At 37.0% G+C, this 115,343-nt stretch carries 120 protein-coding genes, 1 riboswitch and 2 other annotated features (1 of these 123 running past the window's edge); of the genes, 97 read left to right on the top strand and 23 right to left on the bottom strand.

Annotated features, from left to right (window positions below):
* Positions 1-124 carry the end of a DMT family transporter gene (locus ACIQLB_RS10795; RefSeq protein ID WP_400725013.1) on the top strand. Its footprint begins 788 nt before the window's first position, so 124 of the gene's 912 nt are visible here — the last part of the coding sequence; the start codon falls outside the window, past its left edge; its stop codon occupies positions 122-124.
* The gene (locus ACIQLB_RS10790) at positions 121-984 is read left to right on the top strand and encodes a DMT family transporter (RefSeq protein ID WP_400725010.1); all 864 of its coding nucleotides are present in this window, start codon (positions 121-123) and stop codon (positions 982-984) included. The genes ACIQLB_RS10795 and ACIQLB_RS10790 overlap by 4 nt, the downstream gene beginning before the upstream one ends.
* Positions 985-1,067: 83 nt before the next feature.
* Here ACIQLB_RS10790 and ACIQLB_RS10785 read toward each other — a convergent pair whose 3' ends face one another.
* Positions 1,068-2,162, bottom strand: a complete 1,095-nt coding sequence (locus ACIQLB_RS10785; protein WP_400725007.1) for a sensor histidine kinase — start codon at positions 2,160-2,162, stop codon at positions 1,068-1,070.
* Positions 2,153-2,878: a response regulator transcription factor gene (locus ACIQLB_RS10780; RefSeq protein ID WP_400725003.1), complete on the bottom strand. Its 726-nt coding sequence runs from the start codon at positions 2,876-2,878 to the stop codon at positions 2,153-2,155. Before ACIQLB_RS10780 ends, ACIQLB_RS10785 begins: the two co-directional genes overlap by 10 nt.
* 157 nt (positions 2,879-3,035) lie before the next feature.
* Between ACIQLB_RS10780 and ACIQLB_RS10775 the strand changes: the two genes are divergently transcribed.
* Genes ACIQLB_RS10775 through ACIQLB_RS10755 form a run of 5 tightly spaced genes read left to right on the top strand, consistent with a single transcriptional unit; the run spans position 3,036 to position 6,802 of the window.
* Positions 3,036-3,959 (top strand): ABC transporter ATP-binding protein, encoded by a 924-nt coding sequence (locus tag ACIQLB_RS10775; protein ID WP_400725000.1) that lies wholly within the window; start codon positions 3,036-3,038, stop codon positions 3,957-3,959.
* Positions 3,952-4,650, top strand: coding sequence for an ABC transporter permease (locus ACIQLB_RS10770; protein WP_400724997.1), 699 nt, complete (start codon positions 3,952-3,954; stop codon positions 4,648-4,650). Before ACIQLB_RS10775 ends, ACIQLB_RS10770 begins: the two co-directional genes overlap by 8 nt.
* A gap of 22 nt (positions 4,651-4,672) precedes the next feature.
* Positions 4,673-5,545: a DUF4097 family beta strand repeat-containing protein gene (locus ACIQLB_RS10765; protein WP_400724994.1), complete on the top strand. Its 873-nt coding sequence runs from the start codon at positions 4,673-4,675 to the stop codon at positions 5,543-5,545.
* 29 nt (positions 5,546-5,574) lie between these two features.
* Positions 5,575-6,231: a nucleoside/nucleotide kinase family protein gene (locus ACIQLB_RS10760; RefSeq protein ID WP_400724991.1), complete on the top strand. Its 657-nt coding sequence runs from the start codon at positions 5,575-5,577 to the stop codon at positions 6,229-6,231.
* 10 nt (positions 6,232-6,241) lie between these two features.
* Positions 6,242-6,802, top strand: coding sequence for a histidine phosphatase family protein (locus ACIQLB_RS10755; RefSeq protein ID WP_400724988.1), 561 nt, complete (start codon positions 6,242-6,244; stop codon positions 6,800-6,802).
* A 27-nt stretch (positions 6,803-6,829) separates the two neighbouring features.
* On the opposite strand, the gene ACIQLB_RS10750 is transcribed toward ACIQLB_RS10755, so the two are convergent.
* From ACIQLB_RS10750 to ACIQLB_RS10740, 3 genes are all read right to left on the bottom strand, one after another.
* The gene (locus ACIQLB_RS10750) at positions 6,830-7,480 is read right to left on the bottom strand and encodes an SIMPL domain-containing protein (protein ID WP_400724985.1); all 651 of its coding nucleotides are present in this window, start codon (positions 7,478-7,480) and stop codon (positions 6,830-6,832) included.
* A 71-nt stretch (positions 7,481-7,551) separates the two neighbouring features.
* Complete coding sequence (locus ACIQLB_RS10745) at positions 7,552-7,704, bottom strand: DUF2238 domain-containing protein (protein WP_400724982.1); 153 nt, start codon at positions 7,702-7,704, stop codon at positions 7,552-7,554.
* Positions 7,705-7,748: 44 nt separating this feature from the next.
* Entirely contained in the window at positions 7,749-8,051 is a 303-nt protein-coding gene (locus ACIQLB_RS10740) for a YunC family protein (protein WP_049663111.1), read from the bottom strand.
* Positions 8,052-8,250: 199 nt separating this feature from the next.
* Here ACIQLB_RS10740 and ACIQLB_RS10735 point away from each other — a divergent pair, with 199 nt between their 5' ends.
* The 3 genes from ACIQLB_RS10735 (at position 8,251) to ACIQLB_RS10725 (ending at position 11,373) form a co-directional block, all read left to right on the top strand.
* Positions 8,251-9,432: an NAD(P)/FAD-dependent oxidoreductase gene (locus ACIQLB_RS10735; RefSeq protein WP_400724978.1), complete on the top strand. Its 1,182-nt coding sequence runs from the start codon at positions 8,251-8,253 to the stop codon at positions 9,430-9,432.
* 19 nt (positions 9,433-9,451) lie between these two features.
* Complete coding sequence (locus ACIQLB_RS10730) at positions 9,452-10,339, top strand: RNA polymerase sigma-70 factor (RefSeq protein ID WP_400724975.1); 888 nt, start codon at positions 9,452-9,454, stop codon at positions 10,337-10,339.
* A 296-nt stretch (positions 10,340-10,635) separates the two neighbouring features.
* A complete protein-coding gene (locus tag ACIQLB_RS10725) occupies positions 10,636-11,373 on the top strand; it encodes a polysaccharide deacetylase family protein (RefSeq protein ID WP_400724972.1) in 738 nt (245 codons plus the stop codon).
* A gap of 89 nt (positions 11,374-11,462) precedes the next feature.
* Here ACIQLB_RS10725 and ACIQLB_RS10720 read toward each other — a convergent pair whose 3' ends face one another.
* Positions 11,463-11,723, bottom strand: a complete 261-nt coding sequence (locus ACIQLB_RS10720) for a hypothetical protein (RefSeq protein WP_400724969.1) — start codon at positions 11,721-11,723, stop codon at positions 11,463-11,465.
* Positions 11,724-11,830: 107 nt separating this feature from the next.
* Between ACIQLB_RS10720 and ACIQLB_RS10715 the strand changes: the two genes are divergently transcribed.
* On the top strand, positions 11,831-12,622 hold the full coding sequence (locus tag ACIQLB_RS10715) for a DUF2268 domain-containing putative Zn-dependent protease (protein ID WP_400724966.1): 792 nt from the start codon (positions 11,831-11,833) through the stop codon (positions 12,620-12,622).
* A gap of 36 nt (positions 12,623-12,658) precedes the next feature.
* Here ACIQLB_RS10715 and ACIQLB_RS10710 read toward each other — a convergent pair whose 3' ends face one another.
* The 4 genes from ACIQLB_RS10710 to ACIQLB_RS10695 all read right to left on the bottom strand — a co-directional run bounded on the left by ACIQLB_RS10710 (position 12,659) and on the right by ACIQLB_RS10695 (position 16,647).
* Positions 12,659-12,814 carry a hypothetical protein gene (locus ACIQLB_RS10710; RefSeq protein WP_400724963.1) on the bottom strand — a complete coding sequence of 52 codons (156 nt, stop codon included), beginning with the start codon at positions 12,812-12,814 and terminating at the stop codon, positions 12,659-12,661.
* Between the two features lie 184 nt (positions 12,815-12,998).
* The gene (locus ACIQLB_RS10705) at positions 12,999-14,321 is read right to left on the bottom strand and encodes a CitMHS family transporter (protein WP_400724960.1); all 1,323 of its coding nucleotides are present in this window, start codon (positions 14,319-14,321) and stop codon (positions 12,999-13,001) included.
* 105 nt (positions 14,322-14,426) lie between these two features.
* On the bottom strand, positions 14,427-15,140 hold the full coding sequence (locus ACIQLB_RS10700; protein WP_400724957.1) for a response regulator: 714 nt from the start codon (positions 15,138-15,140) through the stop codon (positions 14,427-14,429).
* The gene (locus ACIQLB_RS10695) at positions 15,109-16,647 is read right to left on the bottom strand and encodes an ATP-binding protein (protein WP_400724954.1); all 1,539 of its coding nucleotides are present in this window, start codon (positions 16,645-16,647) and stop codon (positions 15,109-15,111) included. The genes ACIQLB_RS10700 and ACIQLB_RS10695 overlap by 32 nt, the downstream gene beginning before the upstream one ends.
* A 474-nt stretch (positions 16,648-17,121) precedes the next feature.
* On the opposite strand from ACIQLB_RS10695, the gene ACIQLB_RS10690 reads away from it, so the two are divergent.
* The 3 genes from ACIQLB_RS10690 to ACIQLB_RS10680 all read left to right on the top strand — a co-directional run bounded on the left by ACIQLB_RS10690 (position 17,122) and on the right by ACIQLB_RS10680 (position 18,593).
* A complete protein-coding gene (locus tag ACIQLB_RS10690; RefSeq protein WP_400724952.1) occupies positions 17,122-17,634 on the top strand; it encodes a DNA-deoxyinosine glycosylase in 513 nt (170 codons plus the stop codon).
* 153 nt (positions 17,635-17,787) lie between these two features.
* A complete protein-coding gene (locus tag ACIQLB_RS10685) occupies positions 17,788-18,228 on the top strand; it encodes a hypothetical protein (protein WP_400724949.1) in 441 nt (146 codons plus the stop codon).
* A gap of 152 nt (positions 18,229-18,380) precedes the next feature.
* On the top strand, positions 18,381-18,593 hold the full coding sequence (locus ACIQLB_RS10680; protein WP_400724946.1) for a hypothetical protein: 213 nt from the start codon (positions 18,381-18,383) through the stop codon (positions 18,591-18,593).
* Between the two features lie 112 nt (positions 18,594-18,705).
* Here the strand turns inward: ACIQLB_RS10680 and ACIQLB_RS10675 are convergent, their stop codons facing one another.
* A complete protein-coding gene (locus tag ACIQLB_RS10675) occupies positions 18,706-19,197 on the bottom strand; it encodes an SRPBCC domain-containing protein (RefSeq protein ID WP_400724943.1) in 492 nt (163 codons plus the stop codon).
* Between the two features lie 274 nt (positions 19,198-19,471).
* Here ACIQLB_RS10675 and ACIQLB_RS10670 point away from each other — a divergent pair, with 274 nt between their 5' ends.
* The 13 genes from ACIQLB_RS10670 to ACIQLB_RS10610 all read left to right on the top strand — a co-directional run bounded on the left by ACIQLB_RS10670 (position 19,472) and on the right by ACIQLB_RS10610 (position 29,730).
* Entirely contained in the window at positions 19,472-19,993 is a 522-nt protein-coding gene (locus ACIQLB_RS10670) for an alpha/beta fold hydrolase (protein WP_400724940.1), read from the top strand.
* Between the two features lie 330 nt (positions 19,994-20,323).
* Positions 20,324-20,890 (top strand): nucleotidyltransferase family protein, encoded by a 567-nt coding sequence (locus ACIQLB_RS10665; protein ID WP_400724937.1) that lies wholly within the window; start codon positions 20,324-20,326, stop codon positions 20,888-20,890.
* A 24-nt stretch (positions 20,891-20,914) separates the two neighbouring features.
* On the top strand, positions 20,915-21,379 hold the full coding sequence (locus ACIQLB_RS10660; RefSeq protein ID WP_400724934.1) for a DinB family protein: 465 nt from the start codon (positions 20,915-20,917) through the stop codon (positions 21,377-21,379).
* Positions 21,380-21,389: 10 nt separating this feature from the next.
* Positions 21,390-22,220: an AraC family transcriptional regulator gene (locus ACIQLB_RS10655; protein WP_400724931.1), complete on the top strand. Its 831-nt coding sequence runs from the start codon at positions 21,390-21,392 to the stop codon at positions 22,218-22,220.
* A 355-nt stretch (positions 22,221-22,575) separates the two neighbouring features.
* Positions 22,576-23,559 (top strand): ABC transporter substrate-binding protein, encoded by a 984-nt coding sequence (locus ACIQLB_RS10650; protein WP_400724928.1) that lies wholly within the window; start codon positions 22,576-22,578, stop codon positions 23,557-23,559.
* A 92-nt stretch (positions 23,560-23,651) separates the two neighbouring features.
* Positions 23,652-24,659 carry a FecCD family ABC transporter permease gene (locus ACIQLB_RS10645; RefSeq protein WP_400724924.1) on the top strand — a complete coding sequence of 336 codons (1,008 nt, stop codon included), beginning with the start codon at positions 23,652-23,654 and terminating at the stop codon, positions 24,657-24,659.
* Positions 24,652-25,683: a FecCD family ABC transporter permease gene (locus tag ACIQLB_RS10640; protein WP_400724922.1), complete on the top strand. Its 1,032-nt coding sequence runs from the start codon at positions 24,652-24,654 to the stop codon at positions 25,681-25,683. The genes ACIQLB_RS10645 and ACIQLB_RS10640 overlap by 8 nt, the downstream gene beginning before the upstream one ends.
* A 29-nt stretch (positions 25,684-25,712) precedes the next feature.
* Positions 25,713-26,495 carry an ABC transporter ATP-binding protein gene (locus ACIQLB_RS10635; protein WP_400725332.1) on the top strand — a complete coding sequence of 261 codons (783 nt, stop codon included), beginning with the start codon at positions 25,713-25,715 and terminating at the stop codon, positions 26,493-26,495.
* The gene (locus ACIQLB_RS10630; protein WP_400724920.1) at positions 26,492-27,274 is read left to right on the top strand and encodes an alpha/beta hydrolase; all 783 of its coding nucleotides are present in this window, start codon (positions 26,492-26,494) and stop codon (positions 27,272-27,274) included. The genes ACIQLB_RS10635 and ACIQLB_RS10630 overlap by 4 nt, the downstream gene beginning before the upstream one ends.
* Before the next feature lie 89 nt (positions 27,275-27,363).
* Entirely contained in the window at positions 27,364-27,837 is a 474-nt protein-coding gene (locus ACIQLB_RS10625) for a GNAT family N-acetyltransferase (RefSeq protein WP_400724916.1), read from the top strand.
* Positions 27,838-27,849: 12 nt separating this feature from the next.
* Positions 27,850-28,494, top strand: coding sequence for a hypothetical protein (locus tag ACIQLB_RS10620; protein WP_400724913.1), 645 nt, complete (start codon positions 27,850-27,852; stop codon positions 28,492-28,494).
* 92 nt (positions 28,495-28,586) lie between these two features.
* Entirely contained in the window at positions 28,587-29,069 is a 483-nt protein-coding gene (locus ACIQLB_RS10615; protein WP_400724910.1) for a hypothetical protein, read from the top strand.
* A 148-nt stretch (positions 29,070-29,217) separates the two neighbouring features.
* Complete coding sequence (locus ACIQLB_RS10610) at positions 29,218-29,730, top strand: YfiT family bacillithiol transferase (protein ID WP_400724907.1); 513 nt, start codon at positions 29,218-29,220, stop codon at positions 29,728-29,730.
* Positions 29,731-29,995: 265 nt separating this feature from the next.
* On the opposite strand, the gene rpmG is transcribed toward ACIQLB_RS10610, so the two are convergent.
* On the bottom strand, positions 29,996-30,145 hold the full coding sequence (rpmG, locus tag ACIQLB_RS10605) for a 50S ribosomal protein L33 (protein ID WP_400724904.1): 150 nt from the start codon (positions 30,143-30,145) through the stop codon (positions 29,996-29,998).
* Between the two features lie 168 nt (positions 30,146-30,313).
* On the opposite strand from rpmG, the gene ACIQLB_RS10600 reads away from it, so the two are divergent.
* A complete protein-coding gene (locus tag ACIQLB_RS10600; protein WP_400724901.1) occupies positions 30,314-31,507 on the top strand; it encodes a GTP-binding protein in 1,194 nt (397 codons plus the stop codon).
* A 23-nt stretch (positions 31,508-31,530) separates the two neighbouring features.
* Here ACIQLB_RS10600 and ACIQLB_RS10595 read toward each other — a convergent pair whose 3' ends face one another.
* Together ACIQLB_RS10595 and ACIQLB_RS10590 are read right to left on the bottom strand one after the other, a co-directional pair.
* Positions 31,531-32,073: an isoprenylcysteine carboxyl methyltransferase family protein gene (locus ACIQLB_RS10595; RefSeq protein ID WP_400724898.1), complete on the bottom strand. Its 543-nt coding sequence runs from the start codon at positions 32,071-32,073 to the stop codon at positions 31,531-31,533.
* 1 nt (position 32,074) lies between these two features.
* The gene (locus ACIQLB_RS10590) at positions 32,075-33,157 is read right to left on the bottom strand and encodes a type III polyketide synthase (RefSeq protein WP_400724895.1); all 1,083 of its coding nucleotides are present in this window, start codon (positions 33,155-33,157) and stop codon (positions 32,075-32,077) included.
* Positions 33,158-33,529: 372 nt separating this feature from the next.
* Here ACIQLB_RS10590 and rsgA point away from each other — a divergent pair, with 372 nt between their 5' ends.
* The 4 genes from rsgA to metG all read left to right on the top strand — a co-directional run bounded on the left by rsgA (position 33,530) and on the right by metG (position 37,829).
* Positions 33,530-34,603, top strand: coding sequence for a ribosome small subunit-dependent GTPase A (rsgA, locus tag ACIQLB_RS10585; protein WP_400724892.1), 1,074 nt, complete (start codon positions 33,530-33,532; stop codon positions 34,601-34,603).
* A gap of 50 nt (positions 34,604-34,653) precedes the next feature.
* The gene (fosM, locus tag ACIQLB_RS10580; RefSeq protein WP_400724889.1) at positions 34,654-35,079 is read left to right on the top strand and encodes a FosM family fosfomycin resistance protein; all 426 of its coding nucleotides are present in this window, start codon (positions 34,654-34,656) and stop codon (positions 35,077-35,079) included.
* A gap of 55 nt (positions 35,080-35,134) precedes the next feature.
* Positions 35,135-35,782 (top strand): HAD hydrolase-like protein, encoded by a 648-nt coding sequence (locus ACIQLB_RS10575; RefSeq protein ID WP_400724886.1) that lies wholly within the window; start codon positions 35,135-35,137, stop codon positions 35,780-35,782.
* A gap of 81 nt (positions 35,783-35,863) precedes the next feature.
* Positions 35,864-36,129, top strand: a binding site (T-box leader).
* A 65-nt stretch (positions 36,130-36,194) separates the two neighbouring features.
* Positions 36,195-37,829, top strand: a complete 1,635-nt coding sequence (metG, locus tag ACIQLB_RS10570; RefSeq protein ID WP_400724884.1) for a methionine--tRNA ligase — start codon at positions 36,195-36,197, stop codon at positions 37,827-37,829.
* A gap of 49 nt (positions 37,830-37,878) precedes the next feature.
* Here metG and ACIQLB_RS10565 read toward each other — a convergent pair whose 3' ends face one another.
* Positions 37,879-39,450 (bottom strand): 2-isopropylmalate synthase, encoded by a 1,572-nt coding sequence (locus tag ACIQLB_RS10565; protein WP_400724881.1) that lies wholly within the window; start codon positions 39,448-39,450, stop codon positions 37,879-37,881.
* A 144-nt stretch (positions 39,451-39,594) separates the two neighbouring features.
* Positions 39,595-39,832 (bottom strand) — a binding site (T-box leader).
* A gap of 276 nt (positions 39,833-40,108) precedes the next feature.
* Here ACIQLB_RS10565 and ACIQLB_RS10560 point away from each other — a divergent pair.
* Positions 40,109-40,858 (top strand): HAD-IIB family hydrolase, encoded by a 750-nt coding sequence (locus ACIQLB_RS10560; RefSeq protein WP_400724878.1) that lies wholly within the window; start codon positions 40,109-40,111, stop codon positions 40,856-40,858.
* Between the two features lie 54 nt (positions 40,859-40,912).
* A complete protein-coding gene (locus tag ACIQLB_RS10555; RefSeq protein WP_400724875.1) occupies positions 40,913-41,149 on the top strand; it encodes a hypothetical protein in 237 nt (78 codons plus the stop codon).
* 139 nt (positions 41,150-41,288) lie between these two features.
* Here the strand turns inward: ACIQLB_RS10555 and ACIQLB_RS10550 are convergent, their stop codons facing one another.
* Complete coding sequence (locus ACIQLB_RS10550; protein WP_400724873.1) at positions 41,289-42,983, bottom strand: methyl-accepting chemotaxis protein; 1,695 nt, start codon at positions 42,981-42,983, stop codon at positions 41,289-41,291.
* Positions 42,984-43,294: 311 nt separating this feature from the next.
* Between ACIQLB_RS10550 and ACIQLB_RS10545 the strand changes: the two genes are divergently transcribed.
* The 5 genes from ACIQLB_RS10545 to ACIQLB_RS10525 all read left to right on the top strand — a co-directional run bounded on the left by ACIQLB_RS10545 (position 43,295) and on the right by ACIQLB_RS10525 (position 46,518).
* Positions 43,295-43,789, top strand: coding sequence for a DUF1648 domain-containing protein (locus ACIQLB_RS10545; protein ID WP_400724871.1), 495 nt, complete (start codon positions 43,295-43,297; stop codon positions 43,787-43,789).
* Positions 43,790-43,914: 125 nt separating this feature from the next.
* Positions 43,915-44,574 (top strand): YdeI/OmpD-associated family protein, encoded by a 660-nt coding sequence (locus ACIQLB_RS10540; protein WP_400724868.1) that lies wholly within the window; start codon positions 43,915-43,917, stop codon positions 44,572-44,574.
* Between the two features lie 35 nt (positions 44,575-44,609).
* On the top strand, positions 44,610-45,047 hold the full coding sequence (locus ACIQLB_RS10535; protein ID WP_400724865.1) for a DUF1801 domain-containing protein: 438 nt from the start codon (positions 44,610-44,612) through the stop codon (positions 45,045-45,047).
* Complete coding sequence (locus ACIQLB_RS10530; protein ID WP_400724863.1) at positions 45,044-45,421, top strand: VOC family protein; 378 nt, start codon at positions 45,044-45,046, stop codon at positions 45,419-45,421. Before ACIQLB_RS10535 ends, ACIQLB_RS10530 begins: the two co-directional genes overlap by 4 nt.
* Positions 45,422-45,537: 116 nt before the next feature.
* Positions 45,538-46,518 carry a GNAT family N-acetyltransferase gene (locus tag ACIQLB_RS10525; RefSeq protein ID WP_400724861.1) on the top strand — a complete coding sequence of 327 codons (981 nt, stop codon included), beginning with the start codon at positions 45,538-45,540 and terminating at the stop codon, positions 46,516-46,518.
* Between the two features lie 51 nt (positions 46,519-46,569).
* On the opposite strand, the gene ACIQLB_RS10520 is transcribed toward ACIQLB_RS10525, so the two are convergent.
* Positions 46,570-47,007 (bottom strand): Rrf2 family transcriptional regulator, encoded by a 438-nt coding sequence (locus ACIQLB_RS10520; RefSeq protein WP_400724858.1) that lies wholly within the window; start codon positions 47,005-47,007, stop codon positions 46,570-46,572.
* Positions 47,008-47,197: 190 nt separating this feature from the next.
* Here ACIQLB_RS10520 and hmpA point away from each other — a divergent pair, with 190 nt between their 5' ends.
* The 19 genes from hmpA to ACIQLB_RS10425 all read left to right on the top strand — a co-directional run bounded on the left by hmpA (position 47,198) and on the right by ACIQLB_RS10425 (position 66,338).
* Positions 47,198-48,364, top strand: a complete 1,167-nt coding sequence (hmpA, locus tag ACIQLB_RS10515) for an NO-inducible flavohemoprotein (RefSeq protein ID WP_400724855.1) — start codon at positions 47,198-47,200, stop codon at positions 48,362-48,364.
* Positions 48,365-48,843: 479 nt separating this feature from the next.
* A complete protein-coding gene (locus ACIQLB_RS10510) occupies positions 48,844-50,313 on the top strand; it encodes a 4-hydroxyphenylacetate 3-hydroxylase family protein (RefSeq protein ID WP_400724852.1) in 1,470 nt (489 codons plus the stop codon).
* Complete coding sequence (locus ACIQLB_RS10505) at positions 50,276-51,691, top strand: 4-hydroxyphenylacetate 3-hydroxylase N-terminal domain-containing protein (protein WP_400724850.1); 1,416 nt, start codon at positions 50,276-50,278, stop codon at positions 51,689-51,691. Before ACIQLB_RS10510 ends, ACIQLB_RS10505 begins: the two co-directional genes overlap by 38 nt.
* A 16-nt stretch (positions 51,692-51,707) precedes the next feature.
* The gene (locus tag ACIQLB_RS10500) at positions 51,708-52,751 is read left to right on the top strand and encodes an LLM class flavin-dependent oxidoreductase (protein WP_400724847.1); all 1,044 of its coding nucleotides are present in this window, start codon (positions 51,708-51,710) and stop codon (positions 52,749-52,751) included.
* Between the two features lie 16 nt (positions 52,752-52,767).
* Entirely contained in the window at positions 52,768-53,820 is a 1,053-nt protein-coding gene (locus tag ACIQLB_RS10495) for an LLM class flavin-dependent oxidoreductase (RefSeq protein ID WP_400724844.1), read from the top strand.
* 447 nt (positions 53,821-54,267) lie between these two features.
* Complete coding sequence (locus tag ACIQLB_RS10490) at positions 54,268-55,329, top strand: YeeE/YedE thiosulfate transporter family protein (protein ID WP_400724841.1); 1,062 nt, start codon at positions 54,268-54,270, stop codon at positions 55,327-55,329.
* Positions 55,330-55,345: 16 nt separating this feature from the next.
* Positions 55,346-55,570: a sulfurtransferase TusA family protein gene (locus ACIQLB_RS10485; protein ID WP_049663225.1), complete on the top strand. Its 225-nt coding sequence runs from the start codon at positions 55,346-55,348 to the stop codon at positions 55,568-55,570.
* 257 nt (positions 55,571-55,827) lie between these two features.
* On the top strand, positions 55,828-56,088 hold the full coding sequence (locus ACIQLB_RS10480) for a metal-sensitive transcriptional regulator (RefSeq protein WP_400724839.1): 261 nt from the start codon (positions 55,828-55,830) through the stop codon (positions 56,086-56,088).
* Positions 56,089-56,132: 44 nt separating this feature from the next.
* Positions 56,133-56,474: a rhodanese-like domain-containing protein gene (locus ACIQLB_RS10475; RefSeq protein ID WP_400724836.1), complete on the top strand. Its 342-nt coding sequence runs from the start codon at positions 56,133-56,135 to the stop codon at positions 56,472-56,474.
* Between the two features lie 12 nt (positions 56,475-56,486).
* The gene (locus ACIQLB_RS10470) at positions 56,487-56,783 is read left to right on the top strand and encodes a rhodanese-like domain-containing protein (RefSeq protein WP_400724834.1); all 297 of its coding nucleotides are present in this window, start codon (positions 56,487-56,489) and stop codon (positions 56,781-56,783) included.
* A 66-nt stretch (positions 56,784-56,849) separates the two neighbouring features.
* Positions 56,850-57,416, top strand: coding sequence for a sulfurtransferase TusA family protein (locus tag ACIQLB_RS10465; RefSeq protein WP_400725329.1), 567 nt, complete (start codon positions 56,850-56,852; stop codon positions 57,414-57,416).
* A 12-nt stretch (positions 57,417-57,428) separates the two neighbouring features.
* A complete protein-coding gene (locus ACIQLB_RS10460; protein ID WP_400724831.1) occupies positions 57,429-57,824 on the top strand; it encodes a DsrE/DsrF/DrsH-like family protein in 396 nt (131 codons plus the stop codon).
* Between the two features lie 87 nt (positions 57,825-57,911).
* The gene (locus tag ACIQLB_RS10455) at positions 57,912-59,039 is read left to right on the top strand and encodes an MBL fold metallo-hydrolase (RefSeq protein ID WP_400724828.1); all 1,128 of its coding nucleotides are present in this window, start codon (positions 57,912-57,914) and stop codon (positions 59,037-59,039) included.
* Between the two features lie 213 nt (positions 59,040-59,252).
* A complete protein-coding gene (locus ACIQLB_RS10450; RefSeq protein ID WP_400725326.1) occupies positions 59,253-59,480 on the top strand; it encodes a sulfurtransferase TusA family protein in 228 nt (75 codons plus the stop codon).
* A 114-nt stretch (positions 59,481-59,594) separates the two neighbouring features.
* Positions 59,595-60,371, top strand: coding sequence for a sulfite exporter TauE/SafE family protein (locus ACIQLB_RS10445; protein WP_400724825.1), 777 nt, complete (start codon positions 59,595-59,597; stop codon positions 60,369-60,371).
* A 13-nt stretch (positions 60,372-60,384) separates the two neighbouring features.
* Positions 60,385-61,089 carry a DsbA family oxidoreductase gene (locus ACIQLB_RS10440; protein ID WP_400724822.1) on the top strand — a complete coding sequence of 235 codons (705 nt, stop codon included), beginning with the start codon at positions 60,385-60,387 and terminating at the stop codon, positions 61,087-61,089.
* 272 nt (positions 61,090-61,361) lie between these two features.
* Complete coding sequence (locus ACIQLB_RS10435) at positions 61,362-62,312, top strand: c-type cytochrome (protein WP_400724819.1); 951 nt, start codon at positions 61,362-61,364, stop codon at positions 62,310-62,312.
* A gap of 275 nt (positions 62,313-62,587) precedes the next feature.
* A complete protein-coding gene (locus tag ACIQLB_RS10430) occupies positions 62,588-64,576 on the top strand; it encodes an ABC1 kinase family protein (protein WP_400724816.1) in 1,989 nt (662 codons plus the stop codon).
* Positions 64,577-65,123: 547 nt separating this feature from the next.
* The gene (locus tag ACIQLB_RS10425) at positions 65,124-66,338 is read left to right on the top strand and encodes a C40 family peptidase (RefSeq protein ID WP_400724813.1); all 1,215 of its coding nucleotides are present in this window, start codon (positions 65,124-65,126) and stop codon (positions 66,336-66,338) included.
* A gap of 140 nt (positions 66,339-66,478) precedes the next feature.
* Here the strand turns inward: ACIQLB_RS10425 and ACIQLB_RS10420 are convergent, their stop codons facing one another.
* Positions 66,479-66,724, bottom strand: a complete 246-nt coding sequence (locus ACIQLB_RS10420; protein WP_400724810.1) for a hypothetical protein — start codon at positions 66,722-66,724, stop codon at positions 66,479-66,481.
* A gap of 252 nt (positions 66,725-66,976) precedes the next feature.
* Here ACIQLB_RS10420 and ACIQLB_RS10415 point away from each other — a divergent pair, with 252 nt between their 5' ends.
* The 18 genes from ACIQLB_RS10415 to ACIQLB_RS10330 all read left to right on the top strand — a co-directional run bounded on the left by ACIQLB_RS10415 (position 66,977) and on the right by ACIQLB_RS10330 (position 84,876).
* The gene (locus tag ACIQLB_RS10415; RefSeq protein ID WP_400724807.1) at positions 66,977-67,525 is read left to right on the top strand and encodes a hypothetical protein; all 549 of its coding nucleotides are present in this window, start codon (positions 66,977-66,979) and stop codon (positions 67,523-67,525) included.
* Positions 67,526-67,753: 228 nt separating this feature from the next.
* Positions 67,754-67,955: riboswitch (cobalamin riboswitch) on the top strand.
* A 257-nt stretch (positions 67,956-68,212) separates the two neighbouring features.
* Complete coding sequence (locus ACIQLB_RS10410) at positions 68,213-68,755, top strand: hypothetical protein (protein WP_400724804.1); 543 nt, start codon at positions 68,213-68,215, stop codon at positions 68,753-68,755.
* A 1-nt stretch (position 68,756) separates the two neighbouring features.
* Positions 68,757-69,719, top strand: a complete 963-nt coding sequence (locus ACIQLB_RS10405) for an ABC transporter substrate-binding protein (protein ID WP_400724802.1) — start codon at positions 68,757-68,759, stop codon at positions 69,717-69,719.
* Between the two features lie 343 nt (positions 69,720-70,062).
* Positions 70,063-70,830 (top strand): tyrosine-protein phosphatase, encoded by a 768-nt coding sequence (locus ACIQLB_RS10400; RefSeq protein ID WP_400724799.1) that lies wholly within the window; start codon positions 70,063-70,065, stop codon positions 70,828-70,830.
* 245 nt (positions 70,831-71,075) lie between these two features.
* Positions 71,076-72,488 (top strand): MATE family efflux transporter, encoded by a 1,413-nt coding sequence (locus tag ACIQLB_RS10395; RefSeq protein ID WP_400724796.1) that lies wholly within the window; start codon positions 71,076-71,078, stop codon positions 72,486-72,488.
* Positions 72,488-73,324 (top strand): putative RNA methyltransferase, encoded by an 837-nt coding sequence (locus ACIQLB_RS10390; protein WP_400724793.1) that lies wholly within the window; start codon positions 72,488-72,490, stop codon positions 73,322-73,324. Before ACIQLB_RS10395 ends, ACIQLB_RS10390 begins: the two co-directional genes overlap by 1 nt.
* 79 nt (positions 73,325-73,403) lie before the next feature.
* Positions 73,404-74,012, top strand: a complete 609-nt coding sequence (locus tag ACIQLB_RS10385; protein WP_400724791.1) for a lysophospholipid acyltransferase family protein — start codon at positions 73,404-73,406, stop codon at positions 74,010-74,012.
* 58 nt (positions 74,013-74,070) lie between these two features.
* On the top strand, positions 74,071-74,535 hold the full coding sequence (locus ACIQLB_RS10380) for a low molecular weight protein-tyrosine-phosphatase (protein WP_400724788.1): 465 nt from the start codon (positions 74,071-74,073) through the stop codon (positions 74,533-74,535).
* Positions 74,536-74,695: 160 nt separating this feature from the next.
* Positions 74,696-75,415, top strand: a complete 720-nt coding sequence (locus tag ACIQLB_RS10375) for a YebC/PmpR family DNA-binding transcriptional regulator (protein WP_400724786.1) — start codon at positions 74,696-74,698, stop codon at positions 75,413-75,415.
* Between the two features lie 352 nt (positions 75,416-75,767).
* Positions 75,768-77,063 carry an arsenic transporter gene (locus ACIQLB_RS10370; protein WP_400724783.1) on the top strand — a complete coding sequence of 432 codons (1,296 nt, stop codon included), beginning with the start codon at positions 75,768-75,770 and terminating at the stop codon, positions 77,061-77,063.
* Positions 77,064-77,324: 261 nt separating this feature from the next.
* Positions 77,325-79,067, top strand: coding sequence for a methyl-accepting chemotaxis protein (locus ACIQLB_RS10365; protein ID WP_400724780.1), 1,743 nt, complete (start codon positions 77,325-77,327; stop codon positions 79,065-79,067).
* Positions 79,068-79,153: 86 nt separating this feature from the next.
* Entirely contained in the window at positions 79,154-79,729 is a 576-nt protein-coding gene (locus tag ACIQLB_RS10360) for a YdcF family protein (RefSeq protein ID WP_400724778.1), read from the top strand.
* 74 nt (positions 79,730-79,803) lie between these two features.
* Positions 79,804-81,501 (top strand): M3 family oligoendopeptidase, encoded by a 1,698-nt coding sequence (locus ACIQLB_RS10355; RefSeq protein ID WP_400724776.1) that lies wholly within the window; start codon positions 79,804-79,806, stop codon positions 81,499-81,501.
* A 235-nt stretch (positions 81,502-81,736) separates the two neighbouring features.
* Positions 81,737-82,816: an AI-2E family transporter gene (locus tag ACIQLB_RS10350; protein ID WP_400724773.1), complete on the top strand. Its 1,080-nt coding sequence runs from the start codon at positions 81,737-81,739 to the stop codon at positions 82,814-82,816.
* A gap of 12 nt (positions 82,817-82,828) precedes the next feature.
* Complete coding sequence (locus ACIQLB_RS10345; RefSeq protein WP_400724770.1) at positions 82,829-83,455, top strand: NUDIX hydrolase; 627 nt, start codon at positions 82,829-82,831, stop codon at positions 83,453-83,455.
* Between the two features lie 112 nt (positions 83,456-83,567).
* Positions 83,568-84,032, top strand: coding sequence for a hypothetical protein (locus ACIQLB_RS10340; protein WP_400724768.1), 465 nt, complete (start codon positions 83,568-83,570; stop codon positions 84,030-84,032).
* 22 nt (positions 84,033-84,054) lie between these two features.
* The gene (locus tag ACIQLB_RS10335) at positions 84,055-84,246 is read left to right on the top strand and encodes a hypothetical protein (RefSeq protein ID WP_400724765.1); all 192 of its coding nucleotides are present in this window, start codon (positions 84,055-84,057) and stop codon (positions 84,244-84,246) included.
* Positions 84,247-84,264: 18 nt separating this feature from the next.
* The gene (locus tag ACIQLB_RS10330) at positions 84,265-84,876 is read left to right on the top strand and encodes an alpha/beta hydrolase (protein WP_400724762.1); all 612 of its coding nucleotides are present in this window, start codon (positions 84,265-84,267) and stop codon (positions 84,874-84,876) included.
* Between the two features lie 53 nt (positions 84,877-84,929).
* On the opposite strand, the gene ACIQLB_RS10325 is transcribed toward ACIQLB_RS10330, so the two are convergent.
* The gene (locus ACIQLB_RS10325; protein ID WP_400724760.1) at positions 84,930-87,041 is read right to left on the bottom strand and encodes an MMPL family transporter; all 2,112 of its coding nucleotides are present in this window, start codon (positions 87,039-87,041) and stop codon (positions 84,930-84,932) included.
* A gap of 320 nt (positions 87,042-87,361) precedes the next feature.
* Between ACIQLB_RS10325 and ACIQLB_RS10320 the strand changes: the two genes are divergently transcribed.
* On the top strand, positions 87,362-87,487 hold the full coding sequence (locus ACIQLB_RS10320) for a hypothetical protein (RefSeq protein WP_400724757.1): 126 nt from the start codon (positions 87,362-87,364) through the stop codon (positions 87,485-87,487).
* Between the two features lie 23 nt (positions 87,488-87,510).
* Here ACIQLB_RS10320 and ACIQLB_RS10315 read toward each other — a convergent pair whose 3' ends face one another.
* Both ACIQLB_RS10315 and ACIQLB_RS10310 read right to left on the bottom strand, forming a co-directional pair.
* Positions 87,511-88,527, bottom strand: a complete 1,017-nt coding sequence (locus ACIQLB_RS10315; protein ID WP_400724754.1) for an inorganic phosphate transporter — start codon at positions 88,525-88,527, stop codon at positions 87,511-87,513.
* A gap of 20 nt (positions 88,528-88,547) precedes the next feature.
* The gene (locus ACIQLB_RS10310) at positions 88,548-89,168 is read right to left on the bottom strand and encodes a DUF47 domain-containing protein (RefSeq protein ID WP_400724751.1); all 621 of its coding nucleotides are present in this window, start codon (positions 89,166-89,168) and stop codon (positions 88,548-88,550) included.
* 553 nt (positions 89,169-89,721) lie between these two features.
* On the opposite strand from ACIQLB_RS10310, the gene ACIQLB_RS10305 reads away from it, so the two are divergent.
* Positions 89,722-90,408, top strand: a complete 687-nt coding sequence (locus ACIQLB_RS10305; protein WP_400725323.1) for an ABC transporter ATP-binding protein — start codon at positions 89,722-89,724, stop codon at positions 90,406-90,408.
* A gap of 1 nt (position 90,409) precedes the next feature.
* Positions 90,410-91,729 carry an ABC transporter permease gene (locus tag ACIQLB_RS10300; RefSeq protein WP_400724748.1) on the top strand — a complete coding sequence of 440 codons (1,320 nt, stop codon included), beginning with the start codon at positions 90,410-90,412 and terminating at the stop codon, positions 91,727-91,729.
* 158 nt (positions 91,730-91,887) lie between these two features.
* On the opposite strand, the gene ACIQLB_RS10295 is transcribed toward ACIQLB_RS10300, so the two are convergent.
* Positions 91,888-93,048 (bottom strand): class I SAM-dependent methyltransferase, encoded by a 1,161-nt coding sequence (locus tag ACIQLB_RS10295; RefSeq protein WP_400724745.1) that lies wholly within the window; start codon positions 93,046-93,048, stop codon positions 91,888-91,890.
* Positions 93,049-93,413: 365 nt separating this feature from the next.
* Between ACIQLB_RS10295 and putP the strand changes: the two genes are divergently transcribed.
* The 12 genes from putP (at position 93,414) to ACIQLB_RS10235 (ending at position 107,604) form a co-directional block, all read left to right on the top strand.
* Positions 93,414-94,901 carry a sodium/proline symporter PutP gene (gene putP, locus ACIQLB_RS10290; RefSeq protein WP_400724742.1) on the top strand — a complete coding sequence of 496 codons (1,488 nt, stop codon included), beginning with the start codon at positions 93,414-93,416 and terminating at the stop codon, positions 94,899-94,901.
* Between the two features lie 137 nt (positions 94,902-95,038).
* Entirely contained in the window at positions 95,039-96,325 is a 1,287-nt protein-coding gene (hflX, locus tag ACIQLB_RS10285) for a GTPase HflX (protein WP_400724739.1), read from the top strand.
* A 407-nt stretch (positions 96,326-96,732) separates the two neighbouring features.
* Positions 96,733-98,220 (top strand): peptide MFS transporter, encoded by a 1,488-nt coding sequence (locus ACIQLB_RS10280; protein ID WP_400724736.1) that lies wholly within the window; start codon positions 96,733-96,735, stop codon positions 98,218-98,220.
* A gap of 561 nt (positions 98,221-98,781) precedes the next feature.
* On the top strand, positions 98,782-99,927 hold the full coding sequence (locus ACIQLB_RS10275; protein ID WP_400724733.1) for a M20 peptidase aminoacylase family protein: 1,146 nt from the start codon (positions 98,782-98,784) through the stop codon (positions 99,925-99,927).
* Complete coding sequence (locus ACIQLB_RS10270; RefSeq protein WP_400724730.1) at positions 99,927-100,751, top strand: GNAT family N-acetyltransferase; 825 nt, start codon at positions 99,927-99,929, stop codon at positions 100,749-100,751. The genes ACIQLB_RS10275 and ACIQLB_RS10270 overlap by 1 nt, the downstream gene beginning before the upstream one ends.
* Before the next feature lie 22 nt (positions 100,752-100,773).
* Positions 100,774-101,880, top strand: coding sequence for an o-succinylbenzoate synthase (gene menC, locus ACIQLB_RS10265; protein ID WP_400724727.1), 1,107 nt, complete (start codon positions 100,774-100,776; stop codon positions 101,878-101,880).
* A 361-nt stretch (positions 101,881-102,241) separates the two neighbouring features.
* Positions 102,242-103,294: a YkvI family membrane protein gene (locus ACIQLB_RS10260; protein ID WP_400724724.1), complete on the top strand. Its 1,053-nt coding sequence runs from the start codon at positions 102,242-102,244 to the stop codon at positions 103,292-103,294.
* Positions 103,295-103,564: 270 nt separating this feature from the next.
* A complete protein-coding gene (locus ACIQLB_RS10255) occupies positions 103,565-104,515 on the top strand; it encodes an ABC transporter permease (protein ID WP_370080044.1) in 951 nt (316 codons plus the stop codon).
* Positions 104,508-105,461, top strand: coding sequence for an iron chelate uptake ABC transporter family permease subunit (locus ACIQLB_RS10250; RefSeq protein WP_400724721.1), 954 nt, complete (start codon positions 104,508-104,510; stop codon positions 105,459-105,461). The genes ACIQLB_RS10255 and ACIQLB_RS10250 overlap by 8 nt, the downstream gene beginning before the upstream one ends.
* Positions 105,458-106,219, top strand: coding sequence for an iron ABC transporter ATP-binding protein (locus ACIQLB_RS10245; RefSeq protein WP_400724718.1), 762 nt, complete (start codon positions 105,458-105,460; stop codon positions 106,217-106,219). The genes ACIQLB_RS10250 and ACIQLB_RS10245 overlap by 4 nt, the downstream gene beginning before the upstream one ends.
* 58 nt (positions 106,220-106,277) lie before the next feature.
* Positions 106,278-107,288, top strand: a complete 1,011-nt coding sequence (locus tag ACIQLB_RS10240; RefSeq protein ID WP_400724715.1) for a siderophore ABC transporter substrate-binding protein — start codon at positions 106,278-106,280, stop codon at positions 107,286-107,288.
* Position 107,289: 1 nt separating this feature from the next.
* Positions 107,290-107,604 carry an antibiotic biosynthesis monooxygenase family protein gene (locus ACIQLB_RS10235; protein ID WP_400724712.1) on the top strand — a complete coding sequence of 105 codons (315 nt, stop codon included), beginning with the start codon at positions 107,290-107,292 and terminating at the stop codon, positions 107,602-107,604.
* Positions 107,605-107,847: 243 nt separating this feature from the next.
* Here ACIQLB_RS10235 and ACIQLB_RS10230 read toward each other — a convergent pair whose 3' ends face one another.
* Positions 107,848-108,486 carry a hypothetical protein gene (locus ACIQLB_RS10230; RefSeq protein ID WP_400724709.1) on the bottom strand — a complete coding sequence of 213 codons (639 nt, stop codon included), beginning with the start codon at positions 108,484-108,486 and terminating at the stop codon, positions 107,848-107,850.
* Positions 108,487-108,792: 306 nt separating this feature from the next.
* Here ACIQLB_RS10230 and ACIQLB_RS10225 point away from each other — a divergent pair, with 306 nt between their 5' ends.
* From ACIQLB_RS10225 to ACIQLB_RS10200, 6 genes are all read left to right on the top strand, one after another.
* Positions 108,793-109,695 (top strand): polyprenyl synthetase family protein, encoded by a 903-nt coding sequence (locus tag ACIQLB_RS10225; RefSeq protein ID WP_400724706.1) that lies wholly within the window; start codon positions 108,793-108,795, stop codon positions 109,693-109,695.
* 12 nt (positions 109,696-109,707) lie between these two features.
* Positions 109,708-109,866: a competence pheromone ComX gene (comX, locus tag ACIQLB_RS10220; protein ID WP_400724703.1), complete on the top strand. Its 159-nt coding sequence runs from the start codon at positions 109,708-109,710 to the stop codon at positions 109,864-109,866.
* Between the two features lie 35 nt (positions 109,867-109,901).
* Positions 109,902-112,160, top strand: a complete 2,259-nt coding sequence (locus ACIQLB_RS10215; RefSeq protein WP_400725320.1) for a sensor histidine kinase — start codon at positions 109,902-109,904, stop codon at positions 112,158-112,160.
* Positions 112,144-112,758, top strand: a complete 615-nt coding sequence (locus ACIQLB_RS10210) for a response regulator (protein ID WP_232733125.1) — start codon at positions 112,144-112,146, stop codon at positions 112,756-112,758. Before ACIQLB_RS10215 ends, ACIQLB_RS10210 begins: the two co-directional genes overlap by 17 nt.
* A 434-nt stretch (positions 112,759-113,192) precedes the next feature.
* Complete coding sequence (locus ACIQLB_RS10205) at positions 113,193-114,092, top strand: hypothetical protein (protein WP_400724700.1); 900 nt, start codon at positions 113,193-113,195, stop codon at positions 114,090-114,092.
* A 311-nt stretch (positions 114,093-114,403) separates the two neighbouring features.
* Positions 114,404-115,021, top strand: a complete 618-nt coding sequence (locus tag ACIQLB_RS10200) for a phosphatase PAP2 family protein (protein WP_400724697.1) — start codon at positions 114,404-114,406, stop codon at positions 115,019-115,021.
* Positions 115,022-115,343: the final 322 nt, after the last annotated feature.

Raw genomic sequence — 115,343 nt, 5'->3', positions numbered from 1 at the left:
AATACTTTCGGGTGTGATTTTTTTACAGGAAACATTTCATTTCTACCATTTGATTGGTGGGCTAGTCATTATTATTGGCGTAATAGGAACCAATTATTTTGGGCATAGGAGGGGAGCACAATGAGTAAATATATCCTTTTACTTTTAATAAGCTGTATTTGGGGTTCTCAATTTTTCTTTATAGCACTAGTAACGAATGATGTTGGAGCAGTTACCCTATCCTTGCTAAAAGCTATCATTGGTGCTCTTTGTTTATCCTTCATTAGTTTATTTTTAAAAAAAGAAAACAGCTCGGCCGATTTCAAATTGTATGTTGGCATTGCTTTTTTTGAAGTAGTGTTACCATTTATCCTTATTGCCCAAGGACAAAAATATGTATCGAGCAGCATTGCATCTATGCTTATAGCGACAGTACCAATCATCACTTTAATTCTTTTCGTCCTTTTCTTTAAAAAGAAAGTAAGTCAGTTTCAATTTTTCAGTATTTTTTTAGGTTTTTTAGGAATGGTTATTCTATCATGGCCGACACAAGCAATGAGCGGCTCAGGAACAGTATTTGGAAATGCACTCCTCTTATTGGCGGCAATTAGTTTTGCACTGTCATTAATTTTAATGGAAAAATTAGATAATCGTTCTCCAGTTATTCATATGCGAAATGTATTATGGATTACTACAATCATATTGTTACCAGTAGCCTTTATCTTTGAACAACCATTACATTTGGATATAGATAGGCTACAAATAGCCTCGATTGTTATTTTAGGTATTTTCCACGCAGGGATTGTTTACATGCTATATAACCTATTAATTAAAAAAGAGGGAGCATTATTTGCTTCCTTTAGTAATTACAGGGTTCCTGTAGTTGGTGTACTGATGGGGTATTTTATTTTAAACGAATCATTAGCATTGCAGCATATAATCGGGATATTTATTATTCTTTGTGCGCTTTTATTATCAAATATACATGCATTCAAAAGTGACTAGGCAAGGGGGAAGAAAAGTTGGGCTGTTAGTAAGATCCTCAAAAACCCCACCTCTTAGATGCTAGCTTCTAAGAGGTGGGGTTTCTATTTTTTAGGTAATGTAATTATAAACGTTGTCCCATCAGAAGGTTCACTCTGTACTGAGATAGTGCCGTTATGAGCTTGAACGAGCTTATAAACGATCGCCATCCCCAGTCCAGTACCTTCCGAGGAGGCATCTGTTGTTGTTCCGCGATAATATTGCTGAAAAATATTTTCTTGCATGTGTGTGGACATACCTACACCGTTATCCACAATGTGAATTTCTACATGCTCTGCCCTATCAAAAATCTGTGTATAAATATTTGTGTTAGGTGGATTGTGGATAATGGAATTCATAAGTATGTTTTGTAATATGCGTTGCATGAATTTCGTATCAAAGTCAATGTTTATAACAGTTGCTTCAGTTTGAAAGTGCAATATATAGTCATTGGCCTGTGGATTGTTGCTTATATTAGCAACAATTCTTTTTGTAAAATCCACAATATCCTGATTGGTTTTATGCAAGGGTAACTGACCGTCTGTATTATTAAACTGAATGACGAGACTTAAATCTTGAATAAGTTCCTCCATATGCTTGCCTTTATCTGCAATCTCTTGAATAAAGGAAAGAGCTTCCTCCTTGGACCAATCGTATTGATCGTTTAATAGTAGGGTAGAGTAGCCTGTAATATACGTTAATGGCGTTTTTAAATCATGGGATATACCGGCAATCCATTCTTGTTTTGCTTGTTCAACCTTTTCACGTTCTGTTTCGGCAGCTTTTAATTTTCCTGATAAGGATTGTAGGTGTTGAAGTACCTCTTGATATAACAGATAACGCATACGGAGCTTTCCTTTGCGTGTATAGATTTTAGATAGTCCAACAGGCTGTATATAGTTTTCCTGTGATAGCTGATGAATCCAAGACATTATAAAACCAAGAGGACCCCCGAAATACCAACCAAATACAGCGATACAAACAATAGTGCTGAATCCGAAAATCCATGCTACTAGTAGACTCTCATTAGCTTCACTAACAGATTTTTTAAAGAGTGGAAGAATACCTTCGAGTCCGATAACAATACACATACCACTCAAAAGCATCCACAGAATAATCCCCAATGTAAGATGTAACGTAAATCGAGTGTTTATTCGCATAGTGAATCCTCTTTCGGTGGAATGAATTTATACCCAATGCCCCTTAAATTCACAATTATTTTAGGTTTACGCGTATCATCCCCGAGCTTTTTCCGTAGCTTTGAAATATGAATCGTTACAGTTTTCTCCTCACCGTATACATCATTTCCCCACACGAATTCATAGAGCTGTGAAGTTGTAAAAATACGATTTGGATTTTTACAAAAGAAGTGCAGTAGCTCTAGCTCTTTAGCTGTACATTCGACGAGTTGATTGTGAACGGTTAATGTTGCAGATTCAGGATTAAGAGCAAAGTGACCGAAATCAAATTTTGTAGTCTGCTGTTGCTGAGAATTCTCATACATTTTTTGACGTCGAAGGATGACCTTTATACGTGCAACGACCTCTAAAGGATTAAAAGGTTTTGTAATATAATCATCTCCGCCAATACCTAAACCTGTTAATTTATCAAAATCAGTGGAGCGAGCACTGACAAAAATAATGGGTGTATTTGTATGTTTACGTATTTCTGTGCAAAGTTCAAATCCACTTATATCTGGTAGCATGATATCGAGCAAAATAATATCGTAATGCTTGTCTTTTACAAGCTGTAGTGTACTTTTACCTGTTGGGGCAGTATCAATATTGATAAAGTTTTCTTTCCGTAACGTTATTTCTAATAATTTTAATATACCAATCTCATCATCTACGATTAGGATTTTTTCTGCAGTTGCCATTTTTATCCCTCATTTCTATCTCATCATAACAGCTTCTAAACTTCATATCTTTACTCTCTTAAAAATATTACTGTCATTTTCCATCGAGTTTACTTTGATTTTACTTTCACTTATTAAGATTAGTGTAACGAATTCAAAATGGTAAGGAGCACATAACATGGAAACCGTTATTCAAATACATCAATTAAGTAAGAGCTTTAAAGGAGTCGAAACCGTCTCGAACGTCAATATGAACGTTAAGAAGGGGGAGATTTATGGGTTTCTAGGTCCGAATGGGGCTGGGAAAACAACGATTATGAAGATGATTTTAAACTTGGTAAAACCAACTTCAGGTGAGATAAAAATATTTAATCAATCCATCTCTACTACTTCCTATCAATACTTGAGCAAAATAGGCAGCATTATCGAGTACCCAGAATTTTACGAAAGGCTAACAGCGAAGGAAAATTTAGAACTTCACTGCGAGTATATTGGGGTTTATGAAAAAGGAGCTACCCAAGAGGCATTAGAGATAGTAGGTCTTAGTGGTGTTGAACATAAAAAAATACATGAATTTTCTCTAGGAATGAAGCAAAGATTAGGTATCGCACGTGCCATTGTTGCCAAACCGAAAATTCTTATTTTGGATGAGCCAATTAATGGTCTTGATCCAATCGGTATTAAAGATATTCGGGAGCTCCTACTACATCTAAAGGAGAAGCTAGGAATCACCATATTAATATCCAGTCATATCGTGTCAGAAATTGAATCAATAGCAGATACAATTGGCATCCTTCATCATGGGGAATTATTGAAAGAGGTAAGGATGGACGATATTCGAAAAGAGAATATGGAGTATCTGGAGATTAAAATAGACGATGTGAAAAAAGCGATTCATGTGCTAGAGAACAAGTTAGGAATTCGAAAATATGAAATTGTCAATCAGCATTGTATTCGAATTTTTGAACATGGCATTTCTCAATCTCAAATTAATAAAGAACTTATATTCAATAACATTGCTGTCAATGGCATTGAAAAACAGCAACAGCATTTAGAAGATTATTTCTTAAACTTTATTAATGGAGGGAATCAAATTGCTTAAACTAGTAAGACTTGAGTGGAAAAAGAATAGTATGTCTAGCTATTTTAAAAGCTTAATCATTTGTATTATTGGAATTTTTGCGGCAGTTGCGCTCATGGCAGTTGGTTCTGCAGATGAAAAGATGTTTCTAAATTATACAGATTTTATGTCTTTGACAAATATATTAATTCGCATTGTTTTTATCATTTTTTCGAGTGTAATTCTATCGCGTTTAGTTATTGACGAATACAAAAATAAGACGGTTCAAATATTATTTACGTATCCATTAAAAAGGAAAAAAATTATTTTCGCTAAGCTGTCTTTAGTTTTCGGATTTTGTTTCTTTAGCATTATCATAGCGACCTTTATGATGAATATCGCGGTTTATTTTTTAAATCCAATGATGAACTTGTTTGAAACACCTGTTGAGATACAGGAGATGGTAGCTACGATACCGTCTACCTTTATCATTGCTTTTATGATGGGTGGGGTAAGCTTAATTCCTTTGTATTTTGGTATGCGAAAAAATTCAACAGCTGCGACAATTACATCCGCTGTTTTAATTGGATTTTTGATTAACTCAACGGTTTCAAATGGGGGTACATCTGCTAGTTTATTTCAATTTATCATTGTCCCAATAATAATGTGTCTATTAGGACTTATTATCGGCTATCTGTCCTATTATAAAGTCGACAAAGTAGATTTAATCTAAAAATGAGGAATGAGGATGTAAAGTGAAAAAAGCAACCATAGCCTTAATATTCGTTATTGCGATAGGAGGAATATTCTTCACTCTTAAAATCAATGGAGAAAAGAGCATCACTGAAGAACAGTCCTTTGATGCTCAGCAAATTGAAGAATTAGAAATAAACAGTGAGTCTTGGGATATAGCATTAGAAAATACAGAATCTGAAAAATTAACAATTGAAATTGAAGGTAAGCAACAAGAAAAGCAGGAAAATAATCCTGTTGAAATTAAGAAAGACGGCAATAAAGTAAAGGTACTTCAACAAGACACTGAAGAAGGAGTTATGAAAAACGTTAGCTTTGGAAAAAAAGGTACTATTCACATTTCTGTTCCTAAAAATGCTGTGAATAAGATTGCATTAAAAAACAGCTATGGTGATATCAAAATTAACAACATTGAAACAGAAGAATTATCGGTTACAACGGATTCTGGCTCTAAAACCATTAAGGGATTATCGGCTGATAAAGGGACAATCACATCAAAAGATGGTGAATTGAGTATCGTAGACAGTACTTTAAACGAATTAACAATAGCCTCTACAAATGGTGATAGCTATATGACTAGAGTCAACAGTCCGAAAACGAAAATTACATCGACTAGCGGTGAAGTTTTTATGAAAGAAATCATCGAAGGAAAAGCATTATTTGTAGAAACTACTTCAGGAGATATTACAATAGCATACAAAGAAGCACCAAAATCATTAGAGCTTTTAGCTAACAGTGAATCATCCGACATAAGTGTTAATTTAGAAGGTTATCAGAATGAAGAACATACGGATACATTAAAGAAAGGTAAGATTGGCGATGCGTCAAACGAATTGGAACTAATTAGCAAAGGCGGTATAATAACTGTAAAATAAAAACTTACAATCTGTGAGGTTGATGAATCATGTTAAGACAGGAACTTGTTTCAAAAGTAGCAGATAATATTTTAGATTTACAACTTTACCATCCGATTAGAGTAGCGATTAGTGGAATAACAGCTTCAGGGAAAACAACTCTTGCCAATGAACTTGCTGAAGAGCTTCGTCGAAGAAAAAAGGAAGTAGTACGAACAAGCATTGACAATTTTCATCATCCAAGAGCGATTCGCTATAGACAAGGAAAGGATTCAGCAATCGGTTATTATGAAGATGCACACGATTATCAAGCATTTAAGGAAAAACTGCTAATTCCTTTAGGGGAAAATGGAAATCGCCAGTTTCAGACAATTTCATTCGATTTAGAAAAAGATGAATATGTAAATCCTAAGCAACAGCTTGCAAAAGTCGATACCATTTTCATTGTTGATGGAACATTCTTATTGAAAAAAGAGCTAATACATTTATTTGATTATAAAATTTTTGTACTGACAGATTTTGAGCTAGCTAGAAAAAGGGGAGCAAAGCGGGAGACGATTGCATTCGGAAGCTATGAAAAAGCAGAGGAAATGTTTTTGGACAGGTATCACGCAGCATCGAACCTTTATTTAAAGGAGCATAATCCTCAAGAAAATGCAGATATTGTGGTTAATAACAATGATATAGGTTCTCCATATTTTCTCTAGGAGGTAAGAAATGGCTAAACATATCTATGTAATAAGGCATTGCGAAGCCAAGGGGCAGTCGTCAGATGCTTCTTTAACAGAACAGGGCTTTCACCAGGCTGAAGTTTTAGCTGAGTTTTTCGCTGACAAAAAAATTGATCGAATTATTACTAGTCCCTTTTTACGAGCAATTCAATCTATAGAACCGCTAAGTACGAGGGGAAATATAAATATTGAAATTGATGAACGCCTTTCAGAACGCATTTTAAGCACTAGAAATTTACCAGATTGGTATGAAAAGCTTCAAGCGACTTTTACTGATATGGATTTGAAATTTGATAGTGGAGAGTCAAGTAACGAAGCGATGGAACGTATCGTTAACGTCGTTGAGGAAACTTTTAATAGTGAGTCCGAACATACAATTATCGTTAGTCATGGAAATATAATTACCTTACTTTTGAAAAATTATAATAGTGATGTAGACTTTCAATTTTGGGCTGAACTAAGAAACCCAGATGTTCTTCGGCTAAGTGTTGAGGATCATGAAGTGACTCTAGAACGTATATGGGAAGAAAACAAAACAGCAAACTAGGCACAGTCCTATCTTGCTGTTTTTTATTTAATATTGAAATTTCACTCGAACAGTCGCATTAATGGCTATTTGACCTTGTTCAATAGGTGTCGAAATTTTGGAATCAACCATCGCCATTGATCTATACAGAACTGGGGCTTTTTCTAGTTCCTCAACAATTTCAATAGGTTGTGGTTGTAAAGGCAAATGCATCGTCTCTGCAATTGTTTTAGCCTTCATTTGAGCATTTTGAAGGGCTAAACTGAGAGCTTGTTGATAATAGGCATCTACATTGTCGATGTTGAATTGGATAGAGGAAATCCGATTTGCTCCATTTTCTACTGCTGTATCGATAATTTCACCAATCTGGCTCGTATCCGTTACTTTAACGGTAATAGCATTTGTTACTTCGTAGTCTTTAAAAATCTGTTTGCCATCCTCATAATCATAAACTGGTGAAATAGTATAAAAAGCTGTTTGAATATTTTCTCTCGGGATATGGAGAGCTAAAAGAGATTGGATGACACGATTCATAATTATTGCATTTTCTTGCTGTGCCTCTTGTACATTTTTCCCTCTTGTCTGGACTTCTATTTGAATTTGAACATAGTTTGGAGTAGCCATAACTTTTCCATTTCCGGTGACCTCAATCACGCGAGATGTATGGGGCAATTGCTGACTAACATTTGCATAGTACATAGAATACCACCTTTCGAATGGTTCATATAGTTATGCTATGCTTGCTACAAAGAAAATTTGTTTATCATCATTTATTTTGCCTGTCTTTTCAATAATTTATCATGGAATTTTGTAAATAGCAGTAAAGTTAAAATTGTTCCAAGGAAGGCCGAAAACATGTCCCATTGTGCATCCCAGCGATCTCCCTGCATACCTAAAAAGCTCTTTACATAAGACAGAAGCAAAAAAAGCGCCTAGTCTTATTGCACTGACGCTTTGTGAAAAATTGTTATACCATTTTTAATAACGCCTCTACACCAGACATTCCCTCAGTAATACCAAGTTGATGCGCTTCATATGTCACGGATTCTAATGGAGCCGTCAATAGCTCATCAATTGTTTTCACACCAACTGCTCGACCAGCAATAATCTTCCGGTCTGCTAAACGATCATTTAATAGACCAACATCTAAAGCCCCACACATAATGTAGCCCGTATCATTTGAAATTGTCAGCAGTGTTGTTTTTGGCAATTGAACAACTACTGCAGTGAAAAAATGGCCTTTAATCATAATAGGCTCAATTATCACCATTCGAAATCACTCCTTTTCTCTATATACATATGGCGATAGATAAAAAGGTGTTCGACTTTTCATTAAAAATTATTTGTTACTAAAAACGAATGGCGCAAGTGTCAAGTGTATTTTTCTCAATCGTAACTTTTAAAATCTTTATAAATGATGTCACAACTGATTAAGTGAATTCGTTATAAGGGAAAAAGGAGGAGTTATGATGAAGAATATTGTTATTATTGGCGGGGGTTATGCAGGAATAAATTTATTAGAGGGATTGAAAAAGGAGTTTCAAGGACAAATCGGTAAATCAGTAAGGGTCATTTTAATTGATAAAAATAGTTACCATTTCAAAAAAGTATTACTTGTCCGGGCTGCAATTAGGGACATAAATTTGAAAGTACCCTTTAAAGAATACTGTCAGAACGGAATAGAATTTATTCAAGGGGAAGCATTAGCTTTTCAGAAGAAAAATCATCAAATTACCATTAGGGTTGAAAATGAAAAAACTATAAATTTACATTATGATTACTTGGTGCTGACATTTGGAAGTGTAATTCGAGAGGTACCTAAAGATTTTGATGGAATCACATTAAAAGATGGACAGAGCGCCATAGAAATAAAAGAACAACTATTGTTATTGATGGAATCATTTAAAACCTTGAAAAAATCACAACAAAGCAAGAGTTTATTTAAGGTAGCTGTTGTAGGTGGAGGTATCGCAGGGATTGAAACTGCTGCTGAAATTGCTGTGTGGTCTAAAGAAAAGTTGTCAGAAGCAGGTGTTAATCCAAGTTTAGTGGAAGTTTTACTTTTTGATGCAAAGGATCGGTTTTTACCAGAAGCACCTGTGAAAGTAAGTGAAAAACTCGTCAAACATCTTAAAAATATTGGGGTAGTCGTCAAAAATAAAACAAGGGTTTCTCATTGTAAAGATGGTCAGTTATCTACTAATGATGGCCAAAAATATTCTGTAGGAACTTGTATCTTTAATCCTGGGGTAGAAGCAAATCCAATCATTTCTAGATTAGGTTTACCTATCTCAGAAGAGCATCGAATTATTGTTAATCATTCCTATCAGGTTAAAGATGAAGAACATATTTATTCCATTGGTGATTGCGCATTAGTAGTAGATTATAAAAATAATCATCCAGATGGTATGACATGTAAGGAAGCTATTCCACAAGCGACAAGGCTAAGTAAAATATTGAAGGCATCAATAAACCAAACACCAGTGAACATATTACACGAATCATATCCCGTAAAATTCTTTTGTATTAGTTTAGGACCAAATAATGGGTTTATGTGGACACAAAAATGGGGGCTTGATTTTACGATAACTGGAAAAATAGGTGCGAGAATAAGAAACTACACTTGGGAATTAGCAAGTCTTCAAAAATAAACAGCTTATGAGGTGAGCAATGGATAATGAGTTAATAAGTCAGTTGTATAAAGAGTATAAATCACTGCTTTTCTCAATTGCCTATCGCATGACAGGTAGTGCATCAGATGCCGAGGATATCGTACAGGATGTATTTGCACAGATAGGGAAAACCGGAGTAAATCATATGGACAATATAAAAGCTCTTTTATGCAAAATGGTGACGAATCGTTGCTTGGATTTGTTAAAGTCTTCGAGGAAAAAAAGAGAGTTATATACGGGAACATGGCTGCCTGAACCTCTAGCATTACATGAGGATGATCCTTTGTTTACTATTTTAAATGATACGAGTATTTCACTAGCAATTATGATTTTGTTTGAGGAACTAAATCCAATTGAGCGGGCTATTTTTATTCTGAGAGAAGTTTTTGAGTATGAGTATCCAACAATTGCTGTAATCGTTGATAAAAGTGAGATAAATTGCAGGAAAATCTTAAGCAGAATAAAAAAGAAATTACCTGAGCTAGTTAGAAAAAATAGTATAGTTACAGACAAGTTGGAAATAAAAAATACAGTGACTGTTTTCATGTCTGCTTTTCAACAAGGAAAGGTCAATGAGCTTGTTCATATTTTAAAAGAAGATGTTGTTTATTATGCAGATGGTGGAGGAAAGGCTACAGCTGCATTACATCCTATTTACGGTCGTGAAAAAGTTTTCCGTTTATTATCTGCTCTTTTCCGTAAGTTTGAAAATAATGAAGAAAATTATACATTAGAATTGATGAATATTAATGGTACAACTGGCTTAGCATTAATATTTGAAAATAAAATTCAGGCAGTAATTGGCTTCGAAGTTGGACATGGACAAATCGAAGCAATTTATTATATGGTAAACCCTGAAAAGTTAAAATATGTTGCTGGAAATTGATCTATACGTAAAAAGTTAAAAGAATCAACTCGTTACATTAGAGTTGATTCTTATTTTTAACTTCTTTCAGCAGAAGTCTCCCACCTCTATAAGTGGTGAGATGAATGCGAATTTAAGTTACTTTTCAGCGGGTGTTTGGACACCCGCTGAAAGAAGTTAAATTTTTATGTATGAATAGATTTTTTTGAAAAAGTTAAGAGGAGAAAACAGCCAAACCTTCATAAGTATAATTCATTGTAATTCGTAAATAGTAAGTTGACGGAGTTATGTGAATTTGAACTTGGGAGGTGATGCTTATGACACGTAAATATGTTTTGGTTTTATCCCTTTGTTTTTTAATCATATCGGTATTTTTTACAGAGCTGACAACCTATGCGGATAAAGGTCGACCTTATTATGAGGAGACAGGGGAAGTCGTGTGGGACATTAATACAAAAGACAAAATAATTGCGCTAACCTTTGACGATGGACCTCATCCTAAATATACGGCGGCTATTTTAGATCTATTGGAAAAATATGATGCAAAGGCCACGTTTTTTATTATTGGTAAAAATGCAGAAAAATATCCAGACCTTGTTTTACGATCTTATTCTGAAGGGCATGAGCTGGCCAATCATACGTATTCACATCCGTTTAAAGCTTCCGTAGCTGAATTACATGCACAACTGCGTAAGACAAAGGAAATAATTTATGGTATTACTGGATTCGCACCAATTTTGTTTCGTCCTGTAGGTGGTTACTATAATGATCAAATGATCAATGCCGCTGTTAAGGATGGATACAAAGTAGTTATGTGGTCTTGGCATCAGGATACTCAAGATTGGAAACAGCCGGGTGTCAACAAGATTGTCCAAAAAGTGATGAAGGGGTCGAAGCCTGGAGATGTTATTTTGTTCCATGATGGAGGCGGCGATCGCACGCAAACCATTAAGGCACTGGAAGAAATCTTACCAGAACTTAAAAAACAAGGTTATACATTTGTCACAATATCCGAGTTGATTAAAAGCAAACAGCAACAAGAGCAAGTGCAATAAGGAAAATAAGCCATCTCATCAGATTGAAATGGCTTATTTTTTCTCCATGTCATCACGCGCAGCGGATAGTATAATTAGTTATTTCAACATTACCAAAATAATAGTGGTGCTAGTGCAATTCCACCAATAGCGCCAAGTGCGATTCCTAAGCCAAAACCTGCTCCTCCAAAACCTCCATAACCCCAATAACCTAATCCATAACCGCCAAATCGTCTATCAGGTTGAATCCATACCTGTCTTCTATCCACCCTAGTTATTTCTCCGTAATGTACTCTGCCACCTCGTTCTTCAATTCTTACACGTTTACCATGATATTGACAACAAAGATTATAAGTATTAGCTGGATTCACAAACTATCCCTCCTTTCGACTTCCTTATAAGCTAATATATGCGGTTGCAATCATTATCACTAGCCGATTGTCTACTTCAGACATAAGCTATAGTAAGGAGGGAATGTATGTCAGTAATACCAACAGATGAGTGGCTCAAAGAATTAATAGCTAGTCAAAGGCTTAATCACAGTAAAAATCTTGAAGACTTACAACGCTCTATTCTTAGCAGTCGTTTAGTAGAGATTTTTATTGGTGGATCTCCAGATGAAATACAATTTGAACTACAGCAACAGGGGCTTTTCAAATCACATGAGAAAATAGACATTAACAAGTTAAAAAAACAAAACGTTTGGGAAGTAGTACAGAAAGAATTTATCTATTTAAAGGAGAGGTGGAGCGGTCCCAATATACCAATCTATATCTTCCCAATCACACAGGAGCAAACGATTACTAAGAAAAACGGTGTTGCCTATCCAAATGCTCTGTTTTTATATATAGGAGAGCTTGAAAAGCAGGAGCTTAAAGCGTTATTTGCCCATGAGTATAATCATGTTTGTCGTCTGCAATACTTAAATAAATCTCTAGACGAAGTGACTTTGTTAGATTCTTTAATTTTAGAAGGTTTAGCAGAATGTGCAGTGGAGGAGATCTACGGGGATAAATGGTTAGCACTATGGTTGAGGTACTATTCAATAGAAAAAATGCATGAAATTTGGAAGGAGCATTTTTTGCCTCAAATCAATATTCAAGGATTAAACAATCATGTTGAATTTTTATATGGTGGAAAGCTTCCTCAATGGATAGGATATTGCATTGGTTATGAAATAGTAAGGACCTATATAAAGAATCATTCATCCCATAATCTCCATATAAAAAGTTCAAAGGAAATACTTGCTGGCTCTGATTTTTCGTTATAATCAATACCTAAAGTAAAAGTCACCGAAAGTTGGGGATTACATTTTGTTTACATGTATGTCATGAGGATAAGTTGATTGGAGTGGAGACTGGGCGACTCCTTGGGGATCAGCAATAGAGGAACGAAGGCTAAAACCACCACATCCTGTGATAACGCCTTCGTGACCAACATCCTGTTGCCCCAAGCGGCTCATCGGACGCCCCCAGGAAGCTTTGCTCTGTGCGAAAGCGAAGCGACAGCAACTGTTTTATCTGTGCGAAAGCGTAGCGACAGCAACAACAAAGCGCCCAGCCGGAACGGAAATCAACCCCACGCTATGAGGATAGAAAAGTACCAGTTGCCGATCAATACTCGACAACTGGTACCTAGTTAATTTATTATATGGCAATAATCCCTAATGCTACAGCAATGAATAGCAAAGTAATGCTTAGTCCCCACATCCAGAAGAAAGAGTATTTTAAGTGTTTTCCCATTTCTAAGCCTGATAAACCTAAAGCTAACCAAACAGCAGGGGCAAGTGGCGATACAAATGTACCTACAATATTACCAATAATCATTGCATAGGCAGTTGAAAGGGAATCAATATCGAAAGATAAGCCAATCTGTTCAACTACAGGGAATAAAGCGAAGTAATATGCATCCGTACTTAGTAATAAATCAAATGGTACCCCTAATACCCCAATAATGATATGTAAATAAGATGATAGGGCTGATGGTAGAATGTTTACAGCGTTGTTGGCAATCGCAGTTAACATCCCGGTACCATTAAGTATGCCTAAGAATAGTCCAGCGGCAATGATGATAGACGCCATCGTTAAGGCATTTGGTGCATGTGCTCGTACACGCTCCATTTGTTCTTTTGGAGAACGGTAGTTGATTGGCAGGGCAATGGCCACCCCAATTAAAAAGGCTAATCCTGCTGGTAAAATACCTGCAACTAAAACTCCGATAACAAGAATAGTAACAATTGCATTAATCCACAATAGTTTCGGTCGTTGTAAGCTTGTGTCTACTTCTGATGAAACAACCCCTTGTGTAATAGTATGATCATCATTTGTGAAGTCAAGGGTACCGTATTGCTTCAGAATGCGCCTCTTTTCTCTAAAACCAAGGAACACCGCTAAAGCTAACATTAAAACGACACCAATAATTTGAATAGTGATTAACGGATACCAAAGTTCAGTTACATCCGTCTTTAAAACTGAAGCGACACGACCTAATGGACCACCCCAAGGAATCATATTAATGACTGCTGCAGATCCTCCAACTAATAACAGCAATAGATATGGATTCATCCGTAAACGTAAATATAAAGGCAATAATGCTGGGATTGTAATTAAAAATGTTGAAGCGCCAGAACCATCTAGTTGCGCCACTACAGCAATTATCACTGTTATTACTGCAACAACAATAATGTTTCCTTTTGAAAGCGCAATCATTTTATTAATCAATGGCTCGAATAATCCTACATCCTGCATAATACCAAAGAAAATAATAGCAAAGATAAACATAACAGCTACGTTCATCACGGAGCTTAATCCAGAACTAAAGAATTCACCTAATTCATCGAAGTTAAAGCCAGCTATAAATGCTGCTACGATAGGTGGTATAACCATTGCTACAAGTGGTGATACACGACCACTAATTAGTAAAGCAACAATAATAATAATGGTTAAAAATCCGATTATACTTAGACTCAAAAATATTTCCTCCCTTTGTGATTAATCATTCAGATTATTTAAAAAATATCACAGTGCTAAAGAGAGGAAAATAATATAGTCATATGTTAAATAAAGAACATACTATTAGTTTTGTTCATAAGTTCCATGGAATACGTATTTTCGTTCAGGTCTTCCTACGGTGCCGTAAATTAGTTTTGTCTGTAAAAACTGCTCGCCAACTAAGTATTCTAAATAGCGGCGAGCTGTTGAACGACTAGATCCGATGAGTTCGCTTAATTGTGAGGCTGTAAGCTCCTGGGTTTTGAGATCTTCAAAAATGCTTTTAACAATTTGTAATGTGTGCAAATCAATACCTTTAACAAACGTTTCTTCATCTACTATCTTATTGTTTGATTCACTATAAAATAATGAATCAAGGTCATTTTGAGTGACATTTTTGCTATTTTGAAATAAACGAAGTTCCTGCAAATATTTCTGAAATGCTCGTTGAAGTCGTTGCTCTTCAAAGGGTTTTATTAAGTAATCTAAAATTCCTGAATCTACGATATCCTTTATTAATCTTATTTCAGTTGCTGCTGAGATGACGACAACTTTTATAGACGGATAGAGGTGACGTATATGGCTTACTAATGAGCTACCTTCAACATCCGGAATATACAAATCTGTTAATATAATTTCTGGTAAGCTAGAAGCCATCTCCAGCTTTTCAATCGTTTCTTTTCCTGTGCGTAAATTTTCAGTGACGATAAAACCTTCTATATCATGAACATAATCGGCATGAATTTTTGCTACTCTAAAGTCATCTTCAATAATCCATACACTTTTTAATGTTGTCATTTTCAATGTCTCCTTTAGGAACTATTATTAAAAAACATGCTCCTGATAAATCACCTGAATCCAATAAAATTTCCCCATTTATCTCCTGAAGGGCTTTCTTGCTTATAGCAAGTCCATGTCCGCGATCTAACCCTTCCTTAGTAGATACGCCCTTTGTAAAAATTTTATCGTAAATATTGTGATCAATACCTGGTCCATTGTCTTGAATCTCAAATAAGTAATGGTTTTTATAATTGTTGATCGATAGTTGAATCACTTTATCTGAGGATTCCCAGCCTTTTAAAGTTTCTATAGCATTTTGAAGTACATTACCAAGAGCTGTTAGGATAGCATTTTCTTGCTGTTTAGATAATTCAATAGATGGAGAAATTTCGTTTAGCTCGAGTTTGATGCCGAGTTCAGCGGCTTCTGCAATTTTCCCCTGAATTAAGGCAAGTAGAAGAGGGGTTGTTACATTACTATTTAAAAAAGCTTGATTTTTAAGTTGTATGTTTCGTTCTTCTTTAATAAATTCAATTGCTTCGTTGTAATGTTTATGAACAAGTAAACCTAAAATGATATGAAGCTTATTCGCAAACTCATGAGTATAGGCCCGTTGAACATTTGCATACTGCTTCATCTGTTTTAATTCATCAATGATTTTTTGAATATCTACTTTCTTTCTAAAGGTGTACAATGAACCGATTTTCCTTTTCTTTTCAACTAAAGGCGTTTTATTTAAAATGATAATATGCTCATCAAGTGGTAGCTCTAAATTATGAATGCTTTTCTCTGCAACAATTTTAGGCGTAAAAATATGCTCAATTTTTGTACCCATCCAATCTGATAGAGATTTATTATGAGCTGAATCTAGCATTTCATAAGCACTTTTATTAATGGTCGTAATTTGATTAAAGTGATTGACAGCTATTATACCCTCTGCTGTTGTTTCTAAAATGACCTTATTTTGTTGATATAATTTAGCAATTTGAATAGGTTCCATATTAAACAATAATTTTTTTATATAAATGGAAATAGCTATTGCACCTAATATTCCTATTAACAGAATTATAAAGGTGTAGTTGATCCATTTGTGAATGTAGCTTTCGATGATTGTGTCGATATTTTCTGTTAAAAAACCGACAGATACAACACCAATAATTTTATTGTCTAATATGATGGGGGCTTTACCTCGAATAGATTCACCTAATGACCCCATAGTTTTAGAAATATACGCTTGTCTATCTAGCAATGCGGCATCATTGTCTCCACCAACCATTTTTTCTCCAATTTTATCTTTTAAAGGATGTGAATAACGAATTCCTTCAGAGTTTCCAATGACAATAAATGCTGCGTCAGTTTCTTTTCTTAAATGCTCGACGATTGGTTGGATGATTTCGCTTGGATTTTCTTTATCAAATGCCGTAATGATTTCTTCCATAGATGCGAGGGTTTTTGCAATATTTAATGCTTCCACTCCCATCTGTTTTTCTGTCGTATCCCGAATATGTTCTTGCAATAGATACATAAACATTCCACATATTAAAAGGATCAAGATGCTTATTAAAAAAATCATTCTAGCTGTAAGAGATTGGAACCAACTTCTCATATTTCACCTCTATGTAGTTTAAAATACTCGTAATCAACATTTTTCTTCCTATATAGATCAACTAATAAAGTGACGCATGCTAACAAAAACATCTTAAAAAGAGTGCATTTGAATTAGTCTATCATAAATATCCAACAAATAGAGAAAGGCCCTCAAGCTAGATTTATTTCAATATAGTGGGGAAGCTATCACTGAAAGATATGAATAACATTTGTTAAAACGTATGCTTTGTATATAAGTTGATTGGAGAGGAGGGTGAACGCCCCCAGGAAAGCGCCCAGCCGGACCGAAAATTAACCCCACTGTATAGTGATGAGCCTTGATTTTTGATACATGCCCTTCAATAACATTGACACAAAATTTTCGCTACAATATAAGGAAGGAGTGATTGTAATGTCGAAAGAACTTAAAAATGTATTACCACCAGTTATTGATTTATCAACGAAGGTGCTAATTGTTGGCTCAATGCCAGGAAAGCAATCATTAGAGAAGCAACAATATTATGGTAACCCACGCAATCACTTTTGGCCGATTATTGGGGAAGTATTAGAGGTAGATGTACCTCGGGATTATGAGCAAAGATTAAAATTGCTAAAGGATCATCATATTGGTCTTTCGGATACAATAGAATCGTGCGAGCGTAAAGGAAGCTTAGATGCGGCCATTCGTAATGAAAAACCGAATGATTTTAAAACGCTTTTTGAACACTATCCTACTATTGAGTTAGTGCTTTTTAATGGCGCTAAGGCATTCGAAGTTTTTAAAAAGCATATTGGCCTTGAGGTTTTAGATGGTCGAGCATATCAAAAAATGCCTTCGACTAGCCCAATACCAGGTAAAAATATTAAATCTTTTGAAGAAAAGCTTGAGGATTGGCGAGTGATGCATTCTTATTTGCCTAGATAATTACATTACAAAGAATCCACCACTTCTAAGCGAAGCGAAAGTGGGAGTAGTTCAAAAAAGCAATCAACACCTGAATACAAAGCTAATGGGCAAGTGCTCAACGGTTATTAGCCCTTTTACATATATTGAATTATGTAAAGGGAGGGGTTTATCATGTACAATCCATATGAAGAAATTATGCCACTGCCAGAACCCGGTTTCGAACCATCATTTGGACTGCCTGGTTTTGGTCCACCACCATCGTTTGGCCCGCCTGGTTTTGGTCCACCACCGTCGTCTGTCCCACCAGGTTTTGGCCCACCACCATTTGGCCCACCAAGTTTCGGTCCACCACCAGCAGGGCAAATGCCTCTTGGTCCACCACCTAGCTTTGTGCCATCACTTCCATCTTTTGGAGTAGGTACAAGTGGTATTCAATCATGCTTATTTAGGAATACGTATATATGGATGTTTAATGGATCAGGCTTTTGGTTCTTCCTAACTGCTGTAGGAAGAGAGTTTGTTGCAGGGTTCCGATGGAGTAGCAGAAGTGGTTGGCGCTTCCAAACCATCGCAAGAAGAAATATTCGCTCGTATGAATGTTCGAGATGGTAATTAAGAGTATTAAGAAGCCGTGTTAAATGGTTCATTTAGTTGTAAACTATTATGTCTATGAAATAAAGGTGTCATTATAAATAAAATATAGCTATTCAGCAAAACGAGGGGTTGATTTCCGTTCCGACTGTGCGCTTTCGTGGGGGCGTTCGATGAGCCGCTTGGGCCAACACGATGTTGGTCACGAAGGTGTTATCACAGGATGTGATGCTCTTAGCCTACGTTCCTCTATTGCTGATCCCCAAGGAGTCGTCCAGCCTTCACTCCAATCAACTATTTTACTTAGCGTGTATCTTCTAGCATGTTATTCAGAAAGTAAGGCGACACAACAACAGGTTTTCTCTGTACGAAAGCGAGTAGCTTGAAACGTAAATTTCCCTCATTTAAATAAAACGCTGCATTGACCATTTATTTTTCAACACTATGAAAACGCCTAGAGCATGTATCTCTGCTCTAGGCGTTTTATTCGTGATATGCTTAAATCTTCTCTATGTCATCCACAAGCTGCTTATACTCCACAAACCATTTTCTCCAGTCTTCCATTGGAAATTCTTCATGTACAGTTCCACTTAATAAATCCGAAAGCAAGTCTAAGCATATATGCCAGCCGGCTAAATCTTTAGGTGTATGCTCCGTTAGCTCACCAATCGACTCAAGCAATATTAATATGGAGCCGCTACTAGTAGGGGAGAGTTCAAATCTTACTGTATCTTTGCCCCAATCAAATTTGAGTACTTCCTTCTCGGCATAGTCTACAATCGCTATTTCCTTATAAGCATTTGTTCCATCATGCATATTAAAATGGATCTTGCCGTTCTTTCGAAGATCAATGATTTCTAAATTATTCATCCATTTTTGAAGCTTTTCATTCTCCGTTAATACTGCCCAAACAGCATCAACTGAATGTGACAGAGGACGGTTGAATTTCACGACATAGCTATTTTGTTGTTTTTGAATAGTAGCGAGCATGGGGATCCTCCTTGTTACTTTTCCTCATCATAAACTGCTCCAAATGGTTTTGTCACGTCATCTTCTATTTCATTCTTCTAAATGTCCTTTCTTAAAATAATTTCGAATTATTATATTTCTCCTTCTCTATCAAATAATTCTTTTTAGGGGGATACCTTGCCGTGCTCCCCCCTATGAAACTTATTTTCATCTGCTTAGCCCCTTTGAAATCGAATTATAAATAGTTATTATTGTAAGTAATGGAAGTGATTATTTACCAAAGGGGATGGTAGCGATGAAACAAAACATATATCAATGGGGCGACTCACAAAAACCAACTTTCATCTTTTTACATGGGCTAGGGAGTACGGGCCTAGCATTCGGAGAACTAGCAAAACATTTACCCGACTATCAAATCGTATCCTTTGATTTACCTGGACACGGCTATGCAAAAGCATTGGAAGAAGAAAAGGCTTATTTACCTTCCAATTTGATTGTAGGGATAGAAGAAACAATAAATCAGCAGTTAGGGTATACATCTCATTATTTAATTGGTCATTCTTTTGGAGCTGATTTGGCATTGCATTATGCTGCTAAATACCCTAAACAACTAAAGGCGATTATCTTGTTAGATGGCGGTTATTTGTCACTGCAAGATTTAGGGATGACATTAGAAAACGAATTACAAGATATAGAGAAATTTTGTAATGAAGTAAGATTCCCATCTTGGGACGTATTTTTTGAATCGGAAAAAGAAGAGCTTTCACGATGGTCAGAAGAGCTTAAAGAAGCATCAAGGGCTCAAGTTAAGGAATAAGATGGAGAAATTAGACTAACGATTTCTACTTTTACAGGGCAATCTATCATAAAAGGTATTTATGCAGAACCTGTCACAGATATAGTTGCACAGGTGCATTGCCCGATTCTCTTGATCCGCGCAACAAAGCCAAGCGAATTAGAATCTACTAGAAAGAAGAGTATTCAATTTTTGCAAACAAGAATGAAGAGCTTGGATATTGAACCAATCGCTGATGCAGGTCATGATATTTTTCGTGAAGCACCTAAGGATGTTGCTAACAAAATAAGAACATGGCTTGTGAATCATTAGGAAACAGCGCAAGCATTGGTATGACAAATTCAGAGGTGAATGAAACTGATAAAAACAGAAGAAGAGCTAAAAAGCTTAATTGCAGCAGATGAATGGATGATGAACATTTTAAAAACTGTAGAAAAGCTACAATTACCTGATTCATGGGTATGTGCTGGATTTATTCGCTCGAAGGTGTGGGATTTTCTACATAAAAAAGAATACAGAACATCATTAGCTGATATTGATGTGATATATTTTGATAAAGTAAATCCCTCAGAAAAATATGAGAAGCAGTATGAACAAGAATTGACGAAGTATTTACCAAATGAGCCTTGGTCTGTGAAAAATCAAGCGAGAATGCATGTAGTAAATAATAGTGAACCTTATCAATCATCTATTGATGGTATGGCTCATTTTCCAGAAATACCGACAGCTATTGGTGTGAGGCTTACTAATGAAATACTTGAGATAGCTGCACCTCATGGTATCAAGCACTTAGTTTCTGGGATTGTCGCTCCTACACCATATTATCAAAAAGGCTCTCCGATGCATGAAGTTTATAAGAGCAGAATCCATAACAAACAGTGGGAATCAATTTGGCCGAAACTACAGATTTTCTACTAAGATGAAGCGAAGGAGCTAATGAATTTGTATCACGATAAACATCAAGTAATCTCGCATTATGAAAAATCTATCGTATTTGTGGAAAGTTTAGCAAACATAAACGAAGAACAATGGCGTACGCCTATAGGGCCTGGAAAATGGACGGTTGCAGAGGTAATTGGACATCTTACACCGTGGGATGAATTCGTGTTAAAACAACGTCTTCCGTTTCTTTTTACAAAGGAAGGCTTGCCAAAAGGGCCAAATGTAGAAGAGATGAATGTTCGTGCAGCAAGGGATAGCCGTGCACAAAGTAAAGAAGAAACGATAGCCAATTTTATCAATCAGAGACATCAGCTAATGGACGCACTTTATCAAATAGTGGATAAGCAATGGCAACAGCCTTTTACAATAGGTGCCACTGAATTAACACTTCACAGTTACTTTGCTAGTTTAGTAGATCATGATCTACATCATTTCTCACAAATCCAGAAAGGTTTAAGAATATAGGGGCTATAAAATGGATATCAAGTATTTAATCGATTACTATGCACATGCGTCTGTAAAATTTACGGATGTTTTTACAAATAAAATGGAGCCAGGTCAAATAGACATTGGTCGAACAACAGCCCCCGGGAAATGTGGTTTGGTTGTGCCGCTTGCTGGTAGTGCTATATTTAGCTTTAATGGTATTCCTTATGCAATGGAGCCGGGTATGGTCGTACATGCAGGACCACAAATGCCAATCGAAATTAAAGCTACTAGTGATAAGGAATGGGAGTATGCAGTTGTTCATTATCATATCCCTCCCGAAGAAATACCTCAATATTCATTATCAAATCAGCACTTTTTAATCAATACAGGCTATCATACAAAAATTATTGACTATGTACAGCAGCTAATAGAAACCCAAGCAATGCCAGGTAATATGTCAATATTCAAAGCAAAGGCCCTATTTATGAATCTGTTGGAAGCCATTCTTATATCGGCAAAAGTGAAGGTGCTCGATACGGCAAGTGAGCAGATGGAGCAAGCCTTACAGTATATACATGAGAATTATGCTAAACAACTTTCTGTTTCGAAAATTGCTGAAGAATTTGGCGTGGAGCGTCGTCGGTTTGCTTATCTGTTTGAACAGCATACGGGGATGAATCCTAGCGTCTACTTAACGGAATATCGCATACGACGATCGAAGGAGTTACTAAAATATGACGATTCTCCAGTAGCAGAAATAGCAGAATGTGTAGGTTATGTAGACTGCTTCTACTTCAGTCGAGTATTTAAAAAATGTACTGGAATGTCCCCGACAGCTTATCGGAAATTAATGATAGAGGAAGCTAAATACGTATAAAAAGTTGTTTCTTGAAAAAAGGAACAGCTTTTTTAAAAAAATCAATTATGCCTCGGCATAATTGCGTCCGGAATCGGCTTTGTGCTTGCACAAAGAACTCCTTACCGATTCCGTGACATCCGCCGGAGGCTTTTAACTTCTTTCAGCAGGTGTTTGAACACCTGCTGAAAGAAGTTAAAAATCGGCAAAAGTCCATGTGATTCATGAAATTGTCCATTCACAATAAGTTTTCTCTTTGTTAGGATAGGAATCGTAAATGATAATGAATATCAATTAAATCGATAAATTCTATTGACTTATAAATGAAAATGATTATCATTATCAATATAATCAGGTTCGTTAGGAGAGAAAATCTATGAATAAATATTTTAAAATGTGTGCACCTGCTCTATTAGCCCTATCCTTGGCTGCATGTGGAACAGATAAAGCAGAGGAGTCTGCTACATCTACAAATAATGCAGCAGAAACTAGTGCAACAGAAACGCAAACAAATCAAGCGAAAACACAAACGATTACATACTTAGGCGAAAAATATGAAATTTCCGCAGATGTCAAAAACATAGTAGCGGCAAGCTTAGAGTCTATGGAAGATGCAGCAATGCTCGGTATCAAGCCTGTTGGCGTGCTTGATATCGGTGGGAAAATCCCATCATATCTTGCTTCTGAATTAGAAGGGGCTGAGCTTGTTGGAAATAAAATGACACCGAATACTGAAGCCATTCTTAAACTTGATCCAGATGTTATTTTAGGTTCCTCAAAATACCCTGAGGAAATGGCTGAAAAGCTCAATAAAATTCAAACGATGATTCCATATTCACATGTCTCTACAAATTGGAAAGAGAACTTAACATTACTTGCACAGCTTTCAGGTAAAGAAGACGAGGCTAAAAAAATTATTGCTGATTATGAGACGAAGGTTGCAGATTCTCAAGTGAAATCTAAAGAGCAATTAGTGGACAAGCAAGTTCTAGTAATTCGAGTACGTGGTGGCATTATGTATATCTATCCTGCAGGAGTTTACTTAAACCCTGTTCTATATGAAGATTTAGGGGCTCCAATACCAGAGGTTTTAAAAACTGCAAAGGCACAGGCTGAACTATCGCTTGAAACATTAGCAGAGGTTAATCCCGATGCTATTTTCCTTCAATTCGAGGAATCAGAAAATGCTGATGCACCAAAAGCATTAGAAGAGCTACAAAAGAATCCAATCTTTGCAAGCTTAAAGGCATCACAAAACAATCAAGTTTTTGTGAATGCAATTGAACCTTTAGCACAAGGTGGTACGGCATGGTCTAAGGTAAAATTCTTAGACATCGCAGCTGAAAAATTACTTAAATAAGTTTGGATAGGCTGGTAGTAGATTTGGTGGCATCACCAGGTTATTACCAGCCTTTTATATGCATGGAGTTCAAATAGAAAAAGGTGTGGAAGTTGAAAAAAACAAACATTGTGGCATTTTCAATAGTAGCAGTTTCTCCGTTTCTAATTGCGATTGTGGCATTAGTATCCGTAATGTACGGCACAAAAGACATTAGCGCAATAACGGTGTGGCAGGCGATTACTGCATTTGACTCTTCAAATGTGGATCACCAAATTATACGAACTGGGCGTATTCCTAGAATTGCCGCAGTTTTACTGGTTGGAGCATTTTTAGCAGTAGCGGGGGCAGTGATGCAAGGTATCACACGAAATTATTTAGCCTCCCCATCATTAATGGGCGTTAATGATGGATCTGCATTTATGATTACGATAGCAATAGTATTTTTCCCAGGGCTTCCAAATTACCAAATGATCCTACTTTCAATGCTCGGTTCAGCATTAGGAGCAGGGATTGTCTTTGGTTTTGGCTCTTTAATTCGAAATGGTTTATCACCAGTAAGGCTGGCCATTATTGGAACGGTCATTGGTACGTTTTTAAGCAGTATTGCTACAGCCATTGCGATGTATTTCCAAGTATCACAAACGGTAAGTGTTTGGTATAACACAAAGGTACATATGGTGGATATGGATATGCTCATGCTAGCTATTCCATTTGGATTAATTGGTTTAGTTCTTGCACTATTATCAGCTAAGGCTATTACGATCACTTCACTAGGTGAGGATATCGCTATTGGGCTAGGGCAAAAAACAAAAGCAGTGAAAATTATTAGTATGCTTGCTGTTGTTTGCTTAACAGGTACAGCAGTTGCACTTGTAGGAAAGATAGCCTTTGTAGGATTAGTCATTCCTCATATTACACGTTTCCTTGTTGGAGTCGATTACCGCTTTATCATTCCTTGTGCAGCTGTAATAGGTGCGTTTTTCTTAGCGCTCTGTGATGTACTCAGTCGCTTTGTTAATTATCCATTTGAAACTCCAATCGGCGTATTAACGGCCTTGGTTGGTGTTCCATTCTTCCTATATTTAGTTCGTAAACACGGAGGTGAACAACGTGCGTAAAAAAACCTCAAGTGTATTCGTTATGACTGTTTCCATACTCTTGTTATTTATTGTAGGTGCCGGCTATCTCCATATTACAAATGGTGTCTTTGATATGTCGGTGATGGATGTTTTAAAAACATTGCTACGCATTGAGCCAAACCCCAAATTTGATCTTGTCATTTTTGAATTCCGTTTACCACGTATTGTCATTGCGGGATTAGTCGGTATTGGTTTAGGAATGGCGGGGGTTGTGCTACAAGGTATTACACGTAATGGCCTCGCAGACCCTGGGATTTTAGGGATTAATGCTGGAGCTGGTGCAGCAGTGGTTATATTTATGTTTTTCTTTCAATTACGTCTCACGTCTGCAGATATGAGTAGCTGGTTCTCCATTTTAATGATGCCGATTTTTGGATTTGTCGGTGGTGCGATGGCCGCTGTGTTAATTTTCTCGTTTGCCCTGAAAAACGGTCATTTAGATATGCAACGACTAATTTTAACAGGGATTGCGATTAATAGTGGCTTTGGGGCATTGTCATTGTTTTTATCATTGAAGATGAATGCTCAGGATTTTGAAGGTGCAGCAGTTTGGATGGCTGGCTCTATTTATAATGCAAACTGGATTTTTGTTGTGACTATGTTGCCGTGGCTTATATTATTAGGCTTTTATGTATATCGGAAATCATATTTGCTCGATTATTTTCAATTAGAAGAGGATAGTATTACTAGCTTAGGGATAGCGGTAGAAAAAGAGAAAATGAAGCTGTTGTTGGCAAGTGTCGGCTTAGTCAGTGCTTGTGTATCGGTATCAGGTAGTATCGGTTTTATTGGATTAATGGCACCACATATTGCTAAACAGCTTGTTGGTATACAACATCGTTACGTCATGCCAGCAAGTGCGTTGATAGGCGCGGGATTGCTTATATTAGCTGATTTTATAGGGAAAACAGTATTTGCGCCATCTGAGCTGGCAGTTGGTATTGTTGTCTCGATTATTGGGATTCCGTACTTCTTATATTTACTAGTAAAATCGAAGGCATAGGAGGAAAAAGTGTGCAAACTGCATTTAGAATGGAAAATTTATCTTCTGGCTATGAGCAGGTTCGTGTGTTTGAAGGCTTGAATTTAACAATAGAAGAAGGAAAGGTTACGACCATTATAGGTCCCAATGGATGTGGAAAATCTACACTATTAAAAACAATTGGTCGTATATTAAAGAAGCAGCAGGGCACGGTCTATTTACAGGATCAAAACATGCAAAATCTATCGACGAAGGAAATTGCGAAAAAGCTAGCAATCTTGTCCCAGACGCCTGTTGCTCCAGGTCAGTTAAAGGTTGAGGAGCTTATTGCTTATGGTCGTTATCCACATCGTAATAATGTTAATCGCTTAACAAAAAAGGATGAGGAAATGGTTGAATGGGCTTTAAATGTAACAAATACGATGGAGTATCGAAATCGAGAGCTTGCTCAGCTTTCAGGAGGTCAACGGCAGCGTGTATGGCTTGCAATGGCCTTAGCGCAAGAAACAAATATTTTGCTATTAGACGAACCGACAACCTATTTAGATATGGCACATCAGTTAGAGGTACTAGAAATTGTGAAAAACTTAAACGAGCGGCATCGTTGTACGATCGTTATGGTATTGCACGACATTAATCACGCGGCACGATATTCCGATCATTTAATCGCAATGCGACAGGGGACTGTAATGAAAACTGGAACACCTGAGGAAATTTTGTGTGCAGATGTAATGCGGAACGTCTTCAATATTAATGCTCGCATTATGGAAGATCCAGTTACGAAAACACCAGTATGCTATGGCTATGATGTTATGAAGGAGGCCGACAAATGATTGATGAGAAAATCGCGAAGACACTTGATTATGTGACGCAGCAAATTATATCGAAGTTTACGGATTATACGTATATGGTAAATATCTATGTACCGAATGGAGAAGTACCGGAAGGAGGTTTTCCAGTCTTATACGTATTAGACGGATCGTCATATTTCCATCTTGTAAAGGAAGCGGTCCGCCTACAAAGCCGTAATGCGCCTAAAACAGGAACCTTACCAGCCGTTGTTGTTGGTATTGGGCATGGTGCTGACATGCACGAGCGGCGATTTTATGATTTTACAGGACAAGCCGAAACGTATACTTATCCTGTAAGATTTAAAGGTAAGGGCCATGAGAAACATGGAGGAGCAGAGAACTTTAGTAGATTTTTAGAGGAGGAATTAAAGCCAAGTATTCAGGCTCAATTCCCTGTAAATATGCAACATGAAGCACTGTTCGGGCATTCATTAGCAGGTTATTTTGTTCTTTGGCAATTATTTCATCATCAATCAAGCTTCCAACGATATATAGCGATTAGCCCTTCTATTTGGTGGAATGAGCATGAACTAGTAGGTTATGCGTCAACATTTATAAAAGAGCGTCCATTTGCTTATGAAAGACTATTCATCGGTGTGGGAGAACTGGAAACCTTTATGGTTGATGATGCGCAACAAATTGCGAGTGAATTACAGAAAATCATGGATATCTCCTTCTATGAAGCGTTGGAGGAAAATCATGCTTCAATCGTTCCAACTGTTATGAGTAGAGCAATACGTTTTGTGAACAAAAATAAATAGTAGTTTCCGCATTATCTTATGGTAATGCGGTTTATTTTTGTTTAAAAATACAATATAATGAATTTTAAAACAAAAAGGAGTGTTGACAGATGAACATTATTTTAGCGCAAGTAGAGGATGCTTCAGTAATTCATAACGTTATGCTACAGTCCTTTAAAGAGTATGAACATGCAACACCACCATCAAGTGCACTAAGTGAAACGATTGAATCGATTGAACAGGCGATGAAGAAAGGAGAGCATGCCTTCATTGGATATATCGATGAACAACCTGTTGCGATGGTAAGATTTACATTTAGCGCTCAAGGAATTTATTTTTTTAGATTATCTGTTATTCCGGAAAAGCAAGGACAAGGATTGGCTAAAGCATTAATTGAAGAGCTTGAACAATATGCATGGGCGAAAGGAAAAACAATTAGCGAATGTAAAGTACGTATGAGTGTACAAAGAAATATTGAGTTGTATCGCTCATTAGGTTATGTTGTCACAAAAGAGGACAAGGCAGAAAATCGTAACGGCTTCTCTCTTTCTGTAGCGACAATGGAAAAACAGCTTATGAATTAGGGGGGACAGCTCTTGAGGAAAAAGCTTGGCTGTTTACATGCACATCATTCAAATATTGAGTATATAGAACAGGCATTTCAAAACATCGAGAACGTAGAACTAGTCCATTTTGTGGATCCAGGTCTTATACAGCAAGTTTCAAAAGGGACTGACGGGTTAGTTTTTAAGGTGAAAGAGCAACTTGAATGGATGGAAAGTTGTAATATGGATGCTATTTTAATAACGTGTACGAATTATATTGCATTGTTAGAGGAAGAACACTTGGAACTTTCTATTCCAATTATTAAAATAGATGAGCCCTTCTTTGAAACATTATGTGGAGAAAAACGGCCTCAAACGATTCTTTTTACAAATTCGGAGACTGTGGAAGGAACGATGAAAAGATTTCAGCAATACGCTCAGCAGCATGAAAAAACTTTAGATGTAGTAGCAAAAGTTATCGACAATACGTTTGAACTGATTATGCAGGGGAAAAAGGAAGCTTATAATAACGCTATTAGACAAACTCTTCATCATCTAGCAGAGGAGCAACTGTATATTTCAGTTGCACAACTTTCAATGGTTGAGGCTGCACGGCAATTCGAAAAAGAGTCAACGTTAACGATTACTCATCCGCTAAAGTCGTTAGCTAAATTTGTGATGGGAGCTATAGAATAATAGTTTGTGTGTAGTTTTCGGAATACTCTGTAACAATTTGCACGAAAAATTCGTTTCATAGAAAATAGCCATAACTTATAGGGAGTGTAGTAATGGGGAGATGGGTACTTATGGTAACAGTGTTGTTATTGTTGGTAGGCTGTTCAATGAATGAGAAAGCGGTTGCTCTGCCAAATGATTTACCTGATTTTGTGCAAGAAAATGATTTTACATCAATTGATTGGAACAAAAAGGCAGTAGAATTTGGAGAGAGAGGGATTATTGGTAATGAGGATAAATCAGGTGTTATCGGGTCCAATATGCCAAGTTTAAACACTCAAAAATGGATGTGGCATCTTTGGGGAATTGAAGAAGGTCGTGATACCAAGTTAACAATTGTCGGGTATCATAAAGATTCTAAAACGGTGTATCCCATCTTAGTAGATGGTTGGACTATAGGACTTGGTGGACCTGTTAATGGTGCAGATGCTCATACACCTTCAAGTGTGAAAATCCCAAAACCTGGTGAATGGGCAGTTTTACTGTATACGAATGGGAGCTATTTTGATACGTTAATTTACGATATTAATGAATAGAGAATGAATAGGTTCACACAATGACCCTCGTTTTGTAAGAATAATTCTGCAAAACGAGGGTTTTACTTGAAAAAACTAATGCAAATAGCGTGAAAAATATAAAATTGGTAATATGAAAAGTAAGAAAATAGAAATGGAGGAGAGCTACATGACCGATTTACGATATCCAATTGGACAATTTCAATTTCCGGAAGTAGTTACAGCGCAGCAAGTAAAGGAATGGATTGAGGATATTCGTCTATTACCGAAACAACTAGCAGAGGCACTAAATGGAGCAAGTAAACAAGCATTAACAAAATCCTACCGAGAAAATGGCTGGACGGTTACGGAGCTTGTCCACCATATTGCAGATAGTCATATGAATAGCTATATCCGTTTTAAGCTAGCTTTGACGGAGGATATTCCAACGATTAAGCCTTACAATGAGGAAGATTGGGCAAGGCTTCCCGATTCAGAAATGCCTGCCTCAACATCTTATAAAATGATTGAGAGCTTACATGAACGCTGGGTTTATTTGCTAACAAGCTTAACAGCAGAGCAATTACAACGAGCATTTAATCATCCGGATACAGGATTAATAACACTTGAAAAAGCTGTAGCCTTATATGCTTGGCACGGAAAGCATCATCTTGCTCATATTCAAATTGCTTTGGCGAAATAAATGCTCAAGTAAATAAGGAATTGGATCAATCAATGGATTTTGAAAAGTAGTTGAATCATAAATTACACTTGCTTGATGATTGGGTCCACAAATCGAACGAGCTAACTATAGAAATAAATACTAAATAAAACTGTATAAAGTAAGTTGTTGAAGGCTGTTTCAAAAGCAAGAAAAGGACTTTTGAAACAGCCATTTTTATGTTATTAGAGGATTCTACATAATTGTAGAGCAATCAGATCATGCCTTGTTCAGACTAGGTATAATATTATTTCGTTTCTCGGTGCAATGTAACTCTTTTCAAGCGCGAGGAATATTTCTTAAGCTCCAGCCTTTCTGGATTAGTTCGTTTATTTTTTGTAGTGATATAGTTTTTATCACCTGTTTCTGTACAGGCTAATGTCACTTGTACACGCATAAAATAACCTCCTTTTAAATCGTAATAATTACGCTTTATACATTATTATTTTTAATGGAATATGTCAATATCGTATTTCTGAAAAGTTTTAGCGTTGCATTTTGTAGGATTCTATGTTTTAATTACAAACTATAAATAGTAATGATTACGATTTAAGGAGTTGTAAAGATGACAAAGAAAATCCCTGTTACAGTATTAAGTGGTTATTTAGGTTCTGGTAAAACAACAATGATGAATCACATTTTACAAAATGAAAAAGATATGCGTGTAGCCGTTATCGTCAATGATATGAGTGAAATTAATATTGATGCAGAGTTAATTGCAAATGGAAGCGGAATTTCACGAACAGAGGAAAAATTTGTAGAGTTATCGAATGGTTGCATTTGCTGCACGTTACGTGAGGATTTATTGCAGGAGGTGGAGCGTCTCGCGAGGCTTGGTACTATTGATTATATTTTAATTGAGTCGACAGGGATTAGCGAGCCAATACCTGTTGCCCAGACGTTTAGCTATTTAGACGAGGAGCTTGGTATTGATTTAACAAAGTTTTGCCAGCTTGATACGATGGTGACTGTTGTAGATGCGAATCGCTTTTGGCATGATTTTCAGTCAGGGGAAAGTCTTTTAGAGCGTAAGGAGGCGGTCGGTGAATTGGATGAACGGGATGTTGCTGATTTACTCATTGAGCAAATCGAGTTTTGTGATGTTCTGGTATTAAACAAATGTGATTTAGTATCAGGTGAAGAGCTCGAAAAATTAGAGAGTATATTGCGTGCTTTACAACCCGAAGCAAAGCTAATTCGTTCAATTAACGGCATTATAGAGCCATCAGAGATTTTAAATACTGGACGCTTTGATTTTGAACGAGTATCGGAATCTGCTGGTTGGTTAAAGGAATTAGAGCTTGGTCATGAAAATCATACACCTGAAACGGAGGAGTACGGCATTTCTTCGTTCACCTATATCCGTAGAAGACCCTTTCATCCAATACGTTTTGTAGAATGGTGTGACCAGATGCCAGAAACGATTGTCCGAGCAAAGGGGATTATTTGGAGTGCAAAGCATCAAGATGTTGCATTATTGCTATCACAGGCAGGCTCATCGGCAAAAATAGAGCCCGTTTCTTATTGGGTAGCTGCTTTACCAAAGGAACAGCAGCAGGATGTTTTCTTGCAAAGCCCCGAGGTACTAGAGGATTGGGATGAGGAATTCGGAGATCGCATGACACAGCTCGTTATAATTGGTGTTGAATTAGATAAAGAGTCGGTTATAAAAGAATTGGACACATGCTTATTAACGGAAGACGAGTTTAATAATTCATGGGGGAGTTTACAAGATCCGTTCAATTGGGAATGGCATTAAAGATAAAACAAAGAAGATTTCGGCTAGGATTCCGAAATCTTCTTTTGAAATATATGATTATAATTTGTAGCATCTCGCAATGCTTTTTCCTCAATTGGAATGCGCACGGACAGCATTGTCACATTTAAAAGTGTAAAGCAGAATGCTGTGAAATAGGCTTGAAACATTAAAGGTAGAAGAATAATTTCTAAGCAAACCACAGCGTAATTTGGGTGACGCATAAATGTGTAAGGGCCTTTCCGCACAACTTTTGCTTCGGGTAATATGAGTATTTTTGTGTTCCAAAAAGACCCTAATGAACGAATACACCAAATGCGTAATGCTTGAACGGCAATAAATAATATGAACAATAACGGAAATAAAGGCGATAAACTTTTATGATTAGTAACTACCTCAATAATTAAAAATAGGAAAAAACCTGCGTGCAAAGAAACCATATATGGATAATGAGAGGAACCAACTTCATATGCCCCTTGTGAAAGCATCCATTTTTCATTGCGTTTTGCAATGAAAACTTCTGTCAATCTTTGTAGAATGACGAGGATCAAAATAATATAAATCATCATGCTACTCCCTCCATTTAAGTAATACAGCTTCAGCACAGAAGCCAGGGCCGAGAGCGACGAGCAAACCAGTATCCTCTACTTGTCCTTCGTTTAACATAAATTGCTCCAATACATATAGCACCGTAGGAGATGACATATTTCCATGATATTTTAATATTTCCCGAGAAATGTCGGTTTTTTGGGGAGCTAGATAAAGAGTATCTTCATAAGCTTTTAACACTTTTTTACCGCCAGGATGTGCAATGAAATGGTTAAGCTGTTCACTATATAGTTCATGTTCCAATAAAAATTGTTCAATGAATGGGCCGAGCCAATTGGTGATGATGGCAGGAATACTTTTCTGAAAAACGACATGTAGACCATTATTTTTAATATTCCAGCCCATAACATTTTCTGAATCTGGCATCCATTTAGAGCCAGCCCCGATAATAGCAGGTATTGATTTTTTTACTGCGATATTCACTTCATCTCCACAGACAAGTATGCATGCGGCTCCATCTGCAAAAAGAGAGGCACCGATTAAATTACTTTTTGAAAAATCATTTGGCTGAAAGGTTAGACTACAAAGCTCGACACAAACGACAAGAACTTTTGCTTCTGGATGGGCACGACAAAAATCATAGGCTCTACTAACACCTGCCGCACCACCAGCGCAACCAAGTCCCCAAAGTGGAATACGCTTAAGTCTGTCTGAAAAAGGAAGTTGATTCATAACCCGTGCATCAATACTTGGTGTGGAGAAGCCTGTAGTACTTACGAAAATGATGGCATCAATGTCTTTAGGAGAAACCGGTGATTGTAAAAATGCTTCATTTTGTAAACATGCTTGAATAACGTCAACGCTATATTGTGTAGCTAGCTCAATGTATAAATCGTTACGTTCCTCAAAGGAATGATCAGTACGATGCCATTCTGGTGGTACACAGAAATGACGTGTTGCAATACCACCATTCTCAAACACTTTTAAGTAACGTTCTAATTTAGGGATTTTCGCATGAAAAAGCTCCTTCGTTAGCTCCTCTGCGTTTGTCTGCTGTAATGTGTACGGTGGTTGGTATGTACTGATAGAAATGATTTTTGACAATTCAACATCTCCTTCGCAACTAGTGGTCTTGTTCATTGTATGCAGGGAGGTAGGGGGTACATGCTTGTTAGATTTTAATTGACAATTTCGGAATATTCCGCTATATTAAAAATAACTAAATCGGAAGTAGGTGATGTGACATGATGAATAGATCCGTTTTTAATGAACTGCAATTCGGTTTGTTCAATTTCACACGCCTAAACTATATAAATTGACCACGCAATGTATTTCAATCACAATTGTGGTGATTTGTATATTCTCTTAAATGTGCCTGTGAACCTTGTAACTGCCGAATTGCGCAGAGACATGGTTTTTTTGTGTTTATTTTCAAAATTGAGTACAAATGATATGCACATTTAGGAGGAAAACAAATTGAATTTAACAACTTTAGGATTTTCAACATATTTTGAAGAGCAAATGACTGGATTTAAACAGGAGGCTAAGCTAGCGAATTGTGTACCGGCTAGGGTGACATTAGAGCATAAGCATTCCTATCGTGTACTGGCTGAAGAAGGAGAGTGGCTGGCAACGATTGCTGGACATTACGCGTATACATCACTAGCCCGTGAGGATTTCCCAGCAGTTGGGGATTGGGTGCTAGTTGAGAAAATGCCTGGTGAGGAAAAGGCCATTATTCATAAATTGTTTACACGGAAATCAGTGTTTTCACGTAAGGCTGCGGGTATGGAAATACAAGAGCAGATTGTAGCATCGAATGTTGATATCGTGCTTCTCGTTATGAGCTTAAATGCTGACTTTAATATTCGCCGTTTAGAACGCTATTTAGTTGCAGCGTGGGATTCAGGTGCAAAGCCGGTAGTTGTATTGACGAAGGCTGATCTCTGTGAAGATGTCTCAAGTAAGATAAGTGAGGTTGAGTCTGTAGCGTTCGGTGTGGATATTTTTGTGACTAGTGCTCTGTCAGGGGAGGGCTTAGAAGATATCCGTACGCTATTTACAGAAGGCGTGACAGGTGCATTGCTCGGTTCTTCTGGTGCAGGAAAATCCACATTAACTAATGCAATAAGTGGCGAGGAGCTTATGAAGGTTTCGGATATTCGTGAAGATGATGCGAAGGGGCGCCATACAACAACACATCGTGAGTTAGTTCTATTGCCAGGTGGTGGCTGTTTAATTGATACGCCTGGAATGCGAGAGTTACAATTATGGGATCATAGTGATAGCTTATCCTCTAGTTTTCGGGATATTGAGGAACTTTCCGCAGCCTGCCGTTACAGGGATTGTACACATCAGAAGGAGCCACATTGTGCTGTACAGCAAGCCATTACAGATGGTGTGCTTGAACAATCACGTCTCCAAAGCTATTTTAAATTGCAAAGAGAGCTTGCTTTTATTGAACGAAAAGCAAATGCACAGGCAAGACTAATTGAGCAACGCAAATCAAAGCAAATTGCGAAAGGGAAGAAAGGCAAAAAATTAAATTAACCGAAACTTGATGTGAGGGTATCAGCGATATCATAGTTGGGGGCACACGTATGACAATCCAGAATATTAATCATTTATTATTTTCAGTTTCAAACCTAGAGGAATCCATTGCATTCTATGAAAAGGTTTTTGACGCAAAATTACTAGTGAAGGGTAGAAGCACAGCCTATTTAGATGTAAATGGGCTGTGGCTTGCCCTGAATGTAGAACAGGATATTCCACGCAATGAAATACATCAATCCTATACACATATAGCGTTTTCTATCCAGGAGGATGATTTTGATGAAAAGTATGAAAAGCTAATCCAACTTAATGTCAATATTCTAGAAGGCAGACAAAGAGATGTGCGGGATAAAAAATCCATTTACTTCACGGATCCAGACGGTCATAAATTCGAATTTCATACAGGGACTTTACAGGATCGATTGGATTATTATAAGAAGGAAAAAATTCATATGGAGTTTTTTGATGTCTAATGATTGCAACACTCCTTCTAATGAATACGTTGATAATAGTAGAAGGGGTGAATTTATGAAAAAAGCAATTATTTTCGATATGGATGGTACTTTATTTCAAACAAATCTAATATTAGAGCCAGCACTATCGGCAACGTTCGATGTGTTACGTGCAAAAGGCTTGTGGCAGGGTGTAACACCAATAGAGAAATACCGCGAAATTATGGGGGTTCCATTACCTGTTGTCTGGGAAACGTTATGTCCTATGCACGGGCTAGAGACACGTGAAGAAAGCAATGCATTATTCCATGTTAAGCTTATTGAAGAAATACGTAATCGCCAGGGTGCATTGTATCCAAATGCAGAGCAAACACTTGCTGCTTTGGCAAAAAATTATGATTTATTCATTGCCAGTAATGGACAAACCGAGTATTTACAAGCAATAATAGAAACCTATCAATTACAGCGTTTTATCAAAGGTACATATAGTATTCAGTCTGTTTCGAGCGGTCATAAATCTGATTTAGTGAAAAAGGTAATCGAGGGAAATGCCATTGAACGCGGAGCAGTTGTAGGTGACCGTTCTTCTGATATTCAGGCAGCTCATGACAATCAGTTACTCTCTGTTGGTGTACGATTCGACTTTGCGCAGGAAACAGAATTACAAAAAGCAGACATAGTCATCGATGATTTAAAAGAGTTACTTTATATAAAGATAGGATAAAATTTTATCGAGAACTTTCAGTCATTTATCGACATGCATTGCAATTCAAGGGTAGAAAGAGTAAAATGGTGGAAATCTATAGTAAAAGCATTGATAAGGAAAAGTAAATTGGGTAAGTATTATATAGAGAGCCTCTGTTGGTGGAAATGAGGTAAATGCCCCCTTTTGAAAATGACCTTTGAGCTTCGTACCGAAAGCAAGTTTGCGAGTAGATTACGACGAGATGGGCACTCGTTACAACAGCGGCAGTATCTTTTACTTTTTTTAAGATGAGACGTACTGATGGAGGCAAATAGTGTGAGCTATTTGTAAATATAGGTGGTAACACGGGTATACTCGTCCTAATCAATTTTGATTAGGGCGTTTTTTTATACACTTTTTTGTACAATTTTTTCGAGGGGAGCAACTTAGGATGACAATTGTTATTGGAGGGGCGTGGCCATATGCAAATGGTTCTTTGCATTTAGGGCATGTTGCCGCATTGTTACCAGGTGATATTTTGGCTAGATATTACCGACAAAAGGGCGAGAAGGTTTTATATGTTTCGGGAAGTGATTGTAATGGCACACCGATTTCTATTCGGGCTGCACAGGAAAATACGACAACTGAAGCAATTGCTAATCATTATAACGAAGAATTTTCAAGATGCTTCAATGAATTAGGATTTACCTATGATTTGTATACGCGAACAGATGCGCAGCACCATCATGAATCTGTTCAAACAATTTTTTTACAGTTACTAGCGAACAATTTTTTATACAAAAAGAAAATTGAACAAGCCTATTGTGAAACGGACAAGCAGTTTTTGCCGGACCGATTTGTAGAGGGGATTTGTCCAAACTGTGGTGCGAAGGCGCGTGGTGATCAATGTGATAATTGTTCAACCATTTTAGACCCGCTCGATTTAATCGATAAACGCTGTAAAATTTGTGGGGATGAGCCAATTATCAGGGAGACAGAGCATTTTTATTTTGCTTTTAGTCAGTTTCAAGGGAGGTTGGAGACTTATTTAGCGGAGGCAAAGGCGGGAAGACGCTGGCGAGACAATGCTTTAGGTTTAACAGAGCGTTACTTGGCAGAAGGGGTTCCGGACCGCGCTGTAACAAGGGATTTACCAAATGGTATCGATGTGCCCGTACCAGGTTTTGAAGGCAAAAAAATATATGTGTGGATTGAAGCGGTAGCAGGCTATTTAACAGCGAGTATTGAATGGGCAAAGCAGCACCAAATAGCAATTGAAGGTTTGTGGAATGAAGACACGATTTCGTATTATGTGCATGGTAAGGATAATATTCCGTTCCATACAGTTATATGGCCAGCCATTCTTATGGGGATAGGAGCAAAGGCATTACCTACACATATTGTATCAAACGAATATTTAACATTAGAAAAACGAAAATTATCGACGAGCCAAAACTGGGCGGTATGGGTACCTTATATATTGAGCCGATACGATGCAGATTCTATTCGTTATTTTTTAACAATGAATGCTCCAGAAAATCGCGATACGGATTTCTCATGGCGAGAATTTATTTATAGTCATAATGGCGAATTACTTGGCGCTTATGGTAATTTTGTCAATCGAACATTGAAGTTTTTAGAAAAATTGTTTGATCGTCAAGTGCCTCAAGCCAAGGTAGAAGACGCTATCCGAAAACAAACGATTCAGCTGTTTAATGATGTTGGGATTCATTTAGAAGCGGGTCATTTTAAACAAGCTTTAGAGGCTATTTTTGAATATATTCGTGCGGCTAATCGCTATTTTGACGAGCAGCAGCCCTGGCTACAGGTGAAAGAGAATGTAGAGGCTGGAAATCGAACACTAGCAACATGTGTTTATATTATTGCTAATCTTGGACAGCTGTTACATCCATTTTTACCGTTTTCAGCTGAAAAGGTGAGAAAAATGCTAGGGATCAATGAAGTGATGTGGCACGAGCAAGTGGACTTACCAACAAGCATTAGCGAAGTGACACCACTATTTGAACGTCTTGATGTTGAATTGATTGAAGAGGAATATCAAAAGTTAGTGGAGGGCAGTCGATAGGAAAAATGAAAGCAGTATGACATTATTGAGTCATACTGCTTTCAACTATTTAGTTCATAACAGGCGTTAACTTAGCAACAACAATACTATTGATAGCATTAATATAAGCTAAAGCACTCGCTTTTAAAATATCTGTATCCGCAGCTTTTGCGATATATTTTTCATCTTCATGCTCGATTGTAATTTTTACTTTACCAAGCGCTTCTTTACCACGAGAAACACTATTGATATTATATTCTACAAGTTTTACATCAATGTTTGTAATTTCTGCGATGGCTGAATAGAGGGCATCAATTGGACCCGAGCCAACCGCACTTGCTTTAAATATTTCGCCACCTTTACGTACTCTCACACTTGCTGAAGGGAAGCTTGCGTTGCTGACGACTTGTAAATCATCGAAGTCGAAGAACTGATCACTGTAATGAGTGGCATTAGCATTGTTTGCGTCATGTTTTTCATAATAGCTTTCCACAATAACATATAAATCGTGATCATAAACTTCTTTCTTAGCATCAGCAAGCTTTAAAAAACCTTCAAAAATTCCTTCAAATTCATCCGCTGAAAGATTGGAAAAGCCAAGTTTTTCAAGGGCATTTTTCACCGCGTGACGCCCGGAGCGAGCTGTCAGGACTAATTCCATATCGTCAAGACCTACATCTTCTGGATGCACAATCTCATAAGCATCACGAGATTTAAGAAGACCGTCTTGATGAATACCAGATGAATGGGCAAAAGCGTTATCCCCAGTAATCGCTTTGTTTACTTGTACGTCTAAGCCCATAAAGCTTGATACAAGGCGAGACGTATTCATAATTTCTCTTGTGTTAATACGTGTCTCAGCATTATATACAGAACTACGTGTTTTCAATGCCATAACGACTTCTTCTAATGCTGCATTTCCTGCGCGTTCGCCAATGCCGTTAATTGTACATTCTACTTTATCTGCGCCATTTTTAATCGCAGCTAGTGTGTTAGCAGTTGCCATACCAAGATCATTATGACAATGAACACTTAGTAAAACGCTATCGTCTAAGTTTTTCATACGTTCATTTAGTTTATAAATCATCGCTCCGAATTCTTCCGGTTCTGCAAAGCCGACTGTGTCAGGTACATTAATCATTGTGGCACCAGCCTTCATGACGGCTTCGATGGTTTTCCAAAGATACTCGAAATCAGAACGAGATGCGTCTTCTGTTGAATATTGGACTTGTGGTAGAAGCGTTTTCGCATATTTTACTGCATCAACGCCAATTTGTAGAATTTGATCCTTGGATTTGCTAAATTTTTTCTCAACATGAATGTCAGAAGTACCAAGCACCATATGAATCATTGGATTTTCAGCGTATTTTACAGCGTTATAAACAGCATCAATATCTGCCTGTACAGCACGTGCTAAAGCAGTAATCATAATGTCACTTGTATGACCAACTTTCTGTGCGACAGCTTTAACTGCATCAAAATCACCTTGTGATGAAGCAGGGAAACCAGCTTCGATAATATCGACGCCTAATTTTTTGAGTTGCTGTGCAATCTCTACTTTTTCGTATAAATTCAGTTTTGCACCAGGCACTTGCTCGCCATCACGTAAAGTTGTATCAAACACCCAAATTTTTCTTCCCATTTTCAAACACTCCTTTTGTAGTAGTTGTCATTATATTGATATTGTCTCTGCTTTGAACCGTTAGCTCTGCGGCTAGAGACGAAATCCACACGTAGGCCAATAAACTTTTTGGAATCAATAAAAAAACTCGTCTCTATATAAAAATATAGAGACGAGTTTATGCTCGCGGTACCACTCTAATTGACCTTCTCTTTACAGAAAAAGTCCCCTTATCGACAGCCATCACTGTCTATCCTGTTAACGGAGGAAACCGACGTCCCTTACTCAAAGTTCAGGGAGTGGCTCATGGACGAGTTCAAAATGTGTGTCTATCGGTTTGCACCAACCACCGACTCTCTACAAGTACACTTGCATTTCTACTATTTCCAATCTTGGCCTACAATAATGTGTTGTTGAAGGCAATCATACTTCGATATCCTCTAATTGTCAATAATATTCTAAAAATTATTTTTTTTCTGTCTTATGAGGTGTTTAATAATTTATTATAAAATCGATCATTTGATAATGAAAAAAGGCGCATTGGACATCCCGAGGAAAGTGCCCGGTCGGAAGGAAATCAACTCCGGTGGTATAGTAATAACTATTAATTTTCACAATCAATGTAAATATTTATGAGATAATAAATGGGCAATTAACAGTTTAGAAAGAGGGCGTGACAATGAAATTTGTATTTGATTTAGACGGTACGATTTGTTTTAAGGGTCAACCAATAAGTGAAGGAATTATAAGTGCTCTAGAAGCTTGTCTAGAGAATGGGCATGAAATCATTTTTGCATCAGCTCGTCCGATTCGTGATTTATTGCCTGTATTACCTGAAACAATGCGGAAATTTCCAATGGTAGGGGGAAATGGTGCATTTGTTGCACAGAACGGAGAAACTGTTGAAGTAACAGCATTTGCAGCAGAAATTGTAGAAGAGGTTCAAAACATTATTTCAGCCTTTCAACTGCCTTATTTAGTAGACGGTGATTGGGATTATGCGTATACAGGTAGTGAGACACATCCAATTTATCAAAATTTAGATCCACTAAAGCTTGCGAAAAACGTGCCCTTTCATGAACTAAAAGATATCGTAAAAATTGTTTTATTTCCTGGAGAACAACATAAAGAAATATTAGCTGAATTACAGCGGTTGCCTATCTCGTTATATGAGCATAGTGCAGAAAATATTGTAGATATGAGTCCTAATGGTATTGATAAATGGAATGGCATAATGAAATTAGGTATCGCTGAAGGTGAATTTACCGCGTTTGGAAATGATGCGAACGATGCCTCCATGTTTGTAAAGGCGAAGGAAAGCGTTTGTGTAGGAGAGCATAAGGTACGTGAGCTTGCATCGGTACAAGTACCAAGTGACGAGGCTGCAGTAATTGAGATGTTAAATGTGCTAAATGAAAAGTACAAATAAGTGGCCTTTGGTAACCTGAGCAGTTGTAGAAGTACAGGATAAGGAGCTGAGTGCATGACTGAAAAAGAATATTTAGAATTCCAAAAGCTCATTTCAATGGGTGACGAACTTAACTTTTATTATAAAAATGATGAATACTGGATCAGTCATAGTCCAAGCAAATCTTTTCTATCAAGAACAAAAGATTCTTATACCCAGGTGTTTAGTGGATACAAAGAGCTTTTTGAAAATGTAACAATAGAGGGTATAAATATATCTGAAATATATCCAGAATTAAAACTACTGAAATAAAACATATGTATACTAGATTTTGAAAAGACATGAAAAAGTTATCCTCTCCCGAATTGTATTTAATAAACAAATACAATCCGGGAGATTCATTATGGATAAACGATAACTTTAATAAAACAAGCTTCTTGAAAAAGACTTTTTACTCTACCTTAAATCGCGAAACCTGTGTTTGTAATTCTTCGGCCATGTTTGATAATGTAGCAGCGGAAGCGGCAACTTCTTCAATAGTTGCTAGTTGTTCCTCAGAAGCAGAAGCTACATTTTGCAAATTAGATGAAGACATCTGTGCAATTGTTGCAATTTCATCGAAGGATGCGTAAATTTGCTCGGCACTTGATGACATTTCCTCAGAAACTGTTGTTGCTTCTTGGATTTGCTTGGATACTTGTTCGATCAGTTCAACGATTTTTGAGAAGCCTTCCTCAGCTACTTTTACCACTTGTATACCTACCTGTACTTCTTTTGTACCAGTATCCATAACAGTTACGGCACGGTTTGTATTCTGTTGGATTTCGGAAATCAAAGTTGCAATTTGTTCAGCAGATCGCTTGGATTGCTCCGCTAATTTCTTCACTTCATCCGCAACTACTGCAAAGCCACGGCCATGATCCCCTGCGCGCGCTGCCTCAATTGCAGCATTTAGTGCTAGTAAATTTGTTTGCTCTGCGATATCCGTAATGAGACCAATAATATTTCCAATTTCAACAGAATGGCTTTCTAAATTTTTTACAACGCTAGCAGATTCTAAAACCGCTGAATTAATGGTGTCCATCTGTGTAATAACGCGGTGTAGCGAATCATTTCCTTTATTAGCTTCAGTATTTGTCTCTATAGCAAGTTCTGAAACGGCAGCGGTAGTCGAAGCTAATTGTTGAATGCTTTTTGTCATATTTTTCATAGCTGTTGAGCTTTCAGTAGCATTTTTGCCTTGAGCTTCGGAGCCGCTTGCTACTTCTTGTATAGAGGAAGTAATTTGTTCTGTCGCTTGGATTGTTTGTTCAGCACTTGCCGTTAACTCAGCAGCAGAACCACTTACTTGCACGGTGTTATGACGTACATTTGTAATAAGATCCTTTAAATTTACCGCCATTTGATTAAAGGCAATTGCTAGATCACCTACCTCATCACGATTCTTAATGTGAATTTGCTCAGCTGTTAAATCGCCCTCAGCAATCTTTTTCGCAGTCTTTGCCATACCTTTGATAGGGCGGGAAATAAGGCTTCCCATGACCATAGCAATTATCAGACTAATAACAACGGCAAATACACCAAGAATAATCATTTGGAATTTAATAGCTTGAATTTCTTTTGATGTAGCAGCGATTTTTCCTTTTATATGCTCATCTTGGTAGTTCGCAAGGTTAGCTGCACGTTCATCGAATTGTTTAATAATTAGTCGGCCTTGTGTGCTATCAAGCTTTTCGTATTGCTCTGTTTCTCCAGCAGCCTTTAATGAAAACATTCGATCTGCGAACTGTTGGGCATCTTGCTCGCTTTTATTGATGGCCTCTAATAATTCAGTAGATTTTTGAGAATCGAACGATGCTATTAATTCATCATATTTCTTTTTAAATTCTTCACGGGACGTCTTATTACTTTGGAAATTTTGCTGGTCCCCAAGTAATAGATAGCCTCTCATACTTACAATTTCTTGTTTAGCAATTACGCGTAGCTCTTGAATACTAATAGATTTAGTTGTTTGTTCTTCAAGTAACACACGATATGTCTTGTTTACGGAATTAAGCTGTTTGAAATTTAATCCGATTGTGCCAACTAATACTAAAATAACAATAAAAAAACCAAGTGTTAACTTCTTGTAGATAGTAAATCGCATAGTTGTTGTTTCCTTTCTCAGTATTTTAGTAGAAATGTTACAAAAAAATGAAATATGTATATACCATTTATATCAGATTATATGAACTTTACAAAGTATTATGAGTATTTTTACTATATTTAATAGGGATAATAAGAAAAAAAGTTATAGGTAAAATGATAAAAAAAGCGGAATGATTTGCTGTTTTGCTGATAGCGAAAGCGGATAGTTACCTGTATATCACAAACAATTGCGACAATTTTCGTAAATTTGAAACTAATTGAACTGTAGTAACGTAAAATAGAAAAAGGAATAAGCAAGGATGTGGGAAGATGCATAGGCCAATTTTGAAATTGCCGAAAACGAAATATGAAAAGATTTGGGATTTTATCGGTGGCGGGTTATTTGTACTGTCCATCTTTTATATTTTTGTAATGTGGGGCAAACTCCCCGAGAAGATTCCAGGCCATTTTAATGGTGCAGGAGAAGTTAATCGTTGGGGGTCGAAAATAGAGATACTCATCCTTCCGTTTATCGGGATATTTCTATGGATTTTGCTCGGGTTACTTGAAAAAGCTCCACATATGCATAATTATCCAGCACGCTTAAACGAAAGTAATGTAGAGGCATTTTATTTGAATAGCCGAAAAGGATTGAATGAAACAAAAAACCTCTGTCTTATTTTATTTGCAGCTATATCCTTCCAAATGGTACGTATTGCACTTGGGGAGGCAGAAAGTATCGGTTGGTGGTTCTTGCCAATCGTGCTAATTGTAACAGCCATTCCGATTATTAAAGGAATAGTGGCGACTAAAAAAATAAAGTAGTTTGTAAACTTTTAACGCTCGAAATAATGTTCGAGCGCTTTTTTTGTACGAAAATTTCACTAAATCAGCTATACTATCAAAACTAAGAGAAAATTGTATTAATAAGTAGAAGAGGTGTCAAAGCTATGCTAAAGAAATTTAAAATTAAGGATGGACTGTCCGTTGCCATTCATAATCAACCACAGGATCTGATACTAGAGGGAATATCCCAAACAGGAAATGCACCTCATGATCGAATCATTGCCTTTGTGTTTAATATAGATGAAATGATAACGTATTTACAAAATGCACTAAAGTTAAACACTCTTGCGGAACAGGGCTATTTATTTTTTGTTTATCCGAAAAAGGGCAATAAGAAGTATGGACAGTTTATCCACCGCGATGAAATCTTCCCTGCAATTCAAGTGGACGAGGAAAAATACATTGCTGGTAGTGATTATAAATTTGCAAGTCTTATGTCGTTAGATGAGTCATTTTCTATAGTAAGCATCAAGAGAGATGGCAAGGGACGTGGCAAGAAGAAGACAGCGAGTAGTCAGTGCGTTAGTGACTATGAAGGTATGATTCCTCAATTGCGTGATTCGCTTGCGGAAAATCCGGATGATATAACATTTTATGATGGATTAACACCGGGTTATCAAAAGGACTGGGCTCGTTATATCTATAGTGCGAAAAAAGAAGAGACGCAGGTAGCACGTTTAGAGGAGATGCGTGAAATTATTAGATTAGGCTACAAAACTAAAGAATTATACCGAAAAGCAAAGGCAGAGGGTCATGTTTTTTAGATAGCAATAATACTATGTTGAAAAGAGGGCGGAATATGAAAAACACATATATTGAACAAGTGGATGAAAAATGGCGAGAGAGTTTTGCCAAACTTGTAGAAGTGGTAGAAAGCAATTTACCAGAGGGTTTTGAAGAAAATATGTATTATGACATGATAAGCTACGCTGTACCGTTATCTACTTATCCGAAGGGTTATCATGTTACACCAAATACTCCATTGCCCTTTATAAGTCTTGCTGCACAAAAACGTCATATTGCAGTTTATCATATGGGCATTTATGCAGATCAAGCGTTACTCTCGTGGTTCCAGGAGGAATATGCGAAACGAGTACCGACGAAGCTCAATATGGGGAAAAGCTGTATTCGATTTACAAGCACTAACAATATTCCTTACGAATTAATTGGAGAGCTTGTTTCGAAAATGACACCAGCACAATGGATTACAAAATATGAAGGGGAGTTAAATAAATGAAAAGTGCCACTACATTTTTAATGTTTCAGGGACAAGCCAATGAAGCTATTCAGCAATATCAAAAGTGGTTTTCAGAGTTACAGGTGGAAAGCTTAACTTATATGGAAAACTCACAACAGGTTGCGATGGCTGTTCTTCATTTAAAGGGTTTGAAAATGATGGTGAATGATAGTGTAATACAGCATAACTTTACGTTTACACCGTCAACTTCTATTTTTGTGGAATGTGAGTCTGAAGAAGAAATCGACAGTCTAGTTGCTCAAATTTTAGAGGGTGGTCAGGCGTTAATGCCACTTGATAATTATGGATTTTCTAAGAAGTTTGCCTGGATTCAGGATCGCTTCGGTGTATCCTGGCAGCTAACGTATAATTGAATTTCAAAAGAAATATATATATATAAATAAATGGACGAAATAACTTTATTATGCAGTAGAGGATGTTATAAATAACGATTCAACAAGGCGTAATTATGTTAAAAGGAGAATAGCATATGGTAGTAACTTTAGTAAGACACGATCTAAAATATGCTGAAGCGATGCATGCATTGTCCTCCATGCCACAGGTTCGAGATGCACTTGGGTTACCTGCTGGCAAAGTGGAAGATACGATTAATTTTATTAAACGTGAATGTGTGGACGAAGAAGCTGGAAAGACAGTCCCTCGTGTTGTTCTGGATGAGGAAGGGCAACTTATTGGTGTGACGGCATTAATGTTTATTGATCACAATAAAAAGAGCTGTCATATTGGCTCCTGGCTGGGCTATGAATTTTGGGGAAAAGGCTATAATCTTCAATCAAAAGTTGCAATTTTGGATATAGCATTCTTTGAATTAGGGTTAAAGCGTGTTTTTGCAGGAGCTAGAATGGTCAATATTCGCTCACAAAAGGCACAGGAAAAGTTGTCTTTTATTCGATTAGGGGTTGAGAATGATTTTCCGCAGGAGCATTCATGGTTAGAGGTCAAAGAAAAGCAACCGTGTGTTTTAAATGTTTTTGAGCGCGAAGATTTTGTTCGATATCGTACGAGCTTAAAGAAAGTGGAAGGTGTGCGGGAAGACTATTTACCACAATTATTATTAGCTGATGAAAGTGAAGTCGCTGTTCGAGAATATTTAAACGACGGTGAATTATACGAGATTAAATGTGGTGAGCAGTTAGCGGGTGTAGCGTTACTTCTTGCACAGTCTAATACGACAGTAGAGTTAAAAAATATTGCGATCGTACCGAAATATCAAGGTCAAGGACTTGGGAAAGAAGCGCTTAGACAAATAACAACAATTTGTCAATCGCAAGGATATCAAACGATAATAGTTGGTACTGCAAATTCTAGCATTGATAATATTGCCTTCTATCAAAAAGCGGGTTTTCGTATGGAAACAATTGAAAAAGATTTTTTCAGTCATTACCCAGAGCCAATCTATGAAAATGGAATTCGTGCACTAGATATGATTTTCTTTTCAAAAGTATTGTAAAATAATATAGACATAAAAAATACCCGTCCAACTTGAGTTGTGCGGGTATTTTTATTCGCCAAGCAACAGTGCCATCAACTTTTCTTTCGAATGTAAAAAGTCATCTAGAGTATAGCGATCTAGGACGGCTAAATAGGCTTGTAGTGCTTCGTATAATACGCCTTTTAGCTGACATTCTGGAGCAATTTTACATAGATTATTTTCTTTGTCAAAGCATTCGACAAGATGAAAATCCTCTTCTGTATGACGTACGATTTCACCGATTGTAATGGTCTTTGGATCAATTGCTAGACGAATTCCTCCACCACGCCCTCGAATCGTTTCAATATAGCCCAATAATCCAAGTTGGTGTGTCACCTTCATTAAATGGTTTTTCGATATATTATAAGCATTTGAAATTTCTTGGATAGTTGATAATTGGCCATCTTCCTTCGCACCCAAATATATGAGTGTTCGGAGAGAGTAATCTGTGTATAAAGTTAAGCGCATAAGAACACCCTACTTTCTATAGTTCAAAATAATTATAGCATTTTTACCTTGAAGTATTATAAATTCAATACTTTTTTAAAGATGTATTTAAAATACATTAATTATGTCCATTTTGTTAAAGATGTATTTGATATATTGCTTTTGGAAATTGAAAGCGTTATATTGTAATCACGAAAGGGTGGTAAGCGATATGTTAAAACAAGAAACAGTACAAATTATTAAAGCAACAGTTCCTGTATTAGAAGTTCACGGAGTGGAAATTACTAAAACGTTTTACAAAAATATGTTTCAAGCTCATCCAGAATTATTAAATATTTTTAACCATACAAATCAAGAAAAAGGTCGTCAGCAAACGGCATTAGCAAACACAGTTTATGCTGCGGCAGTTCATATTGAAAATTTAGAAGCTATTTTACCAGCGGTGATGTTAATTGCCCATAAACACCGTAGTCTAGGTATTTTACCTGAGCACTATCCAATAGTAGGAGAATACTTATTAAAAGCGATTAAAGAAGTGCTTGATGATGCAGCAACAGATGATATTATTAATGCTTGGGCTGAAGCATATGGCCTAATTGCAGATATTTTCATTCAAGTAGAAGAAGAGCTATATCAAAAAGCAGAAGGTAATGGCGGATGGCGCTTATTTAAACCATTGAAAGTGGCGAAAAAAGTAGTAGAAAGTGAACTTGTTACATCTATCTACTTTGAAAATGAAGATGGTTCTCCTCTACCAGCTTATGAGCCAGGTCAATATATCAGTATCCGTGTGAAAGTACCAGGTGAAGAGTATTTAATGAACCGTCAATATACGCTTTCACAAGCAAGTACAGAAGACGGCTATCGTATTTCTGTAAAACGTGAAAGCGATCATACGCCAAATGGTAAAGTATCTAACTTCATTCATGACGTATTAGAAGTCGGTGATTTAGTAGATGTAAGTGTTCCAGCAGGTCTATTTGTCTTAGAAGAAACTTCTGCTCCAATTACATTTGTAAGCGGTGGTATCGGTGTGACACCATTAAACAGTATGTTGCAATCGTTAAAAGATGATGCGGTCAATGAAGTGAGCTTTATCCAGTGTGCACGCAATGAAAAAGTTGTAGCATTTAGCGATGATATTAAAGAGAAAGTAAATGTGCTTCCAAATGCAACATACACAGCGTTATATTCGGATGAAGATAAGAAAATCACAAAAGAATTTTTAGCTGAAAAAGTAGCCAACAATGCAGATGTTTACGTATGTGGACCAGTTGGCTTTATGGAAGCGGTTATTAAAAATTTACATGAGATTGGCGTGAAAGACGAAAAAATTCATTATGAATTCTTTGGTCCGGCCATGAAATTAGTAAAATAAAATTCGAAATTGTGGATGACGTGCTCTTATTTAAAAGCACGTCATCTTTTTAATTTCATAAAGAATTAGTCTTTAAAATAATCTGGTCGGCGAAATCCTTCGTAGTCTTTATTGGATTCAATAAATTTCTGAAAATCTGCAGAATGATATGCCTCAAACGCATGAGTGACCAACATCGTGTTGGCCTAAAGCCTCCGGACGCAATTATGCCGGGGCATAATTAATTAAATGATTTTTAAAATATACTTGACTTATCGGTTTTATTTGGTTTAATATGTAAATTAATTTATATAATGTGGCGACTGAATAAATCGGAGCTTTGGTTTTAGGACTAAAGTTCCGATTTTGTTTTTTAGGCCATAAAAAATATTCATAGTGACCATGAAAATGGAGCTCTCATTGATATCTTAAGCGAAGATTTGCGAAGGAGATTTGGTGGGAGTTTTTTGTGTTCATGAAAAAGGAGTTGGAGATAATAAATGTCTTTTAGTGGAAGTTTGAAAGATGGAAGAAGTGTGTGGCTGGACGGAGTAAAAGTGGACGTAACAACTCATCCTGCCTTTACGGGAACATTAGAAACTATCACGTATTTATTAGCACTTCTAGATGATGAGAACAATCAAAGCATTGCAGGTTTTAAAAGTCCGAAAAGTAATCGATTTGTTCATAGTGCATTTTATATTCCACGTAGCTATGAGGATTTAATAAAGCGTAAAAAAGCATTTGCTCTATGGTCGAATAAAACCTATGGAGTGATGAGTCGTTTATCAGATTATGCTAATTCTCTAATTACCGGATATTATTTGGATCGTCATCAGTTTGCGCAATATGATGTTGGATTCGTTGAAAAAATAACGAAATATTATGAGGTAGCTAGAGATGAACGGCGAATTGTTACTACTGCAATTTTGGATCCTCAAATTGATCGTTCGAAACCAGCAGAAGAGCAAGATGAAGATGCATTATTGCGTATTATACGGGAGACCGAGGAGGGGGTAGTTGTACGAGGGGCTAAAATGATTGCAACTGGTGCTCCTTATGCACATGATGTCATTGTCACCTCTCCGCAAAAATTATCATCAAATCAAATAGCACAAGCAAATATGTTTATTGTGCCATTAAATTTACCTGGGCTACAAATTGTTTGTCGAGAATCATTTGCTTCAAATAGAGAGCATCATCAATTAAGTTCAAGATTCGATGAAATGGACGCTGTTTTATTATTTGACGATGTGTTAATTCCGTGGGATAGGGTGCTTATTAAGGGTTCGCCTGAGGGCGTGTTGAAAGCTCATCAGCATCAGCAACTCGATGCGCTAGCACAGCATCAAACAGTGGTTCGTTTACTATCAAAATTAGAATTTATTGCTGGAGTTACAACGGCAATAGCTCAATCAATTGGTGCAGATTACTTTCTACATGTTCAGGAAAAAATAGGGGAGCTTTATACACAAATTGATAGTATTGAAGCTTTATTAATTTCATCAGAAAAAGAAGGGCATCTAAATGAGCAGAATGTTTATTTACCTAATATTACTCCCCTACAAACAGCAAGAAACTTAGGTACCCATTTCTATGGCCATGCTCTAGATATTTTAAAGCAGATTGGTGCAGGAGGCTTTATTCAATTATCGTCATCTCCGATTCTAGAAAATCATGAATTATACCCATTATTTTCTAAATACTATAAAGGAGCAAAGGTAGATGCACGAACAAAAGAAAAGTTATTTAGAATCGGATGGGAACTTATTGGTAGCCAACTTGGCTCACGTCATGATTTATACGAGCGGTTCTACACAGGAGATCCAACTCGCGTTTATGCATTGCAGTATGAAACTTATGATAAGTCCTATTTGAAAAATAAGTTAAATCATTTCTTGAATAATTTAATTGAAAAGGAGGTAAACGAAGATGAATACGCCGATTCCGTATTTGCAGAGGTTGAATAATGGGCGAACAGTCTGGATAGATGGGGAGATTGTTAATAATTTTGAAAAACATAAGGCCTTTAAAGGGACTGTTCAAACAATACAGCATTTATTAAATTTACAAACAGTGGAGCCGACAAAATCGATTTTAACGTATGAAACGGAAAAAGGTACAAATGCCCATTTATCTTTTTTAGTTCCAACATCAATCAATGATTTGAAAAGGAAAAGTTTAGCTTATAAATGCTGGGTAGATGAAACATTTGGAGTAATGAGCCGTTTATCCGAATATTCTCGTTCGCAGTTAGTAGGTTGGTATGCAAGTAGACAACAATTAGATGTTTTGTCACCGGGCATTGCAACAAAGCTTGAAAAACTATACGAAGCGGCACGTGATTTTGATTTATTATCAACGGTAGCTGCACATGATCCACAAAAAAACCGTTCAAAATCTGTTGAAGAGATAGAGCACGGAAAATTACGTGTAGTTACTAAAAATGAAGAAGGAATCTTTGTGAGCGGTGCCAAAACAATTGCTACAGCAGCACCATATGTAGATGAACTGCTCATAACCTCTTATCATAAGCGAGGGTTAGACGAAGCACCGATGGCAAATATATTTTATGTGCCAACCTCAGCTCAAGGGCTGCATATGGTATGTCGAGAATCGTTTGCTTCTACTGATACAAACAACCACCCTTTAAGCTCTCGTTTTGATGAAATGGATGCTGTCTTAATTTTTGATAATGTTCTAATTCCTTGGGAAAGGGTGTTGGTAGCAGAAGATCCTGAATTAGCTTGGAAGCTACGAATAGAAACGACATCATCCTTGTTAAGTCAGCATCAAACGGTTGTACGCCTGATTAGTAAATTAGAATCTATAGTAGCAATTGGCAACGAACTAGCGGAAACAGCTGGAGCGACGGAGTTTTTACATGTAAAAGAGAAGTTAAGTGAATTAATCATACAGTTAGAAACTATAAAGGGCTTATTAAATGCAGCTGAATATGAAGCTATCGAACACAATGGCATTTATTTACCTAAACAACGATTTTTAACGACTGCTCGAAATTTAGGTACACGTTATTATCCACGTGCTTTGGAAATATTACAGCAAATTGGAGCAAGCGGATTATTGCAAGTGCCGTCTACTATTCAAGAAATCAATGGGCCAATAGGTGACAAGTTACAGGCGTATTATGAAGGTACACATACAAGTGCATTTGCAAGAACCAAATTTATTAAACTGGCTTGGGATTTAATAGGTAGTCAGCTTGGAGCGCGTCACGAATTATATGAACGTTTTTATTCAGGTGATCCTGTTCGTACCTTTGCAGCGCAATATCAAAACTATAGTGAAAAGGATCGATTGTTAAAGCTTGTTGAAGAATTTAATTAGGTAAGGAGAGAGAACTATGAAACCACATTTTTATTGGTTTGCTCCTACAAATGGAGACGGAAGGTATTTAGGGTTAAATCAGCCTGAAAGAGAGCCGACCTTTGAGTATTTAGTAGATGTAGCTCAAACGGCAGAAAAAGCAGGATTTGAAGGGATTTTGATTCCAACAGGTATTCCTTATTTAGATTCATGGCTCGTAGGGTCTGCTATCATTCATCAGACAAAGCATATAAAACCGTTAATAGCGTTTAGACCAGGCTTTGTATCACCGACAGTTGCATCTAAAATGGCATCAACTTTAGATCAATTTTCGAAAGGAAGAGTGTTGGTCAATGTTGTAACGGGCGGTTCAGAAAAAGAGCTAGCACAAGACGGTGACTATTTATCACATCAACAACGCTATGAACGTACAGATGAATTTTTAACTGTAGTGAAAGAAACATGGCAAGGAGAATCGTTTCATCATGATGGCGAGTTTTTTAAGGTAACTGAAGGAAAGTTGATTCCTACTCTTTATCAAGAAAAAGGTATTCCTATTTATTTTGGAGGTTCATCCGATGTAGCTAAGGAAATAGCTGCTAAAGCTGCAGATGTTTATTTGCAATGGGGGGAGCCCATTGTGAGCATTCAGAAGCAAATTCAAGATGTTGAAAGTAGAGCGGAAAAGTATAATCGTCAATTAGAGTACGGTATTCGAATTCATATAGTTGTACGGGATACAGAACAAGAGGCTTGGGATGCTGCTTATAACATTATTAGTAAAATTGAAAACCCTGTACAATCGAATCTTAATCGATATTATGAAACGGTAGATTCGGTGGCTCAAAAAAGGATGAATGTCCTCACTGCTGAAAACGAGCGATTTGATCAATACAGTTGGGCTGGTATCGGTAAAATTCGGAAAGGTGCAGGAACCGCTATTGTTGGTACACCAGAGCAAGTAAAAGCAGGATTGCAAGCGTATATTGATATCGGTGTAACGCACTTTATTTTATCAGGCTTCCCTCATAAAGAGGAAGCAGAAATTTTCGGTGAAAAGGTATTGCCATTATTTGAATAAATGGAGTGATCATTGAATGGAATTTGTTATTTGGGGCTCAAATTTAGCGGGTGGGTTTTTACGATCTAGGATAGAGCAAAATACAGAAGGAAGCTTTGAGTACAATAAAACATTGATAAAATTAGCTGAAAAGTTAGATATAAATGCTGTTTTATTTCCGATTCGATATATAGGGAATATTGGTGGTAATGGTAGTGCTGAAGAAGGACAACTGGATGCCCTAACGATTGCAGCAGCGTTATTTGCTGAAACGAAAGATATTCACTTTATAGCAGCTGTTTTGCCTGGGTTCATCCATCCGGCAACTTTAGCCAAAATAGGTTCAACGATAGACGTCATTTCAAATGGGAGATTTCATATTAATTTAGTGAGTGGCTGGTTTAAAAAAGAACAAGAAACCTTTGGTATTGAGTGGATCAACCACGAAGATCGCTATCGACGTTCAACAGAGTATTTAGAGGTATTGAAAGGTCTTTGGTCACAAGATAACTTTAGCTACGAGGGCGATTTCTATACAATTAAAAATGCGACGCTTACACCAAAACCAATTCAAAAGCCTTATCCTCCAATTTATCAAGGTGGTAATTCAGAGGACGCTCAAGTTATGGCAGGCGCACACAGTGATGTTTATTTTATGAACGGAGCGCCGATTGTAGAGTTGCAAAAACAGATTGAAAATGTAACTGAGATTGCGAAAAGAAAGAGTCGGACGATAAAATTTGCTGTTAATGCATTTGTGATTGCCCGTAAAACTTCTGAAGAAGCGTTCCAAGAATTTCAATCTATTATTGACCATGCTGATGAAGAAGCAATCCTGCAGTTCCAGAATCGCAAAGAAACGTTAGGGATGTGGAAAAATGCCACTCAGTTAAGTGATTTTGTAGCTAATAATGAAGGTTTTCGTACAGGGTTAATCGGTAGTTATGATGAAGTAATTGCAAAATTACAAGAATTAAGTAGCATTGGTATAGAAAAAGTGCTAATTACTTTTAAAGAACCGTTAAAGGAATTACCTGAATTTCATAAACATATTAGTACAAAACTAAATCACAGTATTTTTAACTCTTAAAACATTGTAATTCTATAGGTTAAATACAAAATGGAGGGATGCACTTCCTGAAATCGGCTTAGGAATTAGGCAAACTTTTATTTTTGCATAGCTTACAATTCCTTGGTAATCATACTGCGAAAAAAATTGATAAACGGTCATTATAAGAAACCTTTACAAAAAAATTATTAGCAGAATGAAGTTGAAAATTTACATGAGATTGGCGTGAAAGACGAAAAAATGCATTATGAATTCTTTGGTCCAGCCATGCAATTAACAAAATAAATAAATATACGGACCCTTGTTATAAGAAGTAGTTATCTACACTGTAGCAAGGGTTTTTGTGTGCATAGGTATGAAAAAAAGTTATTAGATTTTTCGAAGTTATAAAAAAGTAATTGAATTCGCAGTAAAACAAGTGGTAATATATCTTATAAGAATACTAGGGTATAGGAAGGGGAATAATGGATGGCTCAAATGGTTATTACAGGACTTATTTGTGGAGCTTTACTTGGGTTTGTTATGCAACGTGGTCGTTTTTGCTTGACTGGCGGATTCCGCGATATGTATTTAACAAAAGATAACCGTATGTTTTACGCATTACTTATTGCGATAGCAATTCAAAGTGTTGGTGTATATGCCTTAATTAGTTTAAAGGTATTTGAATTCAATGCTGGCTCTTTACCAATCGTAGCTGTTATTGTTGGTTCATTTATTTTTGGAATTGGCATTATTTTCGCTGGTGGTTGTGCAACAGGGACTTGGTATCGGGCAGGAGAAGGTTTAATTGGCAGTTGGATTGCATTAGCTGGATATATGCTTGTAGCAGCAATGATGAAATCAGGCGTATTGTTGCCATTGGATAAGGCTATTAAAGAAACGAGCATTGAAAGTAATTCTATTGCTGAGACAATTGGCGTAAACAACTGGTTGATTATAACGATTTTTGTAGTAGCTGTTGCATTTATCATTTACCGTGAGCTTAAGAAGCCACGATTGAAAATCCCGGGGTTAAAGCCGAAAAAAACGGGATTAGCACATATTTTATTTGAAAAACGTTGGCATCCATTTATAACTGCAACAATTATTGGTGTGATTGCAACTTTAGCATGGCCATTAAGTGCTGCTACTGGTCGCATACATGGATTAGGAGTTACAACACCTACTGCTAATATTTTGCAATTTTTGGTGACAGGACAAATTAGCTTCATCAACTGGGGTGTTTTCCTAGTACTAGGGATTTTCTTAGGATCATTATTCGCAGCAAAAATGAGTGGCGAATTTAGATTCCGTATTCCAGATACAAAAACAGCGATTAACAGCTTATGTGGCGGACTTATGATGGGGTTCGGCGCAGGTTTAGCAGGAGGTTGCTCAATTGGTAATGGATTGGTGATGACAGCGATGATGACTTGGCAAGGTTGGATTTCGTTAGGGTTTATGATTTTAGGTACATGGACAGCATCTTACTTTGTATTCGTTCGACCAAGTAAAAAAGCTAAGCAATCTACGCAAGTAATAACAGCGTAAGAAGGGGTGTTTTTATATGAAAAGAACATTAGAAGTAATGGGGATGGTTTGTCCATTTCCTTTAGTAGAAGCAAAAGAAGCTATAAAAGACTTAAATTCAGGTGATGAATTGGAAGTGCAATTTGATTGCACACAAGGTACAGAATCCATTCCTCGTTGGGCTGCTGAAGAAGGGCACGAGGTAACAGAGTATGAACAAGTTGGCGAAGCTGCTTGGACAATTACTATTAAAAAGAAATAAGCATTCATAAAGTCTATTTAAGCGGGAAATTCGATGATAGAATCGTCGGATTTCTCGCTTTTTTTTGTAACTGAAAGATAAGAAGATGAGGGTAACAACCTGAAAGTGACGGATAAAACGTAGATACAAGAGGAAAAAATCTTGGAATGATGACTAAGAAAAATTCGAGCTTTCATGTTGACATTATACCTAATGGGGTATATTATGAATCTCGTAAGCAAGTTCAATCAATCGCTTTGAAAGGAGGCATGAATAGTATGGCTTACGGTACAAAAACAGCTAATCGAGTGAAGCGAATAGAAGGTCAGTTGCGTGGTGTTTTACGCATGATGGAAGAAGGGAAAAACTGTAAAGATGTGATTACACAGCTATCTGCCGTGCGTTCTGCGGTTGATAGAACTATTGGAGTAATCGTTAGTGAAAATTTACTGGAATGTATAACGACTGCTGAAGGGGATGCGGGAAAAGTGAATACTGCCATTCAAGAAGCGATGGATTTAGTCGTGAAAAGTAGATAAATATTATATACCCTAAACAGTATGTGTGAGGAGGCGGATGTTACATGGTAACATGGACTATACTTGCTGTTGTTATAGCATTTTTCGTTTGGCGAATGAAGCCAGCGAAAGGGGTACAGTCGATTTCAGCGGCACAATTGAAAAATATTCTAAATGATAAGGATAAAGTTTTTATCGATGTGCGAACACCAGCTGAATATAAGGGACGAAATATCCCGCAGTTCAAAAATATTCCGCTCGGTTCTAGCTTTGACAAGATACCGAAGGACAAAGAGATCATTGTCATTTGCCAAAGTGGCATGCGCAGTAGTCAGGCATGTAAACAACTGAAGAAACAAGGATTTGAGCGTGTGACAAATGTCCGTGGAGGCATGAGCGCGTATTAGGAGGAGAATGGCGTGAAGGAAATTTCAACAATGGAAGTACAACAGGCTTTAGAGCAAGGTCGGGCAATAAATTTAATCGACGTACGCGAAGTAGATGAAGTGGAGGCAGGACACATACCGGGCATTATTCATATCCCACTTGGCTTACTTGAATTTCGTATGCATGAGCTAAATAAAAATGAACCATATGTTATGGTCTGTCGATCAGGTGGTCGTAGTGGAAGTGCTACTCAGTTTTTAGAAAGCCAAGGCTTCGATGTATCTAATATGGTTGGTGGCATGCTTGCTTGGGATGGTGAAGTAAAGTAAGCATAGGCGAGGAACCTGTAGAGCTTGCTATATTTTTTTAGTAAAAATAATACCCATATAGGTATAATGGAGGAAGTTATGAATATTAAGGCGGATTTTCAGCTAGATGCCAAGGGGCTTTCTTGTCCTATGCCAATTGTTAAAACGAAAAAGGGGATGGCTGATTTAGTAGATGGTCAAATTTTAGAAGTATCAGCAACAGATAAGGGCTCGAAGGCGGATATTGCTGCGTGGGCTGAATCTGTGGGTCATCAATATATTGGGACAGTGGAAGAAGAGAGTGTGCTTAAACATTACATTCGTAAATGCTCGGACGACACGATGGAAGAGCAAACATTTGAACATACAATGGAGTTAAAAGAGGTAATGGAAAGAGAAGGTCTTATTCTCGATGTTCGTGAGGAGGCAGAGTTTGCTTTTGGCCACATCGAGGGAGCAAAGTCTATTCCGATGGGTGAGCTAGAGGGACGCCTTTCTGAGCTTGATAAAGAGCAAGAGATTTATGTCGTTTGTCGAACTGGGAAGCGTAGTGATTTAGCTGCTCAAAAGCTTGCGGCACATGGTTTTACAAAGGTATTTAACGTTCTGCCGGGGATGACATCTTGGGCGGGCGATTTAACAAAACATATTTAGGAGGAATTTATTATGTCAAATAAAGTAGCGATAATTGCAAGTAACGGTGGTCTTTTCGATGCGTATAAGGTGTTCAATATTGCAACGGCAGCGGCAGCTACAGAGAAAGAAGTAGCGATCTTCTTTACATTCGAAGGATTAAATTTAATTCATAAACAAGGAATGTATGCATTACCTATGCCTGCGGGAGCGGAGCATTTTGCAGAAGGGTTTGCTAAAGCTAATGTACCAGCAATTCCGCAACTAGTGGAAATGGCACAGGAATTAGGTGTGAAAATGATCGCGTGTCAAATGACGATGGATGTAATGGGTCTAACGACGGATGATTTTATTGAAGGTGTCGAGGTTGGAGGAGCTGTGACGTTCCTAGAGTTTGCAAAAGATGCAGCACCGTCATTAACATTCTAATTAACATAAATGATTCGCTATATAGGCGGAGAGGACAATCCTTTCCGCTAAAAAAACCAATAAAATAATACCTCATGGGGTAATTGAGTGTCAGTTTTAAGATGGAATGCAGCAGAAGTAGCGAAAAAAGTAATTAATAATGAAGAATTATTTATTTTAGATGTTCGAAATGCGGATGCATTCGAAGATTGGAAAATTGATGGCCATAAATTTGAATACCTTAATATTCCGTATTTTGAGCTACTAGATGGTGTTGAGGATATCTTGCCGGCGATTCCAGCTAATAAAGATGTGTTAGTCGTTTGTGCGAAAGAAGGCTCATCACTGATGATAGCTGAGATGTTATCTGAAGCAGGGCGTACGGTGGCTTATCTAGCTGGTGGAATGAAAACGTGGAGTGAATATTTAGAGCCGATTAAAGTTGGAGATTTAACCGGTGGTGGTGAGCTTTATCAATTTATACGTTTAGGGAAGGGTTGCCTTTCTTATATGGTCATCTCTGAGGGTGAAGCAGCGATTATTGACGCCGTGCGTTTTACTGACGCATTCACAAGCTTTGCGGAAGAGAAAAACGTAAACATTAAATATGTGTTCGATACACATTTGCATGCTGATCATATTTCTGGTGGACGACATATAGCTGCAACTACTGGTGCTACGTATTATTTACCACCGAAAGATGCAGAAGAAGTTGTATTTGACTATACACCTTTACTTGATGGCACAGCTGTCCAAGTGGGTGCATCCCGAATTGATGTAGGAGCGATTTATTCGCCTGGTCATACAATTGGTTCAACGTCATTTGTTGTGGACAACAAGTATTTATTAACTGGAGATATTTTATTTATTGATTCAATTGGACGCCCTGATTTAGCGGGTCTTGCAGAAGATTGGGTTGGTGATTTACGCGAAACACTTTACAAACGATACAGAGAATTATCGGATGATTTAATTGTTTTACCGGCTCATTTTATGATTATTGATGAACTAAATGAAGATGGGACTGTAGCAAAACATCTTGGACAATTATTTGCCGAAAATCACGGCTTGAATATTAAAGATGAAGCAGAATTCCGAATTGTCGTAACAGAGCATTTGCCTCCACAGCCAAATGCATATCAAGAAATTCGTCGAGTAAATATGGGTAAGATTACTCCAACGCAGGATGAGCAGACAGAGATGGAGATTGGTCCGAATCGCTGCGCGGTTCGATAATTCGCTTATTTCGTACCCGTAAAAGTCCGATTGGTGAAGACTGATAGTGAGTGGGGGAAAACGCCCGCTTGTAAGATACTGAAATGCAATGAGTATGCATGGTTATAACGTATAAATACCGTGATGCGAGGGCGCTCATCCCTCGTGAATCGCGAAAAACAAACAGAACCGGCAAAATCGCTTACAACGTTTGCTGTTTCAAAGGAGAAAAATATGAAATCAAACTTACAACTAGATGCAAAGGGTTTATCTTGTCCGATGCCTATAGTGAAAACAAAAAAAGCTATAGATACATTGGCTTCAGGTGAAATTTTAGAGGTTCTAGTAACAGATAAGGGAGCTCTTGCGGATATTCCTGCTTGGGCAAAAGCTGGCGGTCATACAATTTTAGATAAATCTGAAGACGCTGGTGTCATTACATTCTTTATTCAAAAAGCTTAATGCAGGTGAGGGTTGTCTCTTCTATTTGAAGTTAAGAACAACCCTCCTTTCATTTGATATTGGTGGAAATGACAATGCCATTAAGGCGCAAGTGACCAGAAAGAAGGAAAAAAGATGGGTTTAGCATGGATCATTACAATATTTTTGATTGGTTTTGTCGGTTCATTTATATCAGGAATGCTGGGAATTGGCGGAGCAATTATTAAATATCCAATGTTATTATATATCCCACCTTTACTTGGTTTTGCAGCATTTTCAGCACATGAGGTATCAGGTATTAGTGCGGTAGAAGTGTTTTTTGCCTCTCTTGCTGGGGTGTGGGCATATCGAAAAGGTGGTTATTTAAATAAATCACTGATTATATATATGGGTAGTGCCGTATTAGCAGGAAGTTTCGTGGGTAGTTACGGCTCCCAATTTTTATCTGAAGTGGGGGTTAACGTCGTTTATGGTGTATTGGCATTGATTGCCGCAGTGATGATGTTTATTCCTAAGAAGCAAATTGACGATAAGCCATTGGATGAGGTAACGTTCAATAAACCGATAGCGACTGTATTAGCTTTTATTGTTGGTATTGGATCGGGGATTGTTGGAGCAGGTGGTGGCTTCTTGTTAGTGCCGATAATGCTAGTTGTATTAGGTGTACCGACACGTATGACAATCGCTACAAGCCTTGCTATTACTTTTATATCCTCTATAGGCGGGACAATTGGAAAATTGATGACGGGACAAGTTGATTATTATCCTGCATTCATTATGATTGTAGCAAGCCTAATAGCAGCTCCACTAGGTGCAAAAGCAGGGAAAAAATTAAATACAAAAATTTTACAAGCTATTTTAGCAGTGCTCATTTTGGCCACTGCCATTAAAATTTGGATAGATATATTGTAGGAGGCTGTAGTAAATGAAAATTGAGATTTTCTCAGATTTCACATGTCCGTTCTGCTACATTGGCAAAAAAGAATTGGAACGCGCCATTAACTTGGCAGGTTATTCAGGACAGGTAGAAATTGAATACAAAGCATTTCAAATTGGACCACATACGCCTAAGAAAGATGCACCAACTTTACATGAGGGTATGACTGCAAAATTGGATTCTACGATAGAAGAAGTAAAGGAAATTACTAAGGGTATAGCAATACGGGCCGAAGAGGTTGGTTTGCGTTACAATTTTGAAGATATGAAAACAGCGCATACTGAAAAAGCGCATCGATTGGCAAAATGGACAAAACAGTTTGGCAAAGAGTCGGTCTATACGGAAGAGCTTATGAGTGGTTATTTTACGGAAGGAAAAGACTTAAACGATGAGAGGTTCTTGTTAAAAGTCATTGAAAATTTAGACTTAGATGTTGAAATAGCAAAGGGTGTACTAGCATCGAACGACTTCAGTGAAGCTTTAGACAGAGATCGATATGATGCCCAACAATTAGATGTACAAAGTGTTCCGTTCTTTGTTTTTGAAAATCGTTACGGTATTAAAGGTGCTGAGCCAAATGAAGTTTTCGTACGAACATTGCATCAAGCGGCAGAGATAGCTGGGATTCAGCCGGTATTAAAGATGGTAGGCGATGGTGAAGCTATTTGTGCTGATGGTGAATGTAAATTATAGTGAAACGCTAAAATGTCGAGTACAGTGCTGTGCTTGGCATTTTTATCTTCATTCAGAAATGTTTATCGGCCCTGAAGTGAAGCGTTAGCTACAAATAGGAAATAGTACATACTATAAGAGGTATTAAGTCTCGTTTAATGTGTTATAGAACAATAAATTTCATAATTTTATCCGCTAAATGATTCTATTTACGTGAGGTGTGAGAAAATTCACATCGAAAAATATGCTGTTTTGCTAAAATATAGGTGATTATACAAAGGGGGGTATTGTAGATGAAACCTATAGTAGCAGGAGTAGCGGGGACAGTATTGTTAGCATGTACACTTTTTGTGGGGGCAGTCATTAGCGACAAAATTTTAGGGGATGCTAAAGGAGAAAGCAATGAAGCCGCTGTACAAACAAAAATACCAACATCAGCAGCTGCTCAGTCAGTTGTCTATGCGCCGCCAAGCATTGAAGAAGTACCAGATGGGCCTATGAAGGAAGCGATATTAGATGGCTATGAGCTTGTAAATAATACACATGTTGCTGCAGAAGAGTATGTTGGGAATCAATTGTCTTGCACAAGCTGTCATGCAGGGGCGGGTTACGATGAGCAAGTTTCGTCATTAGTAGGTGTTATGGCGAATTATCCTCAATATATTGCACGCTCAGGTGATATTGTAACGATTGAGGAACGTATTAATGGTTGTATGGTTCGCAGTATGAACGGAAAGAAATTTGACATGAATAGTAAAGAGTTAGAAGCGATGGTCTCGTACTTCTCCTATATTTCAGAAGGTGTACCTATCGGGGCAGAGCGTGAATGGGTAGGTACAAGTACTATGAAGAACATCCCTATACCGGATGTTAAGAACGGTGAGGAAGTATATGCCCAGTCTTGTATCGCTTGTCACGCAGTTGATGGCTCAGGCACTGGTGCTAATATAGGTCCGGCGTTATGGGGTGAAAACTCATTCAATGATGGAGCGGGTATGGCGCGAATGTCAAAAATGGCCGGCTACATCAAACATAATATGCCAGTAGGTGCAACTGGTACTTTGACAGATCAAGATGCCGCTGATTTAGCAGCCTTTATTTTATCGCAGGATCGACCTGAATGGGCAAATCATAATAAAGATTGGCCAAAAGGCGGACGTCCCAATGATATTATGAATAAAGAAAAACGGGAACAAGTTAAAAATGGCACAATAAATTGGGAACAAGTACTTTCCGCTAACTAAAATGAAGAGAGAGCGTCCCTTGCGAGTAGAAATAATACGCGTTTTGATTTACCTTTAGATAATTTATGTCTAAAGGTATTTTTTTATCTAAAGATGGAAATCTACATCTGAGGTTGTATAGGCAGATGAGACCTTGGAGTGCAGTGAAGTGGTTCAAAACCATATCCTTTAATAAAGAACTATTTCTCTGGTTACTCGTTCTAAACATTAAAAGAAGTACAGGTCGTAATTTGTTATACTAGCAGTATTAGGAAATAGCATCGGAGGTGACGCTGTTGATTTTTTTGAAATTTTTAATCCAAATCATTGTTGTATCAGGGCTTATTTATTTTGTAAGTGGTCGATTAATTGGTTCAAACATTAATTTTATACGTAGGGTTCTTTCTGTAGTCATTAGTGTGACGCTAACGTCCTTTGTTTACTGGTATACCTATTTACGTCATACAAACTTTTTATACGAACCAATGATGCAAACAGTGACAGAGGTCAGTACACTTGTTTGGATTGGCTGCATGCTACTAATTTCGATGCTGCTCTATCTCGTTTTTGAACTTTTCGATCCAAGTGGTATTACAGCTAGAGATCGCCGGAATGGCAAAAAAAATTTATTATTGCGGCTTCGTAGCTACTGGCGACAGCAAAAGCGTTTGCGTCAGGTGTTAAAAATAGCAGTGACAAATGGCGTTGTTCAAACGATTAAATACACAAGACAACGAGAAAATGAAAAGGAGCTTGCTATTGCTTTAAGGGTGACTTTGGAGCAGTGTGGTGGAATATTTATTAAATTTGGTCAGGTACTTTCTACTCGTAGGGAACTGTTTTCACCTATCTTTATTGACGAGTTAGAGAAATTACAACATAGTGTGAAGCCATTATCGTCAGAGCAGGTAACACAAATTTTAGAAGATTCACTTCCGAAGCCTATGAATGAAATATTTGCAAGCTTTCAAATGGAGCCTATTGCGGCAGCATCTATTGGACAAGTACATAAGGCACGATTGAAAAATTTTGATGAAGTCGTGGTGAAGCTACTACGTCCAGAAGTGAAGGGAATCATGCGAGACGATCTCGATATTTTAGAGGAATTTGCCAATTGGCTTTCAAACAAGTCTACATGGGCTGAGTCACTTGGTTTCCGAGAGCTTGCTAAAGGATTTGGCGATGGGTTACGCGAGGAAATTCATTTAGATATTGAGGCTCGTAATACAATGCAGGTGACGAATGCTCTTACCAAAAGCGATTATAAGGTAAGGATTCCTAAAATCTATCCAGAATATTGTCATGAAAATATTATTGTCATGGAATATGTACGGGGGAAAAGCGTTGCAAATGCTGCGGCTGAATTTAATCAATTAGAAAATAATCGTAGGCAGTTTGCACGGACTGTTTTATACTCCTTCATTGAACAAATGCTTTTTTCGGGTATATTTCATGCAGATCCACATCCAGGAAATATTCATATTGATGAGATGGATGGCACACCGATCCTTCTTGATTTTGGGGCTGTTGGCCGTTTGGGAGCTACACAACAAGAGGGCTTAAAGCTAATTTTAATGGGGATTCATCTAACTGATTCAAGTACTTTATTTGACGGCTTAACATTATTGGTTGAAAATGCTGATCATGCAGATCGTGCAAAGATAGAGCAAGCAATTGATCAAATTCTCTTGAAAATCTCTTACGTGGATCGAATTCCAACAGTGGAATTAATACATGCGTTATTTACGGTTGTTCGTGATTTCGGTCTTGCTTTCTATCCAGCAGTAGGTTTAGCGCTGCGTTCATTAGTAACATTGGAGGGGACATTACGGGTAATTGACCCAAGTTTTGATATTTTTACGGAAGCGAAAGATTTTTCATCCGCATATATGCGCGCAACCTTCCTGAAGCCATTTAAAGAACCGATGGCAACAAAGGAACGTATACAAGAAGAATTAGCAATGCTTATTCCGGCATTGCGCAAAATGCCAAGACGAGTTGACCAGCTCATTCAACGGGTGGAGAGCGGAAAAATCATCTTACATCACGATGTTTTTTCGGATGAGGATAATGCTCGTTTTATTACGAATTTGTTTTCCCGTTTCGTCTTACTTCTCGTAGGTATTACCTTTGGCATTATTTCTGTAGCACTTTTAGCAATCTCACAATTTATTCGTGACACGTACGCTGTTTACTTAAATACAGCCGCATACTTAGGCTTATTTTTATGTGCCATTCTTTTAGTACGGCTTTCTATCCAAGCGCTACGTTCTATGAGGCAATAGGAAGCGCCAACTCGGAGTGAAAATCAATCTTTGATTATTAAAACACATTATTGATATCTATTCTTTAGTCAACAAGCTGAGGTAGGGGAAATGCTCCCTACCCTCTTTTTATTTTAACTTATTTCAGCTGGTGTCCAAACATCTGCTGAAATAGAGGAACTGAGGCTAAGAACTTCACATCCTGTGAAAACGCCTTAGTGACCAACTTCATGTTGGCCTAACCGATTCCGGACGCAATTATGCCAGAGCATAATTGATAAATGCGCTCGATAAATATTACAAAAACATTACAAAACAAATAGTGGGTCTAATGGTAAAGTAGTTAAAAACGTTGTTATGTAGAATAAAACGTTATTTTGTAGAATATCTATGAATTTACGTGAATGTTACAAGAATGTTTCGAGTTTTACTAAACGATTAAAAAGACGTGAAATAGTATAAAAGTTATGCTAATAATGCTAAACTTTAAAAGGCTAATAAAATATAAGAATAAATGCAAGAAATCGTTCCAGTGATTACATTAAAATACTAAGAGCGAAATTGACTAGTGAAGGGAAAGAATAACGTGGGTAAACGAAATAAATGGCGTAAGTCGATGGTGCTAGCATTAGCACTAGCTGGCGGCTTATTATTTAATACAGTTCAACCAACCGTAGTGCACGCAGAAGAAACATCTCAACAAATGATTGATAAGAAAGCTAAAATAGATACAGAGGTTAAAAAACTTCAAGACGAATTAACTAAACTACAACAAGAGATCGATGAAAAAGTAAAAGTATTTAACAAAGTACAAGCAGATATTAAAGAAGTTGATGCAAATATTGTAGATACTAAAAAACGTATTGAGCAACGTTCAGCGATTTTAAGTGATCGTATGGCTGCATACCAAGCTCAAGATACTACTGTGGGTATTTATTTAAGTGCGGTTCTTGACTCAAAAAGCTTTGCAGATTTAATGGACCGTGTCGTAGCGGTAAAAACATTAATGGATGCTGACCAAGAATTAGTAGATCAACAAGAAGCAGATAAGGCTAACTTAGAGAATCAAAAAACAACATTAGATGAAAAACAAAAAGAGCTTCAAAAGCAATTCCAAGAGCTTCAACAAAAGGAAAGCGAAATGGAAGTAAAAAAAGCTGAAAATGAAGCGAAATCTCTTGCATTAAAGGCACAAATTGCAACGAAACAAGAAGAAGAACGTTTAGAAGCAGAACGTAAAGCAGCAGAGGAAGAAGCAGCTCGTTTACGTGCACTTCAAGCAGCTACTCCAGTTGTACAAGCAACAAACAACAATAGTAACAGTAACAACAGCAACGCTAACAATGGTAGCAACGCTAACAACAGCAGCAAAGCGAACAATGAAAAATCAACACAACAAGTCGTTGTTGGTTCTGGTTCAGGTACTGCATCTTCAGGTGATGCTATTTCAACTGCAAAGCAATTCCTAGGCCGTAGCTATGTTTGGGGTGGCAGTAACCCATCAACAGGATTTGATTGTTCAGGTCTTGTACAATGGTCTTACAAACAAGCAGGCGTATCTTTACCACGTACAGCATCACAACAATATTTAGCGACACAACGTATTTCAGCAGGTGAAGCACGTGTAGGTGACCTAGTATTCTTCAGCTATGGTTCAGGCATAGCGCATGTAGGTATTTACTTAGGAAACAACACGATGATCGATGCTCAAAACAAAGGTGTTGTTGTTGAATCACTTGATTGGTGGAATCAATATTTAGTAGGCTTCGGTCGTATTCAATAAGCCTTACTATTATATAGACGATTTAAATAGCGAAAAGGTCATCTTTGTAAAAACAAAGATGATCTTTTTTATTATTTGATGAGTATTAGAGTTTAGCCCATAACCAACTGATTAAAATATTACTTCAAACAATGCTATATTTAAGATCGAGCGAGTAAACCCATCACGCAACCGATAGGGTGATCCATTAATTTAGGGTCGACTACTCGACGAATAATGAGTAAAATAACATCTATGATGAATAAATTTACATAAGTAGATATTTTTACTACTATAGCCCTAGTTACTAAAATGATAATGGGGCCGAGAGAAGGAATATTACTAGTTATCCATATAATGATTGTCATCGTTATTGTGTATTTTGGTTGGATTTTAAAAGAGGCCAATAAAGTGTGACACCTCCAATAATAAAGCTAACGTGTAAAATGTATCTTTACATAACTGAAAGAAATGTTCCCTTGCATGTTTAGCCTCGTTTCTGATAATTTTGAAATATACAATACGGGAGCTTGCTTTGTAATTAAAATCATTTGCGACTTTAATTTCGTAGTAGTAAAGTAACGAATAATAGAAATGAAGACAACACTTACAAGTACACCATTTTTTACGTTCTGAAACAATAAAGGTAGGGATGAATCATGGAAAAAGAGATTTTGCAACTTTTTAGTAATTTAACAGAGCGTGACCGTGATATACAATACAAATCATACGAAGAATTAATGAAAATTATGCAGGAACCAGTTGATTGGACATATTCAGTTTGGGAACAACTTATTCAGGCTCTTACATACAAAAACGAACATGTGCGAGCAAGTGCTGCACAATTTTTATGCGCATTGGCAGCAAAAAGTGATCCTGAAGAAAGAGTATTAGAGGACTTTTTAAAGATTTGGGCCGTAACGTATGATGAAAAAACAGTGACTGCGAGGCATACTTTACAGGCAATTTGGAGAATAGGTTTAGCAGGGCAGGTACAAAGAGATTTAGTCGTTTCATATTTGGCGAAAAGATTTCAAATATGCTTAGACGAAAAGCACCCGACATTAATACGCTATGATATTATTGTATCCTTTAAAAAGCTATTCGATGCAACGAATGACCAAAAACTACTAGAGATTGCACAGCGTTTAATTGAGGAAGAGAGAGATGTTAAATACAAAAAGAAATATAAGAATGCTATCCGTTAAAAGTTATGAAATGTCTATTTTTTTGCGCAATACCTTCGTTAAGAAATAGTTTTTATAAAGTATGAAAAAATAAAACGACTGCACGATCAGGATGAATACCCATGGGGGCAGTGAAAATATCCGTGTGCAAAAGGTAATACATGCATGATTTTTCTCCATCGTATTGGTTTATTCAAATTCCACAGCTATTTTTTCCTATCAATCTATGTTAAACTGCTTTACAAGTGAATAATTCTTGCAGAATAAGGGTGCTGAACTATAGCATAATCGGGAATTCGGTGAAAAACCGAAGCTGTTTCCGCAACTGTAAGTACAGGAATCATAAAGATATACCACTGTCGAATTATTTGATGGGAAGGTTTTTTATGACTCACAATGTGATTGAATGAACTGTACAAGCCAGGAGACCGACCTTTGTTTGAACGTATAGATAACTCTTCGGAAGCTAGGAGAATATGCGGCAAATACATAGGCTATGTCGTATCATGCGACAATTTTTATGTTATTTTCGTTGTTTCCTTAGGAGTGGAAATAACGTTTTTTTTTATGTGCACTTATATTTCACCTGCTGAAATCCAAAGAAGGATGTTTATCTTCATTTAAATGAAGATAAAGACTCCGGACGACAATTACGCCAAGGCGAAATTAAAGTAAGAATTTTTCACGAAGGAAAGCGGGGACTTAGATTTGAAAAAAGATGCACGTTATTCTTGTTATCCATTTATGCGTGAAAAGGCATCAACTGTAGATTTTGAAATTCGAACGGATAGCCTTACAACACATATTGGCGTCGCTTTGGCGGCGGTAAAAAAGGAAACGGTAGAGGTAGTAGCAGATAATTTACTAGCCATTTTACCAATGGCTTACCATGTAAATGGCTCAGTCCGAGGTAAATTAGCGGTATCCGAAGATGATTTGACTTGGCTCAGTGATCGCTATGATTTCTATGTTAGTCATGTTAAGGATGAAATACAGAACTTTGTATTACCTCAAGGAACAGAGGCTGCTACTGCATTACATTTATGCCGTAGTGAGGCGAAAAAATCATATCGAGTTTTGCACAAAGTATCTGAAGAACGGGAAGTACCTGCTATTCTCTTTGATTATTTAGGATTACTAGCCAATGTATTTTTTGTAATGGCTGTCTTTATGAATCAGCAGGCTGGTATTGCTGAAATACCGTTTATTAGCAAGTCATACCCGATGAAAAAGAAAAAGGAGAATCAATGAAATGAAGAAAATGTTTAAGCTACAATGGCTTTCTGTGTTAATGCTAGCACTCGTATTAGTTGGCTGTGGCACGAAAGCGGATACTAATAAAGAGACTATTTCTAAAGAAGATCAACAAGTTGAGAAAACTAGCTATAAAGTTAAGGATGACCGAGGCGTAGAAGTAGAGTTTAATGCCGTACCTAAAACGGTTGTTTCATTGCAACCAAGTAATACAGAAGTTCTATTTGCTCTAGGTGTGGGTGATAAAATCGTTGGTGCAACTGAGTATGATACGTATCCAGAAGAAGCGCAAAAAATTGAGCGTGTTTCTGATTCTGTAAAATTCAATAGTGAGCGTATTTTAGCGTTAAAGCCAGATGTCGTTATTGCCTATACAACTGGAGGCGATGAAGAAAATTTAAATGCCTTAAAAGGTCTCGAAGACGCAGGTATTAAAGTATTTGCCATTCAATCAGCTAAATCATTTGATGATGTTTATGGGGATATCCAACAAATCGCAACGGTTATGGGAATCAAAGATAAAGGCGACAAGTTAAATGAAGATATTAAAGCTAAAATTGCGGCAGTTCAAGCGAAAGTCAAAGATGTGAAAGAGCCAAAAAATATCTATTTCGAAATTAGTCCAAAGCCAGACATATATACACCTGGTTCTGGTACATTCCAACAAGAGATTTTAAATGCTGCAAATGTTAAGAACGTTTTTGCTGACCTCAAAAGCTGGACAAAGGTATCTGAGGAAGATATTATTGCGAAAAATCCAGATGTCATTTTAACAACAGTAAACTATGTGAAAAACCCAACGACAGAAATCCTTTCTCGTGATGGATGGAATTCAATCACTGCCATTCAAAATAAAGCGGTTTATTTTATAGATACTGATATTTCAAACCGTCCGGGTCCGCGTATTGGCGAAGCTGTTGAGTTGATAGCCAAAGCAGTATACCCTGAGTTATTTAAATAATCTATTTTGAAAAATAGTATTTTAGAGCTGTCCTTTATCAAGGGCAGCTTTTTTAATAGGTAATTACTCTGGTAGTGTGAGCACTTTACTAGGAAGATTCCTTGACCCTGCTCCGCTTGGAGGAAAAGTGATCGGGTAAAGAGAAACCCCGCTCAGTTTTGATGAAAAAATGATCAGGTAATACGGCCACCTAGCTCCGCTGCAATAAAGATAACGTTCAAATAAATCCCCTTATCGCTCTCTAAGTAGTGTATAACATCTCCTAGTGTGAAAATTGGTATTATATCGAATTGTTCGATAAAATAGAGATGAGAATGCTTGCTAACAGAGAGAGGTGCAGTGAGTGAAACAGTTTGATATGAAGATTACTCCGTTTGAGGCAGTCTATAATTTTCGGGATATGGGTGGTTATAAGTCGAGAGATGGGCGTGCTATTAAGAATGGTTTGATGTATCGTTCAGCAGCACTTGGTAAAATGACGAAAGCAGATAAGGGGCTATTTGAAACGCTAGGTGTGAAAACAATTTTTGATTATCGAGACAACCATGAGGCTCAAAATAATCCTAATCCGGAATTCCCGTATGCCAAGTATATTCAAATACCAGCAAAGGGAAATCATGCTTTTGAGATGCCTACAAACACTGGTGGAAAAGATTTTTATAAGGTTGTAAGCCCAGAGATGTTCAGAGAATTTTATGCACAAATGCCTTTTAATAATGACTCGTTTAAAAAGTTAATAGCAATGATTCAACATCCTGAAAATTTAGGGCTTGTTCATCATTGTGCGGTCGGGAAGGATCGAACAGGTATTGGCAGTGCACTGATTTTACTTGCTTTAGATGTACCTGAGGAAACGATAATGGAGGACTATTTAGATACAAATGTACATCTACGTCCCTTAGTAGAACGAATGGCTCAGACGATTCAGCAAGATTATAGCGAGCGAGAATTACAGCAATTTTATGCCTTAATGTCTGCCCGTGAGGACTATTTACAAGCAGCATTTGATGCAATGGATAACCGATATGGCTCTAAGGCCACTTTTTTAGAGCAAGAGTTGGGCTTAACCACAGAAAAACGTAAGCAATTGCAGGACCATTGCTTACTATGATAAGAAACCCTTTCACATAAATTTGTGAGGGGGATTTTTTTGCGTATTCTACTAGCTTTACGTAATCTTTTAATGTTTCATTCTAAAAACCCTTTACACTCTAAAAATCTATGATAAGATACTATATATTTTTATCCCGTGTTAACGGGCCGTAATTTATTTGTACCGTAAGCGAAGCGTCAGGTACAAAACTCCCGCATCAAAATTGATAGGTGGGAGATTAACTGCCCGTAAAATCTATCTTTATGAAGCGTATAGGAGAAGTGAAAGTATTGGCAGATACATTAAAAGAAAGTGATATACAAGAGACAGATAAGTTAAGTTTGTTCCATTTAACGTGGCCGATATTCTTAGAAGTATTTTTATTTATGTTAATGGGACTAGCCGATACATTTATGCTCAGTGCTTTATCAGACAACGCTGTATCAGGAGTTGGTGCAGCCAATCAATATATTCATATTGCCATTTTAATACTTGAAGTAGTTGGTAATGGTGCTTCCATTGTTGTATCTCAATATTTAGGTTCAAGGCGCATTTTTGAAGCTGCAAAGATTTCCGCTTTAGCAGTAACGATGAATTTGGTCGTTGGACTAATGATGAGTGTCTTATTTTTCTTCTTTTCAAGTCATTTAATGACTATCATGAACTTGCAGGGGGAAGTGCTTAAATACGCTCAAAGCTATTTAGTAATTATAGGAAGCTTTATTTTTTTACAGGCAATTATAAATGCATTGGCAGCGATAATCCGTGTACATGGATGGACAAAGCAAACGATGTATGTATCACTAGGTATGAATGTGCTACACGTTGTATTAAACTACGGTTTAATCTTCGGTAATTTAGGATTACCAGAGTTAGGTGTAAAAGGAGCTGCTATTTCCTCTGTTATAAGTCGTGGATTAGCAATTCTCGTTTTTTTCTGGCTGTTTTATCAAGTCATGGATGTAAGAGTGAAGCTAGAACATTATTTTGAGTATTCAAAGGAATATGTTCGGAAAATATTAAATATAGGCTTACCGTCAGCATTTGAGCAGGTGCTTTATCAGTTTTGTCAGATTGTCTTCCTTTATTATGCAACGTATTTAGGCGCAGAGACACTTGCTGCAAGACAGTATGCCATGAATATTTCGATGTTTACGTATTTATTTGCGATTGCAATCGGGACAGGTACGGCTATAATTATTGGGCGAAATGTCGGTGCTGGTAAAAAAGATCAAGCTTATCATCAGCTTTGGTCAAGTGTACGAGCCGCTTTCGCCTTTACGATCACTATGGTTGCTGTTGTGACGATGTTCCGTAAGCAACTTATGCACGTTTTTACTGATAATCCAGAGGTCATAGCAATCGGAGCATCTGTCCTAGCATTAAGTATTCTGCTTGAAACAGGGCGTACGATGAATATTGTAGTTATTAACTCATTGCGTGCCTCTGGGGATGCAAGATTCCCGGTGAAAATCGGTTTCTTATCAATGGTATGTATGAGCCTCCCGCTCGGCTACTTGTTTGTATTCGTTTTAGATTGGGGTTTAGTAGGTATTTGGCTAGCGATTTCGGCAGATGAATGGATGCGAGCCATTATCGTATACTTTAGATGGAGAAGTCGTAAGTGGGAGCGTTTCGCGCTTGTTTCACCTACAGAACAGAAGGAGGCAAATTAATGGGAGCACTTTCTAAAAGAGCTGCAGGGGCAGCCTTAATGGAGAAAAATATGAAGCTTTTTGCTTGTCCAATTTGTCAGGAGTCAATGGATGTTTTTGAGCAGGGTAGATTAGTATGTTCCTCAAATCATTCTTTTGATATTGCCAAGCAGGGTTATGTCAATATGCTGACACATGGAGCTGTTTCTAAGTACAGTAAAGATCTCTTTGAATCTAGAAAAGCGGTTATTGATAGTGGTATCTATAATTTAGTAGAAGATAAAATCGGAGAGCTAATTGCTAACGCAGAAACCGTGCTGGATACAGGCTGTGGTGAGGGTTCACATTTAGCCCGTATTATGGGGGGGCAAAAAGGTAACTGTATTGGCATTGGTATTGATATAGCGAAAGAAGGTATACTTGCTGCATCCCGTCATTATCCAGAGCAAATTTGGTGTGTTGGTGATTTAGCGAAAAGTCCATTTGCGAGATCAAGCTTCGATGCCATATTAAATATTTTATCGCCCGCCAATTACGAAGAATTTAAACGTCTATTAACTCACAATGGTTGTGTTGTTAAGGTTGTCCCTCAAAGCGGGTACCTACATGAGCTTCGAGCTCAATTATATGCGGATTCTACTAAAGAGTCGTATTCGAATGAACAAATAGTTGCTCGCTTTAAAGAAAGCTTTGATGATGTTAGTGTGGAGCGTATTACTTATACGATACCGCTAGCTACAGAGCTTGTACCAGCACTGCTTGAAATGACACCGATGGGCTGGCATAAAAAAGAGGAAGCCAATATCGAGTTAAATGAAATTACGATTGATGTTGATGTATTAGTGGGAAGAGTCTAGTTATTTCATATGCAATTGCAGTATACTGGTCTTTTCGATTACAATGGGGATAACTATTGAATAAGGTAGGAATGAAACAGTGTATAAATTTATAGCAAATCTTGTCAAAGTGATATTAAAATTAACGGGCTCAAAGGCGCGTGTATATGAGGAGCAAAACTTACCGAAGGAAGGTGGGTTTATTATTGCATGTACACATACGGGTTATGTTGATATTTTAAATCTTGGAGTTTCAATGACTCCTCGAGAAATTCACTTTATGGCTAAAAAGCAGTTGTTTGATATAAAAGGTCTTGGCTGGCTAATTGAACGATTAAATGCTTTTCCGGTTGATCGTGACAATCCAGGACCAAGTGTTATTAAAATTCCTTCACAGTTATTGAAAGAGGGTAAAATCGTAGGGATTTTCCCATCTGGTACACGAAATGCTGAGGGTTCGGATTTAAAGCAAGGTGCGATTACAATAGCACAGCTGTCCAAAACCCAAATTGTACCAGCCGCTTACGTTGGTGCGCGTAATGTTGGCGATGTCTTTAAGCGTGGAAAGGGTTATCTAATTTATGGCGAGCCATTTTATGTAACGGGTAAGGGTAAAGAAGGGCGCGAGGAATTTACACATCGCCTTGAGCATGAACTGATGGCTTTAACAGAGGAATTAGAAAAGCGAATTGTGGCAGAAAAGAAATGACTTAGAAAGCACTCAGGATCGATTGATTTTGAGTGCTTTGTTGTAGGAGGATATAGAAATGATTCGAGTGCTTTTTGTATGTTTAGGTAATATTTGTCGCTCGCCAATGGCTGAAGCGGTCATGCGTGATTTGGTAAGGAAAGAGCATTTGAGTCATAAAGTTGAGGTAGATTCGGCTGCAACAAGCTCTTGGCATATTGGCGAACCACCTCACAGAGGAACACAAGATAAGCTAAAAGAATATGGCATCTCAACAAAGGGTATGCAGGGACGACAATTACAAAAGGCTGACTTTGAAAATTTTGATTACATTATTGGCATGGATGAAAGCAATATACACAATATCCGAACGATGCTTGGCAATCCTGATTCTCCTAAGATTTTCCGCTTTTTAGATTTAACTGACCATCGAAAAGACGTGCCTGATCCATACTATACAGGAGATTTTCAAGAAACCTATGATTTAGCCTTAGAAGGTTGTCATGCACTATTAGAAAAAATCAAAGGGCAACACAAGCTGTAAGTAATCAATATCTTAAGCATTGGAAATCTAGCTTTGTAAGCATAAATTGTGTTATTATTTGCAGAGTAAAGATACGATAAGTATTTAATTACCATTTACAGATGTGCAACTGCGCATCTATGATTTTTATAAACTTATTATTTGGAAGAGAGTGGAAACTATGGGTCGTAAGTGGAACAATATTAAAGAAAAGAAAGCGTCTAAAGACCAAAGCACAAGTCGTGTAAATGCAAAATTCGGACGTGAAATTTATGTGGCAGCTAAATCAGGCGAACCAGATCCTGAGTCAAACCGTGCCCTTAAAGTTGTTCTTGAACGAGCAAAAACATACAGTGTTCCTAAACATATTATTGAAAAAGCAATTGAAAAAGCGAAGGGTGGCGGCGATGAAAACTTCGACGAATTACGTTATGAAGGTTTCGGACCAGCTGGTACTATGTTAATCGTTGATGCTTTAACAAATAATGTTAATCGTACTGCTTCTGATGTACGTGCTGCATTTGGTAAAAATAATGGGAATATGGGTGTCAGTGGATCTGTTGCCTACATGTTTGATTCAACAGCAGTTATCGGTTTAGAAGGTAAATCAGCAGATGAAGTTCTTGAAATTTTAATGGAAGCAGATATTGATGCTCGTGATATTCTGGAAGAAGATGATGCTGTCATTATTTATGCAGAGCCGGACCAATTCTTTGCTACACAAGAAGCACTAAAAGCAGCTGGCGTTCAAGAATTTACAGTAGCAGAGCTTTCAATGCTTCCTCAAACAGAAGTAGCATTAACTGGTGACGATGTTGCGAAATTTGAAAAATTAATTGATGCATTAGAAGATTTAGAGGATGTCCAAAACGTTTACCATAATGCTGATTTAGGCGAATAATAATATAAACATATAAAACCAGTAGCAATTAAAGCTACTGGTTTTGACTTTAGACAAACGATACTCTTGCATAAAGTTGTATGATAATAGGCTTGCCATGGATCAAAAATAATAATCAAACATATCCTATTATTATTTAGGTTGAATCTCTTTAATGTTTTAATCAATACTATTTTGGTTCAACTTGTCTACTCATACTAATGATGAGGAGCTGTTGATTTTTCACGGAAAGTGCCAACTCGGAGTGAAAATCAACCTTTGTTTATGGATACGCATTAGTTTATTCTTTAATGCGACAAGCTAAAAACCAGTAGCAATTAACGCTACTGGTTTTTAATTAGGGAGGGAAACGGTGCAAGCTCTTTTAGCGATTGTTATATTTATAGTAACTTTATTTTTTGTAATAGTGCAGCCGCGTAAATTATCGATCGGCTGGTCTGCTTGTATTGGGGCTGCAATTGCGTTGACGCTCGGAGTTGTTACTTGGCAAGATGTTGTTGAGGTAACAGGGATCGTTTGGAATGCAACGCTATCGTTCATAGGAATTATTTTTATTTCACTTATTTTAGACGAAATAGGATTCTTTGAATGGTCTGCCTTACATATGGCACGTGTGGCAAAGGGAAGTGGTATCCGCTTATTCATTTATCTTTCCTGTCTAGGCGCTATTGTTTCAGCATTATTTGCAAATGATGGTGCAGCTTTAATACTAACACCAATTGTTCTAGCGATGATCCGTAAGTTAAATTTAACCGATAAAATGGTCTTTCCATTTATTATTGCAAGTGGATTTATAGCAGACACAACATCATTACCGTTAGTCATTAGTAATTTAACGAATATTGTGTCGGCAGACTATTTCGGTATTGGATTTATGGAATATTTCTTACATATGCTAATACCGAACTTAGTTTCTTTACTGGCAAGCATTGTTGCGCTTTATATTGTTTTTCGCCGTTCGATTCCAAAAGAATATTCACTTGAGGCAGTAGGTGATCCAAAGCTTGCAATTCGGGATTCGAGATTATTTTTGTTATCATGGTATGTTATAGCAATTTTATTAGTTGGTTTCTTTATGAGTGAGTTTTTCAAAATTCCTGTGTCATTTATTTTATGTGGTGTAGCAGCTATCTTTTTCCTACTTGCACGACGTAGCCATATTGTAGATACAAAGAGAGTTGTGAAAGGGGCACCATGGAATATTGTGTTCTTTTCTATCGGTATGTATGTGGTTGTTTACGGCTTGAAAAATGTAGGAATGACAGGATTGCTAGCAAGTCTATTAGAGCACGCGATACAGCAAGGATTGTTGGTATCGACAATAACGATGGGGTTTGTAGCTGCGATTTTGTCAGCTATTATGAATAACCTACCAACTGTAATGATTGATGCATTAGCTATTGCTGAAACTAGTGCAACTGGCATTATTAAAGAAGGTCTTATTTATGCAAATGTCATCGGCACTAATTTAGGTCCTAAAATGACACCGATTGGCTCACTCGCAACATTATTATGGCTCCATATATTGAAGCAAAAAGGAATTAAAATTGGCTGGGTTCAGTATTTAAAAATAGGTATTGTTCTAACAATCCCGACTCTGCTCGCTACTTTAATAGCTTTAGTGACTTGGATTATGATCATATCATAGGCGAGTGATAAAAATGAAAAAACTATTTTTCTATCAGGCATATCCCTGTAGAAAGATAGTTTTTTCTGTGATTTTAGCTCATCGTTCGCCCCTAGGAAAGCGCCCAGCCTACCCATCCACGTTATGGTGATCAAGCATATCTGGGTAAAAAGGTGAATAATTCATACTTAAATTACGTTTTACCCATTGTGAAAAAATTCAAATCATAACATAATATAGATTAATAGTCATAGTGAACGAAGAAAAAGAGGGGGCTAAAGCATGAAGTTTTCACGTTCGATACAGGGAAAACTAATTATCATTTCGTTAGCATTATTAATTATTCCCAGCTTAGCAATAGGTTTGGTTAGTTATAACAAAGCGAATAAAGGTATGGAGAATATTGGCGAACAAGTTATCAAAAATAGTGTTGAATCTACTCTGCAATTAATCGAGCTTGCAGATGAGAGTGTTAAAAGAGGCGACGTTCCTTTGGAAGTTGCACAGGAACGGGTGCGGGAGGCACTTCTAGGGCCAAAGGATAGTGAAGGAAAGAGGCCAATTAATTACCCTGGAGACTTAGGTAAGTATGGTTATATATATGTTTTAGATGAGAAAGGGACGTTAACAACGCATCCTACTCGAGAAGGGGATAGCCTATGGAACGATAAAGATAGCAGCGGCAATTACTTTATTCGAGAAGTAATCGAAAGAGCACTTGCTGGTGGAGGATTTACACAATATGAGTTTGCGCTACCGGGTCAAGATGTATTAGCTCCAAAAATAATTTATTCTGTAAAGGATCCTAATTGGGGATGGATCATTGCATCAGGTACATATATGCAAGACTTTAATAAAGAAGCTAATTCATTATTACTCGTTATCGGTATTACATTATTAGGAGCCATTATTATAGGTACTGTGGTTGTCATAATGGTTTCGAGACATTTAGCTTTACCAGTGAAAAAATTATCTAAACGCGTACGTGAGGTAGCAAAGGGGAATTTAACCGTAGAAATTGAAAATCTACAACGCTCAGATGAGATTGGTCAGTTAAATGAAGGTTTTAATGAAATGGTTGATCAACTGAAAACATTAATTACAGATGTAGAGGAAGCTATTGTAGAAATTCAATCAACATCGTCAAATTTAACATCTGTGGCAGAGGAAACAAACGCTTATGGAGATGAAATAGTAAAAGCGATAAATGAGGTCTCGGACGGTGCAATGAAGCAAGCTTCAAATGCAGAGGATACGAATAGAACTGCCATTGATTTTGCCCAGCAGATTGAAGTATTGCATGACAAAAATGAAGTAATGCTTGATGCATCTCAACATATGAAGCGATCAAATCAAGAGGGGCTTTTAAATTTAAACAGCTTAAAAGAGAAATCACACGAGTCTTCAGAATCGATTAATAATGTTTATGCTGTATTTAATAGACTAATTGTGAAAGTAAGGGAAATTGAAGGCATTGTCGGTACCATTACCGAGATTTCTGATCAGACGAACCTACTTGCATTGAATGCATCCATAGAGGCGGCTAGAGCCGGTGAGCATGGCAAGGGGTTTGCAGTTGTAGCTGAGGAGGTACGTAAGCTAGCGGATCAAACATCTGTAGCAACTGAGCTAGTGCGTACAACCTTGAAGGGGATTGAAAGTGAAACTAATTTAGTACACGATGAGATGAAGAAAACAAACGTCATTGTTCGTCAGCAAAATGATTCGGTTGCCATAACAGAGTCATCCTTCAAGGAAATTGAATTGTCCGTAGAGAAAATTATTTCCGTCATTGGGGAAATGACTGCAGGAGTAGAATATTTGAATAGCTCAAAGGATTACATGATGCAATCTATCGAAAGCATTGCGATGATTAGTGAGAAAAATGCTGCTGCATCAGAGGAAGTAACGGCATCCGTTGATGAACAGCAGCGTGCTATTCAACTGGTTAGTGAATCTTCTAATGATTTAACAGATGAAATAACGGCGTTACAGGAATCTATTAAGAGCTTTATATTAAGATAATCAATCAAGGATGTTTGTACAGTAATTCTAGTACAAGCATCCTTTTTTTTGTCTAAACGTTAATAAAAGGTAAGGGGGGATCAATCGTGAAAAAATGGGTAAAAAGATTAGGGGTTTTACTACTTGGTATTTGTATTGTTGTTTATTTTTGGCTCGGCGAGGAGATGAAACAAGGTGTCCAGCCAGCAGCAAATGGAGCAGCTACATACATGATCGTCCTGGGAGCGAAGGTAAATCCGGGTGGAGTTCCATCGCTTTCTTTGAAAAATAGATTAGAAGAGGCTGTAAAGTATTTAAATAAATATCCTCATGTAAAAGTAATTGTGTCAGGTGGGCAAGGGGCAGATGAAGATCGGACAGAGGCTTCTGTCATGCTTAAATACTTACAGGACAATGGCATTGATACTAATAGAATATTAGTGGAAAACCAATCTACTTCAACTTATGAGAACTTACTATTTTCTAAAGAACTCTTGCCTAAAGGAACTAAGGAAATCACGATTCTCTCAAATGATTTTCATTTAAAGCGTGCAAAATATTTAGCTGAGTCTTTAGGTTTTGAAGTAGATGTCGTTGCGGCAAAAACGCCAAAATCAGTGGAAGTAAAGTTAAATCTACGTGAAAGGGCGGCACTATTAAAAACATATATAATTGGCTATTAAATTGTTTCTTAATAAGATAGATTTGGCATATAATAGAAATATAACGGGGTATATGACAGAAAGAGGGGATTTCTATGAAAACGTTTAAAGACTATGAATACAGCCGTCCGAATATCGAGGCAATGAAAGAGCAACAATTATCCTTAATTGATCAATTTAAAAATGCTCAAACGATGGACGGGCAAAGTGACATAATTGAGAAATTAAACGGACTGAGTAATGACTACGCTACGATGGCAAACTTAGTGTACATTCGTGCTTCGATTGATACGAATGATGAATTTTATCATGCAGAACGCGATTATTTTGACGAGATTGGACCTGAGTTGGAAGAGGTATCAACAGAATATTATAAAGCGCTAATCGTTTCTCCATTCCGTGAGCAGTTAGAAGAAAAATGGGGTCAGCAATTATTTGATTTAGCAACCTATCAAATTAAAGGCTTTTCACCAGCAGTCATTGATTTAATGCAAAAGGAGAACAAGCTCGTTTCAGAATACAATAAACTTGTTGCCTCTGCACAAATTGACTTTAATGGTGAAACATTAACGCTTGCTCAGCTTGGACCATATGCAGAGTCTACTAATCGTGAAATGCGTAAGTCGGCAACAGATGCTCGCTTTGGCTTTTTTGCTGGCCATGAAGAGGAATTTGATCGGCTTTACGATGAGCTTGTCAAAGTACGTCATGAAATCGCTGTTAAATTAGGCTATAAAAATTATGTCGAGCTAGGATATGTTCGAATGAATCGTATTGATTATAATGCAGATATGGTAAAGAAATTCCGTGACCAAGTTCGCGATTTAATCGTACCAATTGCCACAAAATTATATGAACGTCAGGCAAAGCGTATTGGTATTTCTGATTTTAAGTTCTATGATGAAGCATTCAACTTTGTATCAGGAAATGCTACACCAAAAGGCGATCCGGAATGGATTGTTGCGAACGGTAAAAAAATGTATGAAGAGCTATCACCTGAGACGGGTGAATTCTTCAACTTTATGATTGATCATGAATTAATGGACTTAGTGGCGAAGAAAGGAAAAGAGAGTGGCGGTTATTGTACATTTATCGAAAACTATCACTCACCATTTATCTTCTCGAACTTTAATGGTACTTCAGGCGATATCGATGTGTTAACACATGAAGCTGGCCATGCTTTCCAGGTCTATTCAAGCCGTGACATCGGAATCCCAGAATATTTATGGCCAACATATGAATCTTGTGAAATTCATTCGATGAGTATGGAATTTTTCACGTGGCCATGGATGGAGTTATTCTTTAAGGAAGACACAGAAAAATATAAGTTCACACACTTAAGTAGTGGTTTATTATTCCTTCCTTACGGTGTTGCAGTTGATGAGTTCCAGCATGTGATTTATGAAAATCCGAATATGACACCAGCTGAACGTAAAGCTGCGTGGAAAAAAATTGAGGAGACATATTTACCACACCGTGACTATGATCATAATAGTTATCTAGAAGCAGGGGGTATATGGCAACGTCAGGCACATATTTATGCAAGTCCGTTCTATTACATTGATTACACGTTAGCGCAAATTTGTGCATTCCAATTCTGGAAACGTTCACGTGAAGAATTTGAAGCTGCCTGGAAGGACTATACTCATTTATGTGGTTTAGGCGGCTCTATGTCCTTTACGAAGCTTGTAAAAGAAGCAGGCTTAATTTCACCATTTGAGGATGGCTGTGTTGAGTCGGTCATTGGTGATATTGAAGATTACTTAAATTCAGTAGACGATACAAAATTATAGACTACTACGTTATGCAACATTAGTGAAAATTCGCGACACTCCTGTGGGAAACAATCCGTCCGAGCTTCTTCAGATGCTAAGCATTTGAGGGGCTTGTGGGATTGCCTGTTGGAGGGTTGTGAATTTTTTTAGTTTCAAAAACTCTTTTGTTTTGACAATAAATAATAGAATACTTGCGAAATGGTTAATATATAAGTAGTATTTTCAGTAACTGTGATAAAAGGAAGTGAAGAATGTGACGAGGAAAGTTTGGTTTCAAGTAGGCGTAGGTGTTTTACTTGTTCTACTAGTCATTAAATATTTTATAGAGATTCATTGGATTTTTTCCCCGCTTGTTATTATTTTAAAGGCTATTTTTGTACCTTTGTTGCTAGGCGGTGTTTTGTATTATGTTACGGAGCCGATTCAGAGGTTTTTAGAGAAGCGTAAATTTCCGAGATGGGCAAGTATATTAACGATAATCATTGGACTTATAGCGCTTGTTGGCGGTTTTGGTTGGATTGTTGGTAATCCGATTGCAGTGCAGGTTAATAATTTAGTAAAAAATGTACCACAGATTAGTGCTAGTATTCAAGATGCAGCCGATTATGTGTTGCGAAACAAAGATAACTTCCCACCACAGTTAAAAGATTTTATCGACAATATGGCGAATTCTGTGCAGCATATTGCCGTTGTGGCAAGTAAGGGGCTAGTTTCGTTTTTACAATCAGTTGTATCAGTTTCTTTATTAGCCATTTTAATTCCATTCTTCTTTATTTTTATGTTGAAGGATCATGAAAAATTTGCGCCGTCAGTTTATAAATATTTCAGTGGTGAACGTCGAGAATGGGTGAAAAAGACGTTAAGTGAAATTGACGATGTTTTACGTAGCTATATTCAAGGACAGCTGCAAATTAGTTTTTTACTAGCACTCATTATGTATGTCGGATATTTAATTATAGGTCTAGAATATTCGTTGCTACTTGTTATATTCGCGTTCTTTATGAATATGATTCCGTTTATTGGACCGTGGATCGCCTTTACACCAGCACTGATTGTGGCTGTTGTTCAGGATCCAGTGTTAGTCGTAGGGGTGTCTGTTGTCACACTCGTGGCACAGCAAATTGATAGTAACTTTATAACGCCTAATGTAATGGGGAAAACACTCGATATCCATCCGTTAACAGTTATTACAGTTATTTTAGCAGCAGGTAATATTGCAGGATTTATCGGTATTATCATTGCTGTACCATTTTATGCAGTATTAAAAGTGGTTGCATCCAATATTTATGATGAACGGAACGTGATTAAGAAAAAGGCTACGAAGTCGGTATAGGAGTCGGAAAAAATGGAACAAGAAATTGTAAAAGTTTTTAATGAACAGCATGAACAGATTGGGACAGCAACGAGAGCAGAGGTACATGAAAAAGGGCTATGGCATGAAACATTCCACTGTTGGCTTGTCAATGAGGACTATATCTATTTCCAAATCCGTAGTGCGCAAAAAAAGGACTATCCTGGCTTGCTTGATATTACAGCGGCGGGGCATTTATTAGCCGTAGAGACAGTAGAATCAGGAATACGTGAAGTGAAGGAAGAGTTAGGACTCGATGTCAACGTACACGATGTTGTTAAAATGGGTATGACATCTTGTAGTATCGTTTCGGAAAACATGATAGACAATGAATTTTGTCATGTTTATATATATCCATTCAAACATGATTGGGAATCATTTGAACTGCAGTATGAGGAAGTGTCAGGGGTCGTTCGAGCAAAACTCGATGAGGCAGAGGCATTCTTTTTAGGAGAAACAGCTACTCTGAATATTGAAGGCTATGAATATTTCCCTGATGGTCAACGAGCGAAAGTTGTGCGTCCAGTAAGTACAGCACAATTTGTCCCTTACCGTGAACTATACGTTGCTCATGTTATTCAGTTTGTAAAAGATAAAATGTTTAATAAGACATATGAGTAACTGAAAAAATGTAGGGCAAGCTTTCCATAAGGCTTGTCCTATTTCACTTCAAAATAACAGGAAAAATAAGTTATACTAAAAGATAGATTGAATAGAAAAGGAGCATTTTTATATGCTAACATTTGAACAAAAACAAACCATCATCGAATCATTCCCTGGACTAACAAAAAAGGAGATTTCATTAAAACGCTTAAATTACCATTTTATGGATAGTCTTTATGAAAAGACAATTGTTGTGGAAAAGCTACACCCAAATGGCAACGGCTTTGTCTTTATTGGTGATTTATTGCGCTATGAGGAAGAAGCAAACGATAAAGGCCTAGTAAATATTCGCGACTATGATGAACAACAGCTTCGTGAGATTATTGAAGATGCCATTCAATATTTATCGGAAGAAGAAGAGGAGCAAGAGCCAATCGAAGAGATGTGGAAAAATCGTGAAGGTATTCAATTAAAGCTAGCTTGTGAGCAACGTTCTTGGAATGTTTATCATGGTGAAAATTTAGAGGAAGCCTTTGGTACACAAGAGGCTGCGAAAGAATATTTACTAGAAGAAGGTTTTCGTAAAAAGAAATAAGTAATTCGGGGGATAAGAACGAATGAATGGGAAAAAAATAGTGGGAGTAGTTATTGTGGTTGTTATAGCTGTCTGTTTATTTTCGGTATTTACGATTACAAATTTTTACAAAGACCATAAGGAACAGCCAAATCGTGAAAATCGAGAAATTAATAAGTCAAAGAGCTTGAATTTAATTTTGCCACAGGCTACAATTATCTCGAATTCAAGATAATCGAGAGGTGAACTTTAAATGCAGCACGTTTTTCATAAAGGAACAGGTGAAACAAAACCAACTTTTTTACTGTTACACGGTACAGGTGGAAATGAACAAAGCTTAATTGGCCTTGCAAAGGAAATTGATGATACAGCAAGTATTTTAAGTGTTCGTGGAAATGTACTTGAGAATGGTATGCCACGCTTTTTCCGTCGATTAGCGGAAGGTGTTTTTGATATAGAGGATTTAATTTTCCGTACGAGGGAAATAAATGACTTTTTATTAGAGGCAGCACAGCAGTATGGCTTTGACCGAAATCGAGTTGTTGCTATCGGCTACTCTAATGGCGCGAATATTGCTGCTAGCCTATTATTCCATTATGAGGATGCTCTAGCAGGTGCAATACTGCATCATCCAATGGTGCCTAGACGTGATATTGAATTGCCTAGACTTTCTTCGATCCCTGTCTTTATCGGTGCTGGAACGAATGATCCTATGTGTACCGCTCAGGAATCTGAAGACTTAGAGGCGCTTTTAACGTCAGCAGGGGCAGATGTGACAACTGTGTGGTTTAATTATGGTCATCAGCTTACAATGCCTGAGGTAGAAGCAGCGAAAGAATGGTACGACCGTATTTATTCAAAATAAGGAAAAATCCGCAACCTTTGTGAGAGAGAGTTCACGGAAGGTTGCGGATTCTTTTATTTTTTTTTCTTTACGAAAGGTAGCCACCAATTCCAATCCCCAAAGAGCTTCATAAGACTTGGAACGAGCATGAGACGAATAATTGTTGCATCGAGGGCGACTGCAATAGCTATACCAACCCCAATTTGCTTCACAGGCATCACATCTGTAAAAGCGAATGCTCCTGTTATAACAATCATAATAAGCGCTGCTGACGTAATGATACGGCTTGTAGAGGTAAGACCATCAATCGTGGCACGTGTATTATCCGCCCCTTTTTGATATTCCTCTTGAATACGTGATATTAAAAAGACTTCATAGTCCATACTTAATCCGAATACAAGGCAAAAAACAATTACTGGGATTATAAGGACGATTGAACCAGCTTCAATACCTAAATGTCCATATTGGAAAATGTAGACGAGAATACCGAAAGCCGATGAAAGTCCAATGATATTCATAATAATCGCTTTCAATGGGATCAAAATAGAGCGGAAAGCGAGCATTAAAATAAAGAACGTTGAAACAATAATAATGGCTACAGCCAAGATAATTTTACTAGAGATTTCATCGAAAATTTCTTGATTGAATTTTGCATGACCCCCGAGAGAAAAATCGACACCTAAATCCTTATCTTTCCATGTTCGAGCGAATTGTTGAGCAGTAGTTGATGAACCGGCTGCATCCAATGTAATGGGGATAAAGAGTTGTTTATCTTTAGAAAACGTATTTAGAATTGGTGTTAATTGTTCTGCTACTTGTGGGATTTTCAAAGAAGCTGTTAGTTCCTCAGGTGACTTAATGTTAGCCGTCGTATAAATGGTTGATACATGATTTACTAGTGGGTCATCAAGTAACTTTTCTTGAATAGTGTAAATAAGCTCTCTTGCCTCACTATCTTGCCAACCTTCCTTACGTTCTGCTAGTAAATATAATGTTGAGGTCTCGCCAAGTCCGAACGTTTCGTCTAACTGATCATAAGCTGCACGTGCCTCATATTTTGTTGGTAATGAATCCACCTGAGGAATTGTAAGCTTAATATCCTTCAATGGAATCATACCAATACCTAGTAATAATAATGCCACAATAACGATGGTAACTGGATGTTTCATGACAAAGCCAGCAAAGTCACGCCAACGATTTGCTCCGCCAGACTTTGCGCGTAATAAACGCCATTTATTTAGGCGATCTCCTAATAGCATCATCGTAGCAGGTAGCAAGGTTAAGCCAGAAAGTATGGCAAGGAATACAACAATTGCGCCTCCTAAAGCAATATTTTGAAAAATTTCAACGTCGATGACAATCATGGCACCTAAGCCGATCATGACACAAACAGCAGAAAAAATAATAGAACGACCAGCTGTCTCTATCGCCGTTTGAATAGCCTGTACAATGGATGTATGGGCACGTTCTTCGCGATACCGGTTAATAAACAACAAGGCAAAATCAATGCTTAATGCAAGTCCAAGCATTGGTACTATATTTAACACAAAAATCGATAAATTGACGTTACCGCTAAACAAAGTCAAAATTCCAAACGCAGTTACAACAGTAACAACGCCGATAATGATAGGTAAGATTGACGCTACGACAGTACCAAAAGCAAGTAATAGCACTATGATAGCGATTGGTAAGCCTATTGCCTCCGCTGATGCTAAATCCTTTTGACTTGCTATATTGATGTCTGTTGAAATAACAGGCCCACCTGTAATGCTCACACCGTCATTCTCTATTAATGAGCGAATGTCTTTCACAACATCAGGTAGATGATCAACATTATTTTTCATGTGAACCATGGCATAAGCTATACCATTCTTTTGTAAAGAGGGATCATCAAGTGGTGACTGGATGGAATGAATCTCCTTCACTTTTTTTAACTTTATTAAAGTATCCTGGATTTTCTTATCGTTAGCTGGATTGAAGACGACTAAAATTGTATCAGAAGGCAAATCAAATGTTTTTGCTAGTTCATTTGTTACGTAGGTATGATCTCCTTTAACAAAAAAACCGTCTCCATGAAGCTTACTTGGAAGTTGTATGGCAAACATAGCCATGGTAATAAAAATCACGAACCACAAGGCTACGACAGCTTTAGCGTGGGTTGTTATAAAAGCTGAAAAAGTTTTCATAGTAGGTACTATCCTCCTTTTTAAAATAGTGTAAAGGATGTGTCGCATTTTGTCGTGTGACAATGTAAAGACTCCTGTTCAACAAGGAACCGGAGTCTTAGTATGCGATCAAATTCAATTATGCCTTGGCATAATTGCGTCCGGAATCGGCTTTGTGCTTAGGCCTGCGTGAGGGCCGACACGATGTCGGTCATTTGGGTAATGCCACAGGACGTGGCGTTTTTACCGATGCAGGTCGGTTAGCCGTTATCGCATGGATGCGATAACGGCTAACATCCTCTAAGCACTCCTTTCCGATTCTGTGACATCCGCCGGAGGCTTTGGGCCAACATGATGTTGGTCACTCAGTCGTTGCCACAGGACGTGGCGTTCTTAGACTGAGTTCCTCTATTTCAGCGGCTGTTTGGACACCACTGAAAAGTAGCTTAAAATCGGCATTCATCTGACCATCTATAGAGGTGGAAAGAAGTTAAAAGAATAACGATAACAAGAAGTAAATAATAGCTGCCATAACTGCAGAAATTGGCATTGTAATAATCCAAGTAGTTACAATTTTACGCGCCATCCCCCAGTTCACACCACGTACACGTTGTGCAGAACCGACACCCATGATAGAGGAAGAAATAACATGGGTTGTGGATACTGGTAGATGAATTAATGTAGCACCGAAGATGATAGATGCAGAAGCTAAATCTGCTGCAACTCCGTTTACAGGACGGATTTTCATGATTTTACCGCCGACTGTTTTAATAATTTTATAGCCACCGATAGAGGTACCAAGCCCCATTGCAGTTGCTGCTGCAGCTCGTATCCAGAAAGGAATTTCATCTCCTGTATGCAAACCACCAGCGATTAACGCCATGGTCATAATCCCCATTGCCTTTTGCGCATCGTTTGTACCGTGTGTAAAAGATTGAATTGCGGCAGTGAAAATTTGCATCGTACGGAAACCTTTATTCGTACGATATAAATTTAAGTTTTTAAACCATAATTTAAACAGTGTCATCATAATAAAGCCAGCGCAAATCGCAAGGATTGGTGATAACACTAGGGCCATGATGATTTTAGTAAAACCGCCATAGTTTAGAACTCCGAAGCCAGCAGATGCAACTGCTGCACCAGCAATGGACCCAATCAGAGTGTGTGAAGAACTCGATGGAATACCGAAATACCATGTTAGTAAGTTCCAAATAATAGCCGAAATTAATGCTGCTAAAATAACGACTGAGCCTGTTGTGTCTCCTTGAAAGGCATTTAAAGAGAATGGATCTACAATATCTTTTGTCAAAGCCTTTGCAACACCGACGAAGGTAATAGCTCCGATAAAGTTCATCGTCGCTGCCATCATGATAGCTACACGTGGTGGCAATGCTCTAGTGGAAACTGAAGTTGCGATAGCATTTGCTGTATCATGGAAGCCATTGATAAAGTCAAATGTTAGGGCAAAGATAACGACCAGTACGGTTAGTATAATGATTGTGTTCATTGTAAGTGCCCATCTCCTAATTACGCGTTACGCATGATAATTGTTTCCATTGTATTTGCAACGTTTTGACAATGATCAGCAATATCTTCAAGTTGTTCATATATATCTTTAAATTTAATAATTCGAATTGGATCTTTTTCATTTAGAAATAATTGCTTAATAGACGAACGTTGCACTTCATCACATTCACGCTCGTAGTCTTTAATAAGTATTGCGTGTGGGCGCATGCCAATAAGATTCTTTTTCTTTAACTCTTCTGTTGCTTTAACAATTTCATCAGCACTTTTTGAAATATAGCCTAAGAAAATACGCATTGACTCGTCAACTTCTGTTAGAGAGAACATTTCAAAATGAGCGATACAATGCTCCGTACCATCTAATACATCATCCATACGAATGGCAAATTCTAGAATGTCTTCGCGTTCGATAGGTGTCATAAATGATTTGTTTAGCATCACGATTAGTTCATGAATGAGCTTATCACCAGCTGTTTCGTAATTTTTCATAGTAATGCTAATCTCTTTTAGGTCAGCTACACTGTTAATACGAAAATCATTTGCGTAATGTACGGCCTCTCTCATATTCTCAGCAATTTTATGCAAAGCTATAAAGAAAGGGTCTTGTTTTTTTGAGTTAAGCATGTAAATCGAATCCTCCTGGATAAAATAAATTGGCCTCTAAACTTTACTATCATAACAAAATCTTTAATTTATCTACATAAAATTCTTCAATTCTACAGAAAAATTTACAATCTTGTAATATACAATTTGTTCACAATATAATGAAAATATATCTGTATTTGTTTTAATTAATACAGAAAAAAGCTTTGATGATAGAGCTTTATAAAGAACATAGCCTTCTGTTTAATACAAAAAGATACTATTGGGACATAAAATTTTAAATAAATTTTCGGCTGAATTGTAAAGAGAATGTAAAGAGGGTGTATTGCTCGATAGGTTTTCCTCTTCTTAAGAATATCTTCATTTTTATCCTTCAATTTTATTAAGAATTTTTTACTACAATGGAGAAGGAAAGACTCATAGCATAAAATTTGGGACGACATTTAAATTTGATTGGAGTGAAGGCGTGGTGACTCTTTGGGGCTCAACGAACACCCTCCGGAAAGCACCCTGTCGGAACGGAAATCAACCCCAGGTTATGAGTCAGAAGATGAAAGGGGCGTTTTATTTGAAAATGATTCAAGTCGAGAACTTACAACATACATTTTTAATTGGAAAGAAAGGCAAGGAAAAACAGATTCCGGTATTAAAAGGTGTCAATTTTGAGGTGAGAAAAGGAGAGATTGTGGCGATTGTTGGGAAAAGCGGCTCCGGTAAATCAACCTTATTACAAATATTGGCTGGATTTATGAAATCTGAACAAGGATCTATTAAGGTTAACGAAAAGGAAACAGCTCATCTCACTGAAACAGAAAGTGCAGCTTTCCGCTTGCAACAGTTTGGATTTATCTTTCAAAACTTTCAACTGATGCCAGGCTTAACAGCGTTTGAAAACATTGAACTACCTTTGAAGTTGCAGGGTATCAAGAAAGCTGAGCGTGCAGGAAAGGTGAATAAATTAATGGACAAGGTTGGTTTAACGGAGGTGGCAGACCATTACCCAAATGAATTATCGGGCGGTCAGCAACAGCGTGTCAGTATTGCAAGAGCCCTAATTACAAATCCTCCTATTTTGTTGGCGGATGAGCCGACAGGAAGTCTTGATTCGGAAACAGAGCAAGATATATTGCTGCTCATTCAAAGCCTAAACCGTGAACTTGGTTTAACATTTGTCATCATTACTCACGATGACGAAGTAGCAACAATAGCACATCAATGTTTCCGCATGTACGATGGGGAACTTGTAAAGGAGGAAGTATAACATGTTATTGAAAGATCAATTAGATTTTGTTACACAACATATAAAGAAAAATAAAGTACGTGTGTTTATGACAGTACTAGCGGCAACAATGGGCTGTGCGTTTTTGATTGTACTAGCATCAGTTGGGTTTGGGCTGCAGGATTCCTTACGTAATGAAATATTATCGAATGAAAAAGTTACGAAAATTCAAGTGCTTGGTAATGGTCAATTTACAGAGGAGCAAATTCACGAAATAAAAGGTATAGAGCATGTGGAAACAGTACTCGAAACAATTAATGTCAATGCATCTGCACATTCATTTTTTGAGGACCGTGATACGGAATCTGATTTATACGTTACTAATATGCACGATTTTGAGCAAGTAAATGGCAAGCTTGAGAAAGGTAAGTATCCAACAAAACCAAACGAAATTGTTGTAGGTTATCATTTTGCTCAAACATTAGTAAATGATGCTGAGCGCAAAATTATAGAAGAAAAGAGTAAAAAAGCTGAATCAGAAGGCACATATTATGATGGTAGTGAAGAAGGTTATAAGGACTCATTAATTGGTAAAGAGATCGAATTATCATTATTGCCCCATACTGAGGGGGCAGAAGAGACAGAGAAAATGAAATATACGATTGTCGGTATAATGAAGAAGCCTTCCTATGATTGGATGATCAATAGGTCAGTTTATATGGATGTAGAGCAAAAGCCAATGCTAACTACAAATTTAGTAGCTACAGGTTATGATAAAGAGGATGAAATGTTTTATTCGGAGTTCAATATTTTTGCTGATAGCATGGAAAATGTAAAACCGATACTAGACAAACTAAAAGACAAAGGCTATAGCGTTTATTCAGTTACTGAGCAATTGGATAAAATGAATGTATTTTTCCTAGTTTTAAAAATCGGTTTAATATTTGTAGGAACAATTGCTGTCTTGATCGCCTCGATTGGCATTTTCAATACAATGACAATGGCAGTTACAGAGCGTACTCGTGAAATCGGTGTTTTAAAGGCGATTGGAGCAAGTCCAAAGCTTATTCAACGATTGTTCTTAATGGAAAGTACGTTCATTGGTATTATTGGTACTTTGATAGCTGTAGCTATTTCATATGGTATTAGCTTTGTAGCAAATGCTACATTGCCTTTAATTTTAAAAGCAGCAACAGGTGAAGATGCATTTAGTAGAAATGAAATTACATTTTCACTTATTCCTTGGCAGCTTGTGCTTATTGCATCAGCGATTAGTATTGGGGTAGCGATGGTTTCAGGCTATCGTCCAGCGCGTAAGGCAACAAAAATTGACGTTATTCAAGCATTACGACAAGAACTATAATAGAAAGGGCGGTCCAAAAGTTTATTGGACCGCCCTTTAAATTTGATTAAGCAAATTCAGAAATACCCGCGGAAGGAAGACGAATACCCGCGCTACGCCATAAAATATCCCCGGAAGGAGAGCGAATACCTGCGCTACGACCATAAATACAGCGAATTTTATAAGTAAGCTTGTAACTCATTCGCTAAAAACGGCTGGGCATTTAGCAACTTTAAAAACGCATCATAGTTAGCGCGCTGTTCAGAGCTCGGCTTTTTACCTGTATGATAGGCTCGTATTAAAATGTTTTTTGGTGTATTTTCCATATCAATAAACTCTAGCAATTGTGCCTCATAGCCAACAAGTGATAAAATTTCTGCTCGGATTGCATCCGTTGCGAGCGCTGCAAAACGTTCACGGACGAGACCGTGCTGAAGCATGATATCAAGTGCTGGTGTGTTAAGCTGGCGATTTAACTCATGCTGGCAACAAGGGACACTTAAAATAACGCTTGCTCCCCATTTTACAGCGCGGGCTAATGCCATATCAGTGGCAACATCACAAGCGTGTAGCGTCACCACCATGTCTACTGCAGACTCCTCATTATAATCATTAATATCTCCTACTAGAAATTCGAGTTGCTCATAGCCTAAATCCTGTGCAATTCGTGAGCATTCTTCAATGACTTCCTTTTTTAAATCCAAACCAGTGACACGAATGTCTAAGCCTTTTTCGATTTTTAAATAATGGTATAGGGCGAATGTTAAATAGGATTTGCCTGAACCAAAATCTAAAATACGAACCTGACGATCTTTTGGTAAATAGGTTAATGCATCATCAATAAATTCGATGAAGCGGTTGATTTGTTTAAATTTATCGTATTTTTGTTTTTTTATTTTTCCTTCTTCTGTTTGTACGCCAAGACGAATTAAAAATGGGTATGGCTTATCCTCTGCCAATAAATGGTTTTTCTTGCGATTATGTGTTAAATTGACTTGCTTTGGTGCTGAGGATTTATCAGATTTCCATAGTACTTTGTTCTTTTTTGATAGCTGTACTTGTATTTTTTCATCAATGAAATCAATATGTGCTTGACGGTATTCGTTAAAAAATGCTTCTAGCTTCTCACTAAAATTTTCTAATAGAACATTTTCATGTTTTAAAATACGTTCAAATTGATATTCAACTTGGATGTGGTAAGCATCCTTTAGTAATAAAGGTTTTAGCTTTATACGTTTTACTTCGTTTGATTTCATACGTGGTTGACTGATCGTAGCAGTAACGAGTTGCTGTTGTAAAATCCGCTCCATAAGATGAGCTTTCATTTCTTCAAATGTCATACATTTCGCCTTCTTTATCGTGTTATAGATGGCACTAGTTTAACACACATTATGAAATGCGATGCTGTATAAATTTCAGAATTCACTTTTTGAATATTTATAGGTTATTTTGTATATTTGTGGTATTTTAATTATACTGACATTTTAACTTCTTACAGCGGGTGTCCAAGCATCCGCTGTAATAGAGGAACTCAGTCTAAGAACGCCACGTCCTGGCAATAATTAAGTGACCAACATCACGTTGGCCCAAAGCTTCCGGCGAATGTCACGGAATCGGCTTTATGCTTGCACAAGCCAATTCTGGACGTAATTATGCCGAGGCATAATTGATAAAAAAAGACCAAAGGGGAAATAGGGGGAAAAATATGTCTGAAAACATGTATCAATTACTTGCGATTATCATTTATATGATCGCCATGCTAGGAATCGGTTGGTATGCATTTGTTAAAACATCGAATTTAACGGATTACATGCTTGGTGGTCGTTCGCTAGGCCCTGCAGTCACAGCGCTGAGCGCAGGTGCAGCAGATATGTCTGGCTGGCTGTTAATGGGTCTACCCGGTGCAATCTATTTAGCTGGACTTTCCAAGGCTTGGATCGCTATTGGTTTAACAATTGGCGCATATTTGAATTGGCTACTTGTAGCACCAAGGCTACGTGTATATACACAAGTTGCTAATGACTCAATTACTATTCCGAGTTATTTAGATAATCGTTTACGTGACAACACAAAACTAATAAGAATTGCGTCAGGTATAATTATTTTAATCTTCTTTACATTTTATGTTTCTTCAGGAATGGTTGCGGGGGGCAAGTTTTTTGATAGCTCATTTGGCTATGAATACCATACTGGCTTATTAATTGTATCTGCTGTAGTTGTGGCATACACATTATTTGGAGGATTTTTAGCAGTTAGTTATACAGACTTTTTACAGGGACTTATTATGTTTTTAGCACTTATTACAGTACCGTTATTTGGATTGTTTCTAACAGGTGGAATTGGAGACACAATAGCATCCATTAAAGCTGTAAATCCTGAACACCTGAGCTTATTATCTTCTAATGCAACAGCTGCAGTAATTATTTCATCACTTGCATGGGGACTAGGTTATTTTGGACAGCCACATATTATCGTGCGCTTTATGGCTATTAGCTCAGTAAAAGAAACAAAGCAAGCTCGTCGTATCGGTATTGGCTGGATGATGTTAAGTTTATTCGGAGCGATTGCAACAGCTTTAGTAGGTGTGGCTTATTATGAGCAAAATGCAGGAGAGTTAAAGGACGCTGAGACTGTATTTATTGTACTTGGCCAAATCTTATTCCATCCATTTATTGCAGGTATAATGCTTGCTGCCATTTTAGCCGCAGTAATGAGTACAATTTCATCTCAATTAATTGTTACTTCGTCTGCGCTTGTAGAAGACATTTATAAAGCTTTATTTAATAAAACAGCAGATGATAAGCATTATGTTTTTATTGGCCGTGTTGCTGTTTTAGTAGTAGCGATTGTCGCAGGGATTTTAGCATGGAATCCAGATAGGTCTGTTTTAGACTTAGTGGGCTTTGCTTGGGCTGGCTTCGGTGCAGCGTTCGGTCCTGTAATATTGCTGTCACTGTATTGGAGGAAATTAACGAATTACGGAGCGCTTAGTGGGATGGTAGCTGGTGCTGCAACTGCTTTTGTTTGGGGGAAAATAAAATTCTTAGCTGATACCTTATATGAGATTGTACCAGGCTTCATAGTATGCTTAATCGTTGCGGTTATTGTCAGTATTTTGACATATAGGCCGAATAAAGATATTGAAGACGAATTCAATCGTACTGAAGTATTGTTAAAAGAAGAACGTAAGTAAATGAATGAAGTGCGCCTTTTGCAAAGAAGGCGCATTTTTTTCGATATACATGTTAAACGACACGGATTAGGACATTATATGGTAAGATGAAGAAAATTTGTCGTAGTAGCAACAAGGCATTGGTGGGAGGTTTGTGGATGGATAGAATTAAAGAAGTAGATATATTGTTGGAAAAAGCTATTTTAGTTGGCGTAAATTTACGGAATGATGAGCATTTTGATTATTCAATAGAGGAGCTAAAAAATTTAGCTGAAGCTTTAAATGTTGAAGTTGCCGGCATTGTCACACAAAATTTAGAGCGAGTTACGCCATCTCATTATGTTGGAACAGGGAAAATTGAAGAAATAAAAAACTTTTATGACGAAGTACAAGCAAATTTAGTGATTTTTAATGATGAATTATCACCTTCGCAAATCCGTAATTTAGAGCGCGATTTAGAGACGAAGGTTATTGATAGAACGATGTTGATTTTAGATATTTTTGGACGTCGTGCTAAAACAAGTGAAGCACAGATGCAAGTTGAGTTAGCACAATTGCAATATATGCTACCTCGTTTGGTTGGCTTGCATGCTTCTCTCAGTCGTCAAGGTGGCGGCACTGGTGGTGGATTTAAAAACCGTGGTGCCGGTGAGACAAAGCTCGAGCTAGACCGTCGGAAAATTGAGGATCAGATTGCGAAAATAAAGAAGGACCTAGAGCATGTAAAGGAGCAACGAGAGACGCAGCGTAAACAACGACGTAAAAATGCCGTCCCTGTCGTTTCTATTGTCGGCTATACGAATGCTGGTAAGTCAACTATTATGAATCAGCTACTTTCGAAAATAGGACAAGAAGATCATAAACAAGTGTTTGAGAAGGACATGCTTTTTGCCACACTTGAAACATCCGTCCGTCAAATAGAATTACCTGATAAAAAGACATTTCTATTAACAGATACAGTTGGTTTCGTTAGCAAATTACCGCATCATCTAGTGAAGGCATTCCGCTCAACATTGGAAGAGGCTCGTGATGCCGACTTATTACTCCATGTTGTGGATGTTTCCAATTCTGAGCACGGCTTTATGATGGAAGTAACAAATGAAACGCTTAAGGCAGTGGGCGTTGAAGGGATTCCAACAATTTATGTGTATAATAAAGCGGATATAGCAAACGTTCCTTATCCTGTTATTAGCGGTGATAATATTTGGATTTCTGCGAAGCAAGGGATTGGATTAGAGGAATTATTGCAAATGATACGTCAGCATATTTTCTCTGATTATGTAACATGTAAAATGCTCATACCGTATGAACAGGGGAATATCGTCTCTTATTTAAATGAACATGCCTCTGTCGATGAAACAGCATATGAAGAAAATGGTACACTGCTAACGCTAGAGTTAAAAGAAGCGGATTATGCAAAATTCCAACAATATGTAATTAAATAATCAATAAACGTCATTGTTTTAAAAGCATGCTAGAAGCACTTCGTGTTTCTGCGTGCTTTTTTGTGATCGAAAAAGCGAATTTGTATCGCTGTGAATGAAATTATAGATAATACTAGCTTATTTGTAAAAAAAGTAAATAATTTGATTATAAAATATTTTAGAATAATTTAGCGTTGGTTAATAATTTAGTAGATATTCAATAGTAAGAAAACTCAGGAATATCAACAGGTTTGGTAAAATTCCATGGAAATCATTCTGAATTTAAAGAAAAGGTGTAAGATTCCAACATTTTTTAAAACTCTTGAAAAAGTTTTGAAAACGCTTTAGTATGATGAAATAAAGTTTTTATCCTTACAATTGGGTAATAATAATATTATTGAATAATGAAATCGGGAGAGGATATTTTTATGTCTACTAAAGATGAAATTGTAAAATCCGTCCCTCAACAAGGCTTTGTCGGACACCCTAAAGGGCTCTTTACATTATTTTTCACTGAATTTTGGGAACGATTCTCATACTACGGTATGCGAGCAATTCTGATTTTCTTTATGTATTATGAATTGCATGAAGGCGGCTTAGGCCTAGATCGTGGAACAGCGAACTCCATTATGGCCATCTACGGATCAATGGTTTACATGTCAGGGATTCTCGGTGGTTGGATTGCTGACCGAATACTAGGTACACGTAGAACCATTTTCTATGGTGGCGTATTCATTATGTTTGGGCATTTCCTGCTAGCGTTACCTGGTGGCGTAAGCATGTTATTTGTTTCGATGTTCTTTATTGTTATTGGGACAGGCTTATTAAAACCGAACATTTCAAGCATTGTCGGAGATATGTATGCTGAAACAGATAGTCGCCGTGATGCAGGTTTTTCAATTTTCTATATGGGTATTAATATGGGATCATTCCTTGCACCTTTAATTGTCGGAACAATTGGACAAAAGTATAATTTCCATCTAGGCTTTGGTCTAGCAGGGATCGGAATGTTTATTGGTTTAATTATTTATAAATTAACAGAGAAAAAATATTTAGGGAAAGCAGGGTTGCAGGTAAACAACCCGTTACTACCTGAAGAACGTAAAAAAGTCTTTACTCGATTTGGGATTATAGCTTTACTTATTATTATTGCTGGGGCAATTGGTATTAAAACTGGCGTACTAACAATGAATGTTTTTAGTTTAATTATTACGACGCTAGGTATTGTAATTCCAACAGTGTTCTTTATTTATATGTATCGCAGTGAGAAAACAACGAAGGACGAGAAGTCTCGAGTGCTCGCTTATATTCCTTTGTTTATATCAGCTGTAATGTTTTGGGCAATCCAAGAACAAGGGGCAACTATTTTAGCAACGTTTGCAGATGGTCGTACACGATTGGATATTGGTGGTTTCCATATTCAATCTTCTTGGTTCCAATCGTTAAACCCTTTATTCGTTGTTACAATGGCTCCATTATTTGCCATGTTATGGTTGAAGTGGGGAGATAAGCAACCATCTACACCGCGTAAATTTGCTTATGCATTATTCTTTGCAGGATTGTCATTCATAGTAATGATGCTTCCAGCGTATTTATCTGGTGGTAAAGATTTAGTAAGTCCATGGTGGTTAGTAATATCATTCTTTTTAGTTGTAGTTGGGGAGTTATTATTATCGCCAGTAGGTTTATCAGCTACTACAAAATTGGCTCCAAAGGCTTTTGCTGCACAAACGATGTCACTTTGGTTTTTAACAAGTGCAGCAGCGCAAGCAATCAACGCACAACTTGTAAAAGTCTATGAAGTGGTAAGTGAATTCACATACTTCGGTTTCTTAGGCTCATTATCAATTGTTTTAGGGATAATAATATTAGTACTTTCGCCAATTATTTCAAAAGCAATGCGAGGTATTAATTAATCAAAGGATGCAAGTAAAGTTATTCAAATAACTTTACTTGCATTTTTTTTTGCATTAAGGTCATTTGATATTAGTAATTGAATTAACAAACAGAGAAGGTTGGCAACATTCATATTGTACCTGTAGAAACAAAAGTGACGGATAGAACGTTATATAGCATCCAAATATTAATGAAGAACCACTTTTATGATGCTAAGGGACTTTAAGTATTTTTTTACTCGGCCTATCTTAGTTGGGGCTGACATTTGTTAAAACATATATTATGTAAAGAAGTTGATTGGAGTGGAGGTTGGGCGACTCCTTGGGGATTAGCAATAGAGGACCAAGGCTAAAAGCATCACGTCCTGTGAAAACGCCTTCGTGACCAACATCCTGTTGCCCCGACGCCCCCAGGAAAGCGCCCAGCCGGAACGGAAATCAACCACACGTTATGCTATGAGCCATGTATCTACGTTTTAACATATGGTTAATTTGCTAAATGCGGGACGTTTCTGTGTAGAAAAGTTTTCATTTTCATTTATAATAATCTTAATAGTATGATAATTTAAGGGGTTGGATGCTATGAAGGAAGCTTTGAGTCGTTTAAGGCCAAGATTAATGGAGATTTTCACGTATTTGCACGCGAATCCAGAAATAAGTTGGCATGAGGTAGAAACAACAAATTATATTTTTGATTTACTAACACGTGAAGGTTTTTCACCAATACGTTTTAAAAACAGTACAGGGCTTTATGTTGACGTAGGAAATGGTAACCCTAAAGTTGGTTTGCGTACGGATATGGATGCGTTATGGCAGGAAGTAGATGGTGAATTTCGTGCGAATCACTCCTGTGGTCATGACGGACACATGACGATGGCAATCGGGGCTCTATTACTTTTGAAAGAGCTTGCTCCATCATTCAATGGTACAATTCGTGTGATTTTTCAACCAGCTGAGGAAAAAGGAACAGGTGCTTTATCTGTTTTAAAAGAAGGAATTATCGATGATTTAGACTTTTTATTTGGTGTCCATGTAAGACCTGCCCATGAGCTTGAAGACGGTACTTATTGTGCCGCGTTGCATCATGGAGCCTCTCGATTGCTTGAGGGAGAAATCATTGGAGAAGATGCCCATGCTGCAAGACCGCATCTCGGCGTGAATGCCATTGAAGTAGGAGCAACTATTATCGAAGATTTAAGAACGATTCATACAGATCCAATGATTCCTGTATCAGTTAAGATGACTAAATTCCATGCAGGAGGAGAATCCGGCAATATTATTCCTGGAAGTGCATCGTTTACCATTGATATACGAGCTCAACAAAATGACGTAATGGATGCACTTGCACAGGGAGTAAAAAGGGTGATTGATTCTTCCAAGGTCTTGCATAAAGTGCAGATTGAATTACGTACAGTAGCAAATATAGTAGCTGCTGAGGTAGACCCAACTGCTCAATATCTTATGGAGCAGGCGATCGTGCAAGCAACAGGGTTGTCGAATTTAAGGAAACCAGTTCATACACCTGGAGGAGAAGATTTTCATCACTATGCTGTTCAACGCCCGCATTTAAAATCTACGATGTTAGGTTTAGGGTGTGGGCTAACACCGGGACTACATCATCCGAAGATGAAATTTAAGCAGGCTAGGCTTGTAACGGGGGTTGAAATCCTTACAAGAGCGGTATTGTTAGCATTGGAGTCGGGGAATACAAAGGAGGGGTCAGCATAATGTTAGAGAGAGTGCGTATTCAAAAAATAATGACACCTACAGAGATTGCAGAAGTTCAAATTTTGAACGAAAGTATTTGGGGGAGTCAGGCTATTCCTTCGCATCAATTGTTAGCAGCTGTACAAAATGGTGGATTAGCCCTTGGTGCGTATTTAGACGAAAAGTTGATTGGCTTTAACTACTGCTTTGTTGGCTATCGACATGGAAAAATGTATTTACACTCACACATGATTGGTGTGGAGAAAACATATCGTGAACAAGGTGTAGGTGAATTATTAAAGCATGCCCAACAGGAATATGCAAAAGAACATGGGTTTCAGCTTGTAATTTGGCTATTTGATCCGCTAGAAGCATGTATGGCTAATTTATCATTTTTGAAGCTCAATGCCTTTAGTTTCCAGTATGAAGATGATTATTATGGTCCGCTCAAGGATGATTTTAACGATGGGCTACCGTCAGATCGAATTGTTGTAGAATGGTGGATTGAAAGCGATCGAGTAGAGGATTCCTTGGATGAACTGGAAGAAGAAGCTGAAGAAATTGTACCGTGGTCTTTAACGGTAGATGGCTTACCAGTGCTCGATATTGATGGTGAATTTCAGCGTGAGCAATTATATTATAATGACGCCTATTTATTGCCCATTCCTCAATATTTAGAAAAGATGAAAGTAGAGAGTCCTAAACTTGCAGAGGACTGGCGTTTTAAAGTTCGTACTATTTTAACGACATTATTTGAACAAAATTATGCCATTGTTCGAATGAAAAAGAATAAGGAATATGTTCATAGCTATCTATTAGTCAGACGCTCCTTATTAGCTTTATAATAAGGATAAGGAGTGAAATCTTGTGAAACTAGAACAGATTATAGTTAGACATATAAAAATGCCTATGAAAGCACCGTTTACAACGAGTTTTGGCACAATAGATGAAAAAGAACTCTTACTTATAGAAGCGATAGATCAATCAGGAACTGTAGGATGGGGAGAAGCTGTTGCCTTTGTAGCGCCTTGGTATACAGAGGAGACATTAAAAACAACATGGCATATGCTTGAAGACTACTTAATCCCCATCTTGTTACATAAAGAGGTTGGGCATCCAGATGAAGTTAGTGCTTTGTTCTCCTCTATTCGTCGTAATTGCATGGCGAAGTCCTCTATTGAAGGGGCTATATGGGATATTTACGCTCAACAAACGAAACAATCACTTGCTCAAGTGTTAGGCGGAGATAAGGAGCAAATAGAGGTAGGTGTTAGCGTAGGTATTCAATCTTCTACAGAAGCATTAATTGATTTATTAAAAGGTCATGTAAATAAAGGATATAAACGAGTAAAAGTGAAAATTAAGCCTGGCCATGATGTAGATGTTATTCGTGCTATTCGAGCTGAAATGCCAGATTTGCCATTGATGGTAGATGCTAATTCGGCTTACTCATTGAGCGATATGGATGTATTGCAGCAACTTGATGCATTTAATTTATTAATGATTGAACAGCCATTAGCTGTCGATGATATTGTCGATCATGCTAAGCTACAGCGAAAGTTAAAGACGCCTATTTGCTTAGATGAAAGCATCACCTCCTATGAAGATGCTCGAAAAGCGATAGAGCTTGGTAGTTGTGGTGTTATTAATATAAAAATAGGACGTGTAGGTGGGTTAACAGAAGCAAGAAGAATTCATGATTTATGTAAGGAAAATAATATTCCCGTTTGGTGTGGCGGTATGTTAGAGGCAGGAATCGGACGAGCACATAATATTGCATTAACGTCGCTCTCTAATTTTGTGTTGCCCGGGGATACTGCAGGCTCTAGTCATTATTGGTATGAGGATATCATTACACCTGAAGTAATTGTAGAAGATGGGTATATTCGTGTGCCACAAACAATTGGGATTGGCTATACACCGAATATGAAGGTGATTGAGAAGCTAACAATCAGCAGGAAGGTCTATCAATAATAGGTTCATCACCAAATGTTGTGAATGACTTTTGGTAAAACTTCTATTATGTAAATAAGTTGATTGGAGTGGAGGCTGGGCGACTCCTTGGGGATTAGCAATAGAGGAACGAAGGCTAAAACCATCACGTCCTGTGATAACGCCTTCGTGACCGACATCGTGTTGGCCCAAGACCCTGGAGCGAGCACATAGGGGAACGAAGGTTAAAACCATCACGTCCTGTGATAACACCTTCGTGACCAACATCGTGTTGGCCCAAGCGGCTCATCGGACGCCCCCAAGAAAGCGCCCAGTCGGAACGGAAATCAACCACACGTTTTGGTGGTGATCCCAATAATAGGATAAACAGGGAGAGAACTGATTGAAAAAAAGTTTGCAAATCGGTGGTGCCTATGTAGGAATTATCGTCGGTGCGGGATTTGCATCAGGACAGGAAATCGTACTATATTTTACGAGCTATGGCTTTCATGGAATTTATGGTGCACTTATTGCTACATTTGGATTTGCTTTAGTAGGAATGTGCATTGCTCAAATTAGCTCAAGGTTGCGTACGACATCGCACAAGGATTTAATTTATCAAATTTCAGGTAATGCTGTAGGTTTTGTGATGGATTATTTACTGTCGCTGTTCTTATTCGGTGTTGCAGTAATCATGTTTGCGGGAGCAGGTGCTACGTTTCACCAAATGTTTGGACTACCAGTTTGGCTGGGGAGCATTTGTATGATTGTACTTACTATAGCGACAGTTATGATGGATGTGAAAAGTATTATAAACGTTATTGCTGTAGCTACACCCTATCTGCTAGCAATTGTCTCGATAATAGCTGTCTATTCATTAGCCACGATGGATTTAACCTTTGTCGAACAAGCTGTTATCGCACGACAAGCACAAGTAAGTTCTAAAAGCTGGTGGGTTACTGCTTTACTGTATTTGTCTTTTAATATCGGTGTGTGTTTTTCGCTTTTAACTGTTATGTGTGGATCTATTCGCAATGAAAAAGTTGCAGGGATGGGAGGCATAATTGGGGGGATTTTGCTTGGAGCTTTAATTCTACTTATTAACCTGTCTCTTCTTGCAAAAATGAATGTAATCGTTGGTGTAGAAATACCGATGCTAGCTTTAGCGAATGAAATTCATCCTCTAATCGGTCTACTGATGTCCATTTCCTTATTAGGGATGATTTATAATACAGCAGTGGGGATGTTCTATTCATTTATGGTAAGATTTTCGAAACCTAATAAGATCAGTTTTAAGGTAACTGCCATTTTTATTGGTAGTTTGGCTTTTTTAGCAAGTCTTGCTGGTTTTACGACGCTTGTAGCCAAGCTATATGCTGTGATGGGATATGTCGGTTTTATATTAATCGTTTTAATAATTTTTGCATGGCTAAAAGGCGTTCGACGAATAGCTTAATTGATAAGGTAATTGAGAAGGAATTAGCATTTTATTCTCAATTACCTTTTTGTTTGCGAAAAAAATGCAGAAAATTTAACTTCGGAAATAATACAACATGTAAATATTTCGTTGAAAATGCTCGTTTTTTAATGATTCTCAAATAAAACGAGAATAATTCTCAATGGAAGGTTGACTGAGAATGGAAACACACTTATAATGAGAATCGTGAGTAATGATAATGATTTTCAATAAGCGTTACGAGCAAAAATGAATCTACCGGGGATTACAATGAAAAAAAGATATCTTTTAACAGCAACTGTTGTGCTGTCTATAGTTTCACTATTTATCGGGGTAGTTGATATAAAACCGAGTGATCTATTAGACTTCGAATCAGAAGAAACTAGACTATTTTTTATTAGTCGTATACCGAGACTTGTAGCAATTTTGTTAGCAGGTGCAGGTATGAGTATTGCTGGTTTAATTATGCAAAGCTTAAGTAGGAATAAGTTCGTGTCACCAACGACAGCAGGTACGTTAGATGCTACAAAGTTGGGTATATTAATTTCGATGATGTTTTTCACAAATGTCTCGTACTTTCAAAAAATTTCCTTCGCTTTCATATTTGCTTTAGCCGGCACATTATTGTTTATGCAAATATTAAATCGAATAAAGTTTAAAGATGCGATCTTTATACCGCTTATTGGCTTAATGTTTGGGAATATCCTTTCATCAATTACAACGTTCTTTGCGTATAAGGCGGATATTATCCAAAACATTTCTGCATGGTTACAGGGAGATTTCTCATTAATGATGAAAGGTCGTTATGAGCTTTTATACATAAGTGTGCCCGTGCTGATTTTAGCTTACATTTATGCGAACCGCTTCACAGTGGCGGGAATGGGTGAGGATTTTGCAAAAAATCTTGGTCTTTCCTATAAATTCGTTGTGAATTTAGGTTTAGTGTTAGTAGCACTTATTTCGACGACGGTGGTGCTAACAGTTGGTGTGATACCGTTCCTTGGTTTAATCATTCCAAATATAGTTTCGCTGTTCAAAGGGGATAACCTTGCTAAGACATTGCCTCATACAGCATTACTAGGTATGTCGTTCTTATTATTCTGCGACATTATAGGGCGTGTACTGATTTTCCCTTATGAAATTCCGATTAGTATGACTGTCGGGGTCATCGGAAGTGCGATCTTCCTAATTATGTTGTTTAGGGGGAAAGCATATGCGTAACCGTACAAAAATGTTGATTTTACTAGGTCTTGCAGTAATTTCTATCTTACTGTATGTATTTTATGAACTTAATGGTAACTATCATTATGCGTTCCCACGCCGCCTTATTAAAGTGGTAGCGATGTCGTTAACAGGGATTGCGATTGCTTATTCAACTGTAGTCTTCCAAACGATTACACATAACCGTATTTTAACGCCAAGTGTAATGGGACTTGATGCATTATATATGATGGTTCAAACGTTCATCTTTTACTTTTTTGGCTCTATGTCGATATTCGTTATTAATGCAAAATACAATTTCTTACTAGCTGTTTTAGCTATGGTTGTCTTTGCGGTGATTTTTTATCGCGTATTGTTCAAAGAAGGAAAACGTCCGATTTATTTCTTGCTGCTTGTCGGTATGATTGTCGGAACATTTTTAGGAAGCGTAACGACGTTCTTCCAAGTGTTAATAGACCCGAATGAGTTTTTAAGCTTACAAAGTAAAATGTTTGCAAGCTTCAACAATGTCAATTCAGATTTAGTATGGCTTGCAGCTGTTGTCATCATCATTACCTTTATTTATGGCTGGCGTCACATGAACCAATTAGACGTAATGTCGCTTGGACGTGATACAGCAATTAACCTAGGGGTACCATATGACAAGCTTGTACAGCGAATGCTCATATTATCTTCGGTGTTAATTGCCGTTTCTACAGCTCTTGTTGGGCCTATTACGTTCTTTGGCTTAATCGTGGCAAATTTATCGTATCAATTTTTCAAGACGTACAAGCACTCTGTGATCATCGCAGGTTCTTGTGTCATGAGTATTGTAGCTTTAGTCGGTGGACAGTGGATAGTCGAACGTATTTTTAATTTCGATACAACACTAAGCGTTATTATAAACTTCGTAGGTGGTGTGTACTTCATCTACTTATTATTGAAGGAAAGTAGGTCAGCAGGATGATCCAAGTAAAAGAAATCTCTAAGTATTTTGGGAAAAAACCGGTCATTCAAGATGTCAGTGTCGACGTTGTACCAGGGAAAATTACGTCTTTTATTGGACCAAATGGTGCAGGTAAATCAACATTGCTTTCAATGGTAAGCCGTTTACTTAATGCAGACACTGGAGAAGTATTACTCGATAAATCAGATGTACGTCGTTGGAAATCGGATGATTTTGCGAAGCGAATATCCATTTTAAAACAGTCCAATTATATGAATGTACGTCTAACAATTCGTGAGCTTGTTTCATTTGGGCGTTTCCCTTATTCAAAAGGAAATTTGAAGCCTGAGGATGAGCTAAAGATAGATGAAGCAATTCAATATATGAATTTAGAGGATATGCAGCACAATTATTTGGATGAATTATCGGGTGGTCAACGTCAACGTGCATTTATCGCTATGGTTATTGCACAAGACACAGACTATATTTTGCTTGATGAGCCGCTCAACAATTTAGACATGAAGCATTCTGTGCAAATTATGAAAATTTTGCGGAAGCTCGTTGATGAGTTGGGGAAAACAGTTGTCATCGTATTACATGATATTAACTTTGCTTCCGTATACTCTGATCATATTGTCGCATTAAAAAATGGACGTGTTGTCAAAGACGGTCCAACAAATGACATCATCAACTCTGATGCGCTTAAGGAAATCTATGATATGGATATCCCTGTTCAAGAACAGGACGGCTGTCGCATTTGCGTGTATTTTAACTCTTAAAAAAATAATAGATGGAAATGTCCATCTAAAAAATAAATCTTAAAGGAGCAATTTTACAATGAAGAATTGGAAATTACTTACTGTTTTAATGGCAATGATGCTATTAGTATTAGCTGCTTGCGGCTCAAAGGATGATACTAAAAAAGAGGATACAGATTCTAAAACTGATAGTAAGTCTGCTGAAGAGCAAAAAGGAGAAGCTACTGCTTACCCACTAACAATCCCAGCTATCAAAGAGGGTGAAGATACTTTTAAAGAAGTAACTCTTGATAAAATGCCTGAAAATATTGTTGTATTCGACTATGGTTTCCTTGATACTTTAGATGCTTTAGGTGTTAAAGTTGCAGGTCTACCGCAAAAATCAGTTCCTAACTACTTAAGCAAATATACTGATAAAAATTACGTAAATGTTGGTTCTTTAAAAGAGCCTGATTTTGAAGCAATCTCTGCTATGAATCCAGACATTATTTTCATCTCTGGTCGTCAAGCATCTGCTTACGATGAATTATCTAAAATTGCACCAACTGTATTTGTAGGTGTAGACGATCAAAATTTCATGGAATCATTTAAAGAAAAAACAGAATTAGCTGGTAAGATTTTTGGTAAAGAAAAAGAAGCTGCTGATGCATTTGCTGCATACGAATCAAAAGTAGAAGAAGTTAAAGCTAAAACAGCTTCAGCTAAAGAAAAAGCTTTAATCGTTTTAGCAAATGAAGGTTCATTATCTGCATATGGTCCTGGTTCACGCTTTGGTGTCATCCATGATGTATATGGTGTAAAAGCTGCTGATGAAAAAATTGAAGTTTCTACACACGGTGCTAACGCATCATTTGAATATGTACGTGACACAAACCCAGATATTTTATTCGTAGTTGACCGTGATGCTGCTGTAAATCCAGAAGGTGAGTCTGGTACAAAAGCTGCAATTGAAAACGAAATCGTTGGTGCTACTAACGCTGCGAAAAACGGTAAAATCGTTTATTTAGATCCACAAGTTTGGTATTTATCTGGTGGCGGTTTAACTTCTGAAACTCAAAAAGTTGAAGATGTTCTAAAGGTGTTTAAATAATATGTTTGTACAAATTAAACGTATTGTCGTTACGGAAGGGAATTCGGATAAAGTTGTTGAGCGTTTTGGCGCCCAAAAAGATGGTCCATCATTGCTTGAACAACAGCCAGGATTTATCGATAAGCAAGTTCTTTTGAAAAAAGTACGACGTGGTGATGAGGAAGTGTTAATTGTGGTTCGTTGGGAATCAGAAGAGGCATGGAAAAATTGGGAGAAGAGCCCGGAGCATATTGCTGGTCATAAAGCAAATGCTGGTAAACCGAAGCCTGATCATATCATTGAAAGCGGACAAGAAGTTTATTATGTAAAAGGATAATATTTTAGAGGTGTCTCAAAGTTCATTTGAGGCACCTTTTTTATGAAAAGAACATGGAGCTTTATATTGTCCCGTAGAAATAAAAGTCCCGTAGAAATAAAATGATAGTTAGTCAATGCGGCGGATAGAAGTAAGAGTGACAGAAAGAAGCCAAAGCGAAACTGAACTGTTGAATTGGCATATAGAACATTAAGGAAGAAGGGCGAGGCACATATCTATACCTGTGCCATACCCAGTCTAGTATTAATGTTTAATGGACGCTTTATTCCATGCATTAAATGCCGTAGAAATATTAAAGGCAATACCATTGTCACTAATGGAAACCCCTGTAAAATTGGCAGTTGATTGTTTGGGTGCCCAATTTGCTTCCTTTACAGCAGTAAATTTCCCTAAAGAGGACATTTCCATTTTATGAAGATAAACAGGTAAGCCGACTGTTTCTTCAATTTTAACAGTATTTCCAATTGATGAAGCGTTAGAGCAATTGCCTCTAGCATTTATAATACTAAAGCATGGTGACTTATAGAGTATAGGTGTATGTATGTTTAATCCTGAGGTAAATGGACTTACTAAAGGTAACATAGACAGACTTTCTTCAGATACTCTAATTATTCCATATTGTTCAATAAAACTGTCCAGCTTTTGCTGAAAAGTATCCTCAAATCCAGGAATATTGCAAATAAAATTTGAAAATGTAGATTTGCTTTTATACGCTGCTAATGTTTCTTGAAAAGCCTGTTGCTCGGCATCAATAATTATTTGCTCAATAGATTGTTGTTCTTTCGAAGGTTTTTTAATGGTGATTTCTTCTTCAGACACAAAAATTGCACAGGAAAAATTAACTGTAAGTATTAAAACGTTTTCATTTACTTCATTTTTCATTTCAATCACTCCCAGTGTTTCGAGAATACAAATTTATCTTAGCCTATTTAAGCGTATCATCAGTGAGGACGCCATTTCAATGCTGAGTTTACGCCAAAAAATGGCGGTCAAAAATATAAAACCGCCACTTATTTTACTATTCCTAAATAAAGAAATGGCGTGCTTTCCACAAATACCGCCACTTTTTGGCGGTATTTTGTGGAAGTGGCATCGTGTAAAATATTTCCTTTGAGTTTCGGTGTCTAGTATTATTTCCCATTAATCTGTATACTATTTAATAACATAACTAAAGGGAGGAGAGGACTATTGAAGGGGCTTGACGAACAAATTAATGAGGCATTGGCTATTCTAATTGAGAACGAAGCATCGATAGATCAGGAACTACGGTCGATGCTAAAAAATTTTAAGGAAGAAAAAAAGGCAGTTGGCTATTCATTTGGTAAGCTATGTTATTGTCATTATGAAGCATTTACAGATTGTTTGAACGAGGACATCTATAAAGTTGCTGCAGCTATCGAACTTTTAATTTTATCTTTTGATATTATCGATGACTTGCAGGACAAGGATTCAGACTACATTTGGACTAAAACACCTGAACTATCATTAAATGTTGCTTTAGCTATGCTAGTTATGGCTTCTAGAACTATACGTGAAACTTCCTTTGAACACAAAAGTACTGCTATTCAAATACTAGAGAATTATGCATTACGAAGTATAAACGGTCAGCAACTAGATTTACTTAATACTTGTAGAGATGAGCAATCATATATACAAATGATTGAACAAAAATCGGGTTCTTTAACAACGATGGGTTGCTTAATTGGTGAAGTGCTTGCAAAAGGTGAGATATCTTCTGAGGTTGAGGAGTATGGGAGATACATAGGTATTATCCAACAAATTAAAAACGATATTCAAAGTTTAAAAACTTGGGGACCTAAAAATGATTTGCTAAATAAAAGATACTCATTGCCTATTATTTATCTTTTATCACAGAAAAATGATGTTTCAAAGTCTGTTGTAAGCTATTATAATGATGATATAGATGCATTTTTAGATAATAATGCTATGGAAAACGAGTTGACAAATGGTGGTGCGATACGTTATGCAATTACTATGAAAAATGTTTACAAGTTTAAAGCGTTAAATAATCTTGAAAATGTAGCTATAAATGAGGTAGGTAAAGACTACTTAAAAAAACTAATGAAATGAGGAGAGATATGTATGATGAATGTAATTCAATATCTAGAAAAAAACCCAAACCTAGTTGCTCTATTAAAAGCACAAAAAGCTTCATTGATCGGAATCTCGTCTTTAGAGCAAAAAGCAATTTTAGATGCGTTTAACAGTGAAATAGAGCTGGAAAGTGAAGTTTGGGTGTAAAATCGTTGAGTAGTAAGTTGTTTTGGCCCGCTATAATGCTCTATCTAGTGATCGGTATTTATCTGAATTATGTGAATTATAGTGGGCCGTTATTAGAAATTGGGGTAGAAAAAGAGAATGGCAAGTGGGGAGTAACGCAACCTTATAATAAAGACTGGACAGGATGGAAGAACATTTCATCATCTGATGTCATTTTAAGAGTAGATGATGTGCCAATGGATCATCTAAATCAGCTGAAATATAAATCTAAAATAATATCTGCAAATAAAATAACAATAATGAAGCCAAATGGAGATATAAAAGACATACATATCAAACATTTAGATATACCTCACCAATTTTACTATATATTGCTATTTCCGGCTTGTTATTATTTATTAACTCTATTTATTACTATCTATCTACATTTTAATCAAAAAAATACAAAGCTTACTAACTTACTTATTCTTTTTATGCTAACTGTTTCATTAGCTTATGTAAGCAGTGGAGTATCTACTAGAATAAATGGAATTGGGATTATAGTAAATCGTAGTTGTATGGTGTTATGTTTAGTCTTATTATTACATTTTTTAAGAGATTATTATTCATTTGTAAAAATAAATTGGCTGTTTACAAACAATATCAAATTCTTATATATATTCCCTGTAATCGCTTTTTCACTGGGCTGTATTAGTATTTTCTATCCTACTTCTTATATTATTTTTTCTGAAGTAGTATTATTCCTTTTCTTCATTCTCCTTATTACCATACTTAGTATTTTATTGCTAAGCTATTTCAAATATAAATCACCTCAGTTGAAAATATTGTTAAGTAGTATATTGATACCATTTCTGCCATTTCTTTTTTTATATTCACTCCCTAAAATTTTTTTTGATACGTATATTCTTTCAGCTGAAATGTGCTCTTTATTTTTATTGCTTATTCCTTTTAGCTTTATCTTTACACAATTAGCAGATCGGCTATTTGATATCGAATACCATATTACTAGATTACGTTATTATGTAATCTTTTCATTGTTATTTACTTTGTGGTTTATGGTTGGCTTGTATTGGATTGCGGGAAAATATTTAACAATGACTGTAATGTCAGGTGTTTCATTTTTTACCTTTACATCGTTAGTTATTCTTTTTTACATAAAAGAGAAGGTCGATTACCGAAAACGAAAAATCTTATTTTCTACAAAAGGGGATTATATACATCAATTATATACGGCGGTAGATAAGATTGGTAAAACAATAAAAATAGATGAACTTCTAGAGAGGTTTGCTCAGGAGGTTTCTTTGCATCTTGAGCTCGAACACGTATTTGTATTAACTTATGACTATGACACAAATCGATTTAAATCAACGATTGAGGGAAGTATTCCGATTAATCCAATGTTAATGGAAGATTTAAAATTGGGGGAAATTAAAAAATTTGACCAAGTCTATCTAGCATTCCTCCATCAAGATGCTCATTATAAAAGAGCCTTAGTATTGCGACATAATAATTCGATTCATTTAAAAGATGAAGAGCTTCTATGGCTTGAATTGCTCTTATTATATGTAAATAATTTTATTGAAAATACAAAGATGGTAGAAGAACTGTTAGAGGAACTAAAGCATATGAGGCAAGCAGATGATAGTCAATTACCTTGGCTAAACAAGTTATTATGGTTAAGGTTTGAAGAGGAAAAATATCAATTAGCTCAAGAATTACATGATACAAATTTGCAAGAGCAGCTCCATATTGCCAGAGAGGTTGATGTCCTAGTCAATGCGAAGGATACAACAAATATCCAGCAAAAACTTGCGAAAATTCACATACAGATGGTTACATCTATACATGATTTAAGAGCTTATTGTGAAAATTTGAAGCCCCCATTATTAGATACACTAGGGTTAAATGCTGCATTAGAAAAACTCATTCGCAAAGTAATAGAAAGATCTAGTTTTGTGTTAATTTATACGATAGATCGTCTTTATTTAGAGGATGAGCGTATGAATTTAATGATTTATCGATTATTTCAAGAATTACTCAACAATGCTTTAAAACACTCCAATGCAATAACAGTTGAAATTCATTTGCAGGAAATGGACAATGGTTTTGAAATCATCTATAAGGATGATGGTGTAGGCTGTAATATTGATGATATTATTATCGCAGATTCGATGGGAATTCAAGGTATGCAAGAGCGTGTAAAAGCCTTTAATGGGCAGTTTTACATCGATACACAGGTTAATGAAGGAATGTTTATTAGAATTACAGTAAAAGAAGGAAGTGATACACTTGATTACGATGCTCATAGTGGATGATCACCCTATTGTGTTAGAGGGAACAAAAAATTTATTTCAAGAAAATGAAGATATTATAGTTGATACAGAAAGTGATGCAACTCATGTCATACAGAGAATTAAAAACAAACCATATGATATCTACTTAATTGATATAAATATGCCGTTAGAAAATGGCATTAATTTAGGACGAAACATTAAAGCTATCCAGTCAAATGCTTCAATTATCCTTTATACTGGTGATGATATTACTGATTATTATCCACTTATTTTAGAACGGAAAATAGAAGGTATTTTAGCTAAAACAGCATCTAAGGAACAAATTTTACGAACTGTTCGAGCCATTGCAAATGGTGAAATTGTTTTACCTCAAAATTTCTTGGATTTTCTCGATAATAAATTTAAATTGCAAGATGCAAAACTCGATATTCACTTAAATGAAAAAGAAAAGAAAATTTTAAGACTAATTGCAGAAGGACATACGAATAAAGCAATTGCTATTGAGTTAAATATTCCTCAGCGAACAACTGAAAGATATTTAACGCAGCTGTTTTCTTTATTGAATGTAGATTCACGGACAGAGGCTGTAAATCTTGCAGAAAGAATGAATTTACTATAGATTGTCTGTATGCTATACTAACTTTTGTTGGTATATTTTTCAATAAAAAGGGAGAGTTTAGGTGGTTTTATAATACTATATTTTAACTTAGTTAATTATACCTAAATTCCTATTCTAAATACCTATATTTTTCGTGTAACACCGCCAAACTTTGGCGGTTTTTTTTATATGTCCGCCAAATCACGCCAAAAATCGGGGCGAAGACCGCCAAAAAATTGGCGTAAACCCAACGTTGAAATGTCGGTGTAAGTACTGGTACGCTTAAGATAATCGTGGTTAAGTAGATTTGCTATAGTAAGTATTACTATATAAGATTTCGTTTAAAATAAGAGCCTGACTATCTATGAATAAAGTAGAGATTGTAGATTTATTTAAAGTTACTAGCTAGTCACCATACTTCACCATAAAACTTTATATAAAGGTAGGCGTGTATTTTGAAAGTAGAACTTGAAAATTTATTTTCTATAGATGAATCTAGTCAAGATCAAGTCATTAAAGTTTATAATCGCTATGGTATTTTTATCGGTACACCTGAAATAAGAAAAAGAAAATTAAAGGCATCATTCAATCCTATTTTTACATTAAATGAAGATGTCACATATGAACATGTAACAGCACTATATAAATCATTGGAACACGAATTAGGGATTGTTTCAATCGGTGAACGTTTTTACTTTGACTTTTCAGATTACGAATATGAGCAAGCACCAATGTTCACATTAAACTCAACAGGTAACTCACCTGATATGTTTATAGATGATAAAGGAACTTTATTTTCTATAAGCACCCATTGCCAGCATTGCGGACTAATGGAAAAAGAGCAGCTTTCTCCATTAGTGATAGATACAACAGAAATGAAAGACCGTCATCTAGTACATGTGAGCGGATATTGGGTTGCTTCACAGAAATTAGTGACTTTAATGAAGCAAGAAGATATTAAAGGCTATGAACTTTTAGAGGTTATTCATCAAGGACCGGAAGAAGGGAAGCAAAAAGCTTTTCAAATTTTTCCGACACAAGTATTACCAGAATGCAGCACTGAAAGAGTTAAATTGTATTTTGCGACAGAACAACCGCCATGTCGTTGCGGATTAAGTGGAGTAATCAATGGTCCGGATATTTATAAGCGTAAAGATTTAACCAATATAAAAAATGATGTATTCTTCTCAGCAGAATGGAGCCATGACGGAAGATATTTATATCGAAAAACTTTGTTCAGTAGAAAGTTTAGAGAATTAATTATTAAAAACAATATATCTCGTGAGGTAAGAGGAGAGAAGGATAAAAACTTCGGGCCAAAGGATTGGTTATTCGATCCAGTACTATTAAAATAATTCAGACTGAAGATGAGGAAGTGTATATTTTGTTTAGGAAAATAATACCTATCGTTGCAATTTTATTTATCGTTGCATTAGCTCTTTCAAATTATTTTAATAAAGCAGAAGTAAAAACATTTGTCATTCCCCAGGAAAGGGGGGGCACATTGGGTTAGTTCACCAATCGGGCATTTACGGGCAATTAATCTTGTGCTTAATTTTACGTTCGGAGTTTTACACGGGTTAAAAAGCAAATTCACCTCTAACTGACTTAAATATGATATGATGTGAAAAATATAACAGCATATAGTTTTGAGGTGAGGTATTATATGAAAAAATGGGCTTATCCTTTAGCGGTATTAACGCTCATTATCTTTTTTGTGTTACGAGTTACTTTTCAAAGTAAATTAATCAATACTTTTGATACAAAAATGGCTGATTTATTTTTCGGTAATCGTTTTATAGAATTTTTTCACTATATAGGTGAACCGGCATTTGTAGTGTCTGTAGCTATAGTCTTAATAGTGTATTTAGCATGGAAGGTAAAAAATAACCGAGGTATACTATTTGTTTTGTTAACAATTGCAGGTGGGAATGTACTTAACCAATTATTGAAAAAATGGGTACACCGACCAAGACCTGAGATTGAAGATCAATTAACTTCCTTTAGCTTTCCATCTGGACATGCTATGACCGGCATCTTGTATTTATTTACAATAGCCTATATTTTTTCGGAGAACAATAGCAAGGGACGTAAGACATTGCTTTGGCTTGGGGCAATTGTTCTAACTGTACTTATTGGTTTGTCTCGAGTTGCGGGAGCCCGTCATTTTGCTTCAGATGTATTGGCCGGATGGAGTATGGGTTATACGTGGTTTATCATTTGTGTAATTTGGTATGAACGTCGAAAGAGACTTTTTAAGGCGAAAAATAAAGTGAAACTTTAATCAGTGGGGGTTTTCTTCATCCCCCACTGATTATTAGTCTTCACCAATCGGGCATTTACGGGCAGTTAATCTCCCACCTAACTGCTTTGCTTTTGTTGAATTTTAAGGTGAGAGTTTTGTACCTGACGCTTCGCTTTCGGTACAGATAAATTACTGCCCGTTAATGCGGGATAAATCATGAATTTGGAAAGGGAGCCATCTAATTGAAGGTGACTCCCTTTTTTATGGGTTCTATAATATTTCTTGGGGTATTCATACAATTTCGCGCATAAAAAAAGCACAGATTCACTGATTTATATATACTTGAATTGTCGAGAAACAA

Origin of the sequence: Lysinibacillus sp. NPDC092081 (genome assembly GCF_044755845.1) — a bacterium.
In the GTDB taxonomy this organism is placed as follows: Bacteria; Bacillota; Bacilli; order Bacillales_A; family Planococcaceae; genus Lysinibacillus.
The sequence above is the reverse complement of the archived record's forward strand: the minus strand, read 5'-3'. Positions and strand labels throughout refer to the sequence as shown.

Bases quoted from the DNA above. Each gene is read 5' to 3' on its own strand.
- ACIQLB_RS10790 (WP_400725010.1), top strand. From the start codon at position 121: ATGAGTAAATATATCCTTTTACTTTTAATAAGCTGTATTTGGGGTTCT.
- ACIQLB_RS10785 (WP_400725007.1), bottom strand. From the start codon at position 2,162: ATGCGAATAAACACTCGATTTACGTTACATCTTACATTGGGGATTATT.
- ACIQLB_RS10780 (WP_400725003.1), bottom strand. From the start codon at position 2,878: ATGGCAACTGCAGAAAAAATCCTAATCGTAGATGATGAGATTGGTATA.
- ACIQLB_RS10775 (WP_400725000.1), top strand. From the start codon at position 3,036: ATGGAAACCGTTATTCAAATACATCAATTAAGTAAGAGCTTTAAAGGA.
- ACIQLB_RS10760 (WP_400724991.1), top strand. From the start codon at position 5,575: ATGTTAAGACAGGAACTTGTTTCAAAAGTAGCAGATAATATTTTAGAT.
- ACIQLB_RS10755 (WP_400724988.1), top strand. From the start codon at position 6,242: ATGGCTAAACATATCTATGTAATAAGGCATTGCGAAGCCAAGGGGCAG.
- ACIQLB_RS10750 (WP_400724985.1), bottom strand. From the start codon at position 7,480: ATGTACTATGCAAATGTTAGTCAGCAATTGCCCCATACATCTCGCGTG.
- ACIQLB_RS10740 (WP_049663111.1), bottom strand. From the start codon at position 8,051: ATGGTGATAATTGAGCCTATTATGATTAAAGGCCATTTTTTCACTGCA.
- ACIQLB_RS10735 (WP_400724978.1), top strand. From the start codon at position 8,251: ATGAAGAATATTGTTATTATTGGCGGGGGTTATGCAGGAATAAATTTA.
- ACIQLB_RS10730 (WP_400724975.1), top strand. From the start codon at position 9,452: ATGGATAATGAGTTAATAAGTCAGTTGTATAAAGAGTATAAATCACTG.
- ACIQLB_RS10725 (WP_400724972.1), top strand. From the start codon at position 10,636: ATGACACGTAAATATGTTTTGGTTTTATCCCTTTGTTTTTTAATCATA.
- ACIQLB_RS10715 (WP_400724966.1), top strand. From the start codon at position 11,831: ATGTCAGTAATACCAACAGATGAGTGGCTCAAAGAATTAATAGCTAGT.
- ACIQLB_RS10710 (WP_400724963.1), bottom strand. From the start codon at position 12,814: ATGAGCCGCTTGGGGCAACAGGATGTTGGTCACGAAGGCGTTATCACA.
- ACIQLB_RS10700 (WP_400724957.1), bottom strand. From the start codon at position 15,140: ATGACAACATTAAAAAGTGTATGGATTATTGAAGATGACTTTAGAGTA.
- ACIQLB_RS10695 (WP_400724954.1), bottom strand. From the start codon at position 16,647: ATGTATCTATTGCAAGAACATATTCGGGATACGACAGAAAAACAGATG.
- ACIQLB_RS10690 (WP_400724952.1), top strand. From the start codon at position 17,122: ATGTCGAAAGAACTTAAAAATGTATTACCACCAGTTATTGATTTATCA.
- ACIQLB_RS10685 (WP_400724949.1), top strand. From the start codon at position 17,788: ATGTACAATCCATATGAAGAAATTATGCCACTGCCAGAACCCGGTTTC.
- ACIQLB_RS10680 (WP_400724946.1), top strand. From the start codon at position 18,381: ATGAGCCGCTTGGGCCAACACGATGTTGGTCACGAAGGTGTTATCACA.
- ACIQLB_RS10675 (WP_400724943.1), bottom strand. From the start codon at position 19,197: ATGCTCGCTACTATTCAAAAACAACAAAATAGCTATGTCGTGAAATTC.
- ACIQLB_RS10670 (WP_400724940.1), top strand. From the start codon at position 19,472: ATGAAACAAAACATATATCAATGGGGCGACTCACAAAAACCAACTTTC.
- ACIQLB_RS10665 (WP_400724937.1), top strand. From the start codon at position 20,324: ATGAAACTGATAAAAACAGAAGAAGAGCTAAAAAGCTTAATTGCAGCA.
- ACIQLB_RS10655 (WP_400724931.1), top strand. From the start codon at position 21,390: ATGGATATCAAGTATTTAATCGATTACTATGCACATGCGTCTGTAAAA.
- ACIQLB_RS10650 (WP_400724928.1), top strand. From the start codon at position 22,576: ATGAATAAATATTTTAAAATGTGTGCACCTGCTCTATTAGCCCTATCC.
- ACIQLB_RS10635 (WP_400725332.1), top strand. From the start codon at position 25,713: ATGGAAAATTTATCTTCTGGCTATGAGCAGGTTCGTGTGTTTGAAGGC.
- ACIQLB_RS10630 (WP_400724920.1), top strand. From the start codon at position 26,492: ATGATTGATGAGAAAATCGCGAAGACACTTGATTATGTGACGCAGCAA.
- ACIQLB_RS10625 (WP_400724916.1), top strand. From the start codon at position 27,364: ATGAACATTATTTTAGCGCAAGTAGAGGATGCTTCAGTAATTCATAAC.
- ACIQLB_RS10615 (WP_400724910.1), top strand. From the start codon at position 28,587: ATGGGGAGATGGGTACTTATGGTAACAGTGTTGTTATTGTTGGTAGGC.
- ACIQLB_RS10610 (WP_400724907.1), top strand. From the start codon at position 29,218: ATGACCGATTTACGATATCCAATTGGACAATTTCAATTTCCGGAAGTA.
- rpmG (WP_400724904.1), bottom strand. From the start codon at position 30,145: ATGCGTGTACAAGTGACATTAGCCTGTACAGAAACAGGTGATAAAAAC.
- ACIQLB_RS10600 (WP_400724901.1), top strand. From the start codon at position 30,314: ATGACAAAGAAAATCCCTGTTACAGTATTAAGTGGTTATTTAGGTTCT.
- ACIQLB_RS10595 (WP_400724898.1), bottom strand. From the start codon at position 32,073: ATGATGATTTATATTATTTTGATCCTCGTCATTCTACAAAGATTGACA.
- fosM (WP_400724889.1), top strand. From the start codon at position 34,654: ATGACAATCCAGAATATTAATCATTTATTATTTTCAGTTTCAAACCTA.
- ACIQLB_RS10575 (WP_400724886.1), top strand. From the start codon at position 35,135: ATGAAAAAAGCAATTATTTTCGATATGGATGGTACTTTATTTCAAACA.
- metG (WP_400724884.1), top strand. From the start codon at position 36,195: ATGACAATTGTTATTGGAGGGGCGTGGCCATATGCAAATGGTTCTTTG.
- ACIQLB_RS10565 (WP_400724881.1), bottom strand. From the start codon at position 39,450: ATGGGAAGAAAAATTTGGGTGTTTGATACAACTTTACGTGATGGCGAG.
- ACIQLB_RS10560 (WP_400724878.1), top strand. From the start codon at position 40,109: ATGAAATTTGTATTTGATTTAGACGGTACGATTTGTTTTAAGGGTCAA.
- ACIQLB_RS10555 (WP_400724875.1), top strand. From the start codon at position 40,913: ATGACTGAAAAAGAATATTTAGAATTCCAAAAGCTCATTTCAATGGGT.
- ACIQLB_RS10550 (WP_400724873.1), bottom strand. From the start codon at position 42,983: ATGCGATTTACTATCTACAAGAAGTTAACACTTGGTTTTTTTATTGTT.
- ACIQLB_RS10545 (WP_400724871.1), top strand. From the start codon at position 43,295: ATGCATAGGCCAATTTTGAAATTGCCGAAAACGAAATATGAAAAGATT.
- ACIQLB_RS10540 (WP_400724868.1), top strand. From the start codon at position 43,915: ATGCTAAAGAAATTTAAAATTAAGGATGGACTGTCCGTTGCCATTCAT.
- ACIQLB_RS10535 (WP_400724865.1), top strand. From the start codon at position 44,610: ATGAAAAACACATATATTGAACAAGTGGATGAAAAATGGCGAGAGAGT.
- ACIQLB_RS10530 (WP_400724863.1), top strand. From the start codon at position 45,044: ATGAAAAGTGCCACTACATTTTTAATGTTTCAGGGACAAGCCAATGAA.
- ACIQLB_RS10525 (WP_400724861.1), top strand. From the start codon at position 45,538: ATGGTAGTAACTTTAGTAAGACACGATCTAAAATATGCTGAAGCGATG.
- ACIQLB_RS10520 (WP_400724858.1), bottom strand. From the start codon at position 47,007: ATGCGCTTAACTTTATACACAGATTACTCTCTCCGAACACTCATATAT.
- hmpA (WP_400724855.1), top strand. From the start codon at position 47,198: ATGTTAAAACAAGAAACAGTACAAATTATTAAAGCAACAGTTCCTGTA.
- ACIQLB_RS10510 (WP_400724852.1), top strand. From the start codon at position 48,844: ATGTCTTTTAGTGGAAGTTTGAAAGATGGAAGAAGTGTGTGGCTGGAC.
- ACIQLB_RS10505 (WP_400724850.1), top strand. From the start codon at position 50,276: ATGAATACGCCGATTCCGTATTTGCAGAGGTTGAATAATGGGCGAACA.
- ACIQLB_RS10500 (WP_400724847.1), top strand. From the start codon at position 51,708: ATGAAACCACATTTTTATTGGTTTGCTCCTACAAATGGAGACGGAAGG.
- ACIQLB_RS10495 (WP_400724844.1), top strand. From the start codon at position 52,768: ATGGAATTTGTTATTTGGGGCTCAAATTTAGCGGGTGGGTTTTTACGA.
- ACIQLB_RS10490 (WP_400724841.1), top strand. From the start codon at position 54,268: ATGGCTCAAATGGTTATTACAGGACTTATTTGTGGAGCTTTACTTGGG.
- ACIQLB_RS10485 (WP_049663225.1), top strand. From the start codon at position 55,346: ATGAAAAGAACATTAGAAGTAATGGGGATGGTTTGTCCATTTCCTTTA.
- ACIQLB_RS10480 (WP_400724839.1), top strand. From the start codon at position 55,828: ATGGCTTACGGTACAAAAACAGCTAATCGAGTGAAGCGAATAGAAGGT.
- ACIQLB_RS10475 (WP_400724836.1), top strand. From the start codon at position 56,133: ATGGTAACATGGACTATACTTGCTGTTGTTATAGCATTTTTCGTTTGG.
- ACIQLB_RS10465 (WP_400725329.1), top strand. From the start codon at position 56,850: ATGGAGGAAGTTATGAATATTAAGGCGGATTTTCAGCTAGATGCCAAG.
- ACIQLB_RS10460 (WP_400724831.1), top strand. From the start codon at position 57,429: ATGTCAAATAAAGTAGCGATAATTGCAAGTAACGGTGGTCTTTTCGAT.
- ACIQLB_RS10450 (WP_400725326.1), top strand. From the start codon at position 59,253: ATGAAATCAAACTTACAACTAGATGCAAAGGGTTTATCTTGTCCGATG.
- ACIQLB_RS10445 (WP_400724825.1), top strand. From the start codon at position 59,595: ATGGGTTTAGCATGGATCATTACAATATTTTTGATTGGTTTTGTCGGT.
- ACIQLB_RS10440 (WP_400724822.1), top strand. From the start codon at position 60,385: ATGAAAATTGAGATTTTCTCAGATTTCACATGTCCGTTCTGCTACATT.
- ACIQLB_RS10435 (WP_400724819.1), top strand. From the start codon at position 61,362: ATGAAACCTATAGTAGCAGGAGTAGCGGGGACAGTATTGTTAGCATGT.
- ACIQLB_RS10415 (WP_400724807.1), top strand. From the start codon at position 66,977: ATGGAAAAAGAGATTTTGCAACTTTTTAGTAATTTAACAGAGCGTGAC.
- ACIQLB_RS10405 (WP_400724802.1), top strand. From the start codon at position 68,757: ATGAAGAAAATGTTTAAGCTACAATGGCTTTCTGTGTTAATGCTAGCA.
- ACIQLB_RS10395 (WP_400724796.1), top strand. From the start codon at position 71,076: ATGAAGCGTATAGGAGAAGTGAAAGTATTGGCAGATACATTAAAAGAA.
- ACIQLB_RS10390 (WP_400724793.1), top strand. From the start codon at position 72,488: ATGGGAGCACTTTCTAAAAGAGCTGCAGGGGCAGCCTTAATGGAGAAA.
- ACIQLB_RS10380 (WP_400724788.1), top strand. From the start codon at position 74,071: ATGATTCGAGTGCTTTTTGTATGTTTAGGTAATATTTGTCGCTCGCCA.
- ACIQLB_RS10375 (WP_400724786.1), top strand. From the start codon at position 74,696: ATGGGTCGTAAGTGGAACAATATTAAAGAAAAGAAAGCGTCTAAAGAC.
- ACIQLB_RS10365 (WP_400724780.1), top strand. From the start codon at position 77,325: ATGAAGTTTTCACGTTCGATACAGGGAAAACTAATTATCATTTCGTTA.
- ACIQLB_RS10355 (WP_400724776.1), top strand. From the start codon at position 79,804: ATGAAAACGTTTAAAGACTATGAATACAGCCGTCCGAATATCGAGGCA.
- ACIQLB_RS10345 (WP_400724770.1), top strand. From the start codon at position 82,829: ATGGAACAAGAAATTGTAAAAGTTTTTAATGAACAGCATGAACAGATT.
- ACIQLB_RS10340 (WP_400724768.1), top strand. From the start codon at position 83,568: ATGCTAACATTTGAACAAAAACAAACCATCATCGAATCATTCCCTGGA.
- ACIQLB_RS10335 (WP_400724765.1), top strand. From the start codon at position 84,055: ATGAATGGGAAAAAAATAGTGGGAGTAGTTATTGTGGTTGTTATAGCT.
- ACIQLB_RS10330 (WP_400724762.1), top strand. From the start codon at position 84,265: ATGCAGCACGTTTTTCATAAAGGAACAGGTGAAACAAAACCAACTTTT.
- ACIQLB_RS10325 (WP_400724760.1), bottom strand. From the start codon at position 87,041: ATGAAAACTTTTTCAGCTTTTATAACAACCCACGCTAAAGCTGTCGTA.
- ACIQLB_RS10315 (WP_400724754.1), bottom strand. From the start codon at position 88,527: ATGAACACAATCATTATACTAACCGTACTGGTCGTTATCTTTGCCCTA.
- ACIQLB_RS10310 (WP_400724751.1), bottom strand. From the start codon at position 89,168: ATGCTTAACTCAAAAAAACAAGACCCTTTCTTTATAGCTTTGCATAAA.
- ACIQLB_RS10305 (WP_400725323.1), top strand. From the start codon at position 89,722: ATGATTCAAGTCGAGAACTTACAACATACATTTTTAATTGGAAAGAAA.
- ACIQLB_RS10300 (WP_400724748.1), top strand. From the start codon at position 90,410: ATGTTATTGAAAGATCAATTAGATTTTGTTACACAACATATAAAGAAA.
- ACIQLB_RS10295 (WP_400724745.1), bottom strand. From the start codon at position 93,048: ATGACATTTGAAGAAATGAAAGCTCATCTTATGGAGCGGATTTTACAA.
- putP (WP_400724742.1), top strand. From the start codon at position 93,414: ATGTCTGAAAACATGTATCAATTACTTGCGATTATCATTTATATGATC.
- hflX (WP_400724739.1), top strand. From the start codon at position 95,039: ATGGATAGAATTAAAGAAGTAGATATATTGTTGGAAAAAGCTATTTTA.
- ACIQLB_RS10280 (WP_400724736.1), top strand. From the start codon at position 96,733: ATGTCTACTAAAGATGAAATTGTAAAATCCGTCCCTCAACAAGGCTTT.
- ACIQLB_RS10275 (WP_400724733.1), top strand. From the start codon at position 98,782: ATGAAGGAAGCTTTGAGTCGTTTAAGGCCAAGATTAATGGAGATTTTC.
- ACIQLB_RS10270 (WP_400724730.1), top strand. From the start codon at position 99,927: ATGTTAGAGAGAGTGCGTATTCAAAAAATAATGACACCTACAGAGATT.
- ACIQLB_RS10255 (WP_370080044.1), top strand. From the start codon at position 103,565: ATGAAAAAAAGATATCTTTTAACAGCAACTGTTGTGCTGTCTATAGTT.
- ACIQLB_RS10250 (WP_400724721.1), top strand. From the start codon at position 104,508: ATGCGTAACCGTACAAAAATGTTGATTTTACTAGGTCTTGCAGTAATT.
- ACIQLB_RS10245 (WP_400724718.1), top strand. From the start codon at position 105,458: ATGATCCAAGTAAAAGAAATCTCTAAGTATTTTGGGAAAAAACCGGTC.
- ACIQLB_RS10240 (WP_400724715.1), top strand. From the start codon at position 106,278: ATGAAGAATTGGAAATTACTTACTGTTTTAATGGCAATGATGCTATTA.
- ACIQLB_RS10235 (WP_400724712.1), top strand. From the start codon at position 107,290: ATGTTTGTACAAATTAAACGTATTGTCGTTACGGAAGGGAATTCGGAT.
- ACIQLB_RS10230 (WP_400724709.1), bottom strand. From the start codon at position 108,486: ATGAAAAATGAAGTAAATGAAAACGTTTTAATACTTACAGTTAATTTT.
- comX (WP_400724703.1), top strand. From the start codon at position 109,708: ATGATGAATGTAATTCAATATCTAGAAAAAAACCCAAACCTAGTTGCT.
- ACIQLB_RS10215 (WP_400725320.1), top strand. From the start codon at position 109,902: ATGCTCTATCTAGTGATCGGTATTTATCTGAATTATGTGAATTATAGT.
- ACIQLB_RS10210 (WP_232733125.1), top strand. From the start codon at position 112,144: ATGCTCATAGTGGATGATCACCCTATTGTGTTAGAGGGAACAAAAAAT.
- ACIQLB_RS10200 (WP_400724697.1), top strand. From the start codon at position 114,404: ATGAAAAAATGGGCTTATCCTTTAGCGGTATTAACGCTCATTATCTTT.